This window comes from Pseudomonas sp. C1C7, from assembly GCF_013359595.1.
Classification (GTDB): Bacteria; Pseudomonadota; Gammaproteobacteria; order Pseudomonadales; family Pseudomonadaceae; genus Aquipseudomonas.
Genome location: NZ_JABFMP010000001.1, coordinates 55,461 through 164,523 on the forward strand (window position 1 = coordinate 55,461; position 109,063 = coordinate 164,523).

Genomic DNA, 109,063 nt, shown 5'->3' on the forward strand with positions numbered 1-109,063 from the left:
GCAAGGCAGTTGCAGCGACGTGTCGTCCTGCAACGGGGCAAGGTCGATCGCCACCGCCACGCGATTGCCGAAGGTTGGGCAGTGATCACGCAAGTGCGGGATCAATGAAGTGCTCTTCATGGTTTCACCGGTAATAAAAAACCCGCCGAAGCGGGTTTGAGTGAAAGATGCTGACCTTGGGAAACCCGCGCCCTTTTACCGGGGGCGGGTGCCAGACAGCAGCGATGTTTGCCGATCTGCTGGGCATGGCGTCAGCGATTCTGGTCGATGTCTCGGGACGGCACCTCACAGACACCAATGCGCTTCGCCGCCCAACGCTCGTAAAGCCCGATGGCCACGTCCGCCCCCGCCATCGCCGTCAGGCAACCAAATGCCCCCGCGACCCAGATCGACATCCCGGCGGCATACAGCAGCATGATCGCCGAGACCCCGCAGACCATGCAGGCGCCGGAGCGCAAGGCCAACCGTCTCAGTAACGACCAGCCGCGGGCGCCGTCCTTGTCGGCGCGCCACATTTCGCCGGATACCCCGCCCAGCAGGGCGAGAACGATGACGAGCCAGATCGGCATGTCCAGCAACGCTTGTTGCTCGTTTGTCATGTCACGCCTCCTGGTGTGATTGATGAGTGATGTGTATTGCGGATGGAAAAATATTCGGGGAGGTAGGCATTCCAAAAAGCCCGGCATGAACCGGGCTTTTCAGTAATGCGGTCCTTCGCGTCGACCTTTCGGCGCTACTGGCGCGGTACGGGTCTGTTCAGATTGTTCTTCCGACCGCGGCCCCTGCCCGCCGGATAACTGCTTTCGGTGCTTTACGCTGCACACCCGGGTCAGTTGCCAACCCTCTGAACCGTTGAGGCCGGTTCATCGCTGCCTTTTGGTGGAACTAAAGAGCTTCGTTTCGAGCCGCTTTGTGTAGCGGCTTGAGACAAAGAATATGCATTGATGCATATCCAGTCAATGCGCAAATGCATTTATTTATGCACAAGAAATGCACCAACGCATTGAACACCCCGCAGTCAAAGGCTTTGGCAGCTTTTTCAAGGCGAAAAAAAACCCGCCGGAGGGCGGGTTTTGTCGGAAGGTAATCGGGTTAGCGGGCGTACATGCCCCACCAGAAGACGTGGCCGAGGATCACGATTTGCTCTTCCTGCATTTCCTGGAAGCTGTAGTCCTCGTCCGGATGCTCATCGCGATTGAAGCTGCGCAGGCGAATGCCGGTGGGCAGGCGGTAGAGTTGTTTCACCCGCAATTGGCCGTTGTGGTTGATCGCATAAAGGTCGCCATCGACGATGTCGCCAATCCCGGATTTACCAGCGTTGACACCCACCGTGGCACCGTCGCGCAGTACCGGCAACATGCTGTTGCCGCGAACGGTCACGCATTTGGCCTGGTCGAACTGCACGCCATTATGGCGCAGGCTGCGCTTGCCGAAGCGCAGGCTTGCGCGCTCGCTCTCTTCGATGACGAATCTTCCTGATCCCGCGGCCAATTCCACCTCGCGAAGAAAGGGGACCGAGACCTCGTCGTCATCGACAGGGGTGTCGTCGTCCCACAGACTTATGTCCTTGAGTTCCGAATGTGATTGATCGCGCCCGCCAACGGCTGCCGACGCGACATCCGCGCGACCTCGCAACTGGTCGGTGCTCACCGAGAAATATTCGGCGATTTTCGAGATGTGTTTATCCGAAGGATCGACGATCTTCCCGCTGAGAATCCGCGAGAGAGTGGATTGAGGCACGCCGGTGCGACGGTGGAGCTCCGTGGGGGAGATCCCGTGCTGGTCGAGCAGTGCTCTTAGGACAGTAGAAACATTGCGTTTTTGCATAACGCGCATATTGCTCGTTCTTTTGGCAGAAGACAAATGCTCAATTGCATAAATGACGCATAAGCCGTGCAGGATGCTGCATAACAGAACCACGCAGCGTTCATGCCTGCGTCCTGCAGAGCGCCCATGTTAATCTTGCGCCCATTGCGGAAAAGTCGGGCCGATGCCCCATTTTTGCCCTACACCTCTGAGCGAGCTTTCCGATCACCGATGAATAAAGCCCTTACCGATCTGTCCTCCCACACGCCAATGATGCAGCAGTACTGGCGCCTGAAGAACCAGCACCCCGACCAGTTGATGTTCTACCGCATGGGTGACTTCTACGAGATCTTCTATGAGGACGCGAAGAAGGCCGCCAAGTTGCTCGACATCACCTTGACCGCCCGCGGGCAGTCGGCGGGTCAGGCGATTCCGATGTGCGGGATTCCTTACCATGCGGCCGAGGGTTACCTGGCCAAACTGGTGAAGCTCGGCGAGTCGGTGGTGATTTGCGAGCAGGTCGGCGACCCGGCCACCAGCAAGGGGCCGGTGGAGCGTCAGGTGGTGCGGATCATTACGCCGGGTACGGTGAGTGACGAGGCGCTGCTGGATGAGCGCCGCGACAACCTGATCGCTGCCGTTCTGGGTGATGAGCGCCTGTTCGGCCTGGCGGTGCTGGACATCACCAGCGGCAACTTCAGCGTGCTGGAAATCAAGGGTTGGGAAAACCTGCTGGCGGAACTCGAGCGGGTCAATCCGGTGGAACTGCTGATTCCGGATGACTGGCCGAAGGATCTGCCGGCGGAGAAACGTCGTGGCGTTCGTCGTCGCGCTCCATGGGATTTCGAGCGAGATTCGGCGCATAAGAGCCTGTGCCAGCAATTTTCCACTCAGGACCTGAAAGGGTTTGGCTGCGAGACCCTGACCCTGGCCATCGGTGCCGCCGGTTGCCTGCTGGCCTACGCCAAGGAAACCCAGCGCACTGCCCTACCCCATTTGCGCAGTCTGCGTCATGAGCGTCTGGACGATACCGTGGTGCTGGACGGCGCCAGCCGGCGCAACCTGGAACTGGACACCAACCTGGCCGGCGGTCGCGACAACACGCTGCAATCGGTGGTCGATCGCTGCCAGACCGCCATGGGCAGCCGCCTGCTGACCCGCTGGCTGAACCGTCCGCTGCGTGACCTGACTGTTTTGCTGGCTCGCCAGACATCGATTTCCTGCCTGCTCGACCGCTATCGCTTCGAACAGCTGCAACCGCAGTTGAAGGAAATCGGCGATATCGAGCGGATTCTGGCGCGGATCGGTCTGCGCAATGCTCGTCCGCGAGACCTTGCGCGCCTGCGCGACGCCCTCGGCGCGCTGCCTGAGCTGCAAGTGGCGATGACCGAACTGGAAGCCCCGCACTTGCAAAAGCTGGCGACCACCACCAGCACCTACCCGGAACTGGCGGCGCTGCTGGAAAAAGCCATCATCGACAACCCGCCCGCGGTGATCCGTGACGGCGGCGTGTTGAAGACCGGTTACGACAGCGAACTCGACGAGCTGCAATCGCTGAGCGAAAACGCCGGTCAGTTCCTGATCGACCTCGAAGCCCGGGAAAAAGCCCGTACCGGCCTGACGCACCTGAAGGTCGGCTACAACCGCATCCACGGTTACTTCATCGAGTTGCCGAGCAAGCAGGCCGAATCGGCGCCAGCGGACTATATCCGTCGCCAGACCCTCAAGGGTGCCGAGCGCTTCATCACCCCGGAACTCAAGGAGTTCGAAGACAAGGCGCTGTCGGCCAAGAGCCGTGCCCTGGCCCGGGAGAAGATGCTCTACGAAGCGCTGCTCGAAGACCTGATCGCCCAGTTGCCGCCGTTGCAGGATACCGCCGGCGCCCTCGCCGAACTGGATGTGCTGAGCAACCTGGCCGAGCGTGCGCTGAACCTGGACCTGAATTGCCCGCGCTTCGTCAGCGAACCGTGCATGCGCATCAGCCAGGGTCGTCACCCGGTGGTCGAGCAAGTGCTGACCACGCCGTTCGTGGCCAACGACCTGAGCCTGGATGACAACACCCGCATGCTGGTGATCACCGGTCCGAACATGGGCGGTAAATCCACCTACATGCGCCAGACCGCGCTGATCGTGCTGCTGGCCCATATCGGCAGCTTCGTACCGGCGGCCAGCTGCGAATTGTCACTGGTGGACCGGATCTTCACCCGGATCGGTTCCAGCGATGACCTGGCGGGCGGACGCTCGACCTTCATGGTGGAAATGAGTGAAACCGCCAACATCCTGCACAACGCCACCGAACGCAGCCTGGTGCTGATGGACGAAGTCGGGCGCGGCACCAGTACGTTCGACGGCTTGTCCCTGGCCTGGGCTGCGGCCGAGCGTCTGGCGCATTTGCGCGCGTACACGCTGTTCGCCACCCACTACTTCGAATTGACGGTGCTGCCCGAATCCCAGCCGCTGGTCGCCAACGTGCACCTCAATGCCACCGAGCACAACGAGCGCATCGTGTTCCTGCACCACGTGCTGCCGGGGCCTGCCAGCCAGAGTTATGGTCTGGCGGTGGCCCAGCTGGCCGGCGTGCCGAGCGAAGTGATCCTGCGTGCCCGCGAGCACTTGAGCCGCCTGGAGGACACCGCCCTGCCCCATGAAGCGCCCAAGCCTGCCAAGGGCAAACCGGCCGCGCCGCAGCAGAGCGATCTGTTCGCCAGCCTGCCGCATCCGGTGCTGGATGAGCTGGCCAAGCTCGATCTGGACGACATGACACCACGTCGTGCGCTCGAAATGCTCTATACACTAAAGACACGGATCTAACGCACAGGCTTGCAAGCTGTTAGAATCTCGCGCGGTTTGGGATGCTGCAGGCTTTAGCCTGGTCTGCAGACTATCGCTCCCGAACCTTGCGACCCCTACGTGAAGGGGCGCTGCAAGCCGCGCCTGAGGAGAAAATTAGAAATGACCTTCGTCGTCACCGACAACTGCATCAAGTGCAAGTACACCGACTGCGTAGAAGTGTGTCCGGTGGACTGCTTTTACGAAGGCCCGAATTTCCTGGTGATTCACCCGGATGAGTGCATCGACTGCGCACTGTGCGAACCTGAATGCCCTGCTGTGGCCATCTTCTCTGAAGATGAAGTCCCAGCCGGTATGGAAAACTTCCTTGCATTGAACCTGGAACTGGCTGAAGTCTGGCCAAACATCACCGAGCGCAAGGATCCTTTGCCCGACTCCGCGGAGTGGGATGGCAAGCCAGGCAAGATCGAACACCTCGAACGCTGATTACCCGCGCGTTCCCGAAAAAGGCCCCACAAGGGCCTTTTTACTTTTCTGCAGGCAAAAAAAGGGGCGGTATGACCCGCCCACTTTCTTTCCCTATTCCCTGTGTTTCCTTGTTCATCATCCTGATGAATCGCGTCCTGCGATGTCCTTTTCCCCTCAATCCTTGAAGGGCGTGTCTGTCCGTTGACACAACCCAGATACTAGGCTGATTCGCGCTGCGAGCAACCGCGCTTCTGGATTAATACTATCTGTCATATGCCCTTAATCTAAAAAATAGTTGTTATTTTTCAGCATGTTATAGAAATCCAGGCACTCCTTGGGTGGACTGCATCAGTGTAAAAATAACGAACACCTACGCTAAGAGTGAGCGAAGGCTTACAGCGGGACGCTGCAAAGAGCACCCCCACCCCTGTAGGAGCTGCCGAAGGCTGCGATCTTTTGATTCTGCCTTTGTGAAGATCAAAAGATCGCAGCCTCGTTTCACTCGACAGCTCCTACACAGGTGCAGGCCAGAAGGCTGCAATCGCGAGCAGGCTCGCTCCCACAAAGGCCCTGGCAGCTTTTACGAGGCAACAAAAAGCCCCGAACAGTCGGGGCTTTTTGTTGCCAGCTACACGAGCCTGTTATTGAAACAGCGACTCGCTCGACAGGCCGTTTTTCTCCAGGATCTCCCGAAGACGCTTCAGGCCTTCCACCTGAATCTGCCGTACCCGTTCCCGGGTCAGACCGATCTCAAGGCCTACGTCTTCCAGAGTGCTGCTCTCGTGACCGCGCAGGCCGAAGCGGCGGACAACCACCTCGCGCTGCTTGTCGGTCAGCTCGGACAGCCACTGATCGATGCTCTGGGACAGGTCGTCATCCTGCAGCAGTTCGCATGGATCGGTCGGGCGATCGTCGGTGAGGGTGTCCAGCAGGGTTTTATCCGAATCCGGACCCAGCGAGACGTCGACCGAAGAAACCCGCTCGTTCAGGCCGAGCATGCGCTTGACCTCTCCCACCGGTTTTTCCAGCAGGTTGGCGATTTCTTCGGGTGAGGGTTCATGGTCGAGTTTTTGCGTCAGCTCCCGTGCGGCCCGCAGGTACACGTTGAGCTCCTTGACCACATGGATCGGCAACCGGATGGTCCGGGTCTGATTCATGATCGCGCGCTCGATGGTCTGACGAATCCACCAGGTCGCGTAGGTCGAGAAGCGGAAGCCGCGTTCAGGGTCGAACTTCTCCACCGCCCGGATCAGGCCCAGGTTGCCCTCTTCGATCAGATCGAGCAGCGACAGACCACGATTGACGTAACGCCGGGCGATTTTCACCACCAGCCGCAGGTTACTTTCGATCATGCGTTTACGCCCGGCCGGATCGCCACTTTGCGACAGACGCGCAAAATGAACTTCTTCTTCGGGGGACAATAACGGGGAAAAGCCGATTTCATTGAGATACAGCTGCGTGGCATCGAGCGCCCGCGTGTAATCAATGTATTTGTGTTGCTTTAGCGAAGCGGAGTGTTTGGATTTGGCACGAACGGAAGGTGAAGCCGCCCCTTCATCATTCGACATCGAATCCGTATCGATGCCGGTCTCCATCAGGAGAACCTCATCGTCGATGTCAAACTCCGGCACTTCTTTACTGAGAGCCATTGTTATAGTCCTTTGGTGAGTTCGACCCCAAGCTCAAGCGGCGCCTTTATCCTTGGCAACGCTGGAGCCTGTCCCCTCTACGTGACGGAACAGGCTGGTAGCAATCAACGGCGTGGCAGGAATTGCAGCGGATCTACAGGTTTACCTTGGCGGCGAATCTCAAAATGCAGTTTCACCCGGTCTGTACCCGTTGACCCCATTTCGGCAATTGTCTGTCCGACCTTGACCTGCTGCCCCTCCCGAACCAACAGCCTGCGGTTATGTCCGTAGGCACTGACGTAGGTTTCGCTGTGTTTGATGATGACTAATTCGCCGTAGCCCCTTAAGCCACTCCCGGCGTATACGACTGTCCCATCAGACGCAGCTAAAACAGGCTGTCCCAAATCTCCGGCGATATCAATTCCTTTATTCAAACTACCGTTTGAAGAGAATTTTCCAATCAAAATGCCATTAGAAGGCCATCCCCAGCCGGTCGGGGCCGGGCCGGGAGGCGGCAAAGGCGCGGGTGCCGGCTTGTTGGCGACGGACGGTACAACCACCGGAGCGGCGGTAGTGGCACCGTCCACCGGACGGCGAATCACCGTGGTTTTACTCGAGGATGACGGCGTCGTATTGGTTGAACTGACCACCGTCGTCGGCGTTGAACCGGTGCGCCCATCGAAACGAATCGTCTGACCCGGATGGATCGTGTACGGCGCCGGAATGTTGTTGCGCGCCGCCAGGGCCTTGTAGTCCCAGCCGTAGCGGAAGGCGATGGAGAACAGGGTGTCTTTGGGTCGGACGACGTACTGTCCGGTGGTGACTGCCGGGCGCTGGGCGACGGCGTTGTTGCGGTCGACGACGCGAACGTCGCTGGATTTGTTGCTGGAACAACCGACCAGCAAGGTGCTCATGACAAGGCCAGTCACCAGGCGCTGAAAGCTCGTTTTACCCATACGCTGCGCAATGACTGTGAGACTCACCCGCCGCTCCCTTTGTGGTGGCTGAAAATTTGATTTGCCCATGTGTCGGCAAGAAATGTCGCAAGTATAACGGCCCGTGCAGGCTTTACCCTTAATGAAGCGAAATGGCTTCACGCACACGTTTGCCGTTACACAAAACAACCTGTTTAACCTATCGACGCCGGTGTAAGACAAAGGCCATCGAAGAGAATTCAGCGTGCCTGAATAAATGCTCAGGCCAGGGGTCCGTTGAGCAGCGGGACGAAGCGAACCGCCCCCAGAACGCGCCTGGAAAAACCCTGTTCCTCGCGAATGATCAACATCAGTTGTTGCACTTCACCGGCCCCCACCGGGATCACCAGACGCCCCCCGGGCGCGAGCTGATCGAGCAACGCCTGAGGCACATCGGTCGCCACCGCGGTAACGATGATGCCGTTATAAGGCGCCAGCGCCGGCCACCCCTCCCAGCCATCACCCCAGCGAAACACCACGTTGCGCAAATTCAACTCGACCAGGCGTTCCTTGGCCCGATCCTGCAGCACCTTGATGCGTTCGACCGAGAAGACCCGCTCGACCAGCTGCGACAGCACGGCTGTCTGATAGCCCGAGCCCGTGCCAATCTCCATCACCTTGTCCAGCGGCCCCGCCTCCAGCAGCAGCTCGCTCATGCGCGCCACCATATAAGGCTGGGAGATGGTCTGGTTGTGTCCGATCGGCAGCGCCGTGTCTTCGTAGGCCCGGTGCGCCAGCGCTTCATCGACGAACAGGTGACGCGGCGTACGACGGATGACTTCCAGCACCTTGGGGTTGGATACCCCTTCTTCATACAGACGCTGGATGAGGCGTTCGCGGGTCCGCTGGGAGGTCATGCCGATGCCGCGGCGCAGCATATCGTCTTGCTCACGAGACATCAGCGCAGGCCCTCCAGCCAGCCATCCAGATTTCTGAAGGCGTCGTTGAAGGTGCGATCCAGCTGCAGGGGTGTGATGGACACATAACCTTGCATCACCGCGTGGAAATCGGTGCCCGGCCCGCCGTCTTCGGCGTCCCCGGCGGCGGCGATCCAGTAGCCGGCTTTACCGCGCGGGTCGACCACTTTCATCGGTGCGGCGGCACGGGCGCGATGCCCCAGGCGCGTCAGCTGCACACCGCGAATGTGCTCCAGCGGCAGGTTGGGAATGTTCACGTTCAGAACCGTGCGCGGCGGCAAATCGAGATCCGCCTGGGCCTCGACCAGTTTTCGCGCGAAGTAGGCGGCCGTCGGCAGGTTGTCGACCTGGCGCGAGACCAGCGAAAAGGCAAATGCGGGACGGCTGAGGAAGCGCCCTTCAAGCGCTGCGGCCACGGTTCCGGAATACAGGACATCGTCCCCCAGGTTGGCACCCAGGTTGATCCCGGACACCACCATGTCCACGTCGCGCTCCAGCAGGCCATTGAGGCCCAGGTGCACGCAATCGGTCGGGGTGCCATTGATGCTGATGAAGCCGTTGGCCAACGTGTGCGGATGCAACGGGCGGTCGAGCGTCAGCGAGCTGCTGGCGCCGCTTTTGTCCTGGTCCGGGGCGATAACCACGCACTCGGTGTAATCCGCCAGCGCAGCATGAAGCGCGGCGAGACCGGGTGCGGTTACCCCATCGTCGTTAGAAATCAGAATACGCATGGGCTGTCCGTCTGCCCTACCGGCACCAGATCGACAAGTTCGCGCACCAATACGGTGGCGAAGCATCCGGCCGGCAGGACGAATTCCAGTTGCAGAATGTCAGGCTCGGGATAATGCCACGTCAACCCGGCGATGGGCAGCCGCAGGATACGACGTTCGTGGCTCATTCCGGCGTTGATCAGCCAATCGCGAAGGTCGGCTTCGCGAGCGGCGATAGCCTGCTCCAGTTCATGGACAGCGCCCGTGGCCGGCGAGTCACCTTCGCCCCAGTGCGGCCCCGTCGGGTGCAGATCGAGAATCGCCAGGCGCGGGTCGCTGCACTCGGCTTCACCGGCGGGAAAGAAGCTGCGACTGTCGGTGAACGCCAGCAGATCGCCAACCTGTGCTTGCTGCCAGGTGCCGTCGGCGACGCGGGCGGCCAAGACCTGGTTGAACAGAAAACTGCGGGCGGTCGAGAGCAGACGCGAGCGAACATTGCGCTGCTCCGGCAAAGCCTTGCGCGCGGCCCAGGCACGGGCGTCGACCACGTTGCCGCCGTCATGCCCGAAACGCTGGGCGCCGAAGTAATTGGGGATGCCTTGTTTGGCGATCAGTTGCAGGCGCGCGTCAATGGCGGCCTTGTCGCCGTCAAACTGGGTCAGGCGCAAGGTGAAGCCATTGGCCGAATGGGCACCGCGTTGCAGCTTGCGCTTGTGCCGGCTGGTCTTGAGGATTTTCAGCGTCTCGTTTTCCGCGGCCGAAAGATCCGGATCGGCCTTGCCCGGCAGCTGCACACTGAACCACTGGCGGGTCAGCGCCTGACGGTCCTTGAGCCCCGCATAGCTGACGGTGCGCAACGGCACGCCAGCGGCCTTGGCAATGCGCCGCGCCGCTTCCTCGGTGTTCAGGCCACGCTTCTCCACCCAGATCCACAGGTGTTCGCCGTCGCCGCTCAAGGGGATGTCGAGAACTTCATCGACCTGGAAATCTTCGGCGATGGCTTTCAGTACCGCCGTGCCGAGGGCCTCGCCATAGGCACGCGGGCCGAGTAATTGCAGTTCGTTCATGCGCGCAGCAACAAGGCAACGGAATGCACGGCAATGCCTTCCTCGCGACCGACGAAGCCCAGCTTCTCGGTGGTGGTGGCCTTGACGTTCACTTGATCGAGTTCGACCTGAAGATCCGCGGCAATCAGTGCGCGCATCGATTCGATATGCGGGGCCATTTTCGGTGCCTGGGCGACGATGGTGTTGTCGACGTTGCCGACCTTCCAGCCCTTGGCGTGGATCAGTGCGACGACATGACGCAGCAGCGCGCGGCTGTCGGCGCCCTTGTACTGCGGGTCGGTGTCCGGGAAATGCTTGCCGATATCGCCCAGCGCGGCGGCGCCGAGCAAGGCATCGCTCAAGGCGTGCAGCAGGACGTCACCGTCGGAATGAGCGAGCAGCCCGAAGCCGTGTGCGATACGCACGCCGCCCAGAGTAATGAAATCGCCTTCAGCGAAACGGTGTACATCGTAGCCGTGGCCAATACGCATAAAAAAACGCCCCGATTTTTGTCAGGGCGTGATTCTACCTGCTATTGGGCACCTAGAGCATGCGCGTGATGCCGCAAGTGATCTTCGATGAAACTGGCGATGAAGAAATAGCTGTGGTCATAGCCCGGTTGCAGGCGCAACGTCAGCGGATGACCGGCCATTTTGGTCGCCTGTTGCAAGGCTTCGGGCTTGAGCTGAGTGGCGAGGAAGTCGTCACGATCACCCTGATCCACCAGCAGCGGCAGCTTCTCGTCCGCCTCGGCGATCAAGGCACAGGCATCCCACTCGCGCCATTTCGAACGATCTTCGCCCAGGTAGCGGGTAAAGGCCTTTTGCCCCCAAGGGCAGTCCATCGGATTGTTGATCGGCGAGAACGCCGACACCGACAGATAACGACCCGGATTGCGCAACGCACAGACCAGCGCCCCGTGGCCACCCATGGAGTGCCCGCTAATCCCGCGCTTGCCGGATGCAGGGAAATGCTCTTCGACCAGGGCCGGCAATTCCTGCACGACATAGTCATGCATCCGATAGTGACGCGACCAGGGTTCCTGGGTGGCATTCAGATAGAACCCGGCCCCCAGGCCGAAGTCCCAGGCACCGTCAGGATCACCCGGCACGTCGACACCGCGCGGGCTGGTGTCCGGCGCGACGATGATCAGACCCAGCTCGGCCGCCACGCGCATGGCGCCGGCCTTCTGCATGAAGTTCTCATCGGTGCAGGTCAGGCCCGAGAGCCAGTACAACACCGGCAACTTGCCGCCCTGCTCCGCCTGCGGCGGCAGATACACGGCGAATACCATGTCACAGCCGAGGGTTTCCGAGCGATGGCGATAACGCTTGTGCCAGCCACCGAAGCTTTTCTGGCAAGAAATGTTTTCCAGAGTCATGGGAGTTCTCCCAGCGACAAGCCACAAGCCGCAAGCTGTAAGAAGGCGCGCCCACTTGCAGCTTGCAGCTTATGGCTCACAGCTGCTTCTTAGAAATGAATGACGGAACGGATGCTCTTGCCTTCGTGCATCAGGTCGAATGCCTTGTTGATATCTTCCAGGCCCATGGTGTGGGTGATGAAAGTATCCAGCGGGATTTCGCCGGTTTCCGACATTTCCACGTAGCTTGGCAGCTCGGTACGACCGCGCACGCCACCGAAGGCCGAACCGCGCCATACACGGCCGGTCACCAGCTGGAACGGACGGGTCGAGATTTCCTGGCCGGCACCGGCCACACCGATGATCACCGACTCGCCCCAACCCTTGTGGCAGCACTCGAGCGCGGCACGCATCAGTTGCACGTTGCCGATGCACTCGAAGGAGAAGTCGACGCCGCCATCGGTCATGTCGACGATGACTTCCTGGATCGGACGATCGAAGTCCTTAGGGTTTACACAGTCGGTTGCACCCAGCTGTTTGGCGATTTCGAATTTGGCCGGGTTGATGTCGATGGCGATGATGCGTGCCGCCTTGGCCTTGACCGCGCCGATCACCGCCGACAGACCGATGCCGCCGAGACCGAAGATGGCCACGGTGTCACCCGGTTTCACCTTGGCGGTGTTCAGCACGGCGCCGATACCGGTGGTGACGCCACAGCCCAGCAGGCAGACTTTTTCCAGCGGCGCTTCCTTGGCGATCTTGGCCACGGAGATTTCCGGCAGTACGGTGTACTCGGAGAAGGTCGAAGTACCCATGTAGTGGAAAATCGTTTCGCCCTTGTAGGAAAAACGCGAGGTGCCGTCCGGCATCAGACCCTTGCCCTGAGTAGCGCGAATCGCCTGGCAAAGGTTGGTTTTTCCCGACAGGCAGAATTTGCACTTACGGCATTCAGGGGTGTACAGCGGAATCACATGGTCGCCCACGGCGACGGAGGTTACGCCCTCACCGATCGCTTCGACGATCGCGCCGCCTTCGTGGCCGAGGATCGACGGGAAGATACCTTCCGGATCAGCACCGGACAGGGTGTAGGCATCGGTATGGCAGACACCGGAAGCCACCACGCGCAGCAACACCTCACCGGCCTTGGGCATGGCGACATCGACTTCAACGATTTCCAGAGGTTTCTTGGCCTCGAAGGCAACGGCAGCGCGTGACTTGATCATGATGCTTCTCCAGTGAATTAAAACGAGACAGGGAGTGTAATACGGCGCCCTACAGTGAATAATCCGAGCGAAAGCAAAACATTATTGCTGTACAGGGATAATCACCAATGTCCGAGAGTCGCTGGGAAGGTATAGACGAGTTCGTCGCCGTCGCCGAATGCAGCCAGTTCACGGCGGCGGCCGAACGACTGGGGGTTTCTTCCTCCCACATCAGTCGACAAATCGCACGCCTTGAAGAGCGCTTGCAGACGCGACTGCTCTACCGCAGTACCCGTCGGGTCACCCTGACCGAAGCCGGGCAGACCTTTTTGCAGCATTGCCAGCGCTTGCAGGATGGCCGCGAAGAAGCGCTGCGCGCAGTGGGCGACTTGACCAGCGAACCCAAGGGCATGCTGCGCATGACCTGCGCCGTGGCCTACGGCGAGCGGTTCATCGTGCCGCTGGTGACGCGGTTCATGGGACTGTATCCGCAGCTGCGGATCGACATTGAACTGACCAATCGCCAATTGGACCTGGTGCATGAAGGGCTGGATCTGGCGATCCGCCTCGGTCGCCTCCAGGACTCGCGACTGGTGGCCACGCGCCTGGCGCCACGACGCATGTACTTGTGCGCGTCACCGTCCTACCTCGAACGGTATGGTCGCCCACACAGCTTGTCGGAACTGAGCCGGCATAACTGCCTCATCGGCAGTTCGGACCAGTGGCAGCTGGAACAGAACGGGCGGGAATTTTCGCAGCGGGTACAGGGAAACTGGCGTTGCAACAGTGGGCAAGCGGTGCTGGATGCGGCGTTGCAGGGGGTCGGGTTGTGTCAGCTGCCGGACTATTACGTGCTGGAGCATCTGAAGAGCGGTGCGTTGATTTCGCTGCTTGAAGCGCATCAACCGCCTAACACGGCGGTTTGGGCGCTGTATCCGCAGCAGCGGCATCTGTCGCCGAAGGTGCGCAAGTTGGTGGATTATTTGAAGGAAGGGTTGGCGCAGCGGCCGGAGTACAGGATTTAAGAGCAAAAGATCGCAGCCTTCGGCAGCTCCGACACGGGATCGCGTTTCCATGTAGGAGCTGCCGAAGGCTGCGATCTTTTAGCGGCGGTTAGCCCAGCGCTGCCGCAACCAGTCGAGATCTTCGGGGCGAGTGACCTTGAGATTATCCGAGCGGCCTTCGATCAGCCGCGGCGACTGCCCCGACCACTCCATGGCCGACGCTTCATCGGTAATCACCGCATCCGCCACAAGACTGTCCGCCAGCGCCCGATGCAAGGCACCGAGGCGGAACATCTGTGGCGTATAGGCTTGCCAGATCACGCTGCGGTCCACGGTTTCAACCACGCGACCCTGCTTGTCAACCCGCTTGAGCGTGTCCCGCGCCGGCACCGCCAGCAGCCCGCCCACCGGGTCATCCGCAAGTTCGGCCAGCAGGTTATCCAGATCGTCACGGCTCAGGTTCGGACGCGCCGCATCGTGCACCAGCACCCAATCGTCATCGCCCGCGCCCTGCCCGTGCAGATGCAGCAACGCATTGAGCACCGAACCGGAGCGTTCGGCGCCGCCTTCGACACGGGCAATGCGCGGGTCGCTGGCGCAGGCCAGGTTTGGCCAGTAGGGATCATCGACAGCAAGACTGACCACCACGCCCTTGAGGCTTGGGTGATCGAGGAAACAGCCGAGGCTGTGTTCGAGAATTGTGCGCCCGCCCAGTTGCAGGTATTGCTTGGGACGGTCCGCGGCCATACGGGCACCGACGCCCGCGGCAGGAATCACGGCCCAGAAGGCCGGCAGAGACTGGTTCATTGTGCCAACTGGTAAAGGGTTTCACCGTCCTTGACCATGCCCAATTCATGGCGAGCCCGTTCTTCAACGGTCTCCATGCCCTTCTTCAACTCGCTGACTTCAGCGTCCATCACCCGATTGCGCTCCAGCAACGCCTCGTTCTCGGCATGCTGATCCGCAATCTGCTGCGTCAGCTCGGCCACTTGCGCCAGGCTGCCATTACCCACCCACAGGCGGTACTGCAGGCCGGCCAGCAACAGAAGCAAGACGAGGAACAACCAATTGGGACTGCGCATCGAATATCAGGTATCCAGTGAAAAAAGACCGCCACACCAAAACATGAAGCTACTGACAGCACGAAGCCTGGAAGAACCAGGCTTGTGCTGATAAGGCATCAGATTAGTGGCAAAAACGTCGCCGTAGCGATTTTTCCGACACAATCTGTCGTCTTTTTTTCAGTCATCGATCAACCGCGGAACTCGGCACGACCGTTGTACTTGGCTTTGCCGTTCAACTGCTCTTCGATACGCAGCAGTTGGTTGTACTTGGAAACGCGGTCGGAACGGCACAGGGAGCCGGTCTTGATCTGGCCAGCCGAAGTACCCACAGCCAGGTCGGCAATGGTCGAATCTTCGGTTTCGCCCGAACGGTGCGAGATCACGGCGGTGTAACCGGCGGCCTTGGCCATCTGGATGGCTTCCAGGGTTTCGGTCAGGGTGCCGATCTGGTTGAACTTGATCAGGATCGAGTTGGCGATCTTCTTGTCGATGCCTTCTTTCAGGATCTTGGTGTTGGTCACGAACAGGTCGTCACCTACCAGCTGAGTCTTCTCGCCGATCTTGTCGGTGAGGATTTTCCAGCCAGCCCAGTCGGACTCATCCAGACCGTCTTCGATGGAGATGATCGGGTAACGCTCGGTCAGACCTTTCAGGTAATCGGCGAAACCTTCAGCGGTGAACACCTGGCCTTCGCCGGACAGGTTGTACTTGCCGTCTTCGTAGAATTCGCTCGCCGCGCAGTCCAGGGCCAGGGTCACGTCGGTGCCCAGCTTGTAACCGGCGTTGGCAACGGCTTCGGAGATCACTTTCAAAGCGTCTTCGTTGGAAGACAGGTTAGGCGCGAAACCACCTTCGTCGCCCACCGCAGTGTTCAGGCCACGAGCCTTCAGCACGGCTTTGAGGTGATGGAAGATTTCAGTGCCCATGCGCAGACCTTCGGAGAAGGACTTGGCGCCGACCGGCTGAACCATGAACTCCTGAATGTCGACGTTGTTATCGGCGTGCTCGCCACCGTTGATGATGTTCATCATCGGAACCGGCATCGAGTAGACACCCGGGGTGCCGTTCAGGTTGGCGATGTGAGCGTACAGCGGCAGGTCCTGGTCCTGTGCTGCTGCCTTGGCCGCGGCCAGGGAAACGGCGAGGATGGCGTTGGCGCCCAGGGTCGCTTTGTTGTCGGTGCCGTCCAGCTTGATCATCGCCAGGTCCAGCGCTTTCTGGTCGCTTGGATCGGTACCTTTCAACAGATCACGGATCGGACCGTTGATGTTGGCTACGGCCTTGAGAACGCCCTTGCCCAGGTAACGGCTCTTGTCGCCATCACGCAGCTCGAGTGCTTCACGCGAGCCAGTGGAAGCACCGGACGGCGCGCAGGCGCTGCCGATGATGCCGTTATCGAGAAGCACATCCGCTTCCACGGTGGGATTGCCACGGGAGTCGAGGACTTCACGACCTTTGATGTCGACGATTTTAGCCATTGTTGTAAACACTCCAAAGTTGACGAAAACGACGCAGCTAGAGGAAATCTTTTACCGTCGGCAAGTGATGTGCAGCGGGGCAGACTTGCGGACGACAAGGCTCAGGCCCGAGGGCCTGAGCGTTTAATCGTGCGGTACTTTACCGGAGAAATGAGGATTACGCGGTTTCTACCGTCGGAAAACTCTTAACCAGTTCGTCCAGGGCTTTGAGCTGGGCCAGGAATGGCTCCAGTTTGTCCAGGCGCAAGGCGCAAGGACCATCGCATTTGGCGTTGTCCGGATCCGGGTGGGCCTCCAGGAACAGACCGGCCAGGGACTGACTCATGCCGGCTTTGGCAAGATCGGTGACCTGGGCGCGGCGACCACCGGCGGAATCGGAGCGACCGCCCGGCATTTGCAGGGCGTGGGTCACGTCGAAGAACACCGGGTATTCGAACTGCTTCATGATGCCGAAGCCCAGCATGTCGACCACCAGGTTGTTGTAGCCGAAGCTCGAACCACGCTCGCAGAGGATCAACTGATCGTTACCCGCTTCCACGCACTTGTTCAGGATGTGTTTCATTTCCTGGGGGGCGAGGAACTGGGCTTTCTTGATGTTGATCACTGCACCGGTCTTGGCCATCGCGACCACAAGGTCGGTCTGGCGCGACAGGAACGCCGGCAACTGGATGATGTCGCAGACTTCAGCGACGGGCACGGCCTGCTCGGGCTCGTGCACGTCGGTGATGATCGGTACGCCGAAGGCTTGCTTGATGTCCTGGAAAATCCGCATGCCCTCTTCCAGGCCGGGGCCACGGAAGGAGGTCACGGAGGAGCGGTTGGCCTTGTCGAAGCTGGCCTTGAACACGTAAGGGATACCGAGTTTCTCGGTGACTTTCACGTACTCTTCGCAGACCTGCATCGCCATGTCGCGGCTTTCCAGCACGTTCATGCCACCGAACAGCACCATTGGCTTGTCGTTGGCAATCTCGATGTCGCCTACGCGGATGATCTTCTGCGCCATCAGGTTTACGCCTTCTTCCGGTGTTGAGCCAAAGCAGCCTTGACGAAACCGCTGAACAGCGGGTGACCGTCGCGTGGCGTGGAGGTGAACTCAGGGTGGAACTGGCAAGCGACGAACCATGGGTGATCCGCAGCCTCGACCACTTCCACCAGGGCGCCATCACCGGAACGGCCGGAAATTTTCAGGCCGGCTTCCATGATTTGCGGCAGCAGATTGTTGTTCACTTCGTAGCGGTGACGATGACGCTCGACGATCACGTCCTTGCCGTAGCAGTCGTGAACTTTGGAGCCTGGTTCGAGCAGGCAGTCTTGCGCGCCCAGGCGCATGGTGCCGCCCAGATCGGACGCTTCGGTACGGGTTTCGACCGCGCCGGTGGCGTCTTCCCACTCGGTGATCAGACCCACGACCGGGTGGCCGCTGGCACGATCGAACTCGGTGGAGTTGGCGTCTTTCCAGCCCATGACGTTACGAGCGAACTCGATGACCGCCACTTGCATGCCCAGGCAGATACCCAGGTATGGAACCTTGTTTTCGCGAGCGTATTGAACGGCGGTGATCTTGCCTTCCACGCCACGCAGACCGAAGCCGCCTGGCACCAGGATCGCGTCGACGCCTTCGAGCAGCGCGGTGCCCTGATTTTCGATGTCTTCGGAATCGATGTAGCGCAGGTTGACCTTGGTGCGGTTGCTGATGCCGGCGTGACTCATCGCTTCGATCAGCGACTTGTAGGCATCCAGCAGTTCCATGTACTTGCCGACCATGGCGATGGTGACTTCGTGCTCAGGGTTGAGCTTGGCGTCGACCACGGCGTCCCACTCGGACAGGTCCGCGCCGCCACATTGCAGGCCGAAGCGCTCGACGACGAAATCGTCCAGACCCTGCGAATGCAGGATGCCCGGGATCTTGTAGATGGTGTCGGCGTCTTCCAGACCGATCACCGCACGCTCTTCAACGTTGGTGAACTGAGCGATCTTGCGACGCGAGGACACATCGATCGGGTGATCGGAGCGGCAAACCAGCACGTCAGGCTGCAGGCCGATGGAACGCAGTTCCTTGACCGAGTGCTGGGTTGGCTTGGTTTTGGTCTCGCCGGCGGTGGCGATGTACGGGACCAGCGTCAGGTGCATCAGCATCGCGCGCTTGGCGCCGACTTCGAAACGCAGTTGACGGATGGCTTCCAGGAACGGTTGCGACTCGATGTCACCCACGGTGCCGCCGATCTCGACCATGGCCACGTCGGCATCGCCGGCGCCCTTGATGATACGGCGCTTGATTTCGTCGGTGATGTGCGGGATCACCTGGATGGTTGCACCCAGGTAGTCGCCACGGCGCTCTTTGCGCAGTACGTGCTCGTAGACGCGACCAGTGGTGAAGTTGTTGTTCTGGGTCATGGTCGTGCGGATGAACCGCTCGTAGTGGCCCAGGTCCAGGTCGGTCTCGGCGCCGTCATGGGTGACGAACACTTCGCCGTGCTGGAACGGGCTCATGGTGCCCGGGTCGACGTTGATGTACGGATCCAGCTTGAGCATGGTGACCTTAAGTCCCCGCGCCTCCAGGATGGCCGCCAATGATGCCGATGCAATGCCTTTCCCCAATGAAGAAACAACACCGCCCGTGACGAATATGTAGCGCGTCATGAAAAACCCTAGAAGTCTGCGTTAAAGCGGTCCGAGCCGCCCGGGAAAGCGAAGGAAGGCCGAAGCCCCCGATCACCTGCATTAATCACAGTGCACCTTTCAAAAAAACCGCCGCGTTGGGACAGACCGGGAGATGAAACTCCGGTTCGTTTTTCGCTACACATTTTTTGGAATCGCCCAGCAAAGACTGCTTGGTAATCGGCAACTCCTGCAATTCAGGCGAATCCACAGAAGTTGTATCAAGAAGGGAGCGTAGTCTACCGGAATGCCCCTTTCATCTCAAACCTTGATCTTCGACCGGCGGCTGCCAGTGCAAACGCCAGCTGCCCGAAGGACCGCCATCGAGCCCGTCGATATTGGCTACCGCCAGCAATTGCCCGCCCGCGAACAGCAGCGGCAATCTGCCGCGCACGAACAGCGGGACCGCGCTTTCATTGAGCAAACGCTTCAGATCACGATGTCCGCGACCGGCCAGCGCCATCACCTCTCCCCCTTCACGATAGTGGATCTGCAGGGGGCCAGCGGGGATTTGGCCCGTGAGCGTGAGCACGCCATTGTCAGGTAATGTCAGGGTTTGCGAGGGATCGGGCCAGCCCTCGACCGCCGGCACTGCACGCAACCAGGCACCCGACAGCCACCAGATGCGCCCACCCGCGCGATGCAACTCTCCATCGGCCAGGCGCCAGATCGGCCGGGCATCGCCGGTGGCGTCGCGCAGGCTTTCCCAACCCGACCAATGGTCGCTGTCAGGCATGCGCGTGAGCGGCGCTAGCCAGTGACCGAGGGCATTGCGCTGACGAGCGGCGGAAAGTTCTGCCAGCGGCGCCAGCTCCAGCGACGGCAAACCCAGCCAATCGAATTGACTGTCGGTACGCGCCTGGCTCAAGTCGATCTGCGCCAGTTCATCGAGCAGCCCCTGCGCCTCATTGAAATGCTCCGCGCTGCGAGCCATGGTCGCCATCGCTTGCGGCCAGCGTGAAGTCAGCGCAGGGAACACCTGATGACGCAGGTAGTTGCGCGAAAACTGATGATCCTGGTTGGATGGGTCTTCGATCCAGCTCAACCGGTGCTCGGTGGCATAAGCCTCCAGCTCCGTTCGGCTGACATCAAGCAATGGCCGCAAGAGATAACCACTCCCGAGAGCACGCTGGCGTGGCATGCCGGACAAGCCTCGCACTCCCGCGCCACGCAACAGACGAAACAACAGGGTTTCGGCCTGATCATCGCGATGCTGGGCGGTCAGCAGGATTTCGTTGCGCTGAACAGCCTCGATGAAGGCGGCATACCGCGCATCCCGGGCCGCGCGTTCAAGGCTGGCGCCAGGCCGAACCTGAACGCGAACGATCTGAAGCGGCACACCCAGGCCATCACACACCGACTGGCAGTGCTGCGGCCAGGCATCAGCCGCGGCCTGAAGGCCGTGATGAACATGGATGGCGCTCAGCGCCGGCAGGGATTCGGTTCTGGATAGATGTGCAAGCAGGTGCAGCAGGACGGTGGAATCGAGACCACCGGAGAAAGCGACGCGCCAGGTGGTGGCGTTGCGCCAGGGCGCGAGATTCAGCAGAAGCCGGGCAGCAAGATCAATCTTTGACTGGCTCATATCGATCCCTTTGCACAATCAAATGTGGGAGCGGGCTTGCTCGCGAAGAGGGCATCACATTCAACATCATCGTTGACTGATACACCGCTTTCGCGAGCAAGCCCGCTCCCACATGGATGAAGCGAGGCCTGCTTACAGACCGTAGCTCATCAGACGCTCGTAACGACGATCCAGCAGCGCCTTGTGATCGAGCTTCTTGAGCATCGCCAGTTGCGAGCTCAGTTCGGCACGGATCGAGGCCGCCGCAGTGGCCGGATCACGGTGCGCACCGCCCAGAGGCTCGTTGATCACCTTGTCCACGATGCCCAGGCCTTTGAGGCGCTCGGCGGTGATGCCCATGGCTTCGGCGGCATCCGGTGCTTTTTCCGCGGTTTTCCACAGAATCGAGGCGCAACCTTCCGGCGAGATCACCGAGTAGGTCGAGTACTGCAGCATGTTCAGCTGGTCGCAGACGCCGATCGCCAGCGCACCACCGGAACCACCTTCACCGATAACGGTGGCGATGATCGGGGTTTTCAGGCGCGCCATGACGCGCAGGTTCCAGGCGATCGCTTCGCTCTGGTTGCGCTCTTCGGCGTCGATGCCCGGATAAGCGCCCGGGGTGTCGATGAAGGTCAGGATCGGCATCTTGAAGCGTTCGGCCATTTCCATCAGGCGGCAAGCCTTGCGGTAGCCTTCCGGACGCGGCATGCCGAAGTTGCGGCGAACCTTTTCGCGCACTTCGCGACCTTTCTGGTGACCGATCACCATCACTGGCTGGTCGTCCAGACGGGCGATACCACCCACGATGGCGGCGTCGTCGGAGAAGTGGCGGTCACCGTGCAATTCATCGAACTCGGTGAAGATGTGATCGATGTAGTCCAGGGTGTACGGGCGCTTCGGGTGGCGCGCCAGACGTGCGATCTGCCAGCTGGTCAGCTTGCCGAAGATGTCTTCGGTCAAGGTTTTGCTCTTGTCCTGCAGGCGGGAGATCTCATCGCCGATATTCAGCGAATTGTCATTACCGACCAAGCGCAACTCTTCGATCTTGGCTTGCAGGTCGGCGATCGGCTGTTCGAAATCCAGGAAATTCGGGTTCATAGGCGTCCGTCTTGGGTCGACGTCCAAGAGAGCTTGGGCCGGCCGGTTGTCTATTCGCGCCCTACCTTAAGGGAGAGGCGCGTTGAGGTCGAGATTAAAAATTCAGGTCACGCTCAGGGCAAACTGATAGCACTGACCGTTAACGGTATTGGAGGAAGACGTTGTCTCGCCCGAACTGGTCACGCAGGGCTTGAATCAACGCATCCGCCGGATCGATTCGCCAGCCCTCGCCGAACTGCAACAAGGCCTTCGCATCCGGGCTGGTGTATTCCATGGTGATCGGGCACGCACCGCGGTGACGCTTGAACAGGTCGCCCAACCAGCGTAGCTGATCGCCCTTGAGATCCTGGGTCTGAACCTTCAGACGCAGGCTTTCGGCCAGGTTGGTACGCGCATCCTCCATGCTCATCACCCGCTTGACCCGCAACCGCAGGCCGCCGGAGAAGTCGTCGTTGCTGACTTCGCCTTCGACCACCACCATCGCATCGGTCTGCAACAGGGCCTGGGCTGAGTGGAACGCATCGGCAAACAGCGACGCCTCGATACGCCCGGAACGGTCATCCAGGGTGATGAACCCCATCTTGTCGCCCTTTTTGTTCTTCATTACCCGCAAGGCGATGATCATGCCCGCGACAGTCTGGGTATCACGCGCAGGTTTCAGATCGATGATGCGCTGGCGCGCGAAACGGCGGATTTCACCTTCGTACTCGTCGATCGGGTGACCGGTCAGGTACAGGCCCAGGGTATCTTTTTCGCCTTTGAGCCGCTCTTTGAGGGTCAGCTCCCGGGCCTTGCGATGATTGGCGTAGACGTCGGAATCTTCTTCGACGAACAGGCCGCCAAACAGGTCGGCGTGACCGCTGTCGGCGGTGCGCGCGGTCTGTTCGGCCGCCTTGATCGCCTCTTCCATCGCGGTCAGCAACACCGCACGGTTGCGGTCGATGTTGGCCTGATAGGCCTTGAGCTCGTCGTGGAAATACGGCCCCAGACGGTCCAGCGCGCCACTGCGCACCAGCGCGTCGAGGGTCCGTTTGTTGATGCGCTTGAGGTCGACGCGATCGCAGAAATCGAACAGATCCTTGAACGGTCCGCCTTCACGGGCTTCGACAATGGCTTCCACCGGGCCTTCGCCCACGCCCTTGATCGCCCCCAGGCCATAGACGATACGGCCATCGTTGTTGACCGTGAACTTGAAGTCGGAGGTGTTCACATCCGGTGCATCGAGGCGCAGCTTCATGCTGCGCACCTCCTCGATCAGGGTCACGACCTTGTCGGTGTTGTGCATATCCGCCGACAACACCGCCGCCATGAACGGCGCCGGGTGGTGGGTCTTGAGCCACGCAGTCTGGTACGACACCAGGCCATAGGCGGCGGAGTGGGACTTGTTGAAGCCGTAACCTGCGAACTTCTCTACCAGGTCGAAGATGTTACCGGCCAGATCAGGGTCAATATTGTTGGTCGCACAACCCTCAATGAAACCGCCGCGCTGCTTGGCCATCTCCTCGGGCTTTTTCTTACCCATCGCACGACGCAGCATGTCCGCACCGCCGAGGGTGTAACCGGCCATGACCTGGGCGATCTGCATCACCTGTTCCTGATACAGGATGATGCCGTAGGTCGGTGCGAGTACCGGCTTGAGGCCTTCGTACTGGTAATCCGAGTGCGGGTACGCCAGCTCGGCGCGACCGTGCTTGCGGTTGATGAAGTCATCCACCATGCCCGATTGCAGAGGGCCTGGACGGAACAGTGCCACCAGTGCGATGAGGTCTTCCAGGCAGTCGGGCTTGAGCTTCTTGATCAGCTCTTTCATGCCGCGCGATTCAAGCTGGAACACCGCCGTGGTTTCGGCTTTCTGCAGCAGATCGTAGGTTTTCTTGTCGTCGAGCGGGATGAAGTCGATGTTCAGGTCATCCAGGCCTTGCTTGGCCTGCTCGCGGTTAATGGTCTCCATCGCCCACTTGATGATGGTCAGGGTCCGTAGACCCAGGAAGTCGAACTTCACCAGACCCGCCGCCTCGACGTCGTCCTTGTCGAACTGGGTCACCAGGCCGCCGCCCTCTTCATCACAGGCGATCGGCGAGAAGTCGGTGAGCTTGGTCGGGGCGATAACCACACCACCGGCGTGTTTACCGGTACCACGGCAGACGCCCTCGAGCTTGAGCGCCATGTCCCAGATTTCCTTGGCGTCCTCGTCGACCTTGAGGAAATCGCGCAGGATCTCTTCCTGCTCGTAGGCTTTCTCCAGCGTCATACCGACTTCGAAAGGAATCATCTTCGACAGGCGATCGGCCAGGCCATAGGACTTGCCCTGCACCCGCGCCACGTCGCGCACCACCGCTTTCGCGGCCATGGTGCCGAAGGTGATGATCTGGCTTACCGCGTTGCGACCGTAGGCGTCGGCCACGTACTCGATCACCCGGTCGCGACCGTCCATGCAGAAGTCGACGTCGAAGTCGGGCATGGAAACCCGTTCAGGGTTGAGGAAACGTTCGAACAGCAGGTCATAGGCCAACGGATCGAGGTCGGTAATCTTCAGCACATAGGCCACCAGGGAACCGGCACCCGATCCCCGGCCAGGACCGACCGGCACGCCGTTGTTCTTGGCCCACTTGATGAAGTCCATAACGATCAGGAAGTAACCGGGGAAACCCATCTGGATGATGATATCCAGCTCGAACTTCAGGCGATCGAGGTAGACCTGGCGCTTCTCTTCGTAATTGGGCGTGGTGTCTTTGGGCCACAGCACCGCCAGGCGTTCTTCGAGGCCTTCGTGGGAAACATGGCGCAGGTAATCGTCGATGCCCATGCCGTTGGGCGTCGGGAAATCCGGCAGGAAGTGCTTGCCCAGCTTCACATCGATGTTGCAGCGCTTGGCAATCTCGACGGTGTTTTCCAGCGCATCGGGAATGTCGCTGAACAGCTCGGCCATTTCCTCGGCACTTTTGAGGTATTGCTGATCGCTGTAATTCTTCGTCCGGCGCGGGTCGTCGAGGGCCCGACCTTCGCCGATGCAGACGCGGGTTTCGTGGGCGTCGAAATCACTCTGCTTGATAAAGCGCACATCGTTGGTGGCGACCAGTGGCGCGCCGAGCTTGTCAGCCAGGGCCACTGCGCCGTGCAGTTGCTCTTCATCGTTGACGCGGTTGGTGCGCTGGATTTCCAGATAGAAGCGGTCGGCAAACACCGCCATCCACTCGCGCGCCAGGGTTTCGGCTTCGCCCGGATTGCCGGCCAGCATGGCCATGCCGATCTCACCCTCTTTCGCGGCAGACAGCATGATCAAGCCTTCGTTGGCTTCAGCCACCCACTCGCGCTCGACGATCACCAGACCATTGCGCTGGCCGTCGATGAAGCCACGGGAGATCAGCTCGGTCAGATTGCGGTAACCCAGAGGGTTCATCACCAGCAGGCTGATCTTGCTCAGCGGCGCATCCGGATCCTTGTTCGACAGCCACAGGTCGGCACCGCAAATCGGCTTGATCCCGGCACCCATGGCGTTTTTATAGAATTTGACCAGGGAACACATGTTGTTCTGGTCGGTGACCGCAACGGCAGGCATGTTCATGCCGACCAGGGTCTTGACCAGCGGTTTGATCCGCACCAGACCGTCAACCAGGGAAAATTCAGTGTGCAGGCGCAGGTGAACGAATGAAGCCGGCATAGTGATCCTGTAAGTCATGAAAACAACAAGGCCCGGATTGTACCGGGCCTTGGTAGAAAAAATCAGCCTCGCGACTAGCGCTCGATGGCAATTTCCAACGCTTCATAAGCCATCCGCACCGGGGCGAACGAGCGGCGGTGAATCGGCGTAGGTCCCAGGCGAGCCAGCGCTTGCAGATGAACGGGCGTCGGGTAGCCCTTGTGCCCGCCAATGCCGTAACCCGGGTAAATCAGCTCGAAAGCCGCCATTTCACGGTCACGGCTGACCTTGGCCAGAATCGACGCCGCAGCGATGGCCGGGACCTTGGCATCGCCCTGCACCACCGCTTCGGCGTGCATCGGCAACTTGGGGCAACGGTTGCCGTCGATCATCGCCAGTTTCGGCTGGATGTGCAGGCCGGCTACGGCGCGCTGCATGGCCAGCATGGTGGCGTGGAGTATGTTCAGCTCGTCGATCTCTTCGACTTCCGCGCGGGCGATGCACCAGCTGAGGGCTTTTTCGCAGATTTCGTCGTAGAGCTTTTCGCGACGGGCTTCGGTGAGCTTCTTGGAGTCGTTCAGGCCGAGAATCGGACGGTTCGGATCGAGAATCACCGCTGCCGTGACGACTGCGCCGCATAGCGGACCACGACCGACTTCATCGACACCGGCGACCAGTTCTTCAACTTCGGCGACCAGAGTGAAATCCAGGCCCATCTGCATGTTTGTTTTACTCATTGTTTCGGGCCGATCAGATTCAGTACCGCATCCGCCGCCTGGTTGGAGGCATCCAGGCGCAGGGTACGGTGGATTTCGTCGAAGCCGCGGGTCTGCTCCTGACCGTCTTCGATCAGCGGCGACAGGGTCTGCGCCAAAGCGTCGACCGTCGCGTCATCCTGCAGCAATTCGGGCACCAGCAGGCGCTGGGCCAGCAGGTTCGGCAAGGACACGTAAGGGCTCTTCACCATGCGCTTGAGAATCCAGAACGTCAGCGGCGCCAGGCGATAGGCGACCACCATCGGACGCTTGTACAGCAAGGCTTCAAGCGTTGCGGTTCCGGACGCGATCAGCACGGCGTCGCAGGCCGCCAGGGCCAGGTGGGATTTGCCGTCGAGCAGGGTTAACGGCAGGTCGCGACCGGCGAGCAGCTCTTCCAGTTGTGCACGGCGTTCGGGGCTGGCGCAAGGCATGACGAAGCGCACGCCGGGGCGCATGGCCCGCAGGCGCTGCGCGGTATCGAGAAACAGCGCGCCAAGGCGACCGACTTCACCGCCACGACTGCCCGGCATCAATGCCACCAGCGGCCCGTCGGGCAAACCCAGTTCGGCGCGCGCAGCGGCACGATCGGCTTCCAGCGGAATGGCATCGGCCAGGGAGTGCCCGACAAACCGCACCGGCACGCCCTTCTCTTCGTAGAATTTGGCTTCGAACGGGAACAGCGTCAGCATCAGATCGCAGCCTTCGCGAATCTTCAGCACGCGCTTCTGCCGCCAGGCCCAGACCGACGGGCTGACGTAGTGCACGGTCTTGATTCCGGCCCGACGCAGCTTGAGTTCGATATTGAGGTTGAAGTCCGGGGCATCGATGCCGATGAACACATCCGGCTTCGCCTCAATCAGGTCGGCTACCAGTTTCTTGCGGCGGGCCAGCAATTCGCGAAGGCGGCCCAGCACCTCCACCAGGCCCATGACCGACAGGCGCTCCATCGGGAAGTAGGACTGCATGCCCTCGGCCTGCATCAGCGGGCCGCCGACACCGATGAATTCGACTGCGGGGTGACGAGCCTTGAGCGCGCGCATGAGACCGGCGCCGAGAATGTCGCCGGAAGCCTCACCCGCCACCAGCGCGATACGCAGATTGGCCATGATCAGCGGGTGATGCCGCGGGACGACGACTGGATGGAATCGCGGAATACCGCCACTTCCGGGAACTGGTTCGATGGCTCGACCAGCTCGGCGAGCGCCTGTTCAACGGTCAGACCCTGGCGATAAACGACCTTGTAGGCGCGACGCAGGGCGTGAATGGCATCTTCGCTGAAACCACGGCGGCGCATGCCTTCGAAGTTCATGCTGCGGGCTTCTGCCGGGTTGCCGAACACCGTGACGTAGGCCGGAACATCCTTGCCGATGGCGGTTCCCATGCCGGAAAAGCTGTGGGCGCCGATATGGCAATACTGGTGAACCAGGGTGAACCCGGACAGGATCGCCCAGTCATCCACGTGCACATGGCCTGCCAGCGCGGTGTTGTTGACCAGGATGCAGTGGTTGCCGATGACGCTGTCATGACCGATGTGTGCGTAGGCCATGATCAGGTTGTGATCGCCCAGGGTCGTTTCCGAACGGTCCTGAATGGTCCCGCGGTGGATGGTCACGCCTTCGCGAATGACGTTGTGGTCACCGATCACCAGGCGGGTTTCCTCGCCCTTGTACTTCAGGTCCGGCGTGTCCTCGCCTACCGAGGAGAACTGGTAGATGCGGTTGTGCTTACCGATGCGGGTCGGCCCCTTGAGAATCACGTGCGGCCCGATGACCGTCCCCTCGCCGATTTCCACACCTGCGCCGACGATCGACCACGGGCCGACCTCGACACCGTCAGCCAGGACGGCTGTCGGATCGATGATTGCGCGAGGGTCAATCAAACTCATAGTTTGCGTTCCGCACAGATGATCTCGGCGGAGCAGACCGGCTTGCCATCGACCGAAGCCTGGCACTCGAACTTCCAGATCTGACGCTTGCAGCTGATGAACTTGGCTTCAAGAATCAGCTGGTCGCCCGGCAACACCGGCTGGCGGAAGCGCAGCTTGTCGGAACCAACGAAGTAGTAGAGGGTGCCATCGGCCGGCTTCACGTCCAGCATTTTGAAACCAAGGATTCCGGCGGCCTGAGCCATCGCCTCGATGATCAGCACGCCCGGCATGATCGGATGCGCGGGGAAGTGACCATTGAAGAACGGTTCATTGATGCTGACATTCTTGTAGGCGCGAATGCGCTTCTCTTCCACATCCAGATCCACGACCCGGTCCACCAGCAGGAACGGGTAACGGTGAGGCAGGTATTCGCGAATCTCGTTGATGTCCATCATTTCGGGGGGAAGCCTATGTAAAGATTGGGAGCGCGCGACTGACGCACACTCCTCTAGCAAATCAAGGACGCAGTCTAGCGGCTGCGCACACATGATATGGAAATGGTATCAGCCATCTGATGAAGCATTACCGTCAGGGGTCACTTCCCCCATCTGCTTTTCAAGCTGTCGCAAACGTCGCGCGATGTCATCGAGCTGACGGATACGTGCCGCGCTTTTGCGCCACTCGGCTGCCGGCTGCATCGCCGTACCGGAAGAATAGGCACCCGGCTCGGTGATCGAGTGGGTCACCATGGTCATCCCGGTGATGAATACGTTGTCGCAAATATCGATATGCCCCACCAGGCCGACACCGCCGGCGAGCATGCAATGCTTGCCGATTTTGGTGCTGCCGGAGATGCCCACGCAGGCCGCCATGGCCGTGTGATCACCGATCTGAACGTTGTGGGCGATCTGGATATGGTTATCGAGCTTCACGCCATTGCCGATGATGGTATCCGCCAGCGCGCCGCGGTCGATGGCGGTATTCACGCCAATCTCCACGTCATCGCCGACCAGGACGCCACCAATCTGCGCAATCTTCTGCCAGATACCTTTTTCGTTGGCGAACCCGAAACCTTCCCCGCCCAATACGGCACCGGACTGAATGACCACCCGCTTGCCGACGCGAACGTCGTGATACAGGGTCACCCGTGGAGCGAGCCAGCCACCTTCACCGATGGTGCTGCGTGCGCCGATGAAGCAATGCGCACCGATGGTGGCACCCGCCGCGATCTGCGCCCCGCTTTCGATCACGACAAAAGCACCGATGCTCGCTGCCGGATCGACCACGGCATCCGCCGCAATCACCGCTGTCGGGTGAATGCCGGCAGCCGTCTTGGGCTTGGGATCGAACAGATGGGATACCCGGGCGTAGGCCGCGTACGGATCAGGTACGACCAGCGCATTACCGGCAAACCCTTCGGCGTCAGCGGCCTTGAGCAACAAGGCTGCGGCCTGGCTGCCTGCCAGATACTTTCGGTATTGGGGATTTGCGAGAAAACTCAACTGAGCTGGGCCAGCCTCCTGCAAGGTGGCTAGCCCAGTGATTGCCTTCTCGGGGTCGCCACGCAGGGTGGCGCCGAGGAACTCGGCCAATTGGCCGAGTTTAATGGTCGCTGTCATGGATTACTTCAGCTGATTCATGCGCTCGATAACCTGGCGCGTGATGTCGTACTGAGGTTTGACATCAATCACTGCGCCACGCTCGAAGACCAGGTCAAAAGCACCTTTCTTGATGACTTCTTCAACAGCGCTGTCCAGTTTCGGCTTGAGCTGCTTGAGCATTTCGCGGTCGGCAACGGCTTTGGCTTCGTTCAGTTCCTTGGACTGGAACTGGAAGTCACGGGCCTTTTGCTTGAACTCGAGCTCCAGACGCTCACGCTCGCCTTGCTGCATCTTGTCGCCACCGGCCATCAGGCGGTCCTGAATACCCTTGGCGCTGCTTTCCAGAGTCTTGAGCTTGGTCAGTTGAGGACCGAACTTCTTCTCTGCATCCACGGCGTACTTCTTGGCCGCATCGGATTCCAGCAGGGCCATCTGATAGTTCAGAACGGCGATTTTCATATCGGCGAACGCCGGACCTGCTACCAGTACGGAAGCCAGGAGAACCAATTGAGTCAACTTACGCACGATGCACTCCTACAAAATCCATTGTCGTTATCTTGGGTCAGACGCTTAGAACGTCTGACCGAGGGAGAATTGGAACACTTGAGTTTCAGCGTCATCCGGTTTCTTGACCGGCATGGCCAACGCGAAACTCAGAGGACCCAGTGCGGTGACCCAGGTCACACCCACACCGACGGAACTGGCCATGTTGCTCAGGCTGATGTCGTTGCACTTGGTGTTGGACTTCGTGCCGTCAGCGTTTGTGGTATCCGAGCAGGACGAGTCGAACACGTTACCCACATCCCAGAATACCGAAGTACGCAGGGAACGCTGATCCTTGACGAACGGCAGCGGGAACAGAACTTCAACACCACCCTGGATCAGGACGTTACCACCGAACGGCAGCGGATCCTGGTCCGGGTCGAACTGGGTGCCAGGGTTCTTGCCGGTACTTGGCGTACTGCGAGGACCCAGGGTGCTGTCCTTGAAGCCACGAACCGAGTTGAAACCACCCGCGAAATAGTTTTCGTAGAATGGCAGGCCGTCGGTCGAACCGTAACCATCACCATAGCCCAACTCTGTGTGCAGGCGCATGGTGTAGTTTTCGGTCAGAGGCTGGAACAACTGGCCACGGTAGTCGAGCTTGAAGAACGACAGGTCGCTGCCCGGGGTCGTGGTTTCCAGAACCAGGCTCTGGGAATGACCACGGGTTGCCAGCACGCCCTTGTTCAGGGTGGACTCGGACCAGCCGGCCGAAGCCTTGAAGTTCAGGTACTGATCGCCTTCCTTGTTAACGAAGTCGAAGATCTCGTCGACGGTGTAGACACCGGTGTTGATCTTGTCTTGCTGTGCAGTCAAACCAAAGGTAAGACGCGAAGTCTCGCTGATCGGATAACCGACGCTCACGCCTGCACCCAGGCTGTCTACAGCGTAGCTGGCTACGTCGACGTCGAGGTCTTTGTAGTCGGTGGTGCGGTAGAACGCGTTGTAACCCAGGCTCACGCCATCAGCGGTCCAGTAGGGGTCTACATAACCGAAGTTGTAGCGGCTCTGGTATTCACTTCGGGTCAGGCCGATGCTGACCTTGTTACCGGTACCGAGGAAGTTGTTCTGGGTGATCGAACCACCGAGGATCAGACCGGCGCTCTGGGCGAAACCGACGCTGGCGGTGATCGAACCGGAAGCCTGCTCTTCCACGCTGTAGTTCACGTCGACCTGGTCGTCGACACCCGGTACGGCCGGGGTTTCAACGTTCACTTCCTTGAAGAAGCCCAGACGCTCCAGACGGGTCTTGGACTGGTCGATCAGGTAGGTCGAAGCCCAGCCGCCTTCCATCTGGCGCATTTCACGACGCAGCACTTCGTCTTCGGACTTGGTGTTGCCACGGAAGTTGATGCGGTTGACGTAAGCACGCTTGCCCGGATCGACAGCAAAGGTGATGTCTACGGTGTGATCGTCATCGTGAGGCTGCGGCACGCCGTTGACGTTGGCGAAGGTGTAACCCTCGTTACCCAGACGACGGGTGATCAGTTCGGAGGTGGTGGTCATCAGCTTGCGCGAGAACACCTGGCCTTTCTGTACCAGCAGCAGGGACTTGACCTGGTCTTCCGGCACTTTCAGGTCACCGCTCAGCTTGACGTCACGTACGGTGTATTTGTCGCCTTCGTTGATGTTGACGGTGATGTAGACGTGTTTCTTGTCCGGGGTGATGGATACCTGGGTCGAAGCGATATCCATGTTGATATAGCCGCGGTCCAGGTAGTAGGAACGCAGACGCTCCAGGTCACCGGAGAGTTTTTCACGAGCATACTTGTCGTCGTTCTTGAAGAACGAGAGCCAGTTGGTCGTCTTGAGTTCGAACAGGTCGATGAGGTCTTCATCAGGGAAGACGGTGTTGCCCACCACGTTGATATGCTGGATAGCGGCAACGGTGCCTTCGTTGATGTTGACCTTCAGGCCAACGCGGTTGCGCGGCTGAGGCACCACTTCGGTGTCGACGGTGGCGGAGTAACGGCCCTGGGCAACGTACTGGCGCTGCAGCTCGTTACGAACACCTTCGAGGGTGGCGCGCTGGAAGATCTCGCCTTCGGCCAGACCGGATTGCTTGAGGCCTTTCATCAGGTCTTCGGTGGAGATCGCCTTGTTGCCTTCGATCTCGATACTGGCAACCGACGGACGCTCGACTACCGTAATGACAAGAACGTTGCCATCACGACCCAGCTGGATATCTTGAAAGAAACCGGTTTTGAACAATGCACGAGTGGCTTCCACCAGGCGATGATCATCCGCCTGTTCACCGACGTTCAGCGGCAAAGCACCAAAGACGCTACCCGCGGAGACCCGCTGGAGGCCATTAACGCGAATATCAGAGATAGTGAAGGACTCGGCGTGAACTTCGGCGATCATCAATACGGTGAGAACCGCAGTTAGCAGCAGACGTTTCATGAAGTCCTTTCTTATTCCAACTGGCAATAAACAAACTGCCGCAAAATGCGGCAGATTCGCAATTCAGCGACGTTACAGACGGCCTAGATCATTGACCAGAGCGAGCAGCATCACTCCGACCACCAAACTGATACCGATCTGTATCCCCCAACCTTGCACCCGATCCGACAAGGGACGACCACGCGCCCACTCAATCAGATAAAACAACAAATGCCCCCCATCCAGCACAGGAATGGGCAGCAAATTCAGAACCCCCAGGCTAATACTCAGATAAGCAAGGAAATTCAGGAAATCAGCGACACCCGACTGGGCCGAAGCGCCCGCCACTTTAGCAATGGTTATCGGTCCACTCAAGTTTTTTACCGAGAGCTCGCCGAACAACATTTTCTTCAGTGAGTCGAGGGTCAGCAGGCTCATGGTCCAGGTACGTCGAGCCCCTTCGCCAATCGCGGCCAAGGGACCGTAACTGACCTCGCGAACCATTTCCGGCGGCCAATCCACCGCTTTCACGCCTGCCCCCAGGTAACCGCTCGGTGCTTTTTTCTCGCCGCGCGAAGCGAGCGTCACAGGGACGTCGATTTGAGCAGCGTCGCGCTCGATACGCAGCAGAATTTTTGTATCAGGGCGCATACGGACGGTATCGACCACCTGCTGCCAGTCATCCAGGGCCTTGCCATCAAGGGCCAGCAGACGATCGCCCATCTTCAACCCGGCAGCGGCCGCGGGACCTTTGGGATCAAGCTCGGCCAGCACCGGAGGCAATGCCGGACGCCATGGGCGAACGCCCAGCGAATGAATCGGATCGGGTTCTTCGGCACCCTTCAGCCATTTATCCAGCATCAGCTCACGAGGCACGTCCACCGTGGAGCCCTGCTCGCGGACCATCAACTGGAGGGTACCGCTTTCACCCAGTCGACGGACCAGTTGCAGATTCACTGCAGCCCAACCGGTGGTGGGTTCGCCGTCGATGGAAATGATTTCCTGACCGGCACTCAATCCCGCCTTGGCGGCGATACTGCCGGACTCTACGGCGCCGATGACAGGACGTACCTGCTGGCTGCCGAGCATGGCCAGCACCCAGAAAAAAACCAGGGCCAGCAGGAAGTTGGCAATCGGTCCGGCCGCCACGATGGCGATGCGCTGACGGACCGATTTGCGATTGAAGGATTGTTCGACCTGATCGGCTGGAACTTCGCCCTCACGCTCGTCGAGCATCTTCACGTAGCCACCCAGCGGAATGGCGGCCACCACGAACTCGGTGCCCTGCTTGTCGTGCCAGCGCAACAGCGGCATGCCGAAGCCCACGGAGAAACGCAGCACCTTGACCCCACAGCGACGCGCGACCCAGAAATGGCCGAACTCGTGGAAGGTAACCAGCACACCCAGTGCAACCAAGGTGCCGACAATCATATAGAGTGCGCTCATTTACTTTCTCCGCATTCCAGTCAGGTGCCGCATGGACCAACGCATTGCAGCACTTACCGCCCGTGACGACTCAACCATTGCCCGGCCAGTTCACGCGCCTTGGCATCGGCGGTGAACACCGCATCGAGATCGTCTACAGCTACTACAGGCTCAAGATTCAGTACTTCTTCGATGATACTCGCGATTTCCGGGTAACGAACCCGTCCGTCGAGAAACGCCGCCACGGCGACCTCATTTGCCGCATTGAGCATGGCCGGCGCACTATTGCCAGCCTCGGCTGCTTGCCGGGCGAGGCGCAGGCAAGGGAAACGCTCTTCATCCGGCGCCTCGAAATCCAGGCGAGCGATGGCAAACAGATCCAGCGGCGGCACGCCCGAATCGATTCGCTCAGGCCACGCCAGGGCATTGGCGATCGGCGTACGCATGTCCGGGTTGCCCAACTGGGCCAATACCGAGCCATCGATATAGTCGACCAGGGAATGAATCACGCTTTGCGGATGAATCACCACTTCAACCTGGGACGGCTTGGCATCAAACAGCCAGCAAGCCTCGATCAACTCCAGGCCTTTATTCATCATGCTGGCCGAATCGACCGAAATCTTGCGCCCCATGGACCAGTTGGGGTGGGCACAGGCCTGTTCAGGCGAGACATGCGCCAGCTCCGCCAGTGGCGTTTGCCGGAACGGACCACCGGAGGCCGTCAGCAGAATCCGGCGCACGCCGACCGCACCCAGACCACGGGCGAAATCCTGTGGCATGCACTGGAAAATCGCGTTGTGCTCGCTGTCGATCGGCAACAATACCGAGCCGCTCTTGCGCACGGCCTGCATGAACAAGGCGCCGGACATGACCAGCGCCTCTTTATTCGCCAGGAGGATTTTCTTGCCCGCCTCGACGGCCGCCAGCGTCGGACGCAAGCCCGCCGCGCCAACGATGGCCGCCATGACTGCATCGACTTCAGGGTCGGCAGCCACCTGGCACAACCCCTCTTCACCCACCAACACGCGGGTCGGCAAGCCGGCCGCACGCAGATCGTCCTGCAAACCACGAGCGGCGGCGACTTCAGGCACCACAGCGAACCGCGGAACGTGCCGTACGCACAGCGCCAGCAATTCACTCAAGCGGGAAAAACCGCTCAGCGCAAAGACTTGATAACGATCAGGATGACGCGCGATGACATCGAGGGTGCTCAGACCGATCGAGCCGGTCGCTCCCAGAACGGTAATCTGCTGAGGACGGCTCACGGTGCGGCCATCCACAGGAGTACGGCAAACACTGGAATGGCTGCGGTCAGGCTGTCGATACGGTCCAGAACACCGCCGTGACCGGGCAGCAGATTGCTGCTGTCCTTGATCCCGGACTGACGCTTGAACATGCTTTCGGTCAGATCGCCGACCACCGAGACGAACACGATCAGCGCAGCGCCGATCAGGCCCTTGAACAGTTCGGCAACCGTCCAGTCACGGAAAAAGCCGACGAGCACGGTGATCACCAGACTCAGGGCCAGCCCACCGTAGACACCTTCCCAGCTCTTGCCAGGGCTGACCTGCGGTGCGAGCTTGCGCTTGCCGAAGGCCCGACCGGAAAAATAGGCACCGATGTCGGCGCCCCAGACCAGCACCATCACCGCCATGATCAGCCAGTTGCCCAACGGCTGCTGCTTGATCTGCACCAGGCCTTGCCAGGCCGGCAACAGGATCAGCAAACCGATGACCAGCTTGCAGGCCGCACTGGACCAGTGTTCGCTGGAGCGTGGATAAGTCAGCACCAGGTACGTCGCCACGGCCCACCAGAGTACGGAGGCACCGAGCACCCACGGCGCGAGCCCGGGCATGATGTACATGATGAACAGCAACAACGCGACCACCGCGGCAAAACCGACGCGGAACGATTGTGCGGTGAACCCCGCCAGACGTGCCCATTCCCAGGCACCCAGGGTCACGACCAGCCCGATGAACATGGCGAAGCCGGAACCCTCGAGCAGGAAAAACCCGCCCAGGGCAATCGGCAACAGGATCAGCGCGGTGATGATTCGTTGTTTAAGCATTAAACCCGGGCTCCAGCCTCGACCTGCTCGCTCGTTTTACCGAAGCGACGCTGGCGGGATGCGAAATCGGCCAGTGCGTTACGCATGGCGTCGTGTTTGAAGTCCGGCCAGAACAGGTCGGAGAAGTACAACTCGGCGTAAGCCAGTTGCCACAGCAGGAAGTTACTGATGCGGTGCTCGCCACCGGTGCGGATGCACAGGTCCGGCAACGGCAGATCACCGGTTGCCAGGCAGGTCTGCAGCAGGTCCGGAGTGATGTCTTCCGGACGCAGATGCCCGGCCTGGACTTCACGGGCCAGCCGCTGGGCGGCCTGCGCGATATCCCACTGACCGCCGTAGTTGGCGGCGATCTGCAGGACGAAACGATTGGCGCCGGCAGTCATGGCCTCGGCTTCACGCATGGCTGCCTGAAGCTCGGGATGAAAGCGCGAACGATCGCCAATGATGCGCAAGCTGATGTTGTTCTCGTTCAGCCGCTTGGCCTCACGACGCAATGCCTTGAAGAACAGATCCATCAAGGCACTGACCTCATCGGCCGGGCGCTGCCAGTTCTCACTGGAGAACGCGAACAGGGTCAGAACCTCGACCCCGGACTCGGCACACACCTCGATGACCGCACGAACAGCGTCGACACCCGCTTTATGCCCGGCTACACCCGGCATAAAGCGTTTTTTCGCCCAGCGATTATTGCCATCCATGATGATCGCGACATGGCGCGGCACCGCGGACGGCGCAATCTGCTTGCTCTTGTCCATTAACACGTGACCCTTATACGGCCATCAGGTCTTTTTCTTTCACGGCCAGATCGGCGTCGATTTGCGCCACGACTTTCTTGGTCAAATCATCGATTTCGCCAGTCGCGCGACGCTCTTCGTCTTCGCTGATTTCCTTTTCCTTGGTCAGATCCTTGATCTGGCTGATCGCGTCGCGACGGATGTTGCGCACGGCAACACGGGCGTCTTCGGCCACGTCACGAGCCTGCTTGGTGAAGCCCTTGCGGGTTTCTTCGGTCAGGGCCGGCATGGTGATCAGCAGCAACTCGCCCAGGTTGGTCGGGTTGAGGTTCAGGCCGGCACTGCCGATGGCCTTGTCGACGGCGCCCAGCATGTTGCGCTCGAAGGCAACGACTTGCAGGGTACGGGCGTCCTTGACGGTGATGTTCGCCACTTGCTTGATCGGGGTGTCAGAGCCGTAGTACGGCACCATCACGCCTTCCAGAATGCTTGGATGCGCCTGGCCGGTACGGATACGGCCGAAGTTGTGCGCCAGCGACTCCACCGACTTCTGCATGCGCTCTTTAGCGTCTTTCTTGATTTCGTTGATCATTGTTGAACTTCCTCGATCAGGGTGCCTTCAGCGCCGCCATGCACGATGTTCAGCAGGGCGCCGGGTTTGTTCATGTTAAATACGCGCAGCGGCATGTTGTGGTCGCGGCACAGGCAAATGGCCGTCAGATCCATCACACCCAGCTTGCGATCCAGTACTTCATCGTAGGTCAGATGATCGAACTTCTCGGCATGCGGGTCTTTGAACGGGTCGGCAGTGTAGACGCCATCGACCTTGGTTGCCTTGAGCACGACATCGGCGTCGATTTCGATCGCACGCAGGCAGGCGGCCGAATCGGTGGTGAAGAACGGGTTGCCGGTACCTGCCGCGAAAATCACGACTTCCTTGGAGTTCAGGTGACGCATGGCCTTGCGGCGATCATAGTGATCGGTCACGCCAACCATGGAAATGGCCGACATCACGATCGCGGAGATATTGGCACGTTCCAGCGCATCACGCATGGCCAGGCCGTTCATCACAGTGGCCAGCATGCCCATGTGGTCGCCGGTGACACGGTCCATGCCGGCCGCGCTCAGCGCCGCACCGCGAAACAGGTTGCCACCACCGATCACCAGACCTACCTGAACGCCGATGCCAACCAGCTGGCCGACTTCCAGCGCCATGCGATCCAGAACCTTCGGATCGATCCCGAACTCTTCCGAGCCCATCAGGGCCTCGCCGCTAAGTTTGAGTAGAATGCGTTTATAGCGAGCCTGATAACCACTGCCCTGCTGAGCCATTGCGAATCTCTCCTGCGGCGTATATTAAAAATTCTTTGCGAGCTGTTTTCAGCCAGCGTTCACTCTAGCGTGGCGCTGCTTCAGCGCCATCGGAACATGGCTTTGTAAGCCAGTTCCAAACGGAAACCAAATAAAAAATTGGTGCCCCATCTGAAAAGAGGCTGCGCGCGTGAGCGGGCAGCCTCTTCAGGGCGACAGTTAAAAAACCGTCTTATTGCTTGGCAGCAGCCAGTTGAGCGGCAACTTCTTCAGCGAAGTTGTCAACTGGCTTCTCGATGCCTTCGCCAACCTTGAAGTAGGTGAAGGAAACGATTTCAGCGCCGGCTTTCTTGGCCAGAGCACCAACGGTCAGCTCCGGGTTCATGACGAAAGCTTGTTCAACCAGGCTGGCTTCGGCCAGGAACTTGGTGATACGGCCAGCGATCATCTTCTCGACGATTTCAGCAGGCTTGCCTTTCATCTTGTCTTCGTTCAGTTGCAGGAAGACGCCCTTCTCGCGCTCGATGGCTTCTGGCGAAACCTGCGATGGCAGCAGGAATTCAGGGTTGCTTGCAGCCACGTGCATGGCGATTTCTTTGGCCAGTTGGACGTCGCCGCCCTTCAGGACAACAGCAACACCGATCTTGTTACCGTGCAGGTAGGTACCCACCACGTCACCTTCAACACGAACCAGGCGACGGATGTTGACGTTTTCGCCAACTTTGGCAACCAGGGCTTCACGAGCCGATTCCTGAGCGGCGATCAGCGGAGCTGCGTCGGTCAGTTTTTCAGCGAAAGCCTTTTCAACGCTGGCGTTGACGAAGTTTTTGAAGTCGTCTTGCAGAGCCAGGAAGTCGGTCTGCGAGTTCACTTCCAGCAGCACGGCTGCCTTGTCGTCGGCCTTGATGGCGATTGCGCCTTCAGCGGCAACGTTGCCGGCCTTTTTAGCTGCCTTGATGGCGCCCGAAGCACGCATGTCATCAATGGCTTTTTCGATGTCGCCGCCGGCCTTTTCCAGGGCCTTTTTGCAATCCATCATGCCTTCGCCGGTACGCTCGCGCAGTTCTTTGACCAGCGCCGCAGTAATTGCTGCCATTTCAAATTCCTCTTGGATAGGTTTTCAACCATTCCACCCGATCGAACGGGCGTTCAATTCTTCCCGAAAGACCTTGTTAGCTGCCGCACGTTACAAATAAGGCAGTGGGCGCCGACAAACGGTTTTCAAGGTGGCAAAAAGGGGGCCAAGCCCCCTTTTTGCTTACCGAGTCAACGCCAGGGCGTCAATTACTCAGCTGCAGCTGCCGGAGCTTCTTCAACGAAAACTTCGGTGCCGCCAGCAACGTTGTTGCGACCACGGATAACAGCGTCAGCCATCGACCCCATGTACAGCTCGATTGCGCGGATGGCGTCATCGTTACCTGGGATGATGTAGTCAACGCCTTCCGGGCTGCTGTTGGTATCGACAACGCCGATGACCGGGATGCCCAGCTTGTTGGCTTCGGTGATCGCGATGCGCTCGTGATCAACGTCGATCACGAACAGAGCGTCTGGCAGACCGCCCATGTCCTTGATACCGCCCAGGGAGCGGTCCAGCTTTTCCAGGTCACGGGAGCGCATCAGCGCTTCTTTCTTGGTCAGCTTGGCGAAGGTACCGTCTTCGGCTTGTACTTCAAGGTCACGCAGACGCTTGATGGAAGCACGGATGGTTTTGAAGTTGGTCAGCATGCCGCCCAACCAGCGGTGATCGACGTACGGCGAGCCGCAACGTGCTGCTTGTTCAGCAACGATCTTGCCAGCGGAACGCTTGGTGCCGACGAACAGAATCTTGTTTTTGCCCTGGGCCAGACGCTCTACGAAAGTCAGAGCTTCGTTGAACATTGGCAGGGTTTTTTCAAGGTTGATGATGTGGATCTTGTTACGCGCGCCGAAAATGTACTTGCCCATTTTCGGGTTCCAGTAACGGGTCTGGTGACCGAAGTGCACACCGGCCTTCAGCATATCGCGCATGTTGACTTGGGACATGATAGTTCCTTAATAAGTCGGGTTTGGCCTCCACGTATCCCAATGACCAACCAGTCAGCATCAGCTGAAGGCACCCAGGTCATCGTGTCGACACGTGTGTGGATTTAAGCCTTGCGGGGGTATCCCCGGAAAGCGGCGCATTTTATATCACAGGGCCGAAAAAAACGGAACCCGGATTATGAAATCCGGCGGGCATGGCCCTTCAGCCCTTGGAATCGGCCCCGAATGCACCATTCTATAGAGAGAAGCGATGTACAGAGGCGCTGTTTTGCGCTGATCGTCTGTTAGAATCGCGTTTTTCAGGGCTGCGAAGTTCGATCGCGCAATGCCCGTCCAGTTCGAGAAGCGCCGTCGAGCGCAGAGAGAGAGCCTGTATGACCGTCACCCTCAAAACCCCCGAGGACATCGCCAAAATGCGCGTTGCCGGCAAACTCGCCGCCGACGTGCTGGAAATGATTGCCGAACATGTCAAACCGGGTGTGACCACCGATCAGCTGAACCAGATCTGCCACGACTATATCGTCAACGAGCAGAAAGCCATCCCTGCCCCGCTCAACTACAAGGGCTACCCGAAGTCGATCTGCACGTCGATCAACCACGTGGTCTGCCACGGCATCCCGAACGACAAACCGTTGAAGGATGGCGACACCCTGAACATCGACGTCACCGTCATCAAGGACGGCTACCACGGCGACACCAGCCGCATGTTCCACGTCGGCACCGTGCCGGTCTGGGCCGAACGCCTGTCGCAAGTCACCCAGGAATGCATGTACAAGGCCATCGAGCTGGTCAAGCCTGGCTGCCGCCTGGGCGATATCGGTGAAGTGATCCAGAAGCACGCCGAAAAGAACGGTTTCTCGGTGGTGCGCGAGTTCTGCGGCCACGGTATCGGCAAGGTGTTCCACGAAGAGCCGCAAGTCCTGCACTACGGCCGCGCCGGCACCGGCATGGAACTGAAGGCTGGCATGACCTTCACCATCGAGCCGATGATCAACCAGGGCCGCGCCGATACCAAGGTACTGGGCGATGGCTGGACCGCGATCACCAAGGACCGCAAGCTGTCGGCCCAGTGGGAACACACCCTGCTGGTCACCGAAACCGGTTACGAGATCTTCACCCTGCGCAGCGACGACACCATTCCCCGCGTTTCTGCCTGACCCGGACCCACAGCCTTTAATAGACAGGAAAGCCAATCGATGCCGCAGGTGGACCCCGAACTTTTCGACCGCGGCCAGTTCCAGGCTGAGCTGGCCCTGAAGGCAAGCCCGATTTCGGCTTTCAAGAAGGCGATCCGTCAGGCACGGGAAGTGCTCGACACGCGCTTTCGCAACGGCCGCGACATTCGCCGGTTGATCGAGGATCGCGCCTGGTTCGTCGACAACATCCTGCAAAAGGCCTGGGACCAGTTCAACTGGAGCCAAGACGCCGACATCGCGCTGGTCGCGGTCGGCGGCTACGGCCGTGGCGAGCTGCACCCCTACTCCGACATTGATCTGCTGATCCTGCTGGACAGCGCCGACCACGAAGTTTTCCGCGATTCCATCGAGCGTTTTCTGACGCTGTTGTGGGACATCGGCCTGGAAGTCGGTCAGAGCGTTCGCTCCGTCGATGAATGCGCCATCGAGGCCCGCGCCGACCTGACGGTGATCACCAACCTGATGGAAAGCCGCACCATCGCCGGCCCCGAACACCTTCGCCAGCGCATGCTGGATGTCACCAGCACGGCGCACATGTGGCCGAGCAAGGAGTTCTTCCTCGCCAAGCACGCCGAACAGAAGGCCCGCCATCACAAGTACTTCGACACCGAGTACAACCTGGAACCCAACGTCAAGGGCTCGCCCGGCGGTCTGCGGGATATCCAGACGATTCTCTGGGTCGCCCGTCGCGAGTACGGCACCCTGAACCTGCGGGCACTGGCCGGCGAAGGTTTCCTGGTAGAGAGCGAAAACGCCCTGCTGGCTTCATCCCAGGAATTCCTGTGGAAAGTACGCTACGCCCTGCACATGCTGGCCGGGCGCTGTGAAGATCGCCTGTTGTTCGATCACCAGCGCACCATCGCCAAGCTGCTGGGGTTCGAAGGCGACGACGCCAAACAGGCCGTCGAAAACTTCATGCAGCAGTACTACCGGGTGGTCATGAGCATCGCCCAGCTCAGCGACCTGATCATCCAGCACTTCGAGGAAGTCATCCTCGCCCCGGAAGACGAGTCGCCGCCACAGCCGATCAACTCGCGATTCCAGCTGCACGACGGCTATATCGAGGCGCGCAGCGACAACGTGTTCCGCCGCACGCCGTTTGCCATGCTGGAAATCTTCGTGCTGATGGCCCAGCAGCCGGAAATCAAAGGCGTACGCGCCGACACCATTCGCCTGCTGCGGGAAAATCGTCACCTGATCGACGACGATTTCCGCAATGACATTCGCAACACCAGCCTGTTCATCGAACTGTTCAAGTGCAAGATCGGCATCCATCGCAACCTGCGCCGGATGAACCGTTACGGCATTCTCGGCCGTTACCTGCCGGAGTTCGGTTTCATCGTCGGGCAGATGCAGCACGACCTGTTCCACATCTATACCGTCGATGCGCACACCCTGAACCTGATCAAGCACCTGCGTAAGCTGCAGTACACCCAGGTGTCGGAAAAATTCCCGCTGGCCAGCAAGCTCATGGGCAAGTTGCCCAAGCCGGAATTGATCTATCTGGCCGGCCTGTACCACGACATCGGCAAGGGCCGGCATGGCGATCACTCGGAAATCGGTGCGGTGGATGCCGAGGCGTTCTGCCAGCGCCATCAGCTTCCCGTCTGGGACAGCCGTCTGATCGTCTGGCTGGTGCAGAACCATCTGGTGATGTCGACCACCGCCCAGCGCAAGGACTTGTCCGACCCGCAGGTGATTCACGATTTCGCCCAGATCGTCGGCGACGAAACGCACCTCGATTACCTCTATGTGCTGACCGTCTCCGACATCAACGCGACCAACCCGACGCTGTGGAACTCCTGGCGCGCCAGCCTGCTGCGCCAGCTCTACACCGAGACCAAGCGCGCACTGCGTCGCGGCCTGGAAAACCCCGTGGATCGCGAAGAACAAATCCGCCAGACCCAGAGCGCGGCCCTGGATATCCTGGCGCGCGGCGGTACCGATCCGGACGATGTCGAGCAACTGTGGGCGCAATTGGGTGATGACTATTTCCTGCGTCACACCGCTGGCGATGTCGCCTGGCACACCGACGCGATCCTGCAGCAGCCAGCCGACGGCGGACCGCTGGTGCTGATCAAGGAAACCACGCAACGGGAGTTCGAGGGCGGCACGCAGATCTTCATCTATGCCCCGGACCAGCACGACTTCTTTGCCGTGACCGTGGCTGCGATGGACCAGCTGAACCTGAACATTCACGACGCCCGAGTCATCACCTCCAGCAGCCAGTTCACCCTCGACACCTACATCGTACTCGATACCGACGGCGACTCGATCGGCGATAACCCGGCACGGGTCAAGCAGATCCGCGACGGCCTGACCGAAGCCCTGCGCAACCCGGACGACTACCCGACCATCATTCAGCGTCGGGTGCCGCGCCAGCTCAAGCATTTCGCCTTCGCCCCGCAGGTGACGATCCACAACGACGCGCAGCGCCCGGTGACCATCCTGGAACTGACCGCCCCCGACCGCCCGGGCCTGCTGGCACGGGTCGGGACAATCTTCCTGGAGTTCGACCTGTCACTGCAGAACGCCAAGATCGCCACCTTGGGCGAACGCGTGGAAGACGTGTTCTTCATCACCGACGCCAACAACCAGCCGTTGTCCGACCCGCAGCTGTGCAGCCGCCTGCAGGATGCGATCGTCGAGCAACTGAGCGTCAATATGGAACCGGATATCAAACTGTCGCGCATCAGCATCTGACTTAAAATTTCTCCCTGTGGGAACAGCCCCCTCGCCACAAAGACTGTCCCGCTTTAAATGAGGCCCCCATGAACAACGCTTTGTCCCAGCTGCAGCCCTACCCGTTCGAGAAACTCCGCGCCCTGCTCGGCAGCGTCACGCCCAATCCGGACAAGCGTCCGATCGCGCTGTCCATCGGCGAGCCGAAACACCGCTCGCCGACGTTCGTTGCCGAAGCCCTGGCCAGCAATCTGGAAAAGATGGCGGTGTACCCGACCACCCTCGGCATCCCGGAACTGCGCGAGTCGATCACTGCCTGGTGCGAACGTCGTTTCAACGTCCCGACCGGCTGGATCGACCCGGCGCGCAACGTGCTGCCGGTCAACGGCACCCGCGAAGCGCTGTTCGCGTTCACCCAGACCGTGGTCAACCGTGGTGACGATGCGCTGATCGTCAGCCCGAACCCGTTCTATCAGATCTACGAAGGTGCAGCGTTCCTCGCCGGCGCCCAGCCGCACTACCTGCCGTGCCTGGACGCGAACGGCTTCAACCCGGATTTCGACGCGGTTTCGCCGGACATCTGGAAGCGTTGCCAGATCCTCTTCCTGTGCTCGCCGGGCAACCCGACCGGTGCACTGATCCCGGTCGAAACCCTGAAAAAGCTGATCGCCCTGGCCGACGAACATGACTTCGTGATCGCTGCGGACGAGTGCTACAGCGAGCTGTATTTCGACGAACAAACCCCGCCGCCGGGCCTGCTCAGCGCCTGCGCGGAACTGGGTCGCAAGGACTTCAAGCGCTGCGTGGTGTTCCACAGCCTGTCCAAACGCTCCAACCTGCCGGGCCTGCGTTCGGGCTTTGTCGCCGGTGATGCGGAGGTGCTCAAGGGCTTCCTGCTCTATCGCACCTACCACGGCTGCGCGATGCCGGTTCAGACGCAACTGGCCAGCGTTGCCGCCTGGAACGACGAAGTGCACGTGCGCGCCAACCGTGCGCTGTATCGCGAGAAGTTCGACGCGGTGCTGGAAATCCTCAGCCCGGTGCTGGACGTGCAGCGCCCGGACGGCAGCTTCTACCTGTGGCCGAACGTGGCCGGTGACGACGCAGCCTTCTGCCGCGACCTGTTCGAACAGGAGCACGTGACCGTGGTGCCGGGTTCCTACCTGTCCCGGGATGTCGATGGCGTGAACCCGGGCGCCGGGCGTGTGCGCATGGCGCTGGTTGCGCCGTTGGCCGAATGCGTGGAAGCGGCAGAGCGGATCCGCGATTTCATCCAGCGCCGTAAATAACCCCGCTTCCCCTGCAGGAGCGAGCACGCTCGCGATGGTCGCCAACGACAACGCTGGCGGCCTGACACCCCGCGGTGTTCTGTCGTTCATCGCGAGCGTGCTCGCACCTACAGGGGGACGTGTTATTTGACCTGCCCCAGCTTCGCCTCGCTCAAATCCAGCTCCCCCAGCACCTCTCGCAACACATCATCACCAATCTGGTGATGCCGACTAAGGCTGTACAACTCCAGACGCTGCGCCCGTAGCGCCTTCAACCGCAATCGCCGTTCCAGCAGATCCATCTGAAACGCCAGGGCCTGGGCTTCGGCGGAGTCGTTGAACACCTCAAGCTGATGCCGGTACTCGGACATGATCTGCGCCTTGAGTTCGGCCGCCAGCGCCGCCTGGGCGGCATCCTGCGGATTGACCTCTTCGGTTTCCAGAGCGTGAATCGCTGCCTCCGCCGTCTTGCGCCAGGCCTCTCGCACTTCGTTGCGGCGCTTGTCGTCGGGGCTTGCCTCGATACCGCGCAGCAGCAACGGCAAGACGATGCACGCCGCGATCAACGACAGCAGGATCACCCCCGCGGCGATGAAGATCAGCAGGTCGCGCTCGGGAAAGGCACTGGCGCCCATCAGCATCGGCACTGACATCACACCCGCCAAAGTCACCGCGCCGCGCACACCGCCGACAGTCAGCAGCCAGCAGGAACGCGCGTTCGGCACCTGGGTGATGTCCTCTTTTCCACGACAGCGCCGCACAAAGATGGACAGGCGCCAGGTGCTCTGTACCCAGACAAACCGCAACACCAGCAGCACCAGGAAGATCGCCAGCACGTCGAAACCGCGATACAGCAGTGTCGGCCATAGCGAATCTTCGTGGCTGGCCACCGCTTTAATGATGTCGGGAAGTTGCAAACCGAGGAGGAGAAAGATCAGTCCGTTGAAAGCGAATTCGAGCAACGACCAGACGCTTCGATTGAGCAGACGGGTATTGGTCTGGCGCGGCAGCAGATCGAGCCAACTCTGCATCATCCCCGCCGCCACCGCCGACAGAATGCCCGATGCCCCCACGCGCTCGGCCAGCACATACGCGGCAAACGGCAGCAGTAACATGAACACCACGTGGGTGGCCGGATCATCCCAGCCCCTGGCGATCATCCAGGAACGCAAACGCCCGACCAGCCAGCTCAGAGCCACACCGATGGCCAGCCCGCCGACGGCCACCAGCACGAAGGTCATGCTGGCGTTGGCCAGGGAGAACACGCCGGTCACCGCCGCCACCAGCGCGAACTTGAAGGTCACCAGGCCCGAGGCATCGTTCATCAGCGCCTCGCCCTGCAACATGTGCATCAGGGGCGTGGGCAGACGGTTCTGGGCGATCGCCGACACCGCCACGGCGTCGGTCGGGGACAACACGGCCGCCAGGGCGAAGGCCACCGGCAGCGCAATGCTCGGCAACAGCCAGTGAATGAAGTAGCCGGCGCCGACCACGGTAAACAGCACCAGGCCCACAGCCAGCGTCAAGATCGGCCCGCGCAGGCGCCAGAACTCGCGCTTGGGCATGCGCCAGCCATCGGAAAACAGCAGCGGTGGCAAAAACAGGAAAAGGAACAGCTCGGGATCCAGCGCCACGTGCAGCCCCAGCGTCGGCCAGGCGAGCAAGGCGCCCGCAGCGATCTGCACCAAGGGCAACGGCAGCGGCACCACCCGTCCGATCAGGCGCGAAACGCCCACCAGCATCAAAAGGATCAGGACGGTGTAAGCGGTTTGCATAACGCGGGGTTCCCCGGGTGATCGACAGCGTTGAAGTGCCATATTAGACGCATAGACTGCGCATGGCCCTTGCACCTATGTCGCACACGGCAACCCTGTAACACTGCAAGCCCGCTCCCACAGGTAAAACGGAGGCAATTCGACCTGGAGCGCCGCGAAACCGTCCGGTCATGGCATAATCCGTCACCTTTTTTCTCCAGCACCTGTAAAGGGGGCGATTCCTTGACCGTTGCAAGCAAAACGTTGCACCTTTTCGGCATCAAAGCCTGGGATGCCGCATAGGAATCGTCAAAGGCCTTTATAATCAAGGTCTTGAGCTACAAATCAGCCATAAAATAAGCTACTTTTGAGACTCTTTAGAATCCAATAAACATTGGTGCAAACGGTTGCGTTTTGGGGAAGAAAATGAGCAATGAAGCTCCGTGGGATAGTGAAGAAGTTGGCCGTCACGACAATCATCAAAAGGAAACCCTCAAGTACGCCCTTGAGGTCATCAAGCTGCTCTTCGTTCTGAGTGGTGGTGCACTTGCTACCTGCTCTGCGTTCTTTTCAAACAAGCCCGGCCTGGCAGCCAGCGTGTTCGAGCCGGCCAGGTGGGCGTGGGTAAGCCTGACTACTGCGATCATTCTATTCTCTTTGGCGCTGCTGCTCATCCTGGCTCGCGACTACGCGATTGGCGAGCGGTGGCGAGAAGAAGTTGAAGATGGCTCCGACTGGAGCATCTCAATCTGGTGGGATCGCTGGGCCTGGGCGGCAGGACTTACAGGAGTTGTTGCCTTCTGGATCGGCATGATCGCTTTCGCAATCGCTGCCTGGGTTTACCTGGGGCATGGCTCGAACTTGTCATTACCATCCCTGCCTTGAGCCGACAGGGGGTTCAAATCCCCCCGGCTCCACCATTAGAGACACCACCGAAGCCCGCCCAGTGCGGGTTTCGTTGCATCTGGGCCTTGGAATGTTGCTGAACATTGTTGTGGATTCATGTCGATTCATACAGGCTTCAGCGACATTTCAGCAACGTCGCTGAACGGGGCCAGGCCTGCCCACACCCCACTGATGCAGCAGTACATACGGAAATCGACCGCAGGCCACGCCCATCAAGGGTATGCATTGCTTACTGTCTAAAACTCTAACCAGACATAGGCGCCTTTCGGCCCAATGAAATGGCGCAAGGTCGAGGTAGTTTTAGACAGCTTTTTCCCCTCCTTTCGGGTTCTCCCGACCGTACACCAACCCTCCAGTCACCTCCCCGTCGCCTCGCCCTCGCGAAAAACTCGCGCCTCGATTACTGTATATAAAAACAGTACCCGTAAGGCCTACCCATGGACCCGATTGAAATCGAAGACACCGACGACTGGCTCGGCTGTCCGACCCCTCTCGAAACCTGCCGACACCAGCTCCAGATGTATGAGAACGAGTTTGAAGAACTGAACCTGCAGCTGCGCCAGGCTCGGGAAAAGATCTTCAAGCTGGTGCAAATGAACGATGAGCTGTCGGCAGGTGCTGGTAAAGCTGAGGCTGAACTCAAACAAGCCCTGGACACTATCGAGCGACTCAACGATGAGGCTTCGGATCTGAAAGGTAGAGTTCAGAGCTTACGGCTGATTGCTGACCAACGGGATCACCTGTTTCATGAGAATCAGCGGCTGCTCAGGGAGAAACAGGAACGCGAGAGCCAATAGTTCGAACGTAGGCTTGGCACGCTGCCAGCGCAATCACTGCCCGATCGCCTTCATCGGTGATGGCGACAATTCGTTGAGCATGCGCTGGGTCAAGTTCGGCTCGAACTGCTGCATGAACCACGCCGCCGGCGCCGGCGGTGGCAGGCACTGAACAGCCACCGGCTGAACCCTGGGCAGGGATGACTGACAGCCGCAAATCAGCAGTGGCAAGGCGATCGCGCAGGCGTGCCTGGTCTTTTTCAGCATTGGTCATTTTCTCGAAGTGGGATTTCTCGCTGGCAGACAGCTTCTGCGCGAGCGCCAAGTGCTTGTCCTGCTCGGCCTTCTGCGCTGCGGCGCCGACCATGGACAGCTGGTTGAGGGTATCGGTGTGCAGGCGCGATTGCTCGGAGAGCTGCGCCGTGTAGCGCCAGACCTGGATCTGCCAAGCACTGACGGCGCCAATCAGTACCATCGCCAGCGCGCCGACCACCTTCCACGGAACAGCGGTCACACCAGCACCGCCCGCGCCCGGCCCCAAATCTCGAGCCGGTCCTGCAAACCGTTCAACCCACCATTGATTCGCCGGGTGATGCTATTGAATTCACCTGCATCGGCCAGAGTGTTCAGGCCCTTGGTCGCCCAAAACCATGCGGCCGACAGGCAGGCGTACTGCGGCTGCTCAAGCAGCTCCGGCTGATTCACCAGGTCAACCCCGAGCGCCTCGCCACAGGCGGCGTAGTTGGTCCGCCCAGTGATCTGGATCAGGCCGCGGCCGCGGTAGCGAAAGCCATCTCCGGGTGCAAGGTTGCCCAGATCCTTGCGGCCTTCGTAACCGCGCTGGGCCAAGGTCGGCCCCCAAATCTCGCGGACGTAGATCAGGTGACCGGACTCGTGGCCGATCTGCGCAAGGAAGGCGGCGACCCGCTTGGACCCAACGATCTGATAGCGCTGCATGGCGGTGTTGAGCACCGCAACAAAAACGCCGGCTTTGGCGCCGGCGTTCGGAAGGATCTGCAGCAGTTGCTGCCGGGTGATGGGCATCATTTTTCTCCAGGCAAAAAAATACCCGCTCGATGGCGGGAAAGGTTTGTGGTGCTGGTACGATGCTCGGCGCCCAAGCACGGCGTTTTAATCAAACGGATCAAGCACCAAATATGACTGCCTTATCTGAAGCGCCGCAGCCGGCGATCAAAAAACAGCTAAGCCATCCAAAGTATCGTCCGGATATCGACGGTCTACGAGCCATCGCGGTCCTATCTGTGGTCGCGTTCCACGCTTTTCCATCCCTGATTCAAGGTGGATTCATAGGCGTTGACGTGTTTTTTGTTATTTCAGGCTTCCTGATTTCCAGCATCATTTTCGGCAGCATTGACAGAAATAGCTTCAGCTTCACGGACTTTTACATCCGGCGTGTTAACCGGATTTTCCCTGCGCTGTTAGTCATGCTGACCGCAACTTGGGCCTTTGGCTGGTTCAGCCTACTCACTGACGAATATACGCAACTCGGAAAACACATGGCTGGCGGGGCCGCGTTCGTATCGAATTTCGTTTTGCTGGGTGAATCCGGCTACTTCGATAACAGCGCCGAGACCAAGTTGCTATTGCACCTGTGGTCGCTCGGGATTGAAGAGCAGTTCTATCTGATTTGGCCACTCTTGGTCTGGGTCGCCTGGAAAGGCAAGATCAATGCACTGATTTCGATTGCCCTGGTGGGGGCCATCTCCTTCACGCTCAATGTTATGAGCGTTCAAGCCGACCCTGTCGCAACCTTCTATTCGCCACAGACTCGCTTTTGGGAGTTACTGGTAGGATCACTCCTGGCCTACATGTCACTGCGCAAACCCGAATGGAGAGACGCGAGTACGCCAGCCATTCGAAATACGTTGTCAATGACGGGGCTGTTTTTACTCGTTGCAGGCTTCGCCCTGACTTCGAAGAGCAATCTGTTCCCGGGCTGGTGGGCGCTGCTACCAACCATTGGCGCTGCACTGATCATTGCTGCCGGGCCTTTCGCTTGGCTCAACAGAAGCGTGCTATCGAGTAGGCTGATGGTTTGGGTCGGACTTATCAGCTTCCCGCTTTATCTGTGGCACTGGCCGCTTTTGACGTTCCAACGGATCTTGAGCAGCGAGCCACCGAGCGCATTGGCGAGAGGGCTCGCGGTCGCTGCCGCCATTTTATTAGCATGGATCACATATCATTTCGTCGAAAAATTTATCCGGCGTAGAGCCAGCCCAAGAAAAGTAGCGGTAATTCTAACTCTAGCAATGGCAGGCATTGCTGCGGGAGGTTTCGCAACATTCAAGCTGAATGGAATACCTTCTAGATTTCCTGCCGAAATAAAAGAGATTGCGGATTTCAAGTATGAATTCTTAAAGGATGCGCGCAACCCTGAATGCTGGATCTCGATCACCGCGCCATATGACGGCTTCGCTCCAAAATGTTTGGAAGCTGATGTAAAAAATGGAAATGAAAGAGTGCTCATCTGGGGTGATTCACACGCCGCTAGACTTTATCCCGGGTTAGCATCGGTTGTTGATAAGCGCGTTCGCTTACTTCAAACAACTAGAAGCTCTTGTCCGCCTATACTCGATTTCGCTGGACCGGTATGCACGAACAGTAATAATTACGTACTTTCTAGGCTTAAGGACTCGAGTCCAAGTACGGTAATATTGTTCGGCGCTTGGGGTCGTTATGGTGTGGATTGGTCTACAGGTTCTGATGCCCAGCAAAAGCTGATCCATACTATCGACGCGATATCGGAAGCTGGCGTGAAGAATATAGTCGTATTGGGCCCATCGCCAGAATGGAAGCTCCCATTACCGAATCTCGTTTTCAATGCTTGGAAGAGTGATTTTGTTCACCGCATCCCGCGCAAAATGTCAGCCGGTTTGAATCCTGAAACGAAGACTATCGACGACCAATTCAGAGAACTGATTCCCAAAACAAAAGCTTCACTCATTGCCGTTTATGATGCACTTTGCGATAGCGAAGGATGTATTACGTATACAGGGGAGACGCCCTCAAATCTCACGACTTGGGATTACGGCCATTTGACAACTGAGGGCGCCAAGATTGTAGCAAAGAAAATAGTGGACTCTGACCTGATTCACTAACCAGGCATTTCCGGCCAACTTATCGTGGCCGGAAATCCAGGCTGCTGAGTAATTTTACTCAGTGAAAGCTTATACGCTGCAAACAATTTGAACCTAGCCGTGTCGGCCTCGTTCAGAATTCCAGCGATGTAGGCGTCAGCCATTCCCATTGTGGCTTCGTTAGCTGCCATTATGTAAGCGTCTCTCTGGGCCAAAACCTCTGCTTTTAACTGCGCATCAGTTGGCGGAGGCGTTACATATTCAGAAAAATCCCAACCCCCATCGTTCTCGACGGCTACCCAGCCATACTCGGGTGAGATTTCTTCTTCGGAAACATCTACCCAAACAAACGATGAATGGAACATTTCAGCGATATTTCCATCAGTCGAAAATATCTCGACAACATGACCATCATAGATCCGTGCGTAGGTCTTCATTATGAGTACTCATATACGATAACAACACCAGGTTGACCGGTAGCGCCAGGCTGCGCCGCAGTACTTATTCCAGCGAATGTTCCGGATGGGCCAGAACCATATCCAGTTCCTGAAATAGCGCCGGGAGTAGCCGACGAAGGCCTAACTCCGCCACTGCCTAATGGGTTACCAGCGCCCGAGGATGGCCTGAAAATAGCAGTAGGCAATATCGTAGAAGCTTCTGATCCGGGTCCGCTAAATCCAACAATATTCGCGCCTACGGGTGGATCGCTTACGCCGCTACCGCCAACGCCAGTGTTTGAGGCAAAAGCTGCAGACCCATTACCCGGTTTTCCCCCAGGGGCCGATAGCAGCGAGCCGAAGCTCGACGCCCCTCCAGCCCCCCCGTTGTTATTACCCGCAACACCACCCGCGCCAGCGGCACCAACTACAACTGATACGCCGGCGAAACCAGTCGTAAATAGTGACTTTCCATATGCAGCTGAACCACCTCCTGTAGACGCAGCGACGGTTCCTGCGGCAGTTGCTGCGACCCCCCCGCTTCCACCTCCACCACCCACCATTTCGACAATTACCGATTTCGTTCCCGGGGTAGGCGTGTACGTTGAGGTCCCAGCTATTTTGAAGATTTGAGTACCAACGAGACGCCCACCTCCAACAATGCTTCGAATCGCCGCTAATAGCTGGGCGTTATTCTCTTCATCGGGCGCGAGCCCCGCCGCCGTGATCACGTTGAGCACTTCCTCCGTGACCGCATTGCCCCACTGTGCCGGAATCAGCGATCCGGGCGTGCCCGCCAACGGATCTTCATCTGCAAACTTGCCACCCACCAGTCCAATGCTGGGAACGCTTATCGGAAAATCCACGTTCTTACCTCTCAGTCATAATTGATATGCACTACGGTGTGCGCCGGCGCCGGTCGGCGGATCGAGCACTCCAGGGGATTACCTGGGTTCTTGCCGAAGCGCTCCCCCCAATAGCTCACGCCAAAGCGTCTGCCCTGCCGCTGCCGGCCTCCGCTATTGAGCGTCCACATAAATTGGGCGTGCCAGGTACCGAAGTGGGCCGAGCCAAAACGAGAACGCCCCATACGGGGCGCTCGGTGTTCAGTGATGGTCGCGTCGGGGTAACCCTGGCTCACCGCGATCTCGATGAAATACGCCCGGCTCTGGCCGCCTACCTCAACGAGGCGGCGCCTCACAGCAAGCCTTCGATCTTCAAAGGCAGGATTCGAACCCAGGCACGGATCAGGCAGATTCATCACTGCTTCCCAATCGGGAACCAGTTCGCTCACGCCAGCAGGATCCATCTCGTTCAGCAACGCGACAGCACGCGCATCGAGGCGCGAAAACTCGACAGCCACCCCGGACAGCACAAGGTCAATTTCTGGCACCAACTCCGGATCCCAAGCAGGCCCTGCTGGCAGGAGCCCGCGCAGTTGCCGGCGGTACTGATCAGCGGTTCGCGCTACAGCCATGTGATACCCCCAAAGGTCAGCAACTCATTGGGATTGGCCATAACGTTCGCCGCAGGTGTGGTCAGGGAGTGATCAGTCTCACCAGCAGCACCACTGATGACTTCACGGATATGACTGATCAGCAGCGTCTCACCCAAACCTGCCTCGCGTTCGTGCAGGTCGATCAGCTCGGCCTGGATGGCAGCGCGAACGGCGCTGGTGTCAGGTACGGGATGAATGCTGTAAAGCACCGGTTTCTCTGTAGGAGCGAGCACATACAACTCCGCCGTCACAGGACGTAGCAGCTCGATGTAATCCTTCACTTCCTGCAGTTGTGTAGGATTGGGAACAGTCACCAGGTCGTTATCGCGCATCACAAATAGGCCTACGGTCCCGGGGCCGAGGTAGTTACCGCGGCACCAGGCGCGAGTGATACCCGGCACCTCCAGTGCCCATGTTTCATAATCGTCAGCAGAGCCACCGTGCGGAATGACTCTGTAGGAGCGAATGACTCGGGCGCGCAGCGACTCGACACTCTCTCGCGCAATGCCGCCGACAAGGCCGGGAGCGATCACCGTGAACAGATTGGTCACACCGGATACCGGCTGCACCAAGGTGAGTTCCAGCCCGGGGTCCGCATTGCCGAGCGTTCCAGCATCAACCGCAGCAATCGATGCAACGTTCAGCCCACCAACAGTGGTCACGCCCACGGTTACCCGGTACTTGCGACCATCAGAGGCTTGAAGGATTTCGTCGGCATCAAGCACGACCCCCGCGGCTGCTACGAAATTCGCCATGCCCTCCGATGGCTGCGAAGGTTTACGCGGTTGATTGAGGCGAAGCACCGCTATGCGCTCCAACGTTTCTTCATCGGCTCTGTCCGGGAGGATCTGCTCGGCGATCCAATCGAGATAACCGTACAGCCCATAAGCGGTACCGCTCAGGGTGCGGGCCAGAACCTGCGCGTCAGAGCGACGTAGGGCATCGCTGGCCAGATCACTTTGCGTCCTGCCAATCAGCACCGGAAGCGAAGGGGTTTCAAACGGCATAGATCACCTGCCAGGAAGAGAGTGATTTGATTTCCACACGGGTACCGCCCGGGATCGTCAGGATGACAATGAGGTTCAGCCGATTGATGTCGTGCTTCTCGCTGGTGATCTCAAGCGAGATTGCGTGACCTTCATCGAGCATCCATCGGAGCGCCTCATTGGCATAGAATTCGGCGTCACGCTGCGTGGCATCGGTCAACTTTACCCGTCGCAACAGCCAGAGACGGGAGCCGATGCGGTCATTCGCGATAACTGGGTAGCTATCGCCCCACCAGCCATACAGCTCCTCATCATCGACCGGGTCATCTGTCTCGGCGCGGCGCCAGGTGAATAGGCTAATCAGCACGGCGCGGGTCAGGGCGGCTTCGCGATCATCAGAAATAATCATCAAGCCCCCGTGGCGGGAGGCCCGCTCTGACTGCTGCCGACCTGGACATTGGTGTGGACGTGTTCGATCTGGCTGACGCCTCCGGCCACCTGGTCGCCGTCGGAAACGATCTGCCCCGTCTGGGTGATCAGCGGCGTATCAAAGTTCACGGAGGCGGTGGCCTTGATGTTCAGCGTCTGGGTCTCAATGTCGATGACGCGGCCGCGCTTGAAATGCACCTTGTCGCCCTCATCGGTGTAGATCGCCACTTCTCCAGGCTGCAATTCTTTGATCCGGTACCGGCGGTCGGCGGCAACCAGCACCACGGCGTGGGAGCGGTCGCCGCCGAGAAACATAGTGAGCACTTCGGCGCCTGCCTTCGGGTTGCTGGTGAATCCGTAGGGCTCGAAATGCTCGACGCTGTCCTTCAATTCACCGGCCGTCAGCTTGACCTGCAGCGACTGCATCATCTTTCCGGCAGCCGCCAGCACCACGGTGCCGCGGGCCATCATGCTTTTCAGGCTCATTTTTTTGGCTCGTAGTCTGCGGGGATGAGATATTCGAAGTTGTCGCCCGGGCCGCCTTTCTTCAGCTTGCGGTTTTTGTGCGGGTCATGCGGTTCCGGCTCGAAGCCATCTGGCGGGCCGACTTCTAGCTTCGCGATCATGCCGCTTTCGTTCAGTGTGTAGGTCACCCTGGCGATAAGCATAATTCGGTCGAACCCAATAATGGGGTCGATCACGCGCACCAGGGAATTGTGTTTCCACAGCGCGCCGCTGGATTGCCGCCAGCCCTGTACCGTATAGGTTGTGGTGAGCGCTTTGCCCATGCGGGTGCCACGCTCCCAGTTCGCCCTGGCCTGCGCCAGTTCGTTGGTCATCTGACCGGACTCTTGGATGATCATGACGCGCTTGCGCGTCATTCTCGGATCCGCCACCACGGCTGACACCTCGGCAGCGTCCGCGCCGAACTCTTCATCCGTCCCGCTTTTCTGGCCAAGCACCTGGTATTCGGAAAACACGGCCGAGAAATCCAGCGGCGCGTCGCCGGTGAGGATGTTTTTGCCAACCTCCAGTGCGTCGAATGCGCGAATTTCACTGCCTGGCTTGGCCAGGACCGCCATGCCCCGGGCATCGTCCGTGGAGAAAACTCGGAACAACGTCAGCAGGCGGTCGATTGATTCGAAGGCCGTCTCCCCCGGCTCTATCGTGTGATCCGAAAGTTTGCCCCCCTCGGGAATCTCGCTGCGGACCCGGATGCCGTATGGCGATGCCAGCGCGCGGACGATCGACAGCACGCTCTGATTGTTCCACTGCCCCGGCTTGTTGATAGCCGCGGCGTCCACCAGGTCTGCGGTCAACGAGCGGCCGGTGATACTGGTGGTGATCTGCTGGTGGTCGTAACTGATGGGCGTAGCAAACACCCAACCGGTCAGTACCAGCTCATCGCCGATCCGCACCTGGCACTTGGCTCCCTGTTTTATCGGCAGCGGTTCAATCTGTCCTGGCCACTTCCAGGTGATGCCGAGGTTGAATGAACGGGCCTGGTCCTCAAGCCCGGCAGAGATTTCCACCGATTTCCAGCCAACGTAATCCAGGCCGTCAACCGTGAGGCTGACAGCGTTGATCTCTTCCATGGGTTACCTCTGGGCGATTTGCAGTGGCAGCGCCGGCACGAAACCCGGGTGCCGCAGGCGATTGCGTTGAACGACCTCCGTCGCGCGGGTGGCATCTCCAAACCGGCGATAAGCCAAGACCAGAGCCGACAGGGTTTCGGGTGGAGTGATTTCCACCAGGCGGACACCCGACGTGGCCACCGCAGTGAGGTGCGCGACCAGAGTCTGTCGCAGGCTGTTCAGCGCCACGTAATGGTCAGAGTCGGCCTTCAGCGATGCATCGAAGATCGCCTCGTTGAGGTTGTCGCGCAGTTCGAGCACATCGTCAGCTACGGGCACATCCGGCCGAGAGATCGGCTGGAGCGCTTGCTGGTCCACAGATGGCACCGCTACAGACGACACCGGCTGCGATGTGACCGGCATCTCGCTGATCATCAGTGCGATCTGCACCAGCAACGCGTCCTGAACGAGGTTCGCAGTTGCTTGCGATGCTGCCGCAGCATCCACGCCACCGGCCTGGCTGACAGTATTGATGCTCGCAACAGCCTCCGTTTGCTGCGTCGCCGCGGCGACCGTGCCGCGGTAGGTCGAACCGGAATCATTTCCCAGGTAATCATCGACCGAAAACTCACTGAAGTAGCTGGAGAACAGCGACGACAGTGAGTCGGGGGCATTCATCAACGACTGCACGAAGCCGGTCAGGTTGGTGAATACGCCGAAGATCGAAGCGAAGTTTTGCTGAATTACCGTATACACGCCGGACAGACTGTTGCGCAGGCGGGCCAACCCCAGGCGGGCTTGATCCACCTTGGCCATCGCAGCCTTGTACCGCGCCAGCGCTGAGTCCAAAAGGCTGTCGGAAGCCTTGACCACCTGCTGCTGGGTGTTGACCTTCGCTGTGGGAAACTTCAGCGGGGTGTCCGGGTAGAACGTCACCGCGAAAGCCGCCATGCCGCCCTGCTTGAAGTCGTGCGTCAACTCGGCTTCACCGGCTTTGACCTGCATGCGGCCCAGCCAAGGGTGCACCAGCTCGCCGGCGCCCGGCGTCTGTACGGCCTCCATGAATTTGTCGCGGCGCTCGAAGCAGTCGTCGCCGATGATCCAACAAACCAGCCGGTGGACCTGAGCCTGTTTGCCCATTTGCTCGGCATAGGGCTTGTCGCGTTGCGGAAACTCGTGCAGCTGTACTTTCATGCCGACCGGAACAGAAGCCTGAGGGATCAAGAAACGGATCCCCCGGAACGACGCCGGCAGCATTTGATCACGCCATGTCTGATCCATTTATGGCCTCATCACACCCACGGTTCGGGTGCCTACGTTGGGCTTGATGTTCAGCCCCGGCTGATTGGTTTGTGGCTTGTCGACCTGAAGGCCCGGCGGCGGATTCTCAAAGCGCATCACCAACTCTCCCTGCAGCTTTGGTTGACTGGCGGCCATGGCGTTCTGAACCAGCGAGTCGCCTTGCGGTGACCAGCGCTCGCCCTCCGGACGCGGCCGCAGCAGCGTGCCATCACCATTACCAGCTCGGGCCGGAGCCACCTGCATGGTCAGGTTGTTGACGGCATTGGTTGCGCTGTTCACTGCGCCGTCTACGCCAGCATCACCGACCATGCCGAAGGCACCCATGATTGACTTGACCCATCCACTGATCTTGTCCCATGCATCCTTGAACCATTGCAGTGCCGGCTCCCAGTTGGCAATCAACGCGCCGGCGGCCATCGCGATCAAGCTGGCAATCAGGACGAAGGGGTTCGCCTTTGCCACCAGGTTGAAAATACGCGTGGCTACTGTTGCGGCAATCACCGCGCCACGCACAACGGCAAGGGTGATGCTGAAGATCTTCCCGGCGACGCTTGCCGCCAGCATAGCGACGCGCATTGCAATGAAGCCCGCAGCGGCACCCATCATAGCCTTGGCGAGCACGGGACTGGTTTGGGTGAATTTCTCCCATGCCAGCTGCGCTCTCTGCGCAACCGCTTTGATCAATCCCCATAGAGCGGAGAAGAACGGGGCCACCTTCTGCCAGTTAGCTATGAGTAGGCCGGCCGCAAGCGCGAGTCCGCGAATGATCAAACCGACCGGCGAAATTTTAGTAGCGGCGTCGAACAGCCTCATGGCAATGATGCTTCCCATCACTGCCAGCTTTAAGGCGCCGAAGGCTAGGCCAGCGCCGAGAATCCCTTTAACCAGACCGGGATTCGCGGCAGCAAACTCGGATATCTGACTTACGATCGGCCCCATCAGGGTCAGAACGTCGTTGAGTGGCGGCAGCAGCGCGTTGCCGATTTCGATGCCCAGGCGGGTGACACGGTTGCGCATCAATTGCAGCGCATTCGCCGTGGTCGCCGAACGAGCCTCGTATTCCTTGGTCATTGATCCGGCGAACCCAGCACCGGCACCGACATCGGAGAAGCTCTTTTTCAAAAGATCGAGGTTGGTCAGCAGTGGAGCGATGGCTGTGACCGACTCAGATCCGAACAACTGAGTCAGGAGGCCTGCCTGCTTCTCGGGTGCCACTTGCGCTACCCGCTGCAGCACATCAAGCATGGTGCCCTGGGCGTCTTTCTGCATGCCCAGCGAAACCTTCTGCACGTCGAGCCTGAGCGACTTGAATGCTTGGGTTTGTTCCTTGGTGGCCGCCTTGCCTTTGGTCAGCGCCAGCATGAAGTTTTTCAGGCCGGTGGCCGCAACTTCACTCGGCACGCCAACGCCAGCCAGGGTCGCGCCCATTGCTGCGATCTGCCCAGAAGCCAAGCCCGCTATTTTCCCGAGCGGGCCGATACGGGTGACGATGTCAGCAATCTGTGCGGCTGACGATGGGCCGGTGTTGCTCAGGTAATTGATCTTGTCAGCCAGGGCCACCACTTCTGGCTGGGTGAGTTTGAAGGACGTCCGCCACTTCGCCATCATGTCGCCGGATTGTTCTGCCGTCTGGTCGAAGGCAATGCCCATCTTCACCGCATCCTCGGCGAACTGTCGAAGTTCACCAGCGGCAAAGCCGGCCTGACCACCCGCCGCGACAATGGCGGCAATACCGCTGGCAGCCATCGGCATTTTCTCGGATAGATCAAGCACATCCTTGCTCATCTGCTGGAACTGCTGCGGCGTGTCGAAGTTCACGACCTTCTTCACGTCCGCCATCGACGATTCAAAATCGATAGCGGCCTTCGCCCCGGCGATGAATGGGGCTGCAAACGCCCCACCCTGCACCACATCCTGAAAATTGATCTTGCCGAGGCCGGTGCTTTCGAGCTGCTTGCGGAACCCTGCGACGTTTTTGCGGATCCCGGCCAGCGTCGGCGACAGCTTGTCGACGCCGGTGATCAACGCCTTGAGCTGAAACTTGTCCGCCATCACTACACCTGCTGGAGTCTGTTGATTCGTTGAGCGTGCTCAAGGGATTCCCGGAGGACGTCAAGGGGACGCGCCAGCATCTGCTCCGGGTCCGTCTTCCAGAACCACGCTAGGTCGTAAGCGACGGCGATCAGGTCGCTGATGGAGTCGACGCCGCACTCATGAAAAAACTGGCCACCGCCCAGCTCAGCGAGTTGAGGTCAGCAAGGTCGAGCTGATTCACCGACGACGGCGGGATGCCGGCGCACACGGCGATGTATTTGGCAGCGACATCCATGTCCAGGCTGACTTCTTCGTTCTTGTCGATCTTGTACGGCAGCGCTTTGATGGCCCGTACTTCCTGCACCGTCGGGCGGCGCATGGTCAGTTCGGTGACCGACTCACCGTGGGCCTCGATCGCAACCTGCAACTTCACCGAATCACTCATTGCCAACTCCCGTTCACACCATCGAATTGCAGTTCAACCGTACCGTCGTCCGCCTTGAAAGAAGGCTCATCGACCAGGTACGCGCCGGACAGCACGTAGACATTTCCGTTGTTGAATTCGCAGGTGACAGTCATGTCCCGGCCATTGATCAGAGCCTTGAGCGGGAAGCCCTGCCCCATGATCGCGGTCATCTTCAGATAAGGCGCGAGCTCTTCCTCTTTGAAGAAACCGGGATAAACCGTTTCTCGTTTCACGGCCATCAGCGGCGCCTCGGCGCTGCCAGTGACAGTCAGCTGGGTGCCGTCTACTTTCACGTACACGGTACCGGCTACTTTTTCGCCCATGGTCATCGTCTCCAGAATGAAAAAGCCCGCTCAATGGCGGGCTGGGTGTTCAGGGTGAGCGTTACGCCGCTTCGTCGTACTGGAGGCGGAACTGGTTGAGCAACGCAAAGATGCGCAGGCCGTTGATGTAGTCGGGCGGGAACAGCACGTTCACCCGGCTCGGATCGTTGCTATCTCGCTCGACGATCAAGTGCTCGGCAAAGAGCTCGGCATTTTCTACATGCCCTTCCCGCTCGAGCTTGGCGTACTGGGCGATCAATTCCCCGCGGATGGTGGCCGGGGTAACGATCGGCTGGCCCGCGCCGAACTTGGTGCCGTCGTTGGCCAGCTTGTGGCGACCGTATTTGCTGGTGATCACGCTCTGCATGCGCCGCACGATAAACGCCGACTGGTGCATGGTCTCGCTATCCAGGTACGAGTTGTCCGCCTGGCCGTAGGCATTCTTCTGATAGGTGGTGATCGAGCGCTGGACGCGCACATAACCGCCTTCGAAGTACGCCGTGGCGATTCCGTAGTTCAGCAGCGACTGACGCTCTGTCAGGGTGAAGCGATCGCTCGCCGGCGCCGGATCCAGACCCGGCATGCTGCCGCTCTGGGTTGGACGGCTGGCATCAGCAGAGATGAACACCGCAGTGCGCGCGGCCAATGCGGCGGCCTGCACCCACACCGGCTGCGGAACACCCGGCTCCACGCCTTGGATGGTCATGTGCTGGTCGTTGCGCACTTGGCCGGCGGCGACCAAGGTACCGACGGTGCCACGCTTGGCGGAGTAGACATGGCCAAACAACTGTTTGGCCCAACTCCAGCGGCCGGTGTTGTCGTCCATCGCATCCTTCCAGGCATTCAGCGTGGTCGTGTCGGACCACGGCTGGCACAGGAATTCGAATGGCTCATCCCCCAAGGCTGCAACCGCATCAATCGCGTCAGGCGTGCCGACACCGGCCGTCATCGCGGTGGCCACAACGGTCAGGCCTGCCGGAGTGGATTCGCCGTTGGATTTGCCCAGGCGGTTCATGGCCACACTGATGTCGTTACCGCTTTCGCCCGTCCATTTACAAGTGAGCGTGACGACGCCAGCTGCCGCCGAAGCAGTGACGGGCAGATCCGGCGTGGCGTTGATCTTGACCGCCAGCGCCGCCGCAGCCACGGTCGGAGTCGCAGCCGAGGCCACAACGGACTGCACGCGCACGCCGCCGATGTACAGGTTGAGCAAGCCGGATTCGGTGGCGGTACCGGTGATTGTCACGGTCCCGGCAGCGACAACGCCGGTATCTTTCGGCAAGGGCAAGCACCAGACCTCGCCGATCGGATCTGACTTGCGCCAGGCCTCGTACATCGCGGCGAGCATAGATCCTTCACCGCCGATGCTCTTGGCAATTGCCAGACTCGACACCAGCACCAGCTTGCCGATGCTTTCGCTGGTCGCGTTGTCGTTCACCTGCCCGACGATCAGCCGGCGCATGGCAGAAGACGCGGTGTTAGCCGCCGAGCTATCCATCTCCGCATAGAAAAGCGGGACGCGGATATCGGCAGGAATGTTGCTGAATCCGATAGCCATTATTTGCCTTCCTCGGGTTGCGCCGTCTTGCCGGCCTTGGTGGATGGGGCTTCAGCGGTCTTGGCAGTGACGTCACCGTCAGCCAGGCGGCGGCGCCACCAGGCATTGTCAGGGACTTCCCGGCCATCAACAGGCAACAGGTCGCCAGCCTCCGGATCGGGCACAGAGCGGCCAGTGGCCGGCACCACAGTGATGCGCTTGGTCATGGTGTTACGTCTCCAGTGAATGCAACTTCGATGCGCCCGTCCGGGCCGGGTCTTTTCAGGTTTGGGTCTGCCGGATCAATGCAGTCCATGTTGATGTTTGCCCCAGTGAAACCGGGCAAACCGTCCAGTTCCCATTCGTGCCAGGTCTCGGGCGGCTGATCCTCACGATTGCGACCGAGCTGGAACTCGGAGAAGAAAGTGAACTGGTAAACCACCCGGGCGCGGCTGATATGTAGCAGCGCCCCCTTGCCGTACTCGATTGGCGTGTACTCCGGAGCAGGCTCCCAGCCCACAAGGGAACGCCAGAGTTCGGCGCGAATATCGTGCAGAAGATCGTTATCCGCCTGGCCGCGCTCATCCGACGTGTCGAGCACAACCACCACGTTGAACTGGTCCGTGATGTCCTGGATGACGCCGGTCTGTATTTTGTTCGGGCTCGCTGCGTCGGCCGTGGCGATGACGTAGGCAGCAGGCAGCGGCAGCTGTGCGCTTTCCACTACCGCGTCCCAATCAATGCCACCGGCCACACGACCAGCAAAGGTTGGACACGTCAGCCGCAGATGGGCAACGATGGGGTTCAGTTTCATGCGGGGTTCCGTGGAGGCGATCAGCCCAGCGCGTTCGAGAACGCAGCGGAAAGAATCGATTGGACTTGCGAGGCCGAGTCCTGAAGGGCGTCGGCCATGTAGTTGTCGCGGGGTTTGATGCGCCACTCGCCGGCGGCACGCTCGGCAACAGCAGCTGCGCGGATGCCAGCGGCACGACGATTGGATTTGCCCTTGCCCTTACCCGGCGCCAGCTTCCCGAGTTTCCTACCCTTCTTCACCCCGTAGTGCAGGTAAGCCGGGTAGAACTCTTCCATCGCCGACGTTTTAGTCGGGGAAATGCGGACCAAGAAACCAGAACGGGAAACCTTATAGCTGACCGACTCGACTGTCGCTCCGGTGCGATTGACCGGGTAGCCTTCCTGGCCTTTGCCCAGCACAAGGTTCATCTGTGCGCGCTGGGTGATCAGGAGGCCGACTTTGCGCATCCCGGCCCGGATCTTTCGCTTATCAAAGGCATCGCGTTGGAAATTGTCGAAACCTTCGACGTGCAGGTAGCCGTCAATAGATGCGGAGTTAGACATAGATGCCTCCACCCGATTGCGAAGGGCTGAGCTCTTCGACTTCAAGAAGAGTGAAAAGCCTTGAGTCGTTCATGTCCGCTGAGCGTTTGACTCGATACAGCGGCGTGTCGGGAACAACCTCATAACCACCAGCAGCGACCGCACGCACATGCACTACTTCATGTGCATCAGTGATGCCTTTCAACAGCCGCATCGAAATTCGGTGCGTGATTTTGACGTCGACCTGAACGCCATCCGTGTAAGCGGCGGTTCCAACCGGCTCTATCCGAGCCCATACCCCACGCAGAACCGAGAAATTTGAATCCAGGCCCATATCGGAGGCTGGTGTGTCGGATCGTCGGCGCACCGCTACTCGGCGATTCAACTCACCGATTGCTGGTGGTCGATAACCCATTGCTCACCTCGATGTTCTAAATATTGAACCAACGATGGGGTTTCCACAGCGCAGTGGTCGCCATTGGCAATTCAGAGATTTGCGTTGTGCTGGAGATCACTGGCTCTCGGTAGACGTACCACTGACCGATAAGCAGCAAGGCGCCCTGCCTGATCGCATCGCTCATGATCAGCGCATTGCCGACAGGATCCGGAAGCCCCTCGCCTGGCGAAACCAACTTCCTGTTGGTCCAGGATTCGAAGGCGCTCAGGGCCGCATCCGTATAGCCCTGAATCAACTGATCCTCGTCGTCGTGATCGACCTTCAAATGGGCTTTCACGACAATGAGATCAATCATCGGTCGGCACCAAGGCTTGCAGTTCTGGCTTTTTCGCTGCCGGATCGAAAGCGATACCCTTCTGGGTCAGCCAAGCACGAAGGTCGTCGATCTTCATTTTCAGCGGATCAGTTTCGATACCGCCTTCGTCATCGAGCAATGTGGCAAACCCCAGATGCTCAACGGCGACCAGTGCGCAACGATCAGAAACCTCCTGCTCGCCGACTTCAATTTGAATAACTTCGTTGCCGTCCACCGCAAAGGGAAACGACTGTGTCACATTGATAATTGGCATGGTGCTCTCCTGCGGTCCGGGCGCCCGAAGACGCCCGCCACGATTACGCAGCGCTGAGGGTCAGAACCTTCACGGCCTGGGAGTCGACCAGCATGCCGCCGACGCGCTTGGTGGTGTAGAAGCCAACGTATGGCTTGTTGGTGTAGGGGTCGCGCAGCACGCGGGTACCGATACGGTCCACGATGGTGTAGGCACGCTTGAAGTCGCCGAATACGATGGCATTAGCGTCGACAGCGACATCGGGCATGTCTTCGTTTTCGACAATGCCATAACCCAGCAGACTCGAAGGTGCACCAGCTTCAAGGCCCGGACGCCAGAGATAGTTGCCGTCGCTGTCCTTCAATTTGCGCGCATAGGCAACGGTCAGGTTGCCCATCATGAACTTGCCGTTAGCGCGATAGCCAGCCTTCAACGAGTGGATCAGGTCGATCAACTTGTCGCCATTGAAGGCGCCTGCAGCGCCCGAAACCAGCTTTTGCAGGGAGCCAAACGCGCGGACATCATCGGAAGTGGTCAGTAATGGGTATGCCAACAGACCTTTCGGCTTATTGGTGCCATTACCCAGGAGAAACGCATTGCCTTCCTTCTCGGAGAACTCACGAGCAACTTCTTCGTTCAGCCACGTTTCGGCATTAAAGAAAATGTCGTCCAGACTAGTTTGGGTGGCCTGAGGGTTGGAATAAATCTCGCCCATGAAGGCTGAGATCTGCCCAAGGGTGGGCGTGCCAGTTGCAGGTCGCGCATCAGTTTCGCCAACCCAACCAGAACCCGCGCCGCCGAGACCGACCAGTCGCTTGTAGTCCGGCGAGCCGACCGTGATCTGATTGCAAACCTGGCGCATCGGCGAGGCATCGCGGAGCAGCTGGATGATGTTGCGGTCCATTTCTTCAGGCACCGCATAGCCTCCGTCTGCCTCGGTGCCGATCTGCAAGGCCTTGGCCTGCAGATCGCCCAGCCCGGTGTCGATGCCTTTACGAACGAACTGGAGAAATGCGGTTTTGTGCTCACTGGCCTCTTTCGTGCCCGTGCCATCAGGACGCTTGAGCGCGAGCAACTCTTTTTCCAGGTTGCTCTTCAGTTCATCCAACTCGCCCAGCTTTTCGTTGAGCGTATCGACCTGACCGGACAACTTACCCTTTTCTTCTTCCAGGCCTTCGATACGTTTGTCGTTGGTTTTTTTGAACTCGTCGAACTTCTTGCCCAGGGCTTCAGCGACGTCTTCGATGTCTTTCTTTTCCACAGCCATGAGAGGCTCCTTACATTCGATCAATCAGGGATTTGAGGGATTGCAGTACGTCGTCGGCATCCGCCTCTCGCGGTGAAACTGCGCCGTAGCCCTTAGCCATGAAGGCCTTGGCTTGGGAGCCGGAAAACCCAACCTCTCGAAGGGCTCGCTCCACTTTGCTGGGCGGCGGGGTTTCGCCGCGGGCCAACAGAGATTTCACATCGGTGATCCGGGCTTCGTCGTTGGCTGGGAAGGTGACCGGGGATACCTCCCACAGATCGATTGCCTTCAGCAGCCAAATGCCCTTTTCCTTGTCATAGTCGTAGCCGCCGTCCTCGAGCATGTAGCCGATGGATAGTCCGGTAAGACTTCCTGCTTTCATGTGCCCGTGCGCGCGCTTGGCCAGCGGATCCGCCTCTACCAGAAGACGGCCTTTGACATACAGGCCGACGTCGTCCTCTCGCATTTCGGTGTAGATGCCGATCGGCTCGCTCATGTTGTGCTGCCAGAGCATCGCCGGCAGGCGGCCTTTTTCCTTCCACCTGGCAAGACTTGCCGCGAACGCGCCGCGCACAACAACGTCGCTGTAGCTATCGACGACTCCGAACACGGACCCGTAGCCTTCGAACTCGCCGCTGTCGCTGACCGACTTGATGGTCAGCGGCACGTCAAGACGCTGTTTTGTCTGCATCGTCGGCAGCCTCTGGTTTGGTCGTCATGTTCATTGGGGTGAGGTAGATGTCGCCGCCTTCTCGGGGATTCTCATCTTCCAGCTCGCGGCAATCGTTGGGACTCAAAATCCCCCACTGGATGCCCTTGCCATAGGACTCATACCGCCCCTTCAGGTCGCCACGCATAAGGGCGCCCGCGTTGAATTTGGCGTAATGGGTCAGACGGTCTTTCTCATTGAGCAGGCCGACTTGGATTCGGTGCTCGATGCGGGTCATGATCGGAACCAGCGAGTAGTTCACGAAACTCATGCCCATGTGTTCAATGTTGTTGAGCGTCATTTTTTCCATGCTGGCCACCAAGTGAGGCGGCACACGGAACAGACCGCAGATTTGCGATTCGGTCAGTTTCTTCGACTCAATGAACTGAGTGTCCTGAGCGTTCAGACTGATCGGCTTCCAGTCCAGGCCCATCTCCAGGATCATGGGTTTGTAGGCATTCGCCACACCCATGTGCTCGCCTTGAAATTGCGTCTTCAAGCGATCGAAAGCGGCATCAGTTAACTGCTCGGAAGTCGAGAGCACCCCGCTAGCAACAGCCCCATTGGTAAAAAGCTTGGCCGCGTGAGCATCCATGGCCTGCCCTAAGCCGAGCGCTTGGCGCGCATAAGCAATGGGGTTCAATCCGTTCAGGCCATCCAGCGTGAACAGCCGGACATGCCAAATCTCGTCCTGAGTGAGGACTTTCGCACCGGACTTGAAGTTGACTGCGTACTCCACCGTCCAGTCATCTTTGAGCTTGGGGGTAACGATGTCAGGGTTGAGCGGAAGGAGCTCTACCACGTTGCCAAGCGCCTTGACCTTGTATGCGTAAAAGTTGCCTCGGAGACAGAGACACACCACCAGCAACTCCCAGAACTCCTGGGCGGTCATGTAGCTGTTCGGCGCCATTGTGATTAGGGGGTAGAGCCGATGCGAAGTAGCCGGCAAACGGACTCGACCTGTTTGCTTCAGCAGCCGGCAAGGCAGCATCCCCATTGACTCGGCCAGCACCCTCACGCAGTTGAATACAACCAGCTGCTGCAGGGCGCTCGTGGTGGTAACACGCTGGCCAGCATTGCTTTCGTATCCTGCGCCCAACGCCTGGGCCAGCTTCTCCGGCGTATCGACTACTTGAGCGCTCCCTTTTCTACCTAGGAGTGAACGAAGCATCAGCGGCCACCCCGCACTATCGAAACAACGGACAGCGCAATCAGGAGCGACCCACAGACACTTAACGCCAACGGTTCGCCCATCCATGCCCAAAGCCCGCGCGTCAGCAGGGCCAACCCAAGAACGCCGACGAGATCGGGCAACGCTTCTTTGAGCGCCTCCAGCTTAGGAGCCTTGATTTCTTCGGTCATAGGGTGCGAATTCCGTGTTTGGAAATGTGATCTGAAAGGGTGTCATCTGGATGCAGATTTGCCAGAACCCGCCCAATAGCCATGATTAGCGCGACGGCACCGTCGATCTTGTTGTCATCGCCCTGCTTGATTGGGCGAACAACGTCATCGTTGCCCGGCAGGTACTTGGCAATAACGTTCGCAATGCACCAGGTCATGATCGGATTACCGTCATGATGAAACCGGCCGGCGGTGATGGCCGCCTCCAGCTCTTTCATGGGGTCCGACATGTTGGTGTAGTTCTGCGTGATTGTGATCGGGGTAAAGCCTTCGTCGTCGAGATCGTGGCTCAGGCCCGTAGCGCCGTGGGGGTCAATCGGGGACTCCCGCAACGGTGCGTGATGATTGGCCTCTTTTGTGTCCTCGAGGATCTCGCGGTAGTCGATCTCGGCGCCGTCGGTGACCTCCAAATGCCCGGAGTTGATCCATGCCTGGAATCGCTCCGACATACGCTTGTTGTCGGTGTTGTAGGCGGTGTCGTAAGGCACCCAAAACTTTGGAGCCACGCTGTAGTAATGGGTTTTTCCGTCGATGTCGCGCCAGAACAGACGCGCCCGTGAGTTCATGTCCAGCTTTCGCGCCAGGTCGAAACCGGCATTCCATTCCTGACCCTCGAACTGCTCGAGTGTCAGCGTGGTGTCTTCGCAGGACTTCCAGTCTTCCATGTTGAAGAAGCCGGCCTTCGCGCTCACCCACAAGTTCAGATGCTTCGTTTTGAACGTGTTGGTAAATCGGGCCGAGCGTATCGCCCGCGCCTGCTGACTCTCCAGATATTCTTGGAACACCGACACGCCGTGGTTCGGATTGGCCTTGGCCAGCATCTTCGGATCGGTCCAATCGTCACCCTCATCAAGGGTCCAGATCCAACCGAACAGCTCCTCATCCGGCACAGTGCCTTCGAGCATTTCGATGACTTGCCGACGCTTGTCGTAGCACGGCCCCTCGATATCGGCGCCGGCGGTGGTGATGATGAACATCAGCGGCTGCCGCCGGGCGCCCATGCCGGTGAGCATGGTGTCGTACTGGGCTGATGTCGGGTGCTCGTGGTATTCGTCGACGATCGCGCAGCTGGGTGAAGCGCCGTCGCCCGGGTTGCCGATCAGCGGCTCGAAGCGACTGAAGTCGGACGGGATGTTCATGTTCGAGGCATTCACCTCGATACCCGCAGCCTGTACCAGCATTGGCGACTTGCTCACCATCAACTTGGCTGGCCGGAATACTTCCCACGCCTGCTTCTCCGTGGTTGCGCCAGAGTAGACCTCGGCGCCGAACTCACCGTCGGCTACGAACATGCTGATGCCAACACCACCGGCCACCACGGACTTGCCGTTCTTGCGCGGTACTTCCCAATAGCTTTCGCGGAATCGGCGGTGACCGCCCTTCTTCTTGACCCAGCCAAAGGTGACGGCCAGGCCGAACAGCTGCCATGGCTCCAGGGTGATCAGTTGACGCTTGAACGCCCATTCACCTTTGGTGTGCGGCAGTAGCTGAATCAGCTTCAGTTTCTTCTCGGCCTTCGCCGGATCAAATTTGAAGCGGTAGCCACGCTTGCGACTCGCGGCCAAGTCGTCGAAATGACGCTGTACCGCCTGGTGAATGTAGCGGCAGGCCGGGACCTTTCCACGCAGCAACGACCGACCCCACGCCATCGCCTTGTCGACGTTGGGGTGCAGGGCTTTTGTCATTTATGAGCTCAGTAGTTGGGCGAATTCGTTGGTGGCTTTGTCCTTGTTGCCGCCTATCAGCCGGGTTCGGCTCGACGGGTCCAGGCCCAGCAGCGATCCGAAAGTCACCATCTGGCGCATCGTTTCGTTGGCCGCAGTCAGCGCGGGATTCTTCACCGGCCCACCGGTCGCGCCGGCCACAACAATTCCGTTTTCCCTTATCGACTCCTGTGCCATACGCCAGTTGTCATAGGCGGTGCAGAAGGCCTCGACGTTGTGCAGGTCAGTGAGAGCCACGACGTTCTCGCGCAGCAACTCGGGAAGAATCATTTTCCACATAACGGCGGCGCGCTCGCTCAACCACTCCGGCGGATCAACGTCAGTGATCTTTGAGAACTCAGGCTCAGCAGTATTGAGCGCACGCTTACCTGGGTTACCGGCGAGCTGTTTCTTGGCCGTCGGCTTGGGTTTGCGACCACGGCCGGCGACCGTGGCGGTGCCTCCCATCGCGCAACTCCTGAATTTTTAATTTCGCGGGTGTAAGAAAACGATTGGGCGGACGGTCTAGAAGAAAAAACCTCCAGACTTTTGACCCTCCCCCTCGGGGGTGTGACGTGCCACACCGGGGAGTTGGCGTGCCTCAAGCCTTCGTGGCACGCGATTGACGTGCTTCATCCTCTGCCGTGGCCGCCCCGTGCATTGCCCCAGCCGCCGTCCTCGCGTGCGGTCTTCGAGCTGTGACAGCTGTGGCACAGCGACTGCCAGTTGCTCCGATCCCAGAACAGGGCCATGTCACCCTTGTGAGGAACGATGTGATCTACGTCGGTAGCAGCAACCACCTCGCCACGCCTGTCATGCTCGGCGCACAACGGATGCTTGGCCAAGAAACCCTTGCTCGCCTTCTGCCACTTGTATCCGTAGCCTCGCTGGGTACTGCTCTCGCGCTGCCTCTCCACGCGCTTCGCCGCGAGTGACTTGGCCAGGTCAGCATGCTCATCACAGTAACGAGGGTTGCGCGTCAACGCCTTGCAGCCGAGCGCACTGCAGGGCTTCTTCGGTCGTAACGGCATGGTTATTCAACTCGAATGATGCGGGCCACATTGCCCTTGGCCCTGAACACCAGGACAGAGGCCAGGAAGTAGAACGCCGTGTTGAACCAGGATGCATCGGCGAAGTCGTGCTCTATCACCATCCGACCGACCAGGCTCACGCACTGCATGCCAGTGATGGCGCATGCTGCCCAAGCCATGATCGACACCGACAGCTTGTAGCGGGAGTCAGGAAATGGCCGGTAGCGGAGGCCGATCATGAAGAAGATCGACGCACAAAGCGCCGCTTGAACGATGGCAGCCATCAGGCGCCCTCCTTCCCGATAAACCGGCGAAATACCCATTGCAGCCATCGAGGCATCTCGCCGGTCTGAACCCACTCGAGCACACTGGAGAACAGGACCACGCAAAAGACGCCACAGACAAAGCCACTGAAACCGGCAGTTTTAGTCCATGCCCACCCCATCAGCTCCGCGCTACCGAAGTAGCCACCGATCCAGCCCGCGAGTAGATATCCGACTCGGCGCCAGGTGCTGATGTCCTTGGCGAACACCACGTAAAAGAATGCCCCGCCGAATGCCCCTACCAGAGCGGCAAGGTCAATCTGAGGGAAGGCAGCACCAAGGCCGACGCTGGCGACGACGCCGCTCACAGCAAGGGCGCCGGTGTTTGGCTCGGCCATAAGCACTGCTCCATGAACAAAAAAGCCCCGGCAAATGCCGAGGCTCTGAGAACGGTAGAAAGCAAAAAGCCCAGCGAGTGGCTGGGCTTTGGTGTCGTCTCTCATAACGCGCAAGATCGACATGATGGGGTTAATTTACGGCCAATTGGCCATCACGGTCAAGCGGCGTCTACGAAGATTTCTTCCAGATCGAAAATCTCGGTCGCGCGGATCACCGCAGCCTCTTCCAGTTGCTCCAGGCGCTTGTGAATTCCGCCGCGCCAGTTGCGGCGTGTGCGCTCCGGCGAGCCGGCCAGGTCCCAGGTGTTCATGTCGTAGAACTCGGCGGGCAGCACGATCATGTCGGTGGAGCGCTTGCCGGTCTGCACGCCCTTCAACTTTGGGATTGCCCAGGCAGTGAGCGCCTTGTAAACGAACAGCTCAGGCGCCGGCGACACCATGCGGGACACCAGGCGGCCGATGGCGGCGACCTTGTTGGCCTTGTGCGTCGAGTACTTCGCCACCAGAACATCCCACTGCGCCTGATCGAGTTGACGATGCAGGAGCGCGTAGAGACAGCAGTCGTAATCGAACTTGTCGCGCACTGACAACGTGCTGCCAGTGCCACCTGAGCGCAGATCGGCATCAATCAGCTTCTGCCATGACTGCTTCGTGCTGTTGTCGATGTTGTCGGCGGCCAGCACCCGCACCAGTGTGCTCATTACGTCTTTGTAGATGCCCATGACTCAATCCCCCCGGAAAGTCGTGCGGCCGGCGCCGCGCGTGTTGTCTTGTTGGTAGTGCCTGGCTTCAGCGCTGGTTGTCGAGCAGTCGAGCGCCTTCACCTTTGCAGCCAGGTTGCGAACCTTCAGACCGAGCTGAATCACCAGGTCCTGCATCAGCAACGGCTCCAGCGTCTCGGCATGAACGAACCCGGATGAGTGACAGCCGATGCATTCGAGTTGATGGAAGACTCCCTGGATCAGGCCAGCACCATTGCAGGAGGGGCACTCGGTAATCGGTATCAGGCAGCGCACAAAGGCGGGTCCATGCTGCTTTTTCATCATTTTTAAACCTCGCCATTAACAATGTTTGAATCTGCCTTGCAGCCCGCGTCGTTCGTGGCCTGCGCTGGGTTTTGCGAATCTTCATATTGGGCGTCTGTCAGGTTGTGGATCGCCTTGAAGCCGCGCTCATCTAACCAGTTGTGCCACTTCACCAAGGCGGCCAGACGCTGCTGGCGGGCCTGGGTATTGATGTAGGTCGAAGCGATCTTGCCCAGCGAATGATTGAGCAGCATCTCGCCGATATGGCCGTCGATGCCCAGATCGGTCCAGGCGGTGCGGGCCACCTTGCGCAGGTCGTGGCTGGTCCACTCACCCTGTCCGAGGCGGGTGAACACGGCGCTGGCCTGCCCCTCACTCAGGGCACGACCACGGCGCGACGGGAACAGGTAGATGCCCTCGTAGCCCTGGGCGATCTGCATCGCGCGGTACCGCGTGAGCAGCGCCTTCGCCTGAGCGGTCAACGGCAGGCGATGCTCGGTACGGGTCTTGGTGTGCTCGGCGGGAATGAACCACTCGGCATCGGCCAGGGAGATGTCAGACCAGCGCGCGACCCGCGTTTCGCCGACGCGAGTCCCGTGGCACAGCATCATCAAGGCCAGCATGGCTTCGCCCGGGCTTGAATTGAAATGGCCAGCCAGCATGGGCACCACGTCGACCAGGTGCACACCGCGCAGCCGGGCAGGCTTGGGCATGATCCGGGCTTTGGTGAAGTCGACGAACTTCAGCGCAGCCATCGGGTTGCTGTCGATCAGGCCCAGCTTGTGCGCCTGGCGGAACGCGACCACCAGCAGCCCGAACAACTGGCGGACATAGGACAGCGACAGCACTTCCTGCGCCGGCCACATCAGCAGCTTGTCCAGCTCCGGAGCGGTCAGCTCGCGAATCGGCAGATCGTCCAGCCGGGGTTTCAGGTGGCAGGCGATGGCCGACTTGGCGCCGGTCTTGCGCTTGGCCGACAGCGAGCGGTCGCGGGCCATGCGTTCGCCGTACCATTCCAGCAACTGGCCCACAGTGGCGAGCCCGCCCAGGGCAATGGCAGCGGACGGATCGCGCAGCAAGCGCTGACGTAACGCCGGCAGTTCGGCCAGCACCGCGGCCGCGCCCAGCTCCGGATAGCGCGCGATCTGCTTCCACGCTTTGCCCTTGACCAGATACCAGGACCCGCGCTGCCGATCCTGGCCGAAACGCAGGTACAGGCCGGGGTGACGCGGATCGCGCAGGTCGTGCACGACCGGGTCGGCAGCCTGCCGGCGGATCTCGGCGTCGGTGAACTTCACAGCGCGCGTCTTACTCATGCGGCCACCACTGTAGGAGCAAGCCGCAAGTAGGCGCGGATCTGCTCCATTGCGTCGAAGTGGCCACGGCAGACAATGGCGAGGTAGCCCTGGGCGCTAAGCTTGCGAATCCACGTGTGCTGGCTGTCCGAGACGGCGGCATCGTGCGGCGGTGTGGCTTTGAATTCGATGTACAGGCCGAAGTAGCCACCGCGCGCCATCGGCAGGACCAGGTCCAGAACACCGGCCTTCACGCCCTGGGCTTTCAACTTCGCAGCAACCGCCTTGACCCGGTGCCCACCGTTCGGGACGTGGTAAATCAGGTCGGCCACTTCCGGAAGGCAGATGCGAAGCTCGGTCATCAGCGCGGCCTGCTCCAGGCCTTCGCGATCAACTGGCTTGGCCCGGGCGGTCTTCAGTTTGAACAACTTCGGGCTCGACATTTTCACTTGCCGTTACCCCGCACCAGCCGCTCGCGACGGCTCAACCGGCGAATGCCCTCGATGCAGCCGCCGAAGGTGACGAGCAGAAAGGCGAACCAGAGGTGAACCAAGATTTCGCTCATGCTGCCCCCTTCACGGCGAGAATACCGGCCCGGATCAAGGCCTCATGTGTTTCGGCAATCGCACGCGGCATGTCCGACCAATCCACTTCACCGCCGGCGCGGCCGTCAATGACGTCGTGGCAGGCGCTGCAGGCGTACACCGCGACGGTATCGAATCCCTTCATGCCCATGCCCTTCTGCCCGCACGGCAAATGTGCGAGCACAGTGGTAGAAGGGTCGAAGTTGCAGGTGCCGTGGATGCGGACAGTGCAGTCCTGGCCGTTGGCCGAGGCGCGGAGTTTCTTGGAGGCGACCTTCATTCTGGGTCCCTCGCCTTCTGTTCGAGCTCGATCAGCAACTCAAGGAAGTGCTTGGCCTTCTCCAGATCGGCGATGCCGCCCTTGTCGCGCCAGCGGGTGACGTACTTGATCACACTGCCTTCGGCGAAGGGGATGCCATTGGCATGGATGTATTCGATCGGCTGGATCTTGAGCGACTTGTAATGGCCGCCAGAAACCTGTTTTGCGAGTGCACTCATTGGATTGCTCCGGCGCGACGGGCGCGTAATTCGGCCAAGGCCTTGTTTCCGACTTCGGGGGTACGGCGCCCTTCCGCTCGAGCAGGAAGCGCCAAGGGCATTTTTTGCAGAGGCAGACCATCAACCAGGCGGCGAACCGTGATCACGTAATTGCGCTCGAACAGCTTCTTGGCCAAAGAGGTTTCGAGGCGGTTAAGGTTTTCGAACCCCGCCTCTTTCGCCGTGTGCCATACCGCGTCGTGGGACCAGGTGGCTTGGCCAGCCATCGATGGGTGAGCATTGCGGCATGCTTCGCGGAACGCGGCCTCGAGTGGAGGGATGCCAAGCATTTCCGGTGTGGGCTGGCACAGGCCAATGAACTTGCCGACGCTCGGCGCAAAGTCAGAGCCGACCTTCCGGCACTGCTCGATGCCGAAGCGGATCTGCTCGATTTTCGTGATGCGTTCGGCCATGAAGGCCTTGGTCCACGTCGCCTTGGCGGCGTTGATCGCCTCCTGATCCGGCCACGCCTGTTTCCATGCGGGGAAGATCGCCATCAGCTCGCGGAACAGGGCGTTGATCACCTGCACGGTCCCGGTATCGGCCTTGAGCGGAACAACTTCAGCGGATGGGACGTTGGGTAGCGTTTGCAACATGCTCGAAACAGGTTTCATCACAGACCTCCCAGGTCATCGCCCCAGCTTGTGTCGTTGAAGTCGGGCTCTTGTCCGCGCCCAGCGGCCTGAACGCGCTCACGCTTAACCCACTGCACCAAGCGGTAGCACCAGCCGGCAGCGGAATCCAGGGTGTTCGGCTTGGCGCAGTGGAACCCTTTGAACTTGCGGATGGCTTCGTCGGGAACGCAGTCAGCGGGTAGCCCTGCGATTGCAATCTGGTCGGACAAAGCCTTGGTCGGAGGAACCCAGGCGGCAAACATGGCGAAGCGTTGGTTTGCCGCTGGGCATTCGGCAGCGGCCTGCTCTTGCAGCTCGATTTCGTCAGCCAACTCGCGCTGCAGCTGCTCTTCGGTTACCTGATGGTTAAGTGATGGATTGGGTGCAGATTCTGCACCCCGTTCTGTTCCAGGCTGCACCCCGTTCTGTTGTGAGTTGCACCCCGTTGCGTCATCTGCACCCCGTTTTGTACGGGGTGCAGGATTTGCACCCCGCGCTAGCTGAAGGTCGTAAACGACTGGGCGGCGGTCATGACGATCGATGTGGACGGCGGCAATGGCTTGATTGCCCTTCTGGATCAGACCGGACTTCTCCAGATCGTCCAGCTTGTAGCGCACGGTGCGTTCGGAAAGACCGGTGTCTTGCGCCAGTGTCGAGGCGGATGGAAAGGCGCCAGCGCCGTTGGAGCCGGCATAGTTGGCAAGGCACAGCAGCACGTGACGCGCGCTGGAGTCTTTCAGTGATTCGGTGGGCAGAGAGAGCGCCCAGGACATTGCTTGAACACTCACAGCGAGGCTCCGATATTCTTTTCGGCCAGGTAGGCAAGGCCTTTCGGTGTTACGAGAGGCTGGAAGGCAGCGCGGTCTGCACCGGTCTCAGGGTCGCTTTTCAGTGCGGTGACCTTGTGGACCAGGTAGCCGGAAGTGATTCGCGGTTGGTAGGCAGTCCAACGCTTGGAGCCGCCGCGATGGAAGATCCACCGGTTCTTTTCAAGCCATTTGAATAGCTTCGAGGGCGGCACCTGTAGTTGTTTGGCGGCATCGCTGATGCAGATCGCTCCGCCGGCAGAGGCGAGTCGTTTGATCGCTGCGACCTTCGGTTCTTGGTCCAGGATCACCAAACGAAGCGACTGGTTTTCCTTTGCCTGATCAGCAGCAGCTTGTAGTGCTTCGGCATAGGTCGCCGGGATCTGGAATTGATCCGCCCTCGCCTCCAGTTCCTGCCAGCGATCGATGATCTTGGCGCGCAGCTCGACGCTGTATCCGGAGACGACCACCAGGGTGTCGCGCTGGGAAAGCAGGAACTCACGATAGACCTGACCGTTCTGCGCATGGACATAGGGGGTGTCGTTTGAAGAAACGACACCCTTGGCGACGTAAGCGCGGATGGTTTTCAGAACATTGTCGTGCGTGCTGCCGGTGAGCTCGGCAATCTCGCGAGACGACATGGTGTGTCGCGACACGTTTTTCTCTTGACGGAAAAGTGTCGCGACATGACGGGTATTGCCGGGGGTAGCGATCGTGTTCATAATGGCCCCTCAAGTGTTTTGTGTTTTGCTGTTGAAGAAGCCGGGTTGCAGCCCGGCTTTTTTGTGCCTGCGTTTCAGGCGACCTTTACCGACTCTTCCATCACGCTCAGTTCGTGGCGCACGTGATCGATTTCTTTCCGGATAGCCTGCTTCTCGATTTGGGTAACGCGGCCGTCATCAAGCGCGCTGTGCACAGCCAGGGTCAGATCCGCGATCTCTTTTCCGACGTTCATCATCGAAGCCGTGAGTGCCTTCGGCGCCGGAGCTTCCTTTTTCACCAGGTCGAAACCGAACTGATCAGCCAAGGCGGCGAGCGGACGCATATCGCCGGTGTGCAGGAGGATTCCGAACAGGTGCTCGATGGTCAGGTGATGGGCATCGTTGTCAGGGTTGGCACGCTGCAGCAGGCTGACGTGCGGGACACCCATCTGACCGGCCAGTACCTTCGCTTCGTTGTCCAGGACCGCGCTTTGGCAAGCCCGCAGAAATTCGTCCATTCGTAAAACCTCTGTTTTGTTTCAGTGGCTGCTTGCCACCACAGGTTGCAAAATGTTTCTCAGGGATAAAGATCAGGCCGCGCCGCGAAGTACCTTGTGAGCGAGATCTACAAGGTCGGGCCGTAGTCCTGCGATGGTGATCTCGCCTTCTGAAGCGTCCTGAAGACGCTCGGCAAGATCGGCAGAAGCTTTGCGATGACCGCCAGCAAGCTGCCAAAGGTGTCCGACAGTCGTCTTCGCAGCGTCAGCAACGGCTTGACGTCGGTCGGCGGTAGCGTTGGCGAGCCAATCGCGCAAGTGGTCATTCATAGGGATTCTCCTAAACGTAGAAGAAATTTAGCTTAGGGCTAATATCAGAGCAAGGAATATTTAGCTGTGGGCACATTTAGCATTGAGCTAAAGAATGGCATTCTTGCCCGCATGGATATCTATGCGATTCGCAAGCGCCAACTGATCACACTGATCGGCGATCAAAAGAAAGGCGCCTGCGCCGAGCGCTGGGGGATGGCGCCTGCACATCTCAGTCAAATCCTTTCGGATAAGACCGCCAAGAACTTGGGCGACGATGTTGCTCGCCGAATTGAGTTGGTTGAGAAGTTGCCGCGCGGCTGGTTTGACTCTCTACCGAACACTGATGAGTCGATCAGTCCTTCGAATGAAATCAGTGTCGCGCCCACGGCTGAGCCAAATTCATCAGCCGCTGATCAAGTGAAATTGATGCTCGCAAAGGTAAAGGGCCTCACGACGGAGGCGCGGGACCGGATTGTCGCTGCCGCTGAGGAACCAGATGATGGCGTGTCCCATCAACTATCTGCGAGTCTCGCAACACTGCGTCCTACCAACGAAGAGATCGTCATTCCCCAATACGACATTCGTGCAGCAATGGGCCACGGGCAGGTCCCGCCTGAATACACGGAGGTTGTTCGAAATCTAGTGGTGCGTGAAGAAATCTTGCGCGAGAAAGGCATCACCTACACGTCCAAGACATCTCTAGGAATGATCAACGGGTGGGGCCAAAGCATGGAAGGCACCATTAATGACAAGGATTTGGTCATTGTTGATAAGGGCGTAAGGGATTTTATCGGCGAGGGAATCTACGTATTGACCTGGCACAACGAGCTTTATATCAAGCGGGTTATGCGCCTGGACGAAGAAAATTACCGTCTGATCTCTGACAATCCTCTCTATGAAAACCAGACAGCTCGGATCGACGATGTGACCATTCATGCTAAGGTCCTGCTGATCTGGAATGCCAGAAAAGCCTGACGGACCGCCCAGGTCAAAGCCCGCCATTGAGCGGGCTTTTTTCGCCCGTCAGAAAGGAGTCAGCTCTTCCACCGCATCAAATTCTTCATGAGCCTCAACGCGCGGATCTTCATCCGCTGGGGCTTCCCATCTAAGAGTGACGGACTCGTCCTCGTCGTTGAAGGTCATTTCGATACTGTCCACTTCGGCGAGAGCGCTCATCACCTCATCCCATTCCCTATCTCCGTCGGTATCGAGCCGATGGATCGTCGCCCACTTCCGATCCTGAGCTATTGGGTGGTTGATCATGTTCGAAACCCTGATGGTCAGGCGCTCAACTCCCGACATTGGCTTTGACTCTTGCGGCTTTTTCTTCTGGGGGCTTGCCATCGGTCACTCCTTGATAACTGGATGTACGTACAGTATTTAGGAATATTAGCTTGATGCTAATACAGGCGTAAAGACCGTTCAGAAATTTCCTGCCAATTGACCCACCGAATGAAATATTTCACCCAACGCTAAATTATTTAGCTTCAAGCTATTGACTGATCTTTAGCTCATGGCTAAATTTACCTCAACGCCAGCGAACAGGGCGCCAGCAGCGAAAGCCGCGCCGCTCTTTAACAATCTGATGGACGCCGAGCTGGCCGATGCATAGCCAGCGGACGTACCGCGCAACGGTACGCAGCGATTCGATCTCATGTCGGCGCTGGGCATAGGAGACCTCATTCGGAGGGCGTAGCTGGCGAGGCTGCGCGGTGATGAGTAAGCGTTTGGCTTTGGGGCCTTGACCCCGTGTCGCGCCGAAAGACATCGACGGGAAAGCGACCGTTGGCCTATGCAAGGAGTAGAGATTACCTGTCCGCTAACAGCGGGCAGGATGCTCTCCACATAATCCTGTCGCAGGGGTATGTGGAGAGCATTATTTGCGGCGATTTGACCCAGGCGCCCCGCCTGGAACAGGTCGCCTCGGAGTTCTAAAGCCGGAAAGGGAATGGATTTCTTCGCGCTTGATACGTTGTTCCATGGCTTGAATTTCAAGGAAAAGACCGCCGCCCTTACCTGGTGGCATATCTGCCAGATCGCGCTGCATTTTTTTGAGCACTCGCTTGAGTCGATTAATTAGCTCAGCGTGCGTCTCCGTCATTTATGTCGCCCTCCACCCGGCGCGCCACCATGAAACACCTGGGTCTTGGCGTAAAGAGTGTCACCTTCGCCCGGCTTGTAACGGGTCTTCCGCTCATTGCGACATCCTTCACACATGATGGGAGGGTTTACCCAGTCAGCTCTATAACTGAACTTGGTTGTTTTACAAAAGCGACAGTTTTTGACGAGCCATCCAGTTTTCGATTCCGGTGGCTTGGGTTCTACATAGGGCGTTCGAGTTGGAGATGGGCTTGCCATTTCCATAGCGTTCTTCAGCTTCATCAATACGGCAAGGTTCTTCGGATCCATGGCTACAGCCTCTGATTTCACCTGGATCCGAGATTAGCAGCGGCATTACGCCAGCACCACCCTGAACAACCAGCGCCACGTCAGCCTGACGATAACTGCCCGAGGCCCTGGTACTCCCCAGCACCAGGCCGCATCGGAGTGTGATCGGATGAGCTGCAAGCAAACAGCGGGGTGGCCACCTCGACGCCCGGTATAGGGGTCGATTGCCCAGCCCTCACGATCACACTCCGATGCGGACGATCCTGCACCGCGCAATGCGGCCCCCTGCATAGGACCGGAAAGAAATTGCACCTTTCCGGAATAGTTTTTCCACTCCCACCGAGGGCTACCGCCATGAAATAGACCATGACCCGAAATCACTGCATCTGTGAAAGGCCCGAACGTCCAACGGGCCTTTCTTTTGCCCCGCCTTTATCCGTCAGCACTCTCCCCTGCGCCCAACGGCAGCCAGCAGGCGGTCCCGAGTGCTGACGAATACACGCAACCCACACCGAGGGATCAGCCATGCACCAACTGATGCAGCAACGCGCCGCCGGGCTCGAAGCCTTGCGTACTCGCGCAATCGTCGCCACCGCCGAGTTCTACTCCATGATCGGCAAGGAGCAGCCTGTGCCAGAGATTCGCTTCCAGGTTCAATCGAAGGGCAACGCCTTCCATATCGTCGAGCGCTCCACCGGCAAGGTGAAGGGCTTTCGCTGGACGTGGAAAGACGCCATCAACTTCGCCCAGGTACTCGAGGCTCGCGCCGACGGCATCAAGGTCGCACTGTCGGGTGAACGGAAATGATCGGCCAGCCAATGCCCAACCCCCGCGACTCAATCATCGCCACCCTGAACCAGCAGCTGGATCACTACTTCGGCGCCGGCAAGTCCGTGCAGGAAATTGCCCCGGGCGTTACCGGGGTCAAGGATCTGATCTTCGGCACCTCGCACAGCAACAAGCTGCGCATCGAGCGCAACAAGCAGGCACCTCGACTCAAGGAACTGGCCGACGCCGGCATGACGGTCATTCAGGCAGCCAAAGAAATGGGCATGGAAACCAAGCGCGCCAGACTCATCGCCCGCGAGAACGACATCAAATTCCCGGGGCCACCGTGAGGCGCATCAACAACCAGGTGCGCCAGCGCCGACGACAGACCTGGCTGGATATTCCGGCCAGTGGAATAGAAGAGGTAGGCCATGGCCAAGAGCAACGCAGAATTGCAGAAAGACAAGCGCGCCAAGGAGAAGGCGTTGCTCGAGCGGATCGGCGCCGAGAAGCGCACGCTGATTGTTTCGAAAGCGCTCGATGACGCGTTGCAAGTCCTTGGCGAGCGCCACGGCTTCGATGAATGGCAGGAAACGGTGTCGACGTTTTTGATTAACCTGGCCGCCGCGCCCGCCGAAGACTCTGACCGCTTCGCAAACATGTCACGACCGAAATTCGTAACAACCGAAAAGCAGTCGCAGCAGTTGGAAGAAGCAGGTCGAACTCAGGCGCGGCTAGATAGGGGCGAAGAATAGAAAGCGCACGGCGATACAAATGAGTTAGCCGATAGTCGCAGCATAGGCCGCTACGGCGAACAACCCCTCAATCACAGTTGCTGCATTGGCTGATCTCTCAATGTAGGTCCAAATGCTTGAACCTTTCAGGGCCTCTATGCGCTCAGACGTTTGCTCATTTGGGATGACCTGCAGCGCACGAATCACTCTGACTACTTCCTCTGCAGGGGTGTCCTCAGGAAGGCCTAGGCTTTGAGCGAGACTTGGGGTATCCCGCTCCTCGAAGAGAGTACGGCCGCGCGTCATCACAACGTCGTCCATTTCAACCTCGAGATTTGAACCCTTACGCAGGGACACGCCGACATCTGTATCGATCATTCGGATGTTGGTCATTATGAGTTTAGCCACTTTCGCTCCTTGATCCGGCCCCATGCCGGTCACCCCGTAATACCCCAACCCAAACCAAATTGCCACCACCGGTCACGGAGGGCGGCGCCTGCATTGGAGAACACCATGAGCCACAACTGCGCATACGTCCGGCAGCACTATCAGGTGCCCGCCGAAGTAGGCCGCCGCGTTATCGCCTACGGAAAGCCCGGTGTCATCCTGGCGGATCGCGGCCACTACATCGGCGTGGTGCTGGACGAAGACCCGAAGAAGCGGATCAGCAACTACCACCCGACACACGAAATGCAGTACGGCGAGATGGCCGAGACGCTGCCGCTGAAAGAGTGGCTAGTCCTGCCGTTCAAGCATGACTGGGAAGATCTCGAGTGGAACCGGGAAGCCCGCGAAGATCTGGTGCGGGTATGGGCAGCCACCCGAAGCCAGGCCAAATACAAGGCCTATGAGCGGCTTCAGGATTACTGCCACAGCATCAGGGCGATGCTTCACTTCAAGGTTCGGCGCGCCTGAGCTGCGCTCGCCAAACTTTCACATTCGGCGAATGCACGCGAATTCAGTCTTTCCGGCGACTGAACCAACATTGCAGCTCATCCACTACCGTGGAAAGCTGGAGCTGGTCGTCGATGGAAAGCTGGCGGGCCTTAATGAGGAACAACCCTTCTCTATGCGGATCCTCGAGCCCATCTGTCTTCATCAACTGATCGAGCTGCTTGATCCATATGCTTGAGCTCTCGTCAAACAGTGATCTGTCGAATCGATCCAAGCCCTGACGACATTCGAAAAAAGCTGTAGCGATTGACTGATCCTCACCTTGTGGGTGAGGAAGCATCAACACCGAGCGGGCAGAGGCAAACTTCTCTGCTGCATAGCTGTAAGACATCATTTCTCCTTTCCGGCTCCATGCCGGGCCGAACACAAATACCCCACTTAACCCATTCACGCCAGCCAATTGAGTTCCGATTTTATCCAAGCCCTAATCTATGGAGCCTACTGACTGGCCCTTTACGATCATTAATCGCGGCAGCCAACTCCTTGAGCTGCTTTCTCTTGTCACCATAAATTTCCTCCAAAAGAAACTCCATAATTTCAAGAGCATGCAAAGCATCTTCGAACTCAATTTCACTTCCCGGATGGCTGCCATGATTGCCGATCCATCTAATAGCGTTAAACAGCTCTTTTGTAGACTTCTGATCTTCGGGAAGCAAATTTATACGATTGCTAAAATATATTGGCTTGTCATCTTTTTTATCTGGAATGCCGAGCTTTGTCAGTATTAATTCAGCAGCGACACGAACACTATTGCAACAGGCTGCCGGGCTTGTGAAATACAAGGAAGACGCCGTAGCCAGCGGTGTTATCACCTCATGCGGGGAGTTGGCCGCATAATCAATCAATTGAAGTGGCGGGTGAAAATATGTCGGACTATAGAAAGTCGTCCAAGTGCTCACCCACCCCCCGTCCTCATCGATATCATGGTCGATATCCACAACACCATTTCCGACCATAAATACCAGCTCATTACATGTCGAACATTTCAGGGTGCAGTTAAATATCAATACAACATATTCATGATCCCACCATTCCTCTCCATGCTGAACCTTCGACGCCTCGGTTTCTTGGGAGTTGAACTCGCCCGACAGTCGCAATACACCGTTATAACAATGAGGACATTTGTATAAAAAAATATTGCCCTGTGTAAACGCCCCTTTAAGTACTTCCTTATTCATTACCGCGACTCATTGATCCATGGTTTTTTGATCATAGCGCCGAGGACTCACCATGCCCACAGCAATCGATTTGTTCGCCGGCCTCGGCGGATGGTCCACCGGTGCCCGCAATGCCGGCATCGACGTTATCTGGGCCGCCAACCACTGGCCGGTAGCCGTTGAGTGGCACAGCGCCAATCACCCGGAAGCGATCCACATCTGCCAAGACCTGCACCAGGCGGATTGGTCGAAGGTTCCATCCCACGACATCATGCTGGCTTCACCGTGCTGCCAGGGTCACTCGAAAGCCCGCGGCAAGAAGTCCGGCAACGCGCAGCACGACGCATCCCGCTCGACAGCGTGGGCTGTGGTGTCGGCCGCCGAGTTTCATCGGCCGGAAGTAGTGCTGGTGGAAAATGTCGAAGAATTTACGGACTGGGCACTGTACCCGGCGTGGTCGCAGGCCATGGCCGCCTTGGGCTACATGATCGCGCCCCATCTCGTCGACTGCGCAGATCTCGGCGTGCCCCAGCACCGTGTCCGCCTGTTCCTGGTCTGCACCAGAAGCAAGTCGCCGCTGATGCTCGAGCTGCATCGGCGCCAGCATGTGCCCGCCGCCAGCTTCCTCGAATTCGATGCAGGTAAGTGGTCACCCATCGAGAAACCAGGCCGGGCCCAGGCCACCTTGGACCGAGTGCGCAACGGGCGGGAACGCTTCGGCGATCACTTCATCATGCCCTACTACGGCAAAGGCTCGGGGCTGACCGGACGAGACATCAACCGCCCGATCGGCACCATCACCACCCTTGACCGCTGGGCACTGGTACGCGGCAACGAGATGAGGATGCTGTCCGCGAATGAGGCTTTGGCAGCCATGTCGTTCCCCGCCGACACGAAGCGACCGGACAATCACCGGCTGACCATGCACATGGCCGGCAATGCGGTGCCGCCACTGGCTGGCCAGCGAATCATCGAAGCGCTGAAAGCAGCCGCATAACCCACCCTCCACCGCCCGGGCATGCCCCGGCATAGGACGTCCAGCACGCATAAACCAACTGATTTAGCGGCGTGGCAGCGGCTAATAATACATAAGCCTGGCTGCAATATTGGCATCGATTAGCGGGGTGGTGCCGCTGCCCTGTTGATCCGCTATCCAGCGCCGTACCAGATAAACATCAAACTTCCAGACGTGCTGTTGAAGCAATTCAATCGCTGCCCCGGTAATACGGTAGTGCCCACAGTCAGGGCACGAATACTCCTCACTGTCCGGCAGCAATATTGGCGCAACGCTCCTACCGCAGATGTAGCAGCTCATCGTGACCCTCCAGCCCGTAATCGCTGAAATTTAGCTGATTCCAAATCCACCTTCCACTGGCCGGGAATGCCCCGGATAGGACGCCGCATGCTCACAGAAAGCCGCAACCACCCGGATGATCGCCACGCCATCGAGAACCTGCATCAGCAGCACTCCGAACGCTTTTCGGATCAGCTCATTGCGTTCCAGGACCAGGCCTATGCGATGGGCATGAACCGCGGCGCGCAGTTGGCCAAAGGTGGCGTCACCCTCGCCGCCACCCGCGCCAACCGTCTGTATCTGGCCGGGCCCATGACCGGCTTCGAAGACTTCAACTTCCCCGCCTTCAACAAGATGGCCGCCGACCTGCGCGCCCGGGGCTACCTGGTCGAGAACCCGGCCGAGCACGGCGTCGTCGAGAATGCCGATTGGGCCGACTACATGGCCTACGACCTGACCCGCCTGGGCCTGTGCGGAATGGTGGCAGTGCTGCCCGGCTGGGAAAACTCAAAAGGCGCCCGGCTCGAAGTGCACATTGCCCGCGAGCTCGGCATGACGGTTGTGAATGCCCATGATCTGGTATCGATGGAGATTGCAGGATGAACAATCAATGGAAGCTGGTACCGGTTGAGCCCACCCGGGAGATGCTTGTAGCGGCGCTTAAAACAAATGGCGCATGCCCAATCTACGCCGCCATGCTCGCCTCAGCGCCTGTTGCGCCGCAATCTGTGGCTGAGCCGGCAGGCTATCTGCACACGATGCATTACGAGTCAGGCTCCCATCGCGCCCTGTCATCCTATGAAAGCTCAGAGTTTGTTTTCGGATTGCCTGATGTCGACTACGACAAATCGTTTCGTGTCAGCGTAGAGCCTCTCTATACCCGCCTAGATGCGGGCGAGGTTGCACGACTCACCGCCGAGCGTGACGCCCTGCAGCTGCGCCTGAACGCAGCGGATCAGCGAATTGATGAGCTGACCGTGCCCGCCGGCTACTGCCTCATGCCGACCAGGCTGACTGCCGAGAACGGCGCCAAAGACCTGCTGCTTGGTGAGTTCAGGCTGGAAGTCACGACTGAATGCCCCGAATGTCGCGAACATGAAGAACCCATGGAAGGCTGTGAGATCTGCGACGGCGAGGGAGAATACGGCCAGCGGCACATGATCCCGTGGGACAAAATCAAATTCATCTACAGCGAGGCCGTAAAGGGCCTGGCGATAAAGCCGAACACCCCGCGGTAACTCCCCCCCTTCAAAGTCAGCCGCTATAGCGGCAAGGACGAAGTCATGTCTGAAGAAAAGAAGCACACAGGGCCAGATCACTTTCGCTACGTCGACTCCATCGGTCCGGAAGGCGTGACGATCGTCTGCCGAAAATACGTTGTGATCCGGGAAAGCGAACACTGCTACTGGATCGTTCCCGAAGGCTCGGAAGGTTGGGCGCGTGCACGGCAGGCTGCTACAGGCAAGACCTTCAAGGATGCGAAGCGGGTATCGAAGGATTCGTGGCGGCGATTTGCTTACCCAGAGAAAGAAAAAGCTCTCGCCTCCTACCGGGCTCGCAAGCGGCACCAGCTCAGCCACGCCGAACTCGCCCTTGAGCGTGCGAAAGCGGTTCTCGCTGACATCAAGGACATTGAAGCGATCAACGACGAGCACCTGTGCTCGGGCGGCGACTACATCAAACAGCTGAACTGGACGGACTACTGATGACCATTTCACCACAACCGAAGGAACGGCCGATCCTGTTCTCGGCCCCGATGGTGCGCGCCATTCTGGAAGGCAGGAAGACGGTCACGCGGCGGCCGGTGAAGGCAGCAAAAGCGCACGCAGACGGCTTCCTCATGCTCGACCACGGTAAAGGCTGGCGGCCCTACAACATGTTCGGTGATTCCGAAGTCGACAGCGAAGGCATGGAATACCCGATCGCCTGCCCCTACGGAAAGTCCGGCGACCGCCTGTGGGTGCGCGAGACCTGCTTCATCAATGACTTTCGCGAAGCGGCCGTGCCGGTGGACGAGCGCGCGGAATGCGAAATCATCTACCGGGCCGATGGCATCCCTGACTGGGAAGGCGAAGAAGTGCTGATCAGTTGGCGCCCCTCTATCCACATGCCGCGCTGGGCCAGCCGCATCCTGCTGGAGATCACCGACGTGCGCGTCGAGCGGCTGCAGGATATTAGCCGAGCAGACATCCGCGCCGAAGGCCTTCAGTGCCCGCCCGAACTGGCCAGTGATGACGTGTCACCGAATTACCGCGACTGGTTCCCGGCAGCATGGCGTGAGCTGTGGGAGTCCATCAACGGCGCCGACTCCTGGAGCGCCAACCCCTGGGTCTGGGTCGTCGAGTTCAAACGGGTGACGCCATGATCGCCCTCGCCTGGTTCGCCTACGTGTACTGCTACAAGGGGATGAAGTGATGGCCGAACAAAACACCAAAGAATTTTACTCTGCCGCGCAAGCCTCTCAGCATGCCGTTGAGTGGTGCAAGCGCCATCCGGCATGGCGCCGGATCTGTGATATCCCGGATATCTCCGTATTTGAAAAAACCTACGATGAGATTCCAAAACGCGAGCGCGCCTACTGGGACAAGAACGGCGGCGAAGAATGCTGGCGAGAATTCGGCACCGGAGGAACCAAGGTGCCTACTGGGTTCATATCTGGAAAGGGCGAGTTTTTCGACAGCGTCCTCAAAGTGCCACTCCATCACAACCTGATGATGGTGTTCCGCGTGGGCAGGAGTTGGAAGCCATGAGCTCGCCCCCGCTGATCAGCAGCCAGCGATATCTGAACCGCGATGTCATTGCCAGAAAGGCTGCCACGTTCAAGGTCTTCGTGGTCAGGGCCGTGACCATGGAGATTCGCGGCAAGCACTACCGCGTTCTACTGGATGGTCACCATAACCTGGCAGCCGCCCGCCTCGTCGGCGTAGAGCCAACCTGGAAAGGACCGCCGCCAAAGTTTGAACGGATCATGAGGCGCATGTCAGCTGACAGCTTTGCCGCTTTCATGATCAACAACCTGACCGACAGCGACTGGTACTTCCACGATACCGGCGAAGTGGTTGCTGACCTGCTCGCACCACAACTCTAACCCCTACCCCACACAAGAGCCTGCCGGTGTACGGCGGGCGAGGAACTCTGCATGCCCAAAGTTATGCGATCGGTCGCAGACCCAAGTGCGGAACACGGCTTTCGAATCGAGCCTGCGACATATGAGCAGGCCGAAAAGGTGGCCGGGTTCCGACTTGATCGACGGCGCAAATACTGGATTACCGAGGATGGCGAGGTCGAGGAAGAAGGCGTTGTGACATTGGCGTGTAGCGGGTGTGGCTGCGGATGTGAGGGTGGATGCGGTTGCGGCCCATCGTCGGGATGCAGCGAGTGCGGCTACACCGGCAAACGGCGCTTTTACTTCGGTTACCCCGCGCAATCGCCCGAGCAACGAAAAGAATTCCGACACCTATAACCACCTTCTACCGCCACGCGCGGCATGGAGCATCATCATGGCAAAAGTCACCCTGGATGAATGGGCGGCGGCCGAGTTCAAAACGCCGCCAAGCCCCAACACCCTGCGCAAATGGGCGCGAGAAGGCCGGATCGCTCCGGTACCGGTCAAGCACGGTCGCAACTACTATGTAGAATCCGACGCCCACTATCAGGAACCTGACCAGCAACCCGTCCGGATCGTCGGTGGCAGCCTGATCAGCAGAATAGAGAGAGCACGCAATGGCGCCCAGGCCGCGTAATATCGGGTCAAAGGATCTTCCGCCTAATCTCTACCGCAAGACTGACGCCCGCAACGGCGTCACCTATTACACGTACCGCGACCCGATCACTGGTCGCGTGTTCGGCCTGGGCAAAGATAAGGAGGCGGCCATTCGTGAGGCCGTCGCCGCGAACCACGCCGACTCAATCAAGCCAACCCTCACCGAACGGATCAGCACCCCGGCGCCAGCGCCGGGCAAGCTGTTCTCCGAATGGCTGGTGGAATACCGTGATCTATTCGCAGAGCGCAAGTTGTCTGCCAGCAGCAACAAAAACGTGGGCATGCGGATTAACCGCCTGGAATCGGTGTTTGGTTCGCAGGGGATCAAGGACATCACAACGATGGATGTGGCCGACTACCTGACCGGAATGGCCAAAGAAGGAAAGGCGCAGATGGCCCGGGCAATGCGCTCGCTATTGCGAGACGTATTCGTCGAAGCCATGGCCAGGGGCTGGGTGGACGCCAATCCGGTCGAGGTGACCAAGGCGGCGCGGGTGAACATCAAGCGCGAGCGGCTGACACTGGAGCTGTGGAAGGCAATATACGAAGAAGCCGAGAAGCCGTGGCTGCGCAGGGCAATGGAGCTGGCGGTGCTCACCGGCCAGCGCCGAGACGATATCGCCTCGATGCTCTTCAAGGATGTGCATGACGGCTTCCTGCACGTAGTGCAGTCCAAAACCGGCGCACGGCTGCGGATCAGCACCGGCATCCGGCTTGAGTCGGTCGGGTTAGAGCTGGCTCAGGTGGTCAAACAATGCCGCGATAGCGTTCTGTCACAACACCTGGTGCATCATGCGCAGGCCCCGGGGCGGGCCAAAGCTGGCCAGCCCGTGGTGTTGGACACATTGAGCTCTGCTTTTGCCGAAGCTCGTGACAAGGCTGGCGCGAAGCTGGGGATAACTTTTGGCCGGCAGCCACCGTCCTTCCATGAACAACGGTCGCTCGCCGCACGTCTGCACGAAGTCGAAGGCCGTGATGCACAGAAACTACTCGGTCACCGTTCGGCCAGCATGACTGATCTGTACCGCGACAGCCGAGGCGCGGAATGGATCGACGTGGCATAATCGACGGCTGAGTTTTGTGGGAATATTGGGGAGATTTTGGGGAATGAAATATGCCCAATGAAAACAAGCACTTACAGCTTTACGGTATCAAAGCCTGCGACACCATGAAGAAGGCGCGCACCTGGCTCGATGAACACGCTGTCAGCTATGACTTTCATGATTACAAGGCGGTCGGCATCGACCGTGAACACCTGACCCAATGGTGCAACGAGCACGGCTGGGAAACGGTGTTGAACCGTGCAGGCACGACCTTTCGCAAGCTCGATGACGAACGCAAAGCCGATCTCGACCAGTCGAAAGCCATCGAACTGATGCTCGCACAACCTTCGATGATCAAGCGCCCGGTGCTCGATCTCGGTGACCGAACCCTGATTGGCTTCAAGCCAGATATCTACGCGGCCGCGCTCAAGTAAGCAGCCCGTTTCAATTTGTTAGAGGTATCAACATGTCCACTACCCTGTTCAGCCTGGCCTTCGGTGTCGGCACTCAAAACCGTCAAGGCGCCTGGCTGGAAGTGTTCTACGCACAGCCACTGCTCAACCCGTCGGCCGAACTGGTCGCGGCCATCGCCCCGATCCTGGGCTACAGCGAAGGCAACCAGGCCATCACGTTCACCAACGCCCAGGCCGCGCAACTGGCTGAAGTGGTCAAAGGTGTCGACGCCGCACAAGCTGCCCTGCTGACTCGTCTGGCCGAGAGCCACAAGCCGCTGGTCGCCACCCTGCTGGCCGAAGACGCCCAGCTGTCGTCGACCCCTGAGGCGTACCTCAAGCTGCACCTGCTGTCCCACCGTCTGGTCAAGCCGCATGGCCTGAACCTGGCCGGTATCTTCCCGTTGCTGCCGAACGTGGCCTGGACCAGCCAGGGCGCCGTTGATTTGAGCGAACTGGCCGAACTGCAACTCGAAGCTCGCCTGCGCGGCGAGCTGCTGGAAGTGTTCTCGGTGGACAAGTTCCCGAAAATGACCGACTACGTGGTGCCGGCCGGCGTGCGTATCGCTGACGCCGCGCGTCTGCGCCTGGGCGCCTACGTGGGCGAGGGCACCACCGTGATGCACGAAGGTTTCATCAACTTCAACGCCGGCACCGAAGGCCCGGGCATGATCGAAGGCCGCGTTTCGGCGGGCGTCTTCGTCGGCAAGGGTTCGGACCTGGGCGGCGGCTGCTCGACCATGGGCACCCTGTCGGGTGGCGGCAACATCGTGATCAAGGTCGGCGAAGGCTGCCTGATCGGCGCCAACGCCGGTATCGGCATCCCGCTGGGCGACCGCAACACGGTTGAGTCGGGCCTGTACGTGACCGCTGGCACCAAGGTGGCGCTGCTGGATGAGAACAACCAGCTGGTCAAAGTGGTCAAGGCGCGTGAGCTGGCCGGTCAGACCGACCTGCTGTTCCGCCGCAATTCGGAAACCGGCGCCGTGGAATGCAAGACCCACAAGTCGGCCATCGAACTGAACGAAGCGCTGCACGCTCACAACTAAGGGCAGCGTCACACGTTATCTGTAGGAGCAGAGCTTGCTCGCGAAGAGGCCAGTGCGGCCGCCAAAACCTTCGCGGGCAAGCCTCGCTCCTACGGGTCAAGCATCCCCCGCCCATGTTCGACAGGGCCCGATAGCATGATGATTCTCTCCCCCTGGCGCGCCGACTTTCCGGCCATCGCCGCACTGCAACGGCAAGCCCAGACCTATCTGGACAACGCCGCCACCACGCAAAAACCCCAAGCCCTGCTCGACGCCCTGGCGCATTACTACGCCAATGGCGCCGCTAACGTGCATCGCGCGCAACACCTGCCGGGCGCCCACGCCACCCAGGCGTTCGAAGACAGCCGGCACAAGGCCGCGCAATGGCTCAATGCCGGTGACAGCGGGCAGATCATCTTTACCCACGGCGCGACCTCTGCGCTGAACCTCCTGGCCTATGGCCTGGAATCTCTATTCCAACCGGGCGATGAAATTGTCATCAGCGCCCTGGAGCATCACGCCAACCTGCTGCCCTGGCAGCAACTGGCCCATCGTCGCGACCTGAAACTGGTGGTGCTGCCACTGGATGCCTTTGGTGTGATCGACCTCGACGCGGCCAGCCAATTGATCGGCCCGCGCACCCGCCTGCTGGCGGTCAGTCAGTTGTCCAATGTGATTGGCGCCTGGCAGCCGTTGCCCGCGTTGCTGGCGATGGCCAAGGCCCATGGCGCGCTGACCGTCATCGATGGCGCCCAGGGCGTGGTCCATGGCCGTCATGACGTGCAGGCGCTGGGTTGCGATTTCTATGTGTTCTCCAGTCACAAGCTCTACGGCCCCGATGGCCTGGGCGTGTTGTTCGGGCGCAACGAAGCCCTGCAGCAACTGCGTCCCTGGCAGTTCGGCGGCGAGATGGTGCTGGACGCCAACTACCAGGACGCACGCTTTCGTCCGGCGCCGCTGGGTTTCGAGGCGGGCACACCGCCGGTTTCCAGCGTCATCGGCCTGGGCGCGACCCTGGATTACCTGAGCAATCTGGATCAGCACGCCGTTTGCGCCCATGAAGCGGCGCTGCATGACTGCCTGCTCAAGGGCCTGCAATCTCGCACGGGCGTCCGCCTGCTGGGCAAGCCGCAAGTGGCGCTGGCCAGTTTTACCGTCGAGGGTGTGCATAACTCGGATTTGGCGCACCTGCTGACCGAGCAAGGCATTGCCGTCCGCGCCGGTCACCACTGCGCCATGCCGCTGCTCAAAAGCTACGAGCTGGCCGGGGCGATTCGGGTGTCGCTGGCGCTGTACAACGATTCCGAAGATCTGGAACGCTTCTTCAGCGCACTGGACCAGGCGCTGGAGCTGCTGCGATGAACCTGCCTGCCGACGCCGTGGCTGCGCTGCAAGCCTTTCAGAACCTGCCGGGCTGGGAACAACGGGCTCGCTTGTTGATGCAATGGGGCGAGCGCCTGCCGGCGTTGAGTGATGTGGATAAAGTCGACGCCAACCGCGTGCATGGCTGCGAGAGCCAGGTGTGGCTGGTGGGCGAGTTGCAGGACGGCCACTGGCAGTTCCGGGCCGTTAGCGATGCGCGGTTGATTCGTGGGTTGGTGGCGTTGCTGCTGGCGCGGGTCAACGGATTGTCGGCGGCCGAGTTGCAGCAGGTGGATTTGCCCGGGTGGTTCGAGCAGCTTGGGCTGTCGCGGCAGTTGTCGCCGTCGCGCAGTAATGGCTTGAACGCCGTGCTTCAGCGGATGCGTGAACTGGCTGGTTGATCCCTGCAAAATTCCCGTGTAGGAGCTGCCGAAGGCTGCTCCTACAGGGGAAACCGCGTCAGGTTTGGGGTTTGATGCGATCCGCCGGCCGCCGCACGCCCGCCACGATCTTGTCCACAGCCTTGGTCGCCGCGACCATGCCGAACGTCGCCGTGACCATCATCACCGCGCCAAATCCCCCGGCGCAGTCCAGCTTCACGCCATCTCCGACAAAACTCTTCTGCAAGCAGATGCTGCCGTCCGGTTTCGGGTAGCGCAGCTGTTCGGTGGAGAACACGCACGGCACGCTGTAATGGCGGGTCACGGTGCGGGAGAAGCCGTAGTCACGGCGCAAGGTGGAGCGCACTTTGGAGGCCAGCGGGTCGTTGAAGGTGCGGTTCAGGTCGCAGACCTGGATCAGCGTCGGATCGATCTGCCCGCCCGCGCCGCCGGTGGTGATGATCTGGATCTTGCGCCGCTTGCACCAGGCGATCAGCGCCGCCTTGGCGTTGACGCTGTCGATGCAGTCGATCACGCAGTCGATGTTGGGCGTGATGTACTCGGCCATGGTGTCGCGGGTCACGAAATCGGCGACCGCATGCACCTTGCAATCCGGGTTGATCCCGCGCAGCCGCTCGGCCATGACCTCGACCTTGGGTTTGCCGACGGTGCTGTCCAGTGCGTGCAACTGGCGGTTGGCGTTGCTGACGCAGACGTCGTCCAGGTCAAACAGGGAAATCTCGCCCACTCCGCTGCGGGCCATGGCTTCCGCCGCCCAGGAACCGACGCCGCCGACGCCGACGATCGCCACATGGGCCGCACGCAGGCGTTCCAGCCCTTCGATCCCGTACAAACGGGCGATGCCAGCAAACCGCGGATCTTCTGTACTCATGACCATCACCTCAAAAACCGGCGCGCATTATAGGGCTTCGCAGCTGCAAGTTTTAAGCTTCAAGCTACAAGTGTAAGAACTTATGTGAATCAGAATTGCCCAACATCAGGCAATTCCCTGTCTGCTGTACGGTCAGGGAAGGCCCGGTGTAGGATGCGCGCCCCCGCTCTAGAGCAGCCGACAGCCAACCGTTCCTTCGTTCCACAGCCTTTGGAACCTGAAATAGCTATGTCATCCCGTAAATTTGGACTCAACCTGGTCGTGGTGCTCGCCATCGCGGCCTTGTTTACCGGCTTCTGGGCGTTGATCAACCGCCCGGTCACCGCCCCCAACTGGCCCGAGCAGATCTCCGGCTTCTCCTATTCGCCGTTCCAGCAAGGCCAATTCCCACAGAAGCAGCAGTACCCGTCTGACGATGAGATGCGCCGCGACCTGGAAATCATGAGCAAGCTGACGGACAACATCCGTACTTACTCGGTCGACGGCACCCTGGAAGACATCCCGAAACTGGCGGAAGAATTCGGCCTGCGGGTGACCCTGGGGATCTGGATCAGCCCGGATCAGGAACGCAACGAGCGGGAAATCGCCCGCGCCATCGAACTGGCCAATACCTCGCGCAGCGTGGTTCGCGTAGTGGTCGGCAACGAAGCGATCTTCCGCAAGGAAATCACCGCCAAGGACCTCAGTGTCATCCTCGATCGCGTCCGCGCGGCCGTGAAGGTGCCGGTGACCACGTCGGAGCAGTGGCACGTCTGGGAAGAACACCCGGAACTGGCCAAGCACGTCGACCTGATCGCCGCCCACGTCCTGCCCTACTGGGAATTCATCCCGATGGACAAGGCCGGGCAGTTCGTCCTCGACCGCGCCCGCGATCTGAAGAAGATGTTCCCGAAAAAGCCGCTGCTGCTGTCCGAAGTGGGCTGGCCGAGCAACGGCCGCATGCGCGGTGGCGCCGATGCGTCGCCCGCCGACCAGGCGATCTATCTGCGCACCCTGGTCAACAAGCTCAACCGCCAGGGCTTCAACTACTTCGTGATCGAAGCCTTCGACCAGCCGTGGAAGGCCAGTGACGAAGGTTCGGTGGGTGCCTACTGGGGCGTGTTCAACGCCGCCCGCCAGCAGAAATTCAACTTCGAAGGCCCGGTGGTCGCGATTCCGCAATGGCGGGTGCTGGCGATCGGTTCGGTGGTATTGGCGCTGCTGTCGCTGACCCTGCTGATGATCGACGGCTCGGCCCTGCGCCAGCGTGGCCGCACCTTCCTGACCTTCATCGCGTTCCTGTGCGGTTCGGTGCTGGTGTGGATCGGTTACGACTACAGCCAGCAATACAGCACCTGGTTCAGCCTGACGGTCGGCTTCCTCCTGGCGCTCGGTGCGCTGGGGGTGTTCATCGTGTTGCTCACCGAGGCTCACGAACTGGCCGAGGCGGTGTGGATTCACAAGCGCCGACGGGAATTCCTGCCGGTAGTGGGTGATTCCAACTATCGTCCGAAAGTCTCGATCCATGTGCCGTGCTACAACGAGCCGCCGGAGATGGTCAAACAGACCCTCAATGCCCTGGCCAACCTCGACTATCCGGACTTCGAAGTCCTGATCATCGACAACAACACCAAGGACCCGGCGGTCTGGGAACCGGTGCGTGACTATTGCGCCACCTTGGGTCCGCGCTTCAAATTCTTCCACGTCGCGCCATTGGCTGGCTTCAAGGGCGGCGCGCTGAACTACCTGATTCCGCACACCGCCAAGGATGCCGAAGTGATCGCGGTGATCGACTCCGATTACTGCGTGCACCCCAACTGGCTCAAGCACATGGTGCCGCACTTCGCCGATCCGAAGATCGCCGTGGTGCAGTCGCCGCAGGACTACCGCGACCAGAACGAAAGCACCTTCAAGAAGCTGTGCTACGCCGAATACAAGGGCTTCTTCCACATCGGCATGGTCACGCGCAACGACCGTGACGCGATCATCCAGCACGGCACCATGACCATGACCCGTCGCTCGGTGCTCGAGGAACTGGGCTGGGCCGACTGGTGCATCTGCGAAGACGCCGAGCTGGGCTTGCGTGTATTCGAGAAAGGCCTGTCGGCGGCGTACTACCACGACAGCTACGGCAAGGGCCTGATGCCCGATACTTTCATCGACTTCAAGAAACAGCGTTTCCGCTGGGCCTATGGCGCGATCCAGATCATCAAGCGACACACCCGCAGCCTGCTGCGCGGCAAGGACACCGAGCTGACCCGCGGCCAGCGCTACCACTTCCTCGCGGGCTGGCTGCCGTGGGTGGCGGACGGCATGAACATCTTCTTCACCGTCGGCGCGCTGTTGTGGTCGGCGGCGATGATCATCGTGCCGCAGCGGGTCGATCCGCCGCTGCTGATTTTCGCGATCCCGCCGTTGGCGCTGTTCGTGTTCAAGGTCGGCAAGATCATCTTCCTCTACCGTCGCGCCGTCGGCGTGAACCTCAAGGATGCGTTCTGCGCGGCCCTGGCTGGCCTGGCGTTGTCGCACACCATCGCCAAGGCGGTGCTGTACGGTTTCTTCACCAGCAGCATTCCGTTTTTCCGCACCCCGAAGAACGCCGACAATCACGGCTTCTGGGTGGCGATTTCGGAAGCGCGCGAAGAGCTGTTCATCATGCTCCTGCTGTGGGGCGCGGCGCTGGGGATCTTCCTGGTCAACGGCATGCCGAGCAACGACATGCGCTTCTGGGTGACCATGCTGCTGGTGCAGTCGCTGCCCTACCTGGCGGCGCTGATCATGGCGTTCCTGTCATCGCTGCCAAAACCTGCGGCCGAAGTGGAAACGGCGCCTGCGCTGTAAATCTTCACCGATGTACTAAACGGCGGCCTATGGTCGCCGTTTTGCTTTAAGATAACCGCCATTTTGCGGGGCCCTGTCCCCCACATTCCCTGTAGGAGCGAGGCTTGCCCGCGAACGAAGCGACTCGGTGTAACAGATACACCTCATCATCGTTCTTCGCGGGCAAGCCTCGCTCCTACTACGATCTTCCGGAGTTTTTTCCATGACGGCCCACGCCGACCTTTCGCCGACCCTCCAACTCGCCATCGACCTGATCCGCCGTCCGTCCGTGACGCCGGTCGACGCCGATTGCCAGAAGCAGATGATGCAGCGCCTGGGCGATGCCGGTTTTGCACTGGAACCGATGCGTATCGAAGATGTGGACAACTTCTGGGCCACCCACGGCAAGCACGACGGCCCGGTGCTGTGCTTCGCCGGCCACACCGACGTGGTGCCGACCGGTCCCGTGACCGCCTGGCAGATCGACCCGTTCAATGCCGTGATCGACGAACACGGCATGCTCTGCGGCCGTGGCGCGGCGGACATGAAAGGCAGCCTGGCGTCCATGACCGTGGCCGCCGAGCGCTTCGTCGCCGACTACCCGGATCACAAGGGCAAGGTCGCGTTCCTGATCACCAGCGACGAGGAAGGCCCGGCGCACCACGGCACCAAGGCGGTGGTCGAGCGTCTGGCGGCCCGCAAGGAGCGTCTGGACTGGTGCATCGTCGGCGAGCCGTCGAGCACTTCCCTGGTCGGTGACGTGGTCAAGAACGGCCGTCGCGGTTCCCTCGGCGCCAAGCTGACCGTACGCGGTGTGCAAGGTCACGTGGCCTACCCGCACCTGGCCAAGAACCCGATCCACCTCGCCGCCCCGGCCCTGGCCGAACTGGCCGCCGAGCATTGGGACCACGGCAATGATTTCTTCCCGCCGACCAGCTTCCAGATCTCCAACGTCAACTCCGGCACCGGCGCGACCAACGTGATTCCCGGTGACCTGGTGGCGGTGTTCAATTTCCGCTTCTCCACCGAGTCCACGGTAGAAGGCCTGCAGAAGCGCGTGGCCGATATCCTCGACAAGCACGACCTGGACTGGCACATCGACTGGGCGCTGTCCGGCCTGCCGTTCCTCACCGAACCGGGCGCGCTGCTCGACGCGGTCTCCTCGAGCATCAAGGACATCACCGGTCGCGAAACCAAGGCCTCCACCAGCGGCGGCACCTCCGACGGTCGCTTCATCGCCACCATGGGCACCCAGGTGGTCGAGCTGGGCCCGGTCAACGCCACCATCCACCAGGTCAACGAGCGCGTACTGGCCGCCGACCTCGATGTGCTGACCGAGATCTACTACCAGACCCTCGTCAAGTTGCTCGCCTGATGCTTGCTTGCCCGATCTGCAGCGAGCCGCTCAATGCGGTGGACAACGGCGTGGTCTGCCCCGCCGGGCATCGGTTCGACCGTGCACGCCAGGGTTACTTGAACCTGTTGCCGGTGCAGCACAAGAACAGCCGTGATCCTGGGGATAACCAGGCGATGGTCGAAGCCCGTCGCGACTTCCTCAATGCCGGGCACTATGCGCCGGTGGCCAGGCGCCTGGCGGAACTGGCGGCCGGTTACGCGCCAGCGCGCTGGGTCGACATCGGCTGCGGCGAGGGTTACTACACCGCGCAGATCGCCGAAGCCCTGCCGGACGCCGATGGCTACGCCCTGGACATTTCCCGGGAAGCGGTCAAACGCGCCTGCAAACGCAATCCGAAACTGACCTGGTTGATCGCCAGCATGGCCCGGGTGCCGCTGGCCTCGGGCAGCTGCCAGTTCCTGGCCAGCGTCTTCAGCCCGCTGGATTGGGAAGAAGCCAAGCGCCTGCTCAGCCCCGGCGGCGGCCTGATGAAAGTCGGGCCGACCAGCGGCCACCTGATGGAATTGCGCGAGCGGCTGTACGACGAAGTCCGCGAATACACCGACGACAAGCATCTGGCCCTGGTGCCCGAAGGTATGGCGCTGGCCCACAGCGAAACCCTGGAATTCAAACTGACGCTAACCAGCGGTCAGGACCGGGCGAACCTGCTGGCCATGACGCCCCACGGCTGGCGCGCCAGTGCCGAGCGCCGGGCCGCGGTGATCGAGCAGGCCGAGCCGTTCGAGGTCACGGTCTCGATGCGCTACGATTATTTCGTTCTTCAATAACCCGACCATTTGGCCCTGGACGACGGTTCAAGGCCGGCTAAATCCGCGAATGGATTTTTCAGACACGCAACGAGGACATCCATGCGCCAGCCCGATATCGAGATTTACCTGAAAGACGCCGACGTCGACCACAAGGCCATCGCCGCCTGGCTCGGCGCCGCGCTGGGCCCGTGCAGCGACTGGGTGCAGAAAGGCCAGACCTTCAAGTGCAAGGCCGGCAACGTCCCGGTGACCTGGCTGCCCAAGGCCGTGGGCAAATGGAACAGCCTGTACCTGGAAAGCGACGAGACCCCGTGGGACGACGACATCGCCTGCGCCCGCGCAGCCTTCGCCGCGCTGAACGTCGAAGTACGTTGCGCGCCGGGCAGCTGGGTCGAGGAAGAAAGTGAAGAAGCGGCGGATCGCTGGATTCGCATCAGCGCCGATGGTGAGGAAGAGATCGTCTGGCGGACTGCCTAAGCTTCAAGCTTCAAGCTTCAAGCCCCAAGCCCCAAGCCAATCTGCTTGCAGCTTGAGGCTTGCAGCTTGCAGCTTCCTACTACAGCCCTACCACATCCTCAGCCTGCAACCCCTTCTGCCCTTCCACCACCGCGTATTCAACCTGCTGACCTTCAGTCAGCGAACGGTGGCCTTCGCCGCGGATCGCACGGTAGTGCACGAACACGTCCACCCCATCCGGACGCTGAATGAAGCCGTAGCCCTTGGCGTCGTTGAACCACTTCACGTTGCCGGTTTCACGTGTTGCCATCTGTTCATACTCCTTTTTTATTATTGATCGGGCTTTTCGCAGGAAAGCCTCGGGAACATCAGTCGCACATGCTGGCCCAATGCAGGCAGGCGACAGAGCGCCGAGTATATGACACGCGCAAAAACTCTCAACTAGAGTTTACTTCGCCGCTTTTTGCCGATTTTCAGCGAATACGGCAAACTATCGAGCTCCCGAGCAAACGCTCGGTTTTTTTTCACTCAAGCAGATGCCGTATGACCCGTTCCCCGTTCCGCCGTCTTGTGTTTGGCACCCTGCGCCGACTGCTGTACCTCTGGGTTCGCTCGGAGACGATCAACCAGTCGTCGTTCACCCTCAACCTCGACCGCAGTCGTCCGGTGTTCTACGTCCTGCAAAACCCCTCCCTGACCGACCTCGCCGTGGTCGACACCGAATGCAGCAAGGCCGGCCTGCCGCGTCCGGTGCTGCCGGTATCGGTGGGTAACCTGCTGGAGCCGGCAGCCTTCTTCTACCTGACCCCGGACCCGGACTGGCTCGGTCGCCAGGACAACCGCGGCGCGCCACCCACCCTCACGCGCCTGGTCAGCGCCCTGAGCCAGAACGCCGCCGAAGACGCGCAGATCATTCCGGTCAGCGTGTTCTGGGGCCAGTCGCCGGACAGCGAATCGAGCCCTTGGAAATTGCTCTTCGCCGACAGCTGGGCGGTCACCGGCCGCCTGCGTCGTCTGCTGAGTATCATCGTGCTGGGGCGCAAGACCCGCGTGCAGTTCTCCGCGCCGATCCATCTGCGCGAGCTGATCAATCACGACAAGGGCCACGAACGTACCGTGCGCATGGCCCAGCGCATTCTGCGGGTGCATTTCCGCAACCTGAAAACCGCCGTGATCGGCCCGGACATTTCCCACCGCCGCAATCTGGTCAAAGGCCTGGTCAACCAGCCGATGGTCAAGCAGGCGATCCTCGATGAAGCCGAGCGCGAAAACATCTCCCCGGAAAAGGCCAAGGCCCAGGCCCTGCGCTACGGCAACGAGATCGCTTCGGACTACACCTACACCGCGATTCGCTTCCTCGAAGTGGTGCTGAGCTGGTTCTGGAACAAGATCTACGACGGCATCAAGCTCAACAACATCGAAGGCGTGCAGAAAATCGCCCCGGGGCACGAAGTGATCTACGTGCCGTGCCACCGCAGCCATATCGACTACCTGCTGCTGTCCTATCTGCTGTTCCGCAACGGCCTGACCCCGCCGCACATCGCCGCCGGAATCAACCTGAACATGCCGGTGATCGGCGGCCTGCTGCGCCGTGGCGGCGCGTTCTTCATGCGCCGCACCTTCAAGGGCAACCCGCTCTACACCTCGGTGTTCAACGAGTACCTGCACACCCTGTTCACCAAGGGTTTCCCGGTGGAGTACTTCGTCGAAGGCGGCCGCTCACGCACCGGGCGCATGCTGCAACCCAAGACCGGGATGCTGGCGATCACCCTGCGCAGCTTTTTGCGTTCCTCGCGGATGCCGATCGTGTTCGTGCCGGTGTACATCGGTTATGAGCGCGTGCTGGAAGGCCGCACTTACCTGGGCGAACTGCGCGGGGCGAGCAAGAAGAAGGAATCGATCTTCGATATTTTCAAGGTCATCGGCGCCCTCAAGCAGCGTTTCGGCCAGGTGGCAGTGAACTTCGGTGAGCCGATCAAACTGGCGGAGTTCCTCGACAGCGAACAGCCAGGCTGGCGCAAACAGGAACTCGGCCCGCAGTTCAAACCGGCCTGGCTCAACGAAACCACCAACCGTCTCGGCGAGAAAGTCGCGCAGCATCTGAACGAAGCGGCGGCAATCAACCCGGTCAACCTGGTGGCGCTGGCACTGCTGTCCACCAGCCGCCTGGCCCTGGACGACCGCGCCATGGCCCGGGTGCTGGATCTGTACCTGGCACTGCTGCGCAAGGTGCCTTACTCGCCGCACACCACTCTGCCGCAAGGTGATGGCCGGGCGCTGATCGAGCATGTGAAGGACATGGATCTGCTCTCGGAGCAGAGCGATGCCCTGGGCAAGATCCTGTATCTGGATGAGCAAAACGCCGTCCTGATGACCTACTACCGCAACAACGTGCTGCACATCTTCGCCCTGCCGGCGCTGCTGGCGAGCTTCTTCCAGAGCGCCTCGCGCATGAGCCGCGAACAGATCCTGCGCTACACTCGCGCGCTGTATCCGTACCTGCAATCGGAGCTGTTCATTCGCTGGTCGCTGGATGAGCTCGATGGCGTGATCGATCAATGGCTGGAAGCGTTCGTCGAGCAAGGCCTGCTGCGTTTCGAGAACGATGTCTACCTGCGCCCGGCGCCAAGTTCGCGGCATTTCGTGCTGCTGACCCTGTTGTCCAAGAGCATTGCCCAGACCCTGCAGCGCTTCTACATGACCGTTTCCCTGCTGCTCAACAGCGGCCAGAACAGCATCAGCGCCGAAGAGCTGGAGGACCTGTGCACGGTCATGGCCCAGCGCCTGTCGATCCTGCACGGCCTGAACGCGCCGGAGTTCTTCGACAAGAGCCTGTTCCGCCATTTCATCCAGACGATGCTCGATCTTGAAGTGCTCAAGCGCGACGAGGCCGGCAAGCTGGGCTATCACGAACTGCTGGGCGAACTGGCCGAAGGCGCGGCCAAGCGGGTGTTGCCGGCGGAGATTCGTCTGTCGATCCGCCAGGTGGCGCTGCATCGCAGCGAAGATGCCGCCGATCAACCCGCAACGCCTGAACAAAGCGTCTAAATTGATCAAGGCGCCAGGCGGGTCTGGCGCCCTCGATACGGAGATCATCCGATGAAAAAACTGTCCCTGCTCGCAGCCGCCGTACTGCTCAGCGCCTGCCAGCATCCAACCCCGGCGCCCAAGGCCTCCCTCGATGGCGAAGTCTTCTACCTGCAACGCATCGCCCTGCCGCCCACCGCGATCCTCAGCGTCAGCCTGCAAGACATTTCGCTCGCCGATGCCCCGGCCAAAGTCATCGACGAACAGCGTGGCCCGGTCAAAGGCCAGGTGCCGTTGCCGTTCCACCTGAGCTACGACCCGGCGAAGGTCGAAGCCAATCACCGTTATTCGATCAACGCTCGCATCGAAGTCGATGGCAAACTGCTGTTCATCACCACCGAGAACCACGCCGTGCGCCTGGACGGCAGCGATCCACAACCTGTGAAGGTCCGCGTTGACGCGGCCCGCTAAGCCTCTAATGAAGTAAGTCTCTTTTGAAAAAGGAAGTTGCCATGTTCCGCCCTACTCTCCGCTTTGCCGGCCTGTGCGCAGGTTTGATGATCAGTGTCAGCGCGATGGCGCTGTCGCTCAGCGACCTGTCACAGAAAGACGCCACCGGCGGGCTCAAGGACGCCCTGACCCAGGGCGCGCAACTGGCCGTGAAACAACTGGGCACGCCGGGTGGTTTCAGCAACAACCCGGACGTGAAGATCGAACTGCCGGGCAAACTGGGCAAGGTCGCCAGCAAAATGAAGCAGTTCGGCATGGGTGATCAGGTCGATGAACTGGAAGCCAGCATGAACAAGGCCGCGGAAACCGCCGTGGTCCAGGCCCAACCGATCCTGGTCGATGCCGTGAAGAAAATGACCGTCGAAGACGCAAAGGGCATCCTCAGCGGCGGCAACGACTCGGCCACCCAGTACCTGAACAAGACCAGCCGCGAACAGATCCGCGCCAAGTTCCTGCCGATCGTCAAGCAGGCCACCGACCAGGTCGGCCTGGCCAAGCAATACAACTCATTCGCCGGCCAGGCCGCGACCATGGGCGTGATCGACGCCAAGAGCGCCAATGTCGAAAACTACGTCACCGAACAAGCCCTCAACGGCCTGTTCGAAATGATCGGCAAACAGGAAGAAACCATCCGCAAAGACCCTGCCGCCGCCGCGACCAGCCTGGCGAAGAAAGTGTTCGGAGCACTCTGACCCGCCCCGCATGAAAACCTGTGGGAGCGGGCTTGCTCGCGAAGGCGGTGTGTCAGTCTCTGATGATGTTGACTGCCAGACCGCTTTCGCGAGCAAGCCCGTTCCCACAGGACACTAAACTGCCAAACCACCCCGCAGAAAGAACACCCACTCACGCCCCATCCTTCTTTTCTCGAACACATTCAAATCGACCAGCCCGTTCAAGGTCGTCGAAGCCGTGTTGTGAGAGCACCCCAGATGCTCCTTCACATTGCCTGCCGTGAACTCCTTGGCCATCCCGCTCTTGGCCACCTGAAATACGGCTCGCTGCCTCTCGGTTAGTCGGTGAAAAAAGCCCGACTCCATGAGCCAGCGATCAAAGTGATCGGCGTGCGCCAAACTTTTCCGATAAGCCGCGGTAAAACGGCCTACAGCCCGAAGCACCACCGAACACTGGAAATCGATGAAATAGGTAAGGTCCAGGTCATCCGACTCGGTGTTCAGGTATGAACGCCCGTATTTCACCGGTGCGCTACGCAGCAAAACACTGATCGCAATGTAGCGAAACGCCGAAAAGTCATTCTTGAACATGAACCAATAGAACAACGCCCGCGCAACCCGGCCGTTGCCGTCTCGGAAGGGATGTTCGTAGCCCAACGCAAAATGCAGGGCGATGCCTTTGATCAACGGGTGAAGATAGTCCTTTTGCTCAATGTCGCTGTGGGGCTGATTGATCCATTCCACCAATCCCTGCAACCGGTCCGTCTGCCCTTTTGCAGGAGGCGGCGTATATACGGTTTGCCCTTCGCCGTCCTGCACCACCACGTCATCGTTGCACCTGAAGATTCCCGGCGAGTAACGCGCATCATCGATACCCTCGACGCCCACCCGGTGCATGGCCAGGATCAGTCTGGCGCTCAAGGGATCATGACGCTGTTCCCAGGCGAAGTTCATCATCTTGAAATTGCCGATCACCATCCGCTCATCCGGCGTGCGCGGCAGGCGTTTGCGCTTGAGCATGTCCTTGGCCACCTGCGTAGTCGTTGCCGCGCCCTCGAGCTGGCTGCTGCTGATGGCCTCGTCCTCGATCAGGTCGTTGAGCAGATAACTGAAGTGTGCGTGTTCGCCGATCTGGCTGGTCATGAACTCCAGCGCTGCCGTGGTCGCTTGCCGGTCAACGGCCGAGATTGCCTTCTGTGCCAGCGGTGTGAGCACGAAGTTGCTCGACTGAGGTGACTCACCCAGAGGCAAAAGGCTGGAGTACTGCGCGGTCCGCGCCTTCTTCACCAGCGCCCAGCACAGATTCGAATCCAGCCCCGGCGGCCAGCGGTAGCGCAGTTCGTGAAACGGTCGATAGCGGCCTTGATCGTCCAGTGGCTTGAGCAGCGCAAGGTAATCGGCGAGACGTTCCTTGTGGGGAGACTGACCGAGCCGGTCGAACACGGGGTCGAGCCGGCCTTGCAGTCGGGGTGGTTTTTTCATGGGTGCGGCCTCGGTAGCCCTCAAAAACGAGGATCGAGTACAGCACCGTGATGACCACCCCTCAATATCAGACGTTTCCGAAACTTATGTAGGAGCTGCCGCAGGCTGCGATCTTTTGATCTTGCTTCTGAAAATCAAAAGATCGCAGCCTTCGGCAGCTCCTACACGGAGGAAGAGAGCGTCAGAGGCTATCTTTGCGAACGCGGAACCACGCTGCGTACAACGCCGGCAGGAACAGCAGCGTCAATGCCGTCGCGACGATCAGCCCGCCCATGATCGCCACGGCCATTGGCCCGAAGAACACGCTGCGTGACAGCGGGATCATGGCCAGGACGGCGGCGAGTGCGGTCAGGACGATCGGGCGGAAGCGGCGGACGGTGGCTTCGATGATGGCTTGCCAGGGCTTGAGGCCGGCGGCGATGTCCTGTTCGATCTGATCCACCAGGATCACCGAGTTACGCATGATCATCCCCGACAGGGCGATGGTGCCGAGCATCGCCACGAAACCGAACGGCTGGCGGAAGACCATCAGGAACAGGGTGACGCCGATCAGGCCCAACGGTGCCGTCAGGAACACCATCGCCGTGCGCGAGAAGCTGCGCAGTTGCAGCATCAGCAACGTCAGTACGACCACGATGAACATCGGCACACCGGCGTTGACCGACTTCTGACCACGCTCGGAATCTTCCACGGTGCCACCCACATCCAGCAGATAACCGTCAGGCAGTTCGGCGCGGATCGGGTCGAGGGTCGGCATGATCTGTTTCACCAGGGTCGCCGGTTGTTCCTTGCCGTAGATGTCGGCGCGAACCGTCACGTTGGGCAGGCGGTTGCGGTGCCAGATCACGCCTTCTTCGAAGCCGTATTCCAGGGACGCGATCTGCGACAGGGCGACGCTGCGGCCGTTGTCGGTCGGCACCGCCAGGCTCGGCAGCAGCGACAGTTCGGTGCGCTCGTGCACGGTGCCGCGCAGCAGGATCTCGATCAGCTCGTTGTCCTCGCGGTACTGGCTGACGCTGGAACCGGTGAGCGAGCTCTGCAGGAACTTCGACAGGTTCGCCGTGCTCACGCCCAGCGCCCGCGCGCGGTCCTGATCGATGTTCAGGTAGACGACCTTGCTCGGCTCTTCCCAGTCCAGATGGACGTTGGCCACATGGCGATTCTCCCGCACCTTGGCCGCCACCTTGCGAGCCAGCGCACGGACTTCCTCGATGTGTTCCCCGGTCACCCGGAACTGGATCGGATAGCCCACGGGCGGGCCGTTTTCCAGGCGCGTGACCCGCGAACGCAGGGCCGGGAATTGTTCGTTGAGAGTCGTGATCAACCAGCTGCGCAGGGCTTCACGTTCCTCGATGGATTTCGCCAACACCACGAACTGCGCAAAGCTCGGCGCCGGCAGTTGCTGATCCAGCGGCAGATAGAAACGCGGCGAACCGGTGCCCACATACGCCACGTAGTTATCGATCCCGGCCTTGTCCTTGAGCATCGCCTCAAGACGCTTGACCTCGTCGGTGGTGTTGCTCAGCGAAGCGCCTTCGGCCAGCTTCAGGTCGACCATCAACTCCAGTCGACCCGACGCCGGGAAAAATTGCTGCGGTACAAAACGGAAAAGGGCTACAGAGGCGATGAACAGAATCACCGTCGCCACAATCACCGTCTTGCGCCGACGCACGCACCACTCCACCACGCGTCGCACCCGCTGGTAAAACGGCGTGCCGTATGGATCGGGCTGATCAGGACCGTGTTTGGCGGCATGAATTTTCGCCAGATCCGGCAGGAGTTTTTCCCCCAGGTAAGGCACGAACACCACCGCCGCCACCCAGGACGCCAGCAGCGCGATGGTCACCACCTGGAAGATCGAACGGGTGTACTCGCCGGTGCCCGATTGCGCGGTGGCGATCGGCAGGAACCCAGCCGCGGTGATCAGCGTACCGGTGAGCATGGGGAACGCGGTACTGGTCCAGGCATAACTGGCCGCCTTGATCCGGTCGAAGCCCTGTTCCATTTTGATCGCCATCATTTCCACGGCGATGATCGCGTCGTCCACCAGCAAGCCCAGCGCCAGCACCAGCGCGCCGAGGGAGATCTTGTGCAGGCCGATGCCGAAGTAATACATGGTGGCGAAGGTCATCGCCAACACCAGCGGAATCGCCAGGGCCACCACCATGCCGGTGCGCACGCCGAGGGAGAAAAAGCTCACCAGCAACACGATCGCCAGCGCTTCCACCAGCACCTGGACGAACTCGCCGACCCCGGTTTTCACCGCCGCCGGTTGATCGGACACCTTGCGCAGCTGCATGCCGGCCGGCAGGTTTTTCTGGATGCGGGCAAATTCCAGTTCCAGCGCCTTGCCCAGCACCAGAATGTCGCCGCCGTCCTTCATGGCCACGGCCAGGCCGATAGCGTCCTCGCCCATGAAGCGCATGCGCGGTGCCGGTGGATCGTTGAAACCCCGGCGTACATCGGCCACGTCGGAGATACGGAAGGTGCGATCCGCGACCCGGATCGGGAAGTTTTTTATTTCATCGACTGTCTGAAAATTCCCCGAGACCCGTAGCTGCAATCGCTCGCTGCTGGTTTCGAAGAACCCGGCGGTGGACACCGCGTTCTGTTCTTCAAGCGCCTGCTGCACCGCCGCCAGGGGCAGGCCGAGGGTGGCGAGTTTGACGTTGGACAGTTCGATCCAGATCTTTTCGTCCTGCAAACCCAGCAGGTCGACCTTGCCCACATCCTTGACCCGTTGCAGCTGGATCTGGATGCGGTCGGCGTAATCCTTGAGCACCGCGTAATCGAAACCGTCGCCCGTCAGCGCGTAGATGTTACCGAAGGTGGTGCCGAACTCATCGTTGAAGAACGGCCCCTGAATGCCCGGCGGCAGGGTGTGGCGAATGTCGCTGACCTTCTTGCGCACCTGATACCAGAGCTCCGGAATCTCCACCGAGTGCATGGAGTCGCGGGCAATGAAAGTCACCTGGGATTCGCCGGGGCGGGAGAACGACACGATGCGCTCGTACTCGCCGGTTTCCATCAGCTTCTTTTCGATGCGTTCGGTGACCTGGCGCGAGACTTCCTGCGCCGTCGCGCCTGGCCAGTTGGTGCGGATCACCATGGCCTTGAAGGTAAACGGCGGGTCTTCGCTCTGGCCCAGCTTGGTGTAGGAAAGTGCGCCAACGATGGCCAGCAACAGCATCAGGAACAGTACGATCTGGCGGTTACGCAGCGCCCATTCGGAAAGATTGAAGCCCATCGGGGATTACTCCTTGTCCGCCAGATTGACCACGCGGTTGGAGCGATCCACCGGGCGCACCTGCTGCCCGTCCAGAAGCACATGGACGCCGGCGGCCACCACCCAGTCGCTGGCGTTGAGACCTTCGAGTACCGGCACGGTTTTCTCGCCGAAAGCGCCGACCCGCACCGGAGTCTTTTTCAGGGTGTTGTTGGCGCTGACGACCCAGACGTAGGTCACGCCGTTTTCCGCGGTAAGCGCGGACAGTGGCACCGAGAGCGGCACGGTCTCGGCGGTCTGCACGTAGACCCGGGCGCTTTGGCCCAGCTCGGCCGCGACCTTGCCTGCGTTGAAGGCGATGCGTGCGGCGAAGGTGCGGGATTTTGGATCGGCGGCCGGCGAGAGTTCGCGGATGTGCCCGGCGAAACGCTGGCCCGGTTGCGTCCACAGTTCCACCGACACCGGCTGGCCAACCTTGAAGCGACCGAAGCTCTGCTCCGGCAGGCTGATCGACACTTCGCGCTCGCCATCGGTGGCCAGGGTGAACACCGTCTGCCCCGCCGCCACCACTTGCCCGACTTCCAGCGCACGCTTGGCCACGACGCCATCCTGGGGCGCACGCAGCACGGCGTAACTGGCCTGGTTGGTCGAGACGTTGAATT

Annotated in this window: 120 protein-coding genes (2 of these 120 only partly in view); 34 read left to right on the plus strand and 86 right to left on the minus strand. The window is 59.8% G+C overall.

Annotated features, from left to right (window positions below; all coding sequences use genetic code 11):
- The 3 genes from HNO86_RS00300 to HNO86_RS00310 all read right to left on the minus strand — a co-directional run.
- A protein-coding gene (locus HNO86_RS00300; protein ID WP_175375041.1) for a hypothetical protein crosses the window boundary here: on the minus strand, positions 1–120 show its 5' portion. It extends 465 nt beyond the left edge of the window; 120 of the gene's 585 nt are visible here — the first part of the coding sequence; it begins with the start codon at positions 118–120; its stop codon lies off the left edge, out of view.
- A gap of 131 nt (positions 121–251) precedes the next feature.
- Complete coding sequence (locus HNO86_RS00305; RefSeq protein WP_175375042.1) at positions 252–599, minus strand: phage holin family protein; 348 nt, start codon at positions 597–599, stop codon at positions 252–254.
- Positions 600–1,092: 493 nt separating this feature from the next.
- Positions 1,093–1,827 (minus strand): XRE family transcriptional regulator, encoded by a 735-nt coding sequence (locus tag HNO86_RS00310; RefSeq protein WP_175375280.1) that lies wholly within the window; start codon positions 1,825–1,827, stop codon positions 1,093–1,095.
- A 210-nt stretch (positions 1,828–2,037) separates the two neighbouring features.
- On the opposite strand from HNO86_RS00310, the gene mutS reads away from it, so the two are divergent.
- On the plus strand, positions 2,038–4,617 hold the full coding sequence (gene mutS / locus HNO86_RS00315) for a DNA mismatch repair protein MutS (RefSeq protein WP_175375043.1): 2,580 nt from the start codon (positions 2,038–2,040) through the stop codon (positions 4,615–4,617).
- A 141-nt stretch (positions 4,618–4,758) separates the two neighbouring features.
- Positions 4,759–5,082: a ferredoxin FdxA gene (fdxA, locus tag HNO86_RS00320; protein WP_150769711.1), complete on the plus strand. Its 324-nt coding sequence runs from the start codon at positions 4,759–4,761 to the stop codon at positions 5,080–5,082.
- A 623-nt stretch (positions 5,083–5,705) separates the two neighbouring features.
- On the opposite strand, the gene rpoS is transcribed toward fdxA, so the two are convergent.
- The 8 genes from rpoS to HNO86_RS00360 form a co-directional block, all read right to left on the minus strand.
- Positions 5,706–6,713: an RNA polymerase sigma factor RpoS gene (gene rpoS / locus HNO86_RS00325; RefSeq protein ID WP_110966678.1), complete on the minus strand. Its 1,008-nt coding sequence runs from the start codon at positions 6,711–6,713 to the stop codon at positions 5,706–5,708.
- A 104-nt stretch (positions 6,714–6,817) separates the two neighbouring features.
- The gene (locus HNO86_RS00330) at positions 6,818–7,675 is read right to left on the minus strand and encodes a peptidoglycan DD-metalloendopeptidase family protein (protein ID WP_175375044.1); all 858 of its coding nucleotides are present in this window, start codon (positions 7,673–7,675) and stop codon (positions 6,818–6,820) included.
- 212 nt (positions 7,676–7,887) lie between these two features.
- A complete protein-coding gene (locus HNO86_RS00335; RefSeq protein WP_175375281.1) occupies positions 7,888–8,523 on the minus strand; it encodes a protein-L-isoaspartate(D-aspartate) O-methyltransferase in 636 nt (211 codons plus the stop codon).
- Between the two features lie 41 nt (positions 8,524–8,564).
- Positions 8,565–9,314, minus strand: coding sequence for a 5'/3'-nucleotidase SurE (gene surE / locus HNO86_RS00340; RefSeq protein WP_175375045.1), 750 nt, complete (start codon positions 9,312–9,314; stop codon positions 8,565–8,567).
- Positions 9,302–10,360 carry a tRNA pseudouridine(13) synthase TruD gene (truD, locus tag HNO86_RS00345; RefSeq protein ID WP_175375046.1) on the minus strand — a complete coding sequence of 353 codons (1,059 nt, stop codon included), beginning with the start codon at positions 10,358–10,360 and terminating at the stop codon, positions 9,302–9,304. Before truD ends, surE begins: the two co-directional genes overlap by 13 nt.
- Positions 10,357–10,830 carry a 2-C-methyl-D-erythritol 2,4-cyclodiphosphate synthase gene (ispF, locus tag HNO86_RS00350; protein ID WP_175375047.1) on the minus strand — a complete coding sequence of 158 codons (474 nt, stop codon included), beginning with the start codon at positions 10,828–10,830 and terminating at the stop codon, positions 10,357–10,359. Before ispF ends, truD begins: the two co-directional genes overlap by 4 nt.
- A gap of 41 nt (positions 10,831–10,871) precedes the next feature.
- Positions 10,872–11,720 carry an S-formylglutathione hydrolase gene (gene fghA / locus HNO86_RS00355; RefSeq protein ID WP_175375048.1) on the minus strand — a complete coding sequence of 283 codons (849 nt, stop codon included), beginning with the start codon at positions 11,718–11,720 and terminating at the stop codon, positions 10,872–10,874.
- A gap of 89 nt (positions 11,721–11,809) precedes the next feature.
- Positions 11,810–12,922 carry an S-(hydroxymethyl)glutathione dehydrogenase/class III alcohol dehydrogenase gene (locus tag HNO86_RS00360; protein ID WP_175375049.1) on the minus strand — a complete coding sequence of 371 codons (1,113 nt, stop codon included), beginning with the start codon at positions 12,920–12,922 and terminating at the stop codon, positions 11,810–11,812.
- A gap of 107 nt (positions 12,923–13,029) precedes the next feature.
- Here HNO86_RS00360 and HNO86_RS00365 point away from each other — a divergent pair, with 107 nt between their 5' ends.
- Positions 13,030–13,926 (plus strand): LysR substrate-binding domain-containing protein, encoded by an 897-nt coding sequence (locus HNO86_RS00365; protein ID WP_175375050.1) that lies wholly within the window; start codon positions 13,030–13,032, stop codon positions 13,924–13,926.
- 78 nt (positions 13,927–14,004) lie between these two features.
- Here the strand turns inward: HNO86_RS00365 and ispD are convergent, their stop codons facing one another.
- The 23 genes from ispD to rpsB all read right to left on the minus strand — a co-directional run bounded on the left by ispD (position 14,005) and on the right by rpsB (position 40,121).
- A complete protein-coding gene (gene ispD, locus HNO86_RS00370; protein WP_175375051.1) occupies positions 14,005–14,712 on the minus strand; it encodes a 2-C-methyl-D-erythritol 4-phosphate cytidylyltransferase in 708 nt (235 codons plus the stop codon).
- Positions 14,709–14,987 (minus strand): cell division protein FtsB, encoded by a 279-nt coding sequence (gene ftsB, locus HNO86_RS00375; RefSeq protein WP_175375052.1) that lies wholly within the window; start codon positions 14,985–14,987, stop codon positions 14,709–14,711. Before ftsB ends, ispD begins: the two co-directional genes overlap by 4 nt.
- Positions 14,988–15,157: 170 nt before the next feature.
- Positions 15,158–16,447: a phosphopyruvate hydratase gene (eno, locus tag HNO86_RS00380; RefSeq protein WP_175375053.1), complete on the minus strand. Its 1,290-nt coding sequence runs from the start codon at positions 16,445–16,447 to the stop codon at positions 15,158–15,160.
- Between the two features lie 157 nt (positions 16,448–16,604).
- Entirely contained in the window at positions 16,605–17,450 is an 846-nt protein-coding gene (gene kdsA, locus HNO86_RS00385) for a 3-deoxy-8-phosphooctulonate synthase (RefSeq protein WP_175375054.1), read from the minus strand.
- A 5-nt stretch (positions 17,451–17,455) separates the two neighbouring features.
- Complete coding sequence (locus HNO86_RS00390; protein ID WP_175375055.1) at positions 17,456–19,087, minus strand: CTP synthase; 1,632 nt, start codon at positions 19,085–19,087, stop codon at positions 17,456–17,458.
- Between the two features lie 274 nt (positions 19,088–19,361).
- Complete coding sequence (gene tilS, locus HNO86_RS00395) at positions 19,362–20,690, minus strand: tRNA lysidine(34) synthetase TilS (protein WP_175375056.1); 1,329 nt, start codon at positions 20,688–20,690, stop codon at positions 19,362–19,364.
- Between the two features lie 132 nt (positions 20,691–20,822).
- Entirely contained in the window at positions 20,823–21,770 is a 948-nt protein-coding gene (locus tag HNO86_RS00400; RefSeq protein ID WP_175375057.1) for an acetyl-CoA carboxylase carboxyltransferase subunit alpha, read from the minus strand.
- A gap of 139 nt (positions 21,771–21,909) precedes the next feature.
- Entirely contained in the window at positions 21,910–25,431 is a 3,522-nt protein-coding gene (gene dnaE / locus HNO86_RS00405; protein ID WP_175375058.1) for a DNA polymerase III subunit alpha, read from the minus strand.
- A gap of 74 nt (positions 25,432–25,505) precedes the next feature.
- The gene (rnhB, locus tag HNO86_RS00410; protein ID WP_175375282.1) at positions 25,506–26,132 is read right to left on the minus strand and encodes a ribonuclease HII; all 627 of its coding nucleotides are present in this window, start codon (positions 26,130–26,132) and stop codon (positions 25,506–25,508) included.
- An 11-nt stretch (positions 26,133–26,143) separates the two neighbouring features.
- Complete coding sequence (gene lpxB, locus HNO86_RS00415) at positions 26,144–27,274, minus strand: lipid-A-disaccharide synthase (RefSeq protein WP_175375059.1); 1,131 nt, start codon at positions 27,272–27,274, stop codon at positions 26,144–26,146.
- Positions 27,275–27,276: 2 nt separating this feature from the next.
- On the minus strand, positions 27,277–28,053 hold the full coding sequence (gene lpxA / locus HNO86_RS00420) for an acyl-ACP--UDP-N-acetylglucosamine O-acyltransferase (RefSeq protein ID WP_175375060.1): 777 nt from the start codon (positions 28,051–28,053) through the stop codon (positions 27,277–27,279).
- Positions 28,050–28,490, minus strand: a complete 441-nt coding sequence (fabZ, locus tag HNO86_RS00425) for a 3-hydroxyacyl-ACP dehydratase FabZ (RefSeq protein ID WP_110966659.1) — start codon at positions 28,488–28,490, stop codon at positions 28,050–28,052. Before fabZ ends, lpxA begins: the two co-directional genes overlap by 4 nt.
- A 108-nt stretch (positions 28,491–28,598) precedes the next feature.
- On the minus strand, positions 28,599–29,654 hold the full coding sequence (lpxD, locus tag HNO86_RS00430; RefSeq protein ID WP_175375061.1) for a UDP-3-O-(3-hydroxymyristoyl)glucosamine N-acyltransferase: 1,056 nt from the start codon (positions 29,652–29,654) through the stop codon (positions 28,599–28,601).
- Positions 29,655–29,657: 3 nt separating this feature from the next.
- A complete protein-coding gene (locus HNO86_RS00435) occupies positions 29,658–30,161 on the minus strand; it encodes an OmpH family outer membrane protein (RefSeq protein WP_007990260.1) in 504 nt (167 codons plus the stop codon).
- 45 nt (positions 30,162–30,206) lie between these two features.
- Positions 30,207–32,582: an outer membrane protein assembly factor BamA gene (bamA, locus tag HNO86_RS00440; protein ID WP_175375062.1), complete on the minus strand. Its 2,376-nt coding sequence runs from the start codon at positions 32,580–32,582 to the stop codon at positions 30,207–30,209.
- Between the two features lie 72 nt (positions 32,583–32,654).
- Complete coding sequence (gene rseP / locus HNO86_RS00445; protein WP_175375063.1) at positions 32,655–34,007, minus strand: sigma E protease regulator RseP; 1,353 nt, start codon at positions 34,005–34,007, stop codon at positions 32,655–32,657.
- A gap of 53 nt (positions 34,008–34,060) precedes the next feature.
- Entirely contained in the window at positions 34,061–35,251 is a 1,191-nt protein-coding gene (gene ispC, locus HNO86_RS00450; protein WP_175375064.1) for a 1-deoxy-D-xylulose-5-phosphate reductoisomerase, read from the minus strand.
- Positions 35,248–36,054: a phosphatidate cytidylyltransferase gene (locus HNO86_RS00455; protein WP_175375065.1), complete on the minus strand. Its 807-nt coding sequence runs from the start codon at positions 36,052–36,054 to the stop codon at positions 35,248–35,250. The genes ispC and HNO86_RS00455 overlap by 4 nt, the downstream gene beginning before the upstream one ends.
- The gene (uppS, locus tag HNO86_RS00460) at positions 36,054–36,809 is read right to left on the minus strand and encodes a polyprenyl diphosphate synthase (protein ID WP_175375066.1); all 756 of its coding nucleotides are present in this window, start codon (positions 36,807–36,809) and stop codon (positions 36,054–36,056) included. Before uppS ends, HNO86_RS00455 begins: the two co-directional genes overlap by 1 nt.
- A gap of 13 nt (positions 36,810–36,822) precedes the next feature.
- Positions 36,823–37,380, minus strand: a complete 558-nt coding sequence (gene frr / locus HNO86_RS00465; protein WP_175375067.1) for a ribosome recycling factor — start codon at positions 37,378–37,380, stop codon at positions 36,823–36,825.
- A complete protein-coding gene (pyrH, locus tag HNO86_RS00470; RefSeq protein ID WP_175375068.1) occupies positions 37,377–38,120 on the minus strand; it encodes a UMP kinase in 744 nt (247 codons plus the stop codon). The genes frr and pyrH overlap by 4 nt, the downstream gene beginning before the upstream one ends.
- Before the next feature lie 211 nt (positions 38,121–38,331).
- A complete protein-coding gene (gene tsf / locus HNO86_RS00475) occupies positions 38,332–39,195 on the minus strand; it encodes a translation elongation factor Ts (RefSeq protein WP_175375069.1) in 864 nt (287 codons plus the stop codon).
- A gap of 188 nt (positions 39,196–39,383) precedes the next feature.
- Positions 39,384–40,121 (minus strand): 30S ribosomal protein S2, encoded by a 738-nt coding sequence (rpsB, locus tag HNO86_RS00480; RefSeq protein WP_175375070.1) that lies wholly within the window; start codon positions 40,119–40,121, stop codon positions 39,384–39,386.
- Positions 40,122–40,315: 194 nt separating this feature from the next.
- Here rpsB and map point away from each other — a divergent pair, with 194 nt between their 5' ends.
- The 3 genes from map to dapC all read left to right on the plus strand — a co-directional run bounded on the left by map (position 40,316) and on the right by dapC (position 45,288).
- Positions 40,316–41,278 carry a type I methionyl aminopeptidase gene (gene map / locus HNO86_RS00485; protein WP_256672523.1) on the plus strand — a complete coding sequence of 321 codons (963 nt, stop codon included), beginning with the start codon at positions 40,316–40,318 and terminating at the stop codon, positions 41,276–41,278.
- Positions 41,279–41,317: 39 nt separating this feature from the next.
- On the plus strand, positions 41,318–44,020 hold the full coding sequence (locus HNO86_RS00490; RefSeq protein WP_175375071.1) for a [protein-PII] uridylyltransferase: 2,703 nt from the start codon (positions 41,318–41,320) through the stop codon (positions 44,018–44,020).
- Positions 44,021–44,088: 68 nt separating this feature from the next.
- On the plus strand, positions 44,089–45,288 hold the full coding sequence (gene dapC / locus HNO86_RS00495; protein ID WP_175375072.1) for a succinyldiaminopimelate transaminase: 1,200 nt from the start codon (positions 44,089–44,091) through the stop codon (positions 45,286–45,288).
- Positions 45,289–45,410: 122 nt separating this feature from the next.
- Here the strand turns inward: dapC and HNO86_RS00500 are convergent, their stop codons facing one another.
- Positions 45,411–47,042: a Na+/H+ antiporter gene (locus HNO86_RS00500; RefSeq protein ID WP_175375073.1), complete on the minus strand. Its 1,632-nt coding sequence runs from the start codon at positions 47,040–47,042 to the stop codon at positions 45,411–45,413.
- Positions 47,043–47,447: 405 nt separating this feature from the next.
- Here HNO86_RS00500 and HNO86_RS00505 point away from each other — a divergent pair, with 405 nt between their 5' ends.
- Positions 47,448–47,906, plus strand: a complete 459-nt coding sequence (locus HNO86_RS00505) for a hypothetical protein (protein ID WP_175375074.1) — start codon at positions 47,448–47,450, stop codon at positions 47,904–47,906.
- A gap of 458 nt (positions 47,907–48,364) precedes the next feature.
- Positions 48,365–48,724: a hypothetical protein gene (locus HNO86_RS00510; RefSeq protein WP_178130875.1), complete on the plus strand. Its 360-nt coding sequence runs from the start codon at positions 48,365–48,367 to the stop codon at positions 48,722–48,724.
- Here the strand turns inward: HNO86_RS00510 and HNO86_RS00515 are convergent.
- A complete protein-coding gene (locus tag HNO86_RS00515) occupies positions 48,693–49,178 on the minus strand; it encodes a lysis system i-spanin subunit Rz (protein WP_175375284.1) in 486 nt (161 codons plus the stop codon). The genes HNO86_RS00510 and HNO86_RS00515 overlap by 32 nt on opposite strands.
- Before the next feature lie 35 nt (positions 49,179–49,213).
- On the minus strand, positions 49,214–49,747 hold the full coding sequence (locus tag HNO86_RS00520) for a glycoside hydrolase family 19 protein (protein ID WP_175375286.1): 534 nt from the start codon (positions 49,745–49,747) through the stop codon (positions 49,214–49,216).
- A gap of 62 nt (positions 49,748–49,809) precedes the next feature.
- On the opposite strand from HNO86_RS00520, the gene HNO86_RS00525 reads away from it, so the two are divergent.
- Positions 49,810–51,822 (plus strand): acyltransferase family protein, encoded by a 2,013-nt coding sequence (locus HNO86_RS00525; RefSeq protein ID WP_175375075.1) that lies wholly within the window; start codon positions 49,810–49,812, stop codon positions 51,820–51,822.
- On the opposite strand, the gene HNO86_RS00530 is transcribed toward HNO86_RS00525, so the two are convergent.
- The 37 genes from HNO86_RS00530 to HNO86_RS00710 form a co-directional block, all read right to left on the minus strand.
- Complete coding sequence (locus tag HNO86_RS00530) at positions 51,819–52,238, minus strand: tail fiber assembly protein (RefSeq protein ID WP_175375076.1); 420 nt, start codon at positions 52,236–52,238, stop codon at positions 51,819–51,821. The two genes, HNO86_RS00525 and HNO86_RS00530, sit on opposite strands and share 4 nt — an antisense overlap.
- A gap of 877 nt (positions 52,239–53,115) precedes the next feature.
- A complete protein-coding gene (locus HNO86_RS00535; protein ID WP_175375077.1) occupies positions 53,116–53,715 on the minus strand; it encodes a YmfQ family protein in 600 nt (199 codons plus the stop codon).
- Positions 53,706–54,743 carry a baseplate J/gp47 family protein gene (locus HNO86_RS00540; RefSeq protein ID WP_175375078.1) on the minus strand — a complete coding sequence of 346 codons (1,038 nt, stop codon included), beginning with the start codon at positions 54,741–54,743 and terminating at the stop codon, positions 53,706–53,708. The genes HNO86_RS00535 and HNO86_RS00540 overlap by 10 nt, the downstream gene beginning before the upstream one ends.
- Entirely contained in the window at positions 54,733–55,131 is a 399-nt protein-coding gene (locus HNO86_RS00545; protein WP_175375079.1) for a phage GP46 family protein, read from the minus strand. The genes HNO86_RS00540 and HNO86_RS00545 overlap by 11 nt, the downstream gene beginning before the upstream one ends.
- The gene (locus HNO86_RS00550; protein WP_175375080.1) at positions 55,131–55,637 is read right to left on the minus strand and encodes a phage baseplate assembly protein V; all 507 of its coding nucleotides are present in this window, start codon (positions 55,635–55,637) and stop codon (positions 55,131–55,133) included. The genes HNO86_RS00545 and HNO86_RS00550 overlap by 1 nt, the downstream gene beginning before the upstream one ends.
- The gene (locus HNO86_RS00555) at positions 55,634–56,746 is read right to left on the minus strand and encodes a phage baseplate assembly protein (RefSeq protein ID WP_175375081.1); all 1,113 of its coding nucleotides are present in this window, start codon (positions 56,744–56,746) and stop codon (positions 55,634–55,636) included. The genes HNO86_RS00550 and HNO86_RS00555 overlap by 4 nt, the downstream gene beginning before the upstream one ends.
- Positions 56,747–56,749: 3 nt before the next feature.
- Complete coding sequence (locus HNO86_RS00560; RefSeq protein ID WP_256672524.1) at positions 56,750–57,982, minus strand: DNA circularization protein; 1,233 nt, start codon at positions 57,980–57,982, stop codon at positions 56,750–56,752.
- Positions 57,983–58,006: 24 nt separating this feature from the next.
- Positions 58,007–60,079, minus strand: coding sequence for a phage tail tape measure protein (locus HNO86_RS00565; protein ID WP_175375083.1), 2,073 nt, complete (start codon positions 60,077–60,079; stop codon positions 58,007–58,009).
- Positions 60,080–60,209: 130 nt separating this feature from the next.
- On the minus strand, positions 60,210–60,506 hold the full coding sequence (locus tag HNO86_RS00570) for a phage tail assembly protein (protein WP_175375084.1): 297 nt from the start codon (positions 60,504–60,506) through the stop codon (positions 60,210–60,212).
- Entirely contained in the window at positions 60,503–60,850 is a 348-nt protein-coding gene (locus HNO86_RS00575; protein ID WP_175375085.1) for a phage tail tube protein, read from the minus strand. Before HNO86_RS00575 ends, HNO86_RS00570 begins: the two co-directional genes overlap by 4 nt.
- Before the next feature lie 61 nt (positions 60,851–60,911).
- Positions 60,912–62,408 (minus strand): phage tail sheath subtilisin-like domain-containing protein, encoded by a 1,497-nt coding sequence (locus HNO86_RS00580; protein WP_175375086.1) that lies wholly within the window; start codon positions 62,406–62,408, stop codon positions 60,912–60,914.
- Positions 62,408–62,614 (minus strand): DUF2635 domain-containing protein, encoded by a 207-nt coding sequence (locus HNO86_RS00585; protein ID WP_175375087.1) that lies wholly within the window; start codon positions 62,612–62,614, stop codon positions 62,408–62,410. The genes HNO86_RS00580 and HNO86_RS00585 overlap by 1 nt, the downstream gene beginning before the upstream one ends.
- On the minus strand, positions 62,611–63,201 hold the full coding sequence (locus HNO86_RS00590; protein ID WP_175375088.1) for a hypothetical protein: 591 nt from the start codon (positions 63,199–63,201) through the stop codon (positions 62,611–62,613). Before HNO86_RS00590 ends, HNO86_RS00585 begins: the two co-directional genes overlap by 4 nt.
- A gap of 20 nt (positions 63,202–63,221) precedes the next feature.
- A complete protein-coding gene (locus HNO86_RS00595; protein WP_175375089.1) occupies positions 63,222–63,743 on the minus strand; it encodes a hypothetical protein in 522 nt (173 codons plus the stop codon).
- Positions 63,736–64,137 (minus strand): head-tail adaptor protein, encoded by a 402-nt coding sequence (locus HNO86_RS00600; RefSeq protein WP_175375090.1) that lies wholly within the window; start codon positions 64,135–64,137, stop codon positions 63,736–63,738. The genes HNO86_RS00595 and HNO86_RS00600 overlap by 8 nt, the downstream gene beginning before the upstream one ends.
- 16 nt (positions 64,138–64,153) lie before the next feature.
- Entirely contained in the window at positions 64,154–64,474 is a 321-nt protein-coding gene (locus tag HNO86_RS00605; protein ID WP_175375091.1) for a head-tail connector protein, read from the minus strand.
- The gene (locus HNO86_RS00610) at positions 64,467–64,748 is read right to left on the minus strand and encodes a HeH/LEM domain-containing protein (RefSeq protein ID WP_175375092.1); all 282 of its coding nucleotides are present in this window, start codon (positions 64,746–64,748) and stop codon (positions 64,467–64,469) included. The genes HNO86_RS00605 and HNO86_RS00610 overlap by 8 nt, the downstream gene beginning before the upstream one ends.
- 43 nt (positions 64,749–64,791) lie before the next feature.
- A complete protein-coding gene (locus tag HNO86_RS00615) occupies positions 64,792–65,994 on the minus strand; it encodes a phage major capsid protein (protein WP_175375093.1) in 1,203 nt (400 codons plus the stop codon).
- 10 nt (positions 65,995–66,004) lie between these two features.
- Positions 66,005–66,664 (minus strand): HK97 family phage prohead protease, encoded by a 660-nt coding sequence (locus HNO86_RS00620; RefSeq protein ID WP_175375094.1) that lies wholly within the window; start codon positions 66,662–66,664, stop codon positions 66,005–66,007.
- The gene (locus HNO86_RS00625; protein ID WP_175375095.1) at positions 66,642–67,853 is read right to left on the minus strand and encodes a phage portal protein; all 1,212 of its coding nucleotides are present in this window, start codon (positions 67,851–67,853) and stop codon (positions 66,642–66,644) included. The genes HNO86_RS00620 and HNO86_RS00625 overlap by 23 nt, the downstream gene beginning before the upstream one ends.
- A complete protein-coding gene (locus HNO86_RS00630; RefSeq protein ID WP_175375096.1) occupies positions 67,853–68,044 on the minus strand; it encodes a hypothetical protein in 192 nt (63 codons plus the stop codon). Before HNO86_RS00630 ends, HNO86_RS00625 begins: the two co-directional genes overlap by 1 nt.
- Positions 68,041–69,768 (minus strand): terminase large subunit, encoded by a 1,728-nt coding sequence (locus HNO86_RS00635; protein WP_175375097.1) that lies wholly within the window; start codon positions 69,766–69,768, stop codon positions 68,041–68,043. Before HNO86_RS00635 ends, HNO86_RS00630 begins: the two co-directional genes overlap by 4 nt.
- Positions 69,769–70,254 carry a phage terminase small subunit P27 family gene (locus tag HNO86_RS00640; RefSeq protein WP_175375098.1) on the minus strand — a complete coding sequence of 162 codons (486 nt, stop codon included), beginning with the start codon at positions 70,252–70,254 and terminating at the stop codon, positions 69,769–69,771.
- 164 nt (positions 70,255–70,418) lie between these two features.
- Complete coding sequence (locus tag HNO86_RS00645; RefSeq protein WP_175375099.1) at positions 70,419–70,817, minus strand: HNH endonuclease; 399 nt, start codon at positions 70,815–70,817, stop codon at positions 70,419–70,421.
- Between the two features lie 2 nt (positions 70,818–70,819).
- On the minus strand, positions 70,820–71,101 hold the full coding sequence (locus tag HNO86_RS00650) for a phage holin family protein (protein ID WP_175375100.1): 282 nt from the start codon (positions 71,099–71,101) through the stop codon (positions 70,820–70,822).
- Entirely contained in the window at positions 71,101–71,478 is a 378-nt protein-coding gene (locus HNO86_RS00655; RefSeq protein ID WP_175375101.1) for a putative holin, read from the minus strand. The genes HNO86_RS00650 and HNO86_RS00655 overlap by 1 nt, the downstream gene beginning before the upstream one ends.
- Positions 71,479–71,636: 158 nt before the next feature.
- On the minus strand, positions 71,637–72,200 hold the full coding sequence (locus HNO86_RS00660; RefSeq protein WP_175375102.1) for a hypothetical protein: 564 nt from the start codon (positions 72,198–72,200) through the stop codon (positions 71,637–71,639).
- Between the two features lie 3 nt (positions 72,201–72,203).
- Positions 72,204–72,521 (minus strand): hypothetical protein, encoded by a 318-nt coding sequence (locus tag HNO86_RS00665; protein WP_175375103.1) that lies wholly within the window; start codon positions 72,519–72,521, stop codon positions 72,204–72,206.
- Between the two features lie 5 nt (positions 72,522–72,526).
- The gene (locus HNO86_RS00670) at positions 72,527–73,819 is read right to left on the minus strand and encodes a site-specific integrase (RefSeq protein WP_175375104.1); all 1,293 of its coding nucleotides are present in this window, start codon (positions 73,817–73,819) and stop codon (positions 72,527–72,529) included.
- Complete coding sequence (locus HNO86_RS00675; protein WP_175375105.1) at positions 73,816–74,241, minus strand: VRR-NUC domain-containing protein; 426 nt, start codon at positions 74,239–74,241, stop codon at positions 73,816–73,818. The genes HNO86_RS00670 and HNO86_RS00675 overlap by 4 nt, the downstream gene beginning before the upstream one ends.
- A gap of 118 nt (positions 74,242–74,359) precedes the next feature.
- Positions 74,360–74,662 carry a nuclease domain-containing protein gene (locus HNO86_RS00680; RefSeq protein WP_175375106.1) on the minus strand — a complete coding sequence of 101 codons (303 nt, stop codon included), beginning with the start codon at positions 74,660–74,662 and terminating at the stop codon, positions 74,360–74,362.
- On the minus strand, positions 74,659–74,880 hold the full coding sequence (locus HNO86_RS00685) for a DUF3310 domain-containing protein (RefSeq protein ID WP_020799046.1): 222 nt from the start codon (positions 74,878–74,880) through the stop codon (positions 74,659–74,661). The genes HNO86_RS00680 and HNO86_RS00685 overlap by 4 nt, the downstream gene beginning before the upstream one ends.
- Complete coding sequence (locus tag HNO86_RS00690) at positions 74,877–75,533, minus strand: replication protein P (RefSeq protein ID WP_175375107.1); 657 nt, start codon at positions 75,531–75,533, stop codon at positions 74,877–74,879. The genes HNO86_RS00685 and HNO86_RS00690 overlap by 4 nt, the downstream gene beginning before the upstream one ends.
- Positions 75,533–76,306: a helix-turn-helix domain-containing protein gene (locus HNO86_RS00695; protein ID WP_175375287.1), complete on the minus strand. Its 774-nt coding sequence runs from the start codon at positions 76,304–76,306 to the stop codon at positions 75,533–75,535. The genes HNO86_RS00690 and HNO86_RS00695 overlap by 1 nt, the downstream gene beginning before the upstream one ends.
- A gap of 11 nt (positions 76,307–76,317) precedes the next feature.
- A complete protein-coding gene (locus HNO86_RS00700; RefSeq protein ID WP_372242501.1) occupies positions 76,318–77,061 on the minus strand; it encodes a phage antirepressor KilAC domain-containing protein in 744 nt (247 codons plus the stop codon).
- A 74-nt stretch (positions 77,062–77,135) separates the two neighbouring features.
- The gene (locus tag HNO86_RS00705) at positions 77,136–77,558 is read right to left on the minus strand and encodes a phage regulatory CII family protein (protein WP_175375108.1); all 423 of its coding nucleotides are present in this window, start codon (positions 77,556–77,558) and stop codon (positions 77,136–77,138) included.
- 72 nt (positions 77,559–77,630) lie between these two features.
- Positions 77,631–77,867 (minus strand): hypothetical protein, encoded by a 237-nt coding sequence (locus HNO86_RS00710; RefSeq protein ID WP_175375109.1) that lies wholly within the window; start codon positions 77,865–77,867, stop codon positions 77,631–77,633.
- Positions 77,868–77,978: 111 nt separating this feature from the next.
- Between HNO86_RS00710 and HNO86_RS00715 the strand changes: the two genes are divergently transcribed.
- Entirely contained in the window at positions 77,979–78,824 is an 846-nt protein-coding gene (locus tag HNO86_RS00715; protein ID WP_175375289.1) for a S24 family peptidase, read from the plus strand.
- A gap of 48 nt (positions 78,825–78,872) precedes the next feature.
- On the opposite strand, the gene HNO86_RS00720 is transcribed toward HNO86_RS00715, so the two are convergent.
- The 3 genes from HNO86_RS00720 to HNO86_RS00730 form a co-directional block, all read right to left on the minus strand.
- A complete protein-coding gene (locus tag HNO86_RS00720) occupies positions 78,873–79,193 on the minus strand; it encodes a DUF1654 domain-containing protein (RefSeq protein ID WP_175375110.1) in 321 nt (106 codons plus the stop codon).
- Between the two features lie 532 nt (positions 79,194–79,725).
- Positions 79,726–79,950: a hypothetical protein gene (locus HNO86_RS00725; protein ID WP_175375111.1), complete on the minus strand. Its 225-nt coding sequence runs from the start codon at positions 79,948–79,950 to the stop codon at positions 79,726–79,728.
- Positions 79,947–80,258: a hypothetical protein gene (locus tag HNO86_RS00730; RefSeq protein ID WP_175375112.1), complete on the minus strand. Its 312-nt coding sequence runs from the start codon at positions 80,256–80,258 to the stop codon at positions 79,947–79,949. Before HNO86_RS00730 ends, HNO86_RS00725 begins: the two co-directional genes overlap by 4 nt.
- Positions 80,259–80,762: 504 nt before the next feature.
- Between HNO86_RS00730 and HNO86_RS00735 the strand changes: the two genes are divergently transcribed.
- The 3 genes from HNO86_RS00735 to HNO86_RS00745 all read left to right on the plus strand — a co-directional run bounded on the left by HNO86_RS00735 (position 80,763) and on the right by HNO86_RS00745 (position 81,760).
- Positions 80,763–81,044 (plus strand): hypothetical protein, encoded by a 282-nt coding sequence (locus tag HNO86_RS00735; RefSeq protein ID WP_175375113.1) that lies wholly within the window; start codon positions 80,763–80,765, stop codon positions 81,042–81,044.
- Positions 81,041–81,355 (plus strand): hypothetical protein, encoded by a 315-nt coding sequence (locus HNO86_RS00740; RefSeq protein ID WP_175375114.1) that lies wholly within the window; start codon positions 81,041–81,043, stop codon positions 81,353–81,355. Before HNO86_RS00735 ends, HNO86_RS00740 begins: the two co-directional genes overlap by 4 nt.
- 81 nt (positions 81,356–81,436) lie before the next feature.
- The gene (locus HNO86_RS00745) at positions 81,437–81,760 is read left to right on the plus strand and encodes a hypothetical protein (RefSeq protein WP_175375115.1); all 324 of its coding nucleotides are present in this window, start codon (positions 81,437–81,439) and stop codon (positions 81,758–81,760) included.
- Positions 81,761–81,784: 24 nt separating this feature from the next.
- On the opposite strand, the gene HNO86_RS00750 is transcribed toward HNO86_RS00745, so the two are convergent.
- Entirely contained in the window at positions 81,785–82,147 is a 363-nt protein-coding gene (locus HNO86_RS00750; RefSeq protein ID WP_175375116.1) for a hypothetical protein, read from the minus strand.
- A 105-nt stretch (positions 82,148–82,252) separates the two neighbouring features.
- Here HNO86_RS00750 and HNO86_RS00755 point away from each other — a divergent pair, with 105 nt between their 5' ends.
- Complete coding sequence (locus HNO86_RS00755; RefSeq protein ID WP_175375117.1) at positions 82,253–82,654, plus strand: hypothetical protein; 402 nt, start codon at positions 82,253–82,255, stop codon at positions 82,652–82,654.
- 43 nt (positions 82,655–82,697) lie between these two features.
- Here the strand turns inward: HNO86_RS00755 and HNO86_RS00760 are convergent, their stop codons facing one another.
- Together HNO86_RS00760 and HNO86_RS00765 are read right to left on the minus strand one after the other, a co-directional pair.
- Positions 82,698–83,114: a hypothetical protein gene (locus tag HNO86_RS00760; RefSeq protein ID WP_175375118.1), complete on the minus strand. Its 417-nt coding sequence runs from the start codon at positions 83,112–83,114 to the stop codon at positions 82,698–82,700.
- A complete protein-coding gene (locus tag HNO86_RS00765; protein ID WP_175375119.1) occupies positions 83,107–83,871 on the minus strand; it encodes a DUF4145 domain-containing protein in 765 nt (254 codons plus the stop codon). Before HNO86_RS00765 ends, HNO86_RS00760 begins: the two co-directional genes overlap by 8 nt.
- A gap of 52 nt (positions 83,872–83,923) precedes the next feature.
- Between HNO86_RS00765 and HNO86_RS00770 the strand changes: the two genes are divergently transcribed.
- Positions 83,924–84,847: a DNA cytosine methyltransferase gene (locus HNO86_RS00770; protein ID WP_175375120.1), complete on the plus strand. Its 924-nt coding sequence runs from the start codon at positions 83,924–83,926 to the stop codon at positions 84,845–84,847.
- A gap of 81 nt (positions 84,848–84,928) precedes the next feature.
- Here HNO86_RS00770 and HNO86_RS00775 read toward each other — a convergent pair whose 3' ends face one another.
- Complete coding sequence (locus HNO86_RS00775) at positions 84,929–85,165, minus strand: hypothetical protein (protein ID WP_175375121.1); 237 nt, start codon at positions 85,163–85,165, stop codon at positions 84,929–84,931.
- An 87-nt stretch (positions 85,166–85,252) separates the two neighbouring features.
- Between HNO86_RS00775 and HNO86_RS00780 the strand changes: the two genes are divergently transcribed.
- The 12 genes from HNO86_RS00780 to HNO86_RS00835 all read left to right on the plus strand — a co-directional run bounded on the left by HNO86_RS00780 (position 85,253) and on the right by HNO86_RS00835 (position 93,193).
- Positions 85,253–85,747, plus strand: coding sequence for a DUF4406 domain-containing protein (locus HNO86_RS00780; RefSeq protein WP_175375122.1), 495 nt, complete (start codon positions 85,253–85,255; stop codon positions 85,745–85,747).
- Positions 85,744–86,382: a hypothetical protein gene (locus HNO86_RS00785; protein WP_175374990.1), complete on the plus strand. Its 639-nt coding sequence runs from the start codon at positions 85,744–85,746 to the stop codon at positions 86,380–86,382. Before HNO86_RS00780 ends, HNO86_RS00785 begins: the two co-directional genes overlap by 4 nt.
- Before the next feature lie 45 nt (positions 86,383–86,427).
- Entirely contained in the window at positions 86,428–86,850 is a 423-nt protein-coding gene (locus HNO86_RS00790) for a hypothetical protein (protein ID WP_175375123.1), read from the plus strand.
- Positions 86,850–87,509 carry a hypothetical protein gene (locus tag HNO86_RS00795; protein WP_175375124.1) on the plus strand — a complete coding sequence of 220 codons (660 nt, stop codon included), beginning with the start codon at positions 86,850–86,852 and terminating at the stop codon, positions 87,507–87,509. Before HNO86_RS00790 ends, HNO86_RS00795 begins: the two co-directional genes overlap by 1 nt.
- 49 nt (positions 87,510–87,558) lie before the next feature.
- Complete coding sequence (locus HNO86_RS00800) at positions 87,559–87,894, plus strand: hypothetical protein (RefSeq protein ID WP_175375125.1); 336 nt, start codon at positions 87,559–87,561, stop codon at positions 87,892–87,894.
- On the plus strand, positions 87,891–88,232 hold the full coding sequence (locus HNO86_RS00805) for a hypothetical protein (protein WP_175375126.1): 342 nt from the start codon (positions 87,891–87,893) through the stop codon (positions 88,230–88,232). Before HNO86_RS00800 ends, HNO86_RS00805 begins: the two co-directional genes overlap by 4 nt.
- Positions 88,233–88,644: 412 nt before the next feature.
- Positions 88,645–88,887 (plus strand): excisionase, encoded by a 243-nt coding sequence (locus tag HNO86_RS00810; protein ID WP_028619149.1) that lies wholly within the window; start codon positions 88,645–88,647, stop codon positions 88,885–88,887.
- A complete protein-coding gene (locus HNO86_RS00815; protein WP_175375127.1) occupies positions 88,868–89,971 on the plus strand; it encodes a phage integrase Arm DNA-binding domain-containing protein in 1,104 nt (367 codons plus the stop codon). Before HNO86_RS00810 ends, HNO86_RS00815 begins: the two co-directional genes overlap by 20 nt.
- Before the next feature lie 50 nt (positions 89,972–90,021).
- Positions 90,022–90,384, plus strand: a complete 363-nt coding sequence (locus HNO86_RS00820; protein WP_175375128.1) for an ArsC family reductase — start codon at positions 90,022–90,024, stop codon at positions 90,382–90,384.
- 32 nt (positions 90,385–90,416) lie between these two features.
- Complete coding sequence (gene dapD, locus HNO86_RS00825) at positions 90,417–91,451, plus strand: 2,3,4,5-tetrahydropyridine-2,6-dicarboxylate N-succinyltransferase (protein WP_175375129.1); 1,035 nt, start codon at positions 90,417–90,419, stop codon at positions 91,449–91,451.
- Positions 91,452–91,586: 135 nt separating this feature from the next.
- Positions 91,587–92,792, plus strand: coding sequence for an aminotransferase class V-fold PLP-dependent enzyme (locus HNO86_RS00830; protein WP_175375130.1), 1,206 nt, complete (start codon positions 91,587–91,589; stop codon positions 92,790–92,792).
- Entirely contained in the window at positions 92,789–93,193 is a 405-nt protein-coding gene (locus HNO86_RS00835) for a SufE family protein (protein WP_175375131.1), read from the plus strand. Before HNO86_RS00830 ends, HNO86_RS00835 begins: the two co-directional genes overlap by 4 nt.
- A 58-nt stretch (positions 93,194–93,251) precedes the next feature.
- Here the strand turns inward: HNO86_RS00835 and tcdA are convergent, their stop codons facing one another.
- Positions 93,252–94,064 carry a tRNA cyclic N6-threonylcarbamoyladenosine(37) synthase TcdA gene (tcdA, locus tag HNO86_RS00840; RefSeq protein ID WP_175375132.1) on the minus strand — a complete coding sequence of 271 codons (813 nt, stop codon included), beginning with the start codon at positions 94,062–94,064 and terminating at the stop codon, positions 93,252–93,254.
- A gap of 228 nt (positions 94,065–94,292) precedes the next feature.
- Between tcdA and HNO86_RS00845 the strand changes: the two genes are divergently transcribed.
- From HNO86_RS00845 to HNO86_RS00860, 4 genes are all read left to right on the plus strand, one after another.
- Positions 94,293–96,884 (plus strand): glycosyltransferase, encoded by a 2,592-nt coding sequence (locus tag HNO86_RS00845; RefSeq protein WP_175375133.1) that lies wholly within the window; start codon positions 94,293–94,295, stop codon positions 96,882–96,884.
- Between the two features lie 202 nt (positions 96,885–97,086).
- Positions 97,087–98,238 carry a succinyl-diaminopimelate desuccinylase gene (dapE, locus tag HNO86_RS00850; protein WP_175375134.1) on the plus strand — a complete coding sequence of 384 codons (1,152 nt, stop codon included), beginning with the start codon at positions 97,087–97,089 and terminating at the stop codon, positions 98,236–98,238.
- On the plus strand, positions 98,238–99,047 hold the full coding sequence (locus HNO86_RS00855) for a putative RNA methyltransferase (protein WP_175375135.1): 810 nt from the start codon (positions 98,238–98,240) through the stop codon (positions 99,045–99,047). The genes dapE and HNO86_RS00855 overlap by 1 nt, the downstream gene beginning before the upstream one ends.
- 81 nt (positions 99,048–99,128) lie before the next feature.
- Positions 99,129–99,506 carry a hypothetical protein gene (locus tag HNO86_RS00860; RefSeq protein ID WP_175375136.1) on the plus strand — a complete coding sequence of 126 codons (378 nt, stop codon included), beginning with the start codon at positions 99,129–99,131 and terminating at the stop codon, positions 99,504–99,506.
- 79 nt (positions 99,507–99,585) lie between these two features.
- Here the strand turns inward: HNO86_RS00860 and HNO86_RS00865 are convergent, their stop codons facing one another.
- Entirely contained in the window at positions 99,586–99,795 is a 210-nt protein-coding gene (locus HNO86_RS00865; RefSeq protein ID WP_175375137.1) for a cold shock domain-containing protein, read from the minus strand.
- 233 nt (positions 99,796–100,028) lie between these two features.
- Here HNO86_RS00865 and plsB point away from each other — a divergent pair, with 233 nt between their 5' ends.
- The 3 genes from plsB to HNO86_RS00880 are packed head-to-tail and all read left to right on the plus strand — an operon-like array spanning position 100,029 to position 103,714.
- Positions 100,029–102,533, plus strand: a complete 2,505-nt coding sequence (gene plsB, locus HNO86_RS00870) for a glycerol-3-phosphate 1-O-acyltransferase PlsB (RefSeq protein ID WP_175375138.1) — start codon at positions 100,029–100,031, stop codon at positions 102,531–102,533.
- Positions 102,534–102,584: 51 nt separating this feature from the next.
- Positions 102,585–102,983: a YbaY family lipoprotein gene (locus tag HNO86_RS00875; RefSeq protein ID WP_175375139.1), complete on the plus strand. Its 399-nt coding sequence runs from the start codon at positions 102,585–102,587 to the stop codon at positions 102,981–102,983.
- Between the two features lie 41 nt (positions 102,984–103,024).
- The gene (locus tag HNO86_RS00880) at positions 103,025–103,714 is read left to right on the plus strand and encodes a DUF4197 domain-containing protein (protein ID WP_175375140.1); all 690 of its coding nucleotides are present in this window, start codon (positions 103,025–103,027) and stop codon (positions 103,712–103,714) included.
- Between the two features lie 114 nt (positions 103,715–103,828).
- Here HNO86_RS00880 and HNO86_RS00885 read toward each other — a convergent pair whose 3' ends face one another.
- From HNO86_RS00885 to HNO86_RS00895, 3 genes are all read right to left on the minus strand, one after another.
- Positions 103,829–105,175, minus strand: coding sequence for a Fic family protein (locus HNO86_RS00885; RefSeq protein WP_175375141.1), 1,347 nt, complete (start codon positions 105,173–105,175; stop codon positions 103,829–103,831).
- 181 nt (positions 105,176–105,356) lie between these two features.
- Positions 105,357–108,422: an efflux RND transporter permease subunit gene (locus HNO86_RS00890; RefSeq protein ID WP_175375142.1), complete on the minus strand. Its 3,066-nt coding sequence runs from the start codon at positions 108,420–108,422 to the stop codon at positions 105,357–105,359.
- A gap of 6 nt (positions 108,423–108,428) precedes the next feature.
- Positions 108,429–109,063: the 3' portion of an efflux RND transporter periplasmic adaptor subunit gene (locus HNO86_RS00895; protein WP_175375143.1), read on the minus strand. 466 nt of this gene lie beyond the right edge of the window; 635 of the gene's 1,101 nt are visible here — the last part of the coding sequence; its start codon lies off the right edge, out of view; the stop codon is at positions 108,429–108,431.

What these genes read in the sequence shown, in the direction of transcription:
- HNO86_RS00305 (WP_175375042.1), bottom strand. Translation starts at nt 599, where the DNA reads ATGACAAACGAGCAACAAGCGTTGCTGGACATGCCGATCTGGCTCGTC.
- HNO86_RS00310 (WP_175375280.1), bottom strand. Translation starts at nt 1,827, where the DNA reads ATGCAAAAACGCAATGTTTCTACTGTCCTAAGAGCACTGCTCGACCAG.
- mutS (WP_175375043.1), top strand. Translation starts at nt 2,038, where the DNA reads ATGAATAAAGCCCTTACCGATCTGTCCTCCCACACGCCAATGATGCAG.
- fdxA (WP_150769711.1), top strand. Translation starts at nt 4,759, where the DNA reads ATGACCTTCGTCGTCACCGACAACTGCATCAAGTGCAAGTACACCGAC.
- rpoS (WP_110966678.1), bottom strand. Translation starts at nt 6,713, where the DNA reads ATGGCTCTCAGTAAAGAAGTGCCGGAGTTTGACATCGACGATGAGGTT.
- HNO86_RS00335 (WP_175375281.1), bottom strand. Translation starts at nt 8,523, where the DNA reads ATGACCTCCCAGCGGACCCGCGAACGCCTCATCCAGCGTCTGTATGAA.
- surE (WP_175375045.1), bottom strand. Translation starts at nt 9,314, where the DNA reads ATGCGTATTCTGATTTCTAACGACGATGGGGTAACCGCACCCGGTCTC.
- truD (WP_175375046.1), bottom strand. Translation starts at nt 10,360, where the DNA reads ATGAACGAACTGCAATTACTCGGCCCGCGTGCCTATGGCGAGGCCCTC.
- ispF (WP_175375047.1), bottom strand. Translation starts at nt 10,830, where the DNA reads ATGCGTATTGGCCACGGCTACGATGTACACCGTTTCGCTGAAGGCGAT.
- fghA (WP_175375048.1), bottom strand. Translation starts at nt 11,720, where the DNA reads ATGACTCTGGAAAACATTTCTTGCCAGAAAAGCTTCGGTGGCTGGCAC.
- HNO86_RS00360 (WP_175375049.1), bottom strand. Translation starts at nt 12,922, where the DNA reads ATGATCAAGTCACGCGCTGCCGTTGCCTTCGAGGCCAAGAAACCTCTG.
- HNO86_RS00365 (WP_175375050.1), top strand. Translation starts at nt 13,030, where the DNA reads ATGTCCGAGAGTCGCTGGGAAGGTATAGACGAGTTCGTCGCCGTCGCC.
- ispD (WP_175375051.1), bottom strand. Translation starts at nt 14,712, where the DNA reads ATGAACCAGTCTCTGCCGGCCTTCTGGGCCGTGATTCCTGCCGCGGGC.
- ftsB (WP_175375052.1), bottom strand. Translation starts at nt 14,987, where the DNA reads ATGCGCAGTCCCAATTGGTTGTTCCTCGTCTTGCTTCTGTTGCTGGCC.
- eno (WP_175375053.1), bottom strand. Translation starts at nt 16,447, where the DNA reads ATGGCTAAAATCGTCGACATCAAAGGTCGTGAAGTCCTCGACTCCCGT.
- kdsA (WP_175375054.1), bottom strand. Translation starts at nt 17,450, where the DNA reads ATGGCGCAGAAGATCATCCGCGTAGGCGACATCGAGATTGCCAACGAC.
- HNO86_RS00390 (WP_175375055.1), bottom strand. Translation starts at nt 19,087, where the DNA reads ATGACGCGCTACATATTCGTCACGGGCGGTGTTGTTTCTTCATTGGGG.
- tilS (WP_175375056.1), bottom strand. Translation starts at nt 20,690, where the DNA reads ATGAGCCAGTCAAAGATTGATCTTGCTGCCCGGCTTCTGCTGAATCTC.
- HNO86_RS00400 (WP_175375057.1), bottom strand. Translation starts at nt 21,770, where the DNA reads ATGAACCCGAATTTCCTGGATTTCGAACAGCCGATCGCCGACCTGCAA.
- dnaE (WP_175375058.1), bottom strand. Translation starts at nt 25,431, where the DNA reads ATGCCGGCTTCATTCGTTCACCTGCGCCTGCACACTGAATTTTCCCTG.
- rnhB (WP_175375282.1), bottom strand. Translation starts at nt 26,132, where the DNA reads ATGCAGATGGGCCTGGATTTCACTCTGGTCGCCGAAGTTGAAGAACTG.
- lpxB (WP_175375059.1), bottom strand. Translation starts at nt 27,274, where the DNA reads ATGGCCAATCTGCGTATCGCGCTGGTGGCGGGTGAGGCTTCCGGCGAC.
- lpxA (WP_175375060.1), bottom strand. Translation starts at nt 28,053, where the DNA reads ATGAGTTTGATTGACCCTCGCGCAATCATCGATCCGACAGCCGTCCTG.
- fabZ (WP_110966659.1), bottom strand. Translation starts at nt 28,490, where the DNA reads ATGATGGACATCAACGAGATTCGCGAATACCTGCCTCACCGTTACCCG.
- lpxD (WP_175375061.1), bottom strand. Translation starts at nt 29,654, where the DNA reads ATGACAGCGACCATTAAACTCGGCCAATTGGCCGAGTTCCTCGGCGCC.
- bamA (WP_175375062.1), bottom strand. Translation starts at nt 32,582, where the DNA reads ATGAAACGTCTGCTGCTAACTGCGGTTCTCACCGTATTGATGATCGCC.
- rseP (WP_175375063.1), bottom strand. Translation starts at nt 34,007, where the DNA reads ATGAGCGCACTCTATATGATTGTCGGCACCTTGGTTGCACTGGGTGTG.
- HNO86_RS00455 (WP_175375065.1), bottom strand. Translation starts at nt 36,054, where the DNA reads ATGCTTAAACAACGAATCATCACCGCGCTGATCCTGTTGCCGATTGCC.
- uppS (WP_175375066.1), bottom strand. Translation starts at nt 36,809, where the DNA reads ATGGACAAGAGCAAGCAGATTGCGCCGTCCGCGGTGCCGCGCCATGTC.
- frr (WP_175375067.1), bottom strand. Translation starts at nt 37,380, where the DNA reads ATGATCAACGAAATCAAGAAAGACGCTAAAGAGCGCATGCAGAAGTCG.
- pyrH (WP_175375068.1), bottom strand. Translation starts at nt 38,120, where the DNA reads ATGGCTCAGCAGGGCAGTGGTTATCAGGCTCGCTATAAACGCATTCTA.
- tsf (WP_175375069.1), bottom strand. Translation starts at nt 39,195, where the DNA reads ATGGCAGCAATTACTGCGGCGCTGGTCAAAGAACTGCGCGAGCGTACC.
- rpsB (WP_175375070.1), bottom strand. Translation starts at nt 40,121, where the DNA reads ATGTCCCAAGTCAACATGCGCGATATGCTGAAGGCCGGTGTGCACTTC.
- map (WP_256672523.1), top strand. Translation starts at nt 40,316, where the DNA reads ATGGCCCTTCAGCCCTTGGAATCGGCCCCGAATGCACCATTCTATAGA.
- HNO86_RS00490 (WP_175375071.1), top strand. Translation starts at nt 41,318, where the DNA reads ATGCCGCAGGTGGACCCCGAACTTTTCGACCGCGGCCAGTTCCAGGCT.
- dapC (WP_175375072.1), top strand. Translation starts at nt 44,089, where the DNA reads ATGAACAACGCTTTGTCCCAGCTGCAGCCCTACCCGTTCGAGAAACTC.
- HNO86_RS00500 (WP_175375073.1), bottom strand. Translation starts at nt 47,042, where the DNA reads ATGCAAACCGCTTACACCGTCCTGATCCTTTTGATGCTGGTGGGCGTT.
- HNO86_RS00505 (WP_175375074.1), top strand. Translation starts at nt 47,448, where the DNA reads ATGAGCAATGAAGCTCCGTGGGATAGTGAAGAAGTTGGCCGTCACGAC.
- HNO86_RS00510 (WP_178130875.1), top strand. Translation starts at nt 48,365, where the DNA reads ATGGACCCGATTGAAATCGAAGACACCGACGACTGGCTCGGCTGTCCG.
- HNO86_RS00515 (WP_175375284.1), bottom strand. Translation starts at nt 49,178, where the DNA reads ATGGTACTGATTGGCGCCGTCAGTGCTTGGCAGATCCAGGTCTGGCGC.
- HNO86_RS00520 (WP_175375286.1), bottom strand. Translation starts at nt 49,747, where the DNA reads ATGCCCATCACCCGGCAGCAACTGCTGCAGATCCTTCCGAACGCCGGC.
- HNO86_RS00525 (WP_175375075.1), top strand. Translation starts at nt 49,810, where the DNA reads ATGCTCGGCGCCCAAGCACGGCGTTTTAATCAAACGGATCAAGCACCA.
- HNO86_RS00530 (WP_175375076.1), bottom strand. Translation starts at nt 52,238, where the DNA reads ATGAAGACCTACGCACGGATCTATGATGGTCATGTTGTCGAGATATTT.
- HNO86_RS00535 (WP_175375077.1), bottom strand. Translation starts at nt 53,715, where the DNA reads ATGGCTGTAGCGCGAACCGCTGATCAGTACCGCCGGCAACTGCGCGGG.
- HNO86_RS00540 (WP_175375078.1), bottom strand. Translation starts at nt 54,743, where the DNA reads ATGCCGTTTGAAACCCCTTCGCTTCCGGTGCTGATTGGCAGGACGCAA.
- HNO86_RS00545 (WP_175375079.1), bottom strand. Translation starts at nt 55,131, where the DNA reads ATGATTATTTCTGATGATCGCGAAGCCGCCCTGACCCGCGCCGTGCTG.
- HNO86_RS00550 (WP_175375080.1), bottom strand. Translation starts at nt 55,637, where the DNA reads ATGAGCCTGAAAAGCATGATGGCCCGCGGCACCGTGGTGCTGGCGGCT.
- HNO86_RS00555 (WP_175375081.1), bottom strand. Translation starts at nt 56,746, where the DNA reads ATGGAAGAGATCAACGCTGTCAGCCTCACGGTTGACGGCCTGGATTAC.
- HNO86_RS00560 (WP_256672524.1), bottom strand. Translation starts at nt 57,982, where the DNA reads ATGCTGCCGGCGTCGTTCCGGGGGATCCGTTTCTTGATCCCTCAGGCT.
- HNO86_RS00565 (WP_175375083.1), bottom strand. Translation starts at nt 60,079, where the DNA reads ATGGCGGACAAGTTTCAGCTCAAGGCGTTGATCACCGGCGTCGACAAG.
- HNO86_RS00570 (WP_175375084.1), bottom strand. Translation starts at nt 60,506, where the DNA reads ATGAGTGATTCGGTGAAGTTGCAGGTTGCGATCGAGGCCCACGGTGAG.
- HNO86_RS00575 (WP_175375085.1), bottom strand. Translation starts at nt 60,850, where the DNA reads ATGGGCGAAAAAGTAGCCGGTACCGTGTACGTGAAAGTAGACGGCACC.
- HNO86_RS00580 (WP_175375086.1), bottom strand. Translation starts at nt 62,408, where the DNA reads ATGGCTATCGGATTCAGCAACATTCCTGCCGATATCCGCGTCCCGCTT.
- HNO86_RS00585 (WP_175375087.1), bottom strand. Translation starts at nt 62,614, where the DNA reads ATGACCAAGCGCATCACTGTGGTGCCGGCCACTGGCCGCTCTGTGCCC.
- HNO86_RS00590 (WP_175375088.1), bottom strand. Translation starts at nt 63,201, where the DNA reads ATGAAACTGAACCCCATCGTTGCCCATCTGCGGCTGACGTGTCCAACC.
- HNO86_RS00595 (WP_175375089.1), bottom strand. Translation starts at nt 63,743, where the DNA reads ATGTCTAACTCCGCATCTATTGACGGCTACCTGCACGTCGAAGGTTTC.
- HNO86_RS00600 (WP_175375090.1), bottom strand. Translation starts at nt 64,137, where the DNA reads ATGGGTTATCGACCACCAGCAATCGGTGAGTTGAATCGCCGAGTAGCG.
- HNO86_RS00605 (WP_175375091.1), bottom strand. Translation starts at nt 64,474, where the DNA reads ATGATTGATCTCATTGTCGTGAAAGCCCATTTGAAGGTCGATCACGAC.
- HNO86_RS00610 (WP_175375092.1), bottom strand. Translation starts at nt 64,748, where the DNA reads ATGCCAATTATCAATGTGACACAGTCGTTTCCCTTTGCGGTGGACGGC.
- HNO86_RS00615 (WP_175375093.1), bottom strand. Translation starts at nt 65,994, where the DNA reads ATGGCTGTGGAAAAGAAAGACATCGAAGACGTCGCTGAAGCCCTGGGC.
- HNO86_RS00620 (WP_175375094.1), bottom strand. Translation starts at nt 66,664, where the DNA reads ATGCAGACAAAACAGCGTCTTGACGTGCCGCTGACCATCAAGTCGGTC.
- HNO86_RS00625 (WP_175375095.1), bottom strand. Translation starts at nt 67,853, where the DNA reads ATGCTTCGTTCACTCCTAGGTAGAAAAGGGAGCGCTCAAGTAGTCGAT.
- HNO86_RS00630 (WP_175375096.1), bottom strand. Translation starts at nt 68,044, where the DNA reads ATGACCGAAGAAATCAAGGCTCCTAAGCTGGAGGCGCTCAAAGAAGCG.
- HNO86_RS00635 (WP_175375097.1), bottom strand. Translation starts at nt 69,768, where the DNA reads ATGACAAAAGCCCTGCACCCCAACGTCGACAAGGCGATGGCGTGGGGT.
- HNO86_RS00640 (WP_175375098.1), bottom strand. Translation starts at nt 70,254, where the DNA reads ATGGGAGGCACCGCCACGGTCGCCGGCCGTGGTCGCAAACCCAAGCCG.
- HNO86_RS00645 (WP_175375099.1), bottom strand. Translation starts at nt 70,817, where the DNA reads ATGCCGTTACGACCGAAGAAGCCCTGCAGTGCGCTCGGCTGCAAGGCG.
- HNO86_RS00650 (WP_175375100.1), bottom strand. Translation starts at nt 71,101, where the DNA reads ATGGCTGCCATCGTTCAAGCGGCGCTTTGTGCGTCGATCTTCTTCATG.
- HNO86_RS00655 (WP_175375101.1), bottom strand. Translation starts at nt 71,478, where the DNA reads ATGGCCGAGCCAAACACCGGCGCCCTTGCTGTGAGCGGCGTCGTCGCC.
- HNO86_RS00660 (WP_175375102.1), bottom strand. Translation starts at nt 72,200, where the DNA reads ATGGGCATCTACAAAGACGTAATGAGCACACTGGTGCGGGTGCTGGCC.
- HNO86_RS00665 (WP_175375103.1), bottom strand. Translation starts at nt 72,521, where the DNA reads ATGAAAAAGCAGCATGGACCCGCCTTTGTGCGCTGCCTGATACCGATT.
- HNO86_RS00670 (WP_175375104.1), bottom strand. Translation starts at nt 73,819, where the DNA reads ATGAGTAAGACGCGCGCTGTGAAGTTCACCGACGCCGAGATCCGCCGG.
- HNO86_RS00675 (WP_175375105.1), bottom strand. Translation starts at nt 74,241, where the DNA reads ATGTCGAGCCCGAAGTTGTTCAAACTGAAGACCGCCCGGGCCAAGCCA.
- HNO86_RS00680 (WP_175375106.1), bottom strand. Translation starts at nt 74,662, where the DNA reads ATGAAGGTCGCCTCCAAGAAACTCCGCGCCTCGGCCAACGGCCAGGAC.
- HNO86_RS00685 (WP_020799046.1), bottom strand. Translation starts at nt 74,880, where the DNA reads ATGAGTGCACTCGCAAAACAGGTTTCTGGCGGCCATTACAAGTCGCTC.
- HNO86_RS00690 (WP_175375107.1), bottom strand. Translation starts at nt 75,533, where the DNA reads ATGAAACCTGTTTCGAGCATGTTGCAAACGCTACCCAACGTCCCATCC.
- HNO86_RS00695 (WP_175375287.1), bottom strand. Translation starts at nt 76,306, where the DNA reads ATGTCCTGGGCGCTCTCTCTGCCCACCGAATCACTGAAAGACTCCAGC.
- HNO86_RS00700 (WP_372242501.1), bottom strand. Translation starts at nt 77,061, where the DNA reads ATGAACACGATCGCTACCCCCGGCAATACCCGTCATGTCGCGACACTT.
- HNO86_RS00705 (WP_175375108.1), bottom strand. Translation starts at nt 77,558, where the DNA reads ATGGACGAATTTCTGCGGGCTTGCCAAAGCGCGGTCCTGGACAACGAA.
- HNO86_RS00710 (WP_175375109.1), bottom strand. Translation starts at nt 77,867, where the DNA reads ATGAATGACCACTTGCGCGATTGGCTCGCCAACGCTACCGCCGACCGA.
- HNO86_RS00715 (WP_175375289.1), top strand. Translation starts at nt 77,979, where the DNA reads ATGGATATCTATGCGATTCGCAAGCGCCAACTGATCACACTGATCGGC.
- HNO86_RS00720 (WP_175375110.1), bottom strand. Translation starts at nt 79,193, where the DNA reads ATGGCAAGCCCCCAGAAGAAAAAGCCGCAAGAGTCAAAGCCAATGTCG.
- HNO86_RS00725 (WP_175375111.1), bottom strand. Translation starts at nt 79,950, where the DNA reads ATGACGGAGACGCACGCTGAGCTAATTAATCGACTCAAGCGAGTGCTC.
- HNO86_RS00730 (WP_175375112.1), bottom strand. Translation starts at nt 80,258, where the DNA reads ATGGATCCGAAGAACCTTGCCGTATTGATGAAGCTGAAGAACGCTATG.
- HNO86_RS00735 (WP_175375113.1), top strand. Translation starts at nt 80,763, where the DNA reads ATGCACCAACTGATGCAGCAACGCGCCGCCGGGCTCGAAGCCTTGCGT.
- HNO86_RS00740 (WP_175375114.1), top strand. Translation starts at nt 81,041, where the DNA reads ATGATCGGCCAGCCAATGCCCAACCCCCGCGACTCAATCATCGCCACC.
- HNO86_RS00745 (WP_175375115.1), top strand. Translation starts at nt 81,437, where the DNA reads ATGGCCAAGAGCAACGCAGAATTGCAGAAAGACAAGCGCGCCAAGGAG.
- HNO86_RS00755 (WP_175375117.1), top strand. Translation starts at nt 82,253, where the DNA reads ATGAGCCACAACTGCGCATACGTCCGGCAGCACTATCAGGTGCCCGCC.
- HNO86_RS00765 (WP_175375119.1), bottom strand. Translation starts at nt 83,871, where the DNA reads ATGAATAAGGAAGTACTTAAAGGGGCGTTTACACAGGGCAATATTTTT.
- HNO86_RS00770 (WP_175375120.1), top strand. Translation starts at nt 83,924, where the DNA reads ATGCCCACAGCAATCGATTTGTTCGCCGGCCTCGGCGGATGGTCCACC.
- HNO86_RS00775 (WP_175375121.1), bottom strand. Translation starts at nt 85,165, where the DNA reads ATGAGCTGCTACATCTGCGGTAGGAGCGTTGCGCCAATATTGCTGCCG.
- HNO86_RS00780 (WP_175375122.1), top strand. Translation starts at nt 85,253, where the DNA reads ATGCTCACAGAAAGCCGCAACCACCCGGATGATCGCCACGCCATCGAG.
- HNO86_RS00785 (WP_175374990.1), top strand. Translation starts at nt 85,744, where the DNA reads ATGAACAATCAATGGAAGCTGGTACCGGTTGAGCCCACCCGGGAGATG.
- HNO86_RS00790 (WP_175375123.1), top strand. Translation starts at nt 86,428, where the DNA reads ATGTCTGAAGAAAAGAAGCACACAGGGCCAGATCACTTTCGCTACGTC.
- HNO86_RS00795 (WP_175375124.1), top strand. Translation starts at nt 86,850, where the DNA reads ATGACCATTTCACCACAACCGAAGGAACGGCCGATCCTGTTCTCGGCC.
- HNO86_RS00800 (WP_175375125.1), top strand. Translation starts at nt 87,559, where the DNA reads ATGGCCGAACAAAACACCAAAGAATTTTACTCTGCCGCGCAAGCCTCT.
- HNO86_RS00805 (WP_175375126.1), top strand. Translation starts at nt 87,891, where the DNA reads ATGAGCTCGCCCCCGCTGATCAGCAGCCAGCGATATCTGAACCGCGAT.
- HNO86_RS00810 (WP_028619149.1), top strand. Translation starts at nt 88,645, where the DNA reads ATGGCAAAAGTCACCCTGGATGAATGGGCGGCGGCCGAGTTCAAAACG.
- HNO86_RS00815 (WP_175375127.1), top strand. Translation starts at nt 88,868, where the DNA reads ATGGCGCCCAGGCCGCGTAATATCGGGTCAAAGGATCTTCCGCCTAAT.
- HNO86_RS00820 (WP_175375128.1), top strand. Translation starts at nt 90,022, where the DNA reads ATGCCCAATGAAAACAAGCACTTACAGCTTTACGGTATCAAAGCCTGC.
- dapD (WP_175375129.1), top strand. Translation starts at nt 90,417, where the DNA reads ATGTCCACTACCCTGTTCAGCCTGGCCTTCGGTGTCGGCACTCAAAAC.
- HNO86_RS00830 (WP_175375130.1), top strand. Translation starts at nt 91,587, where the DNA reads ATGATGATTCTCTCCCCCTGGCGCGCCGACTTTCCGGCCATCGCCGCA.
- HNO86_RS00835 (WP_175375131.1), top strand. Translation starts at nt 92,789, where the DNA reads ATGAACCTGCCTGCCGACGCCGTGGCTGCGCTGCAAGCCTTTCAGAAC.
- tcdA (WP_175375132.1), bottom strand. Translation starts at nt 94,064, where the DNA reads ATGAGTACAGAAGATCCGCGGTTTGCTGGCATCGCCCGTTTGTACGGG.
- HNO86_RS00845 (WP_175375133.1), top strand. Translation starts at nt 94,293, where the DNA reads ATGTCATCCCGTAAATTTGGACTCAACCTGGTCGTGGTGCTCGCCATC.
- dapE (WP_175375134.1), top strand. Translation starts at nt 97,087, where the DNA reads ATGACGGCCCACGCCGACCTTTCGCCGACCCTCCAACTCGCCATCGAC.
- HNO86_RS00855 (WP_175375135.1), top strand. Translation starts at nt 98,238, where the DNA reads ATGCTTGCTTGCCCGATCTGCAGCGAGCCGCTCAATGCGGTGGACAAC.
- HNO86_RS00860 (WP_175375136.1), top strand. Translation starts at nt 99,129, where the DNA reads ATGCGCCAGCCCGATATCGAGATTTACCTGAAAGACGCCGACGTCGAC.
- HNO86_RS00865 (WP_175375137.1), bottom strand. Translation starts at nt 99,795, where the DNA reads ATGGCAACACGTGAAACCGGCAACGTGAAGTGGTTCAACGACGCCAAG.
- plsB (WP_175375138.1), top strand. Translation starts at nt 100,029, where the DNA reads ATGACCCGTTCCCCGTTCCGCCGTCTTGTGTTTGGCACCCTGCGCCGA.
- HNO86_RS00875 (WP_175375139.1), top strand. Translation starts at nt 102,585, where the DNA reads ATGAAAAAACTGTCCCTGCTCGCAGCCGCCGTACTGCTCAGCGCCTGC.
- HNO86_RS00880 (WP_175375140.1), top strand. Translation starts at nt 103,025, where the DNA reads ATGTTCCGCCCTACTCTCCGCTTTGCCGGCCTGTGCGCAGGTTTGATG.
- HNO86_RS00885 (WP_175375141.1), bottom strand. Translation starts at nt 105,175, where the DNA reads ATGAAAAAACCACCCCGACTGCAAGGCCGGCTCGACCCCGTGTTCGAC.
- HNO86_RS00890 (WP_175375142.1), bottom strand. Translation starts at nt 108,422, where the DNA reads ATGGGCTTCAATCTTTCCGAATGGGCGCTGCGTAACCGCCAGATCGTA.